The 115343-nt window shown below is 59.8% G+C and carries 98 protein-coding genes, 1 tRNA gene, 1 pseudogene and 1 riboswitch (2 of these 101 cut by a window edge); of the genes and pseudogenes, 57 read left to right on the top strand and 43 right to left on the bottom strand.

Annotation, left to right across the window (positions count from 1 at the left end):
- The 5 genes in view from cmoA to ACB035_RS04330 are tightly spaced (at most 52 nt apart) and all read left to right on the top strand, a layout consistent with a single transcriptional unit that may run on beyond the window.
- A protein-coding gene (gene cmoA, locus ACB035_RS04350) for a carboxy-S-adenosyl-L-methionine synthase CmoA (RefSeq protein WP_005353159.1) crosses the window boundary here: on the top strand, window positions 1–320 show its end. It extends 427 nt beyond the left edge of the window; 320 of the gene's 747 nt are visible here — the last part of the coding sequence; its start codon lies off the left edge, out of view; it ends in the stop codon at window positions 318–320.
- A complete protein-coding gene (gene cmoB / locus ACB035_RS04345; protein ID WP_013723597.1) occupies window positions 317–1294 on the top strand; it encodes a tRNA 5-methoxyuridine(34)/uridine 5-oxyacetic acid(34) synthase CmoB in 978 nt (325 codons plus the stop codon). Before cmoA ends, cmoB begins: the two co-directional genes overlap by 4 nt.
- A 52-nt stretch (window positions 1295–1346) precedes the next feature.
- The gene (locus ACB035_RS04340; RefSeq protein WP_005337698.1) at window positions 1347–2135 is read left to right on the top strand and encodes an ATP-dependent zinc protease; all 789 of its coding nucleotides are present in this window, start codon (window positions 1347–1349) and stop codon (window positions 2133–2135) included.
- 3 nt (window positions 2136–2138) lie between these two features.
- The gene (locus ACB035_RS04335; protein WP_005337699.1) at window positions 2139–3677 is read left to right on the top strand and encodes an inactive transglutaminase family protein; all 1539 of its coding nucleotides are present in this window, start codon (window positions 2139–2141) and stop codon (window positions 3675–3677) included.
- 3 nt (window positions 3678–3680) lie between these two features.
- Window positions 3681–4646, top strand: a complete 966-nt coding sequence (locus tag ACB035_RS04330; RefSeq protein WP_005353164.1) for an alpha-L-glutamate ligase-like protein — start codon at window positions 3681–3683, stop codon at window positions 4644–4646.
- Between the two features lie 248 nt (window positions 4647–4894).
- Here ACB035_RS04330 and ACB035_RS04325 read toward each other — a convergent pair whose 3' ends face one another.
- A complete protein-coding gene (locus ACB035_RS04325) occupies window positions 4895–5497 on the bottom strand; it encodes a peroxiredoxin C (protein WP_005337701.1) in 603 nt (200 codons plus the stop codon).
- A gap of 146 nt (window positions 5498–5643) precedes the next feature.
- Here ACB035_RS04325 and ACB035_RS04320 point away from each other — a divergent pair, with 146 nt between their 5' ends.
- The 3 genes from ACB035_RS04320 to ACB035_RS04310 all read left to right on the top strand — a co-directional run bounded on the left by ACB035_RS04320 (window position 5644) and on the right by ACB035_RS04310 (window position 7684).
- Window positions 5644–6552, top strand: coding sequence for a hydrogen peroxide-inducible genes activator (locus ACB035_RS04320; RefSeq protein WP_005337702.1), 909 nt, complete (start codon window positions 5644–5646; stop codon window positions 6550–6552).
- Between the two features lie 194 nt (window positions 6553–6746).
- Complete coding sequence (locus tag ACB035_RS04315) at window positions 6747–7196, top strand: C40 family peptidase (protein WP_005337703.1); 450 nt, start codon at window positions 6747–6749, stop codon at window positions 7194–7196.
- Between the two features lie 311 nt (window positions 7197–7507).
- A complete protein-coding gene (locus ACB035_RS04310; protein WP_005337704.1) occupies window positions 7508–7684 on the top strand; it encodes a hypothetical protein in 177 nt (58 codons plus the stop codon).
- A 168-nt stretch (window positions 7685–7852) separates the two neighbouring features.
- Here ACB035_RS04310 and dsdC read toward each other — a convergent pair whose 3' ends face one another.
- Window positions 7853–8797 (bottom strand): DNA-binding transcriptional regulator DsdC, encoded by a 945-nt coding sequence (dsdC, locus tag ACB035_RS04305; protein WP_371166764.1) that lies wholly within the window; start codon window positions 8795–8797, stop codon window positions 7853–7855.
- Between the two features lie 223 nt (window positions 8798–9020).
- On the opposite strand from dsdC, the pseudogene dsdX reads away from it, so the two are divergent.
- The 3 genes and pseudogenes from dsdX to ACB035_RS04290 all read left to right on the top strand — a co-directional run bounded on the left by dsdX (window position 9021) and on the right by ACB035_RS04290 (window position 12191).
- Window positions 9021–10358 (top strand): annotated as a pseudogene (dsdX, locus tag ACB035_RS04300) (D-serine transporter DsdX).
- A gap of 16 nt (window positions 10359–10374) precedes the next feature.
- Window positions 10375–11706 (top strand): D-serine ammonia-lyase, encoded by a 1332-nt coding sequence (locus ACB035_RS04295; protein ID WP_371166763.1) that lies wholly within the window; start codon window positions 10375–10377, stop codon window positions 11704–11706.
- A 308-nt stretch (window positions 11707–12014) separates the two neighbouring features.
- Window positions 12015–12191: a hypothetical protein gene (locus ACB035_RS04290; protein WP_005337712.1), complete on the top strand. Its 177-nt coding sequence runs from the start codon at window positions 12015–12017 to the stop codon at window positions 12189–12191.
- A 72-nt stretch (window positions 12192–12263) separates the two neighbouring features.
- Here ACB035_RS04290 and icd read toward each other — a convergent pair whose 3' ends face one another.
- Window positions 12264–13517 carry an NADP-dependent isocitrate dehydrogenase gene (gene icd, locus ACB035_RS04285; protein WP_371166762.1) on the bottom strand — a complete coding sequence of 418 codons (1254 nt, stop codon included), beginning with the start codon at window positions 13515–13517 and terminating at the stop codon, window positions 12264–12266.
- Window positions 13518–13673: 156 nt separating this feature from the next.
- Window positions 13674–14549 carry a helix-turn-helix transcriptional regulator gene (locus ACB035_RS04280; RefSeq protein WP_371166761.1) on the bottom strand — a complete coding sequence of 292 codons (876 nt, stop codon included), beginning with the start codon at window positions 14547–14549 and terminating at the stop codon, window positions 13674–13676.
- A 129-nt stretch (window positions 14550–14678) separates the two neighbouring features.
- Between ACB035_RS04280 and manA the strand changes: the two genes are divergently transcribed.
- From manA to ACB035_RS04255, 5 genes are all read left to right on the top strand, one after another.
- The gene (gene manA, locus ACB035_RS04275) at window positions 14679–15878 is read left to right on the top strand and encodes a mannose-6-phosphate isomerase, class I (protein ID WP_371166760.1); all 1200 of its coding nucleotides are present in this window, start codon (window positions 14679–14681) and stop codon (window positions 15876–15878) included.
- Between the two features lie 863 nt (window positions 15879–16741).
- A complete protein-coding gene (locus tag ACB035_RS04270) occupies window positions 16742–18382 on the top strand; it encodes a methyl-accepting chemotaxis protein (RefSeq protein WP_371166759.1) in 1641 nt (546 codons plus the stop codon).
- 521 nt (window positions 18383–18903) lie between these two features.
- Window positions 18904–20796: a PTS fructose transporter subunit EIIC gene (locus ACB035_RS04265; protein WP_371166758.1), complete on the top strand. Its 1893-nt coding sequence runs from the start codon at window positions 18904–18906 to the stop codon at window positions 20794–20796.
- Between the two features lie 233 nt (window positions 20797–21029).
- Window positions 21030–21782, top strand: coding sequence for a DNA/RNA non-specific endonuclease (locus ACB035_RS04260; RefSeq protein ID WP_139734278.1), 753 nt, complete (start codon window positions 21030–21032; stop codon window positions 21780–21782).
- Window positions 21783–22104: 322 nt separating this feature from the next.
- Window positions 22105–23208, top strand: a complete 1104-nt coding sequence (locus tag ACB035_RS04255) for an ElyC/SanA/YdcF family protein (protein ID WP_279463279.1) — start codon at window positions 22105–22107, stop codon at window positions 23206–23208.
- 82 nt (window positions 23209–23290) lie between these two features.
- On the opposite strand, the gene ACB035_RS04250 is transcribed toward ACB035_RS04255, so the two are convergent.
- The gene (locus tag ACB035_RS04250) at window positions 23291–23707 is read right to left on the bottom strand and encodes a DUF805 domain-containing protein (protein WP_021230688.1); all 417 of its coding nucleotides are present in this window, start codon (window positions 23705–23707) and stop codon (window positions 23291–23293) included.
- A gap of 366 nt (window positions 23708–24073) precedes the next feature.
- Here ACB035_RS04250 and ACB035_RS04245 point away from each other — a divergent pair, with 366 nt between their 5' ends.
- Together ACB035_RS04245 and ACB035_RS04240 are read left to right on the top strand one after the other, a co-directional pair.
- Window positions 24074–25999: an NAD(P)-binding protein gene (locus ACB035_RS04245; RefSeq protein WP_371166757.1), complete on the top strand. Its 1926-nt coding sequence runs from the start codon at window positions 24074–24076 to the stop codon at window positions 25997–25999.
- A complete protein-coding gene (locus ACB035_RS04240) occupies window positions 25996–27201 on the top strand; it encodes a cytochrome c (RefSeq protein ID WP_064336474.1) in 1206 nt (401 codons plus the stop codon). The genes ACB035_RS04245 and ACB035_RS04240 overlap by 4 nt, the downstream gene beginning before the upstream one ends.
- A gap of 87 nt (window positions 27202–27288) precedes the next feature.
- Here ACB035_RS04240 and ACB035_RS04235 read toward each other — a convergent pair whose 3' ends face one another.
- From ACB035_RS04235 to ACB035_RS04225, 3 genes are all read right to left on the bottom strand, one after another.
- A complete protein-coding gene (locus ACB035_RS04235) occupies window positions 27289–27624 on the bottom strand; it encodes a DUF3634 family protein (protein WP_005353195.1) in 336 nt (111 codons plus the stop codon).
- Between the two features lie 106 nt (window positions 27625–27730).
- Entirely contained in the window at window positions 27731–28699 is a 969-nt protein-coding gene (locus ACB035_RS04230; protein ID WP_042057853.1) for a nucleoside hydrolase, read from the bottom strand.
- A 223-nt stretch (window positions 28700–28922) separates the two neighbouring features.
- Window positions 28923–29216, bottom strand: coding sequence for a hypothetical protein (locus ACB035_RS04225; RefSeq protein ID WP_005337735.1), 294 nt, complete (start codon window positions 29214–29216; stop codon window positions 28923–28925).
- A gap of 212 nt (window positions 29217–29428) precedes the next feature.
- Between ACB035_RS04225 and ACB035_RS04220 the strand changes: the two genes are divergently transcribed.
- The 14 genes from ACB035_RS04220 to ACB035_RS04155 all read left to right on the top strand — a co-directional run bounded on the left by ACB035_RS04220 (window position 29429) and on the right by ACB035_RS04155 (window position 43658).
- The gene (locus ACB035_RS04220; RefSeq protein ID WP_371166756.1) at window positions 29429–30874 is read left to right on the top strand and encodes a coniferyl aldehyde dehydrogenase; all 1446 of its coding nucleotides are present in this window, start codon (window positions 29429–29431) and stop codon (window positions 30872–30874) included.
- A gap of 11 nt (window positions 30875–30885) precedes the next feature.
- Window positions 30886–31506 (top strand): TetR/AcrR family transcriptional regulator, encoded by a 621-nt coding sequence (locus ACB035_RS04215; RefSeq protein WP_128835392.1) that lies wholly within the window; start codon window positions 30886–30888, stop codon window positions 31504–31506.
- Window positions 31487–32005 (top strand): hypothetical protein, encoded by a 519-nt coding sequence (locus ACB035_RS04210; RefSeq protein ID WP_005361659.1) that lies wholly within the window; start codon window positions 31487–31489, stop codon window positions 32003–32005. Before ACB035_RS04215 ends, ACB035_RS04210 begins: the two co-directional genes overlap by 20 nt.
- 18 nt (window positions 32006–32023) lie before the next feature.
- Complete coding sequence (locus ACB035_RS04205) at window positions 32024–33208, top strand: iron-containing alcohol dehydrogenase (RefSeq protein WP_323970395.1); 1185 nt, start codon at window positions 32024–32026, stop codon at window positions 33206–33208.
- A gap of 203 nt (window positions 33209–33411) precedes the next feature.
- Window positions 33412–33672: a GNAT family N-acetyltransferase gene (locus ACB035_RS04200; protein ID WP_005337747.1), complete on the top strand. Its 261-nt coding sequence runs from the start codon at window positions 33412–33414 to the stop codon at window positions 33670–33672.
- Window positions 33659–34249: a nucleotidyltransferase family protein gene (locus ACB035_RS04195; protein WP_338774430.1), complete on the top strand. Its 591-nt coding sequence runs from the start codon at window positions 33659–33661 to the stop codon at window positions 34247–34249. Before ACB035_RS04200 ends, ACB035_RS04195 begins: the two co-directional genes overlap by 14 nt.
- 71 nt (window positions 34250–34320) lie before the next feature.
- Window positions 34321–36144 carry a SulP family inorganic anion transporter gene (locus ACB035_RS04190; protein ID WP_164536455.1) on the top strand — a complete coding sequence of 608 codons (1824 nt, stop codon included), beginning with the start codon at window positions 34321–34323 and terminating at the stop codon, window positions 36142–36144.
- Window positions 36145–36265: 121 nt separating this feature from the next.
- Window positions 36266–37627 carry an MATE family efflux transporter gene (locus tag ACB035_RS04185; RefSeq protein ID WP_005361670.1) on the top strand — a complete coding sequence of 454 codons (1362 nt, stop codon included), beginning with the start codon at window positions 36266–36268 and terminating at the stop codon, window positions 37625–37627.
- The gene (locus ACB035_RS04180; protein WP_005337761.1) at window positions 37624–38235 is read left to right on the top strand and encodes a hypothetical protein; all 612 of its coding nucleotides are present in this window, start codon (window positions 37624–37626) and stop codon (window positions 38233–38235) included. The genes ACB035_RS04185 and ACB035_RS04180 overlap by 4 nt, the downstream gene beginning before the upstream one ends.
- Window positions 38236–38511: 276 nt before the next feature.
- Window positions 38512–38727, top strand: coding sequence for a YdcH family protein (locus ACB035_RS04175; protein ID WP_005337763.1), 216 nt, complete (start codon window positions 38512–38514; stop codon window positions 38725–38727).
- A 162-nt stretch (window positions 38728–38889) separates the two neighbouring features.
- Complete coding sequence (locus ACB035_RS04170) at window positions 38890–40083, top strand: extracellular solute-binding protein (protein ID WP_371166755.1); 1194 nt, start codon at window positions 38890–38892, stop codon at window positions 40081–40083.
- Window positions 40080–42218 (top strand): diguanylate cyclase domain-containing protein, encoded by a 2139-nt coding sequence (locus tag ACB035_RS04165; RefSeq protein WP_371166754.1) that lies wholly within the window; start codon window positions 40080–40082, stop codon window positions 42216–42218. The genes ACB035_RS04170 and ACB035_RS04165 overlap by 4 nt, the downstream gene beginning before the upstream one ends.
- A 138-nt stretch (window positions 42219–42356) precedes the next feature.
- On the top strand, window positions 42357–43016 hold the full coding sequence (locus ACB035_RS04160) for a YceH family protein (protein WP_371166753.1): 660 nt from the start codon (window positions 42357–42359) through the stop codon (window positions 43014–43016).
- An 84-nt stretch (window positions 43017–43100) separates the two neighbouring features.
- The gene (locus ACB035_RS04155) at window positions 43101–43658 is read left to right on the top strand and encodes a HutD family protein (protein ID WP_371166752.1); all 558 of its coding nucleotides are present in this window, start codon (window positions 43101–43103) and stop codon (window positions 43656–43658) included.
- A 114-nt stretch (window positions 43659–43772) separates the two neighbouring features.
- On the opposite strand, the gene azu is transcribed toward ACB035_RS04155, so the two are convergent.
- Complete coding sequence (gene azu / locus ACB035_RS04150) at window positions 43773–44213, bottom strand: azurin (protein WP_042083952.1); 441 nt, start codon at window positions 44211–44213, stop codon at window positions 43773–43775.
- A gap of 335 nt (window positions 44214–44548) precedes the next feature.
- On the opposite strand from azu, the gene ACB035_RS04145 reads away from it, so the two are divergent.
- The 6 genes from ACB035_RS04145 to ACB035_RS04120 all read left to right on the top strand — a co-directional run bounded on the left by ACB035_RS04145 (window position 44549) and on the right by ACB035_RS04120 (window position 54184).
- The gene (locus tag ACB035_RS04145; RefSeq protein ID WP_371166751.1) at window positions 44549–45595 is read left to right on the top strand and encodes an FAD:protein FMN transferase; all 1047 of its coding nucleotides are present in this window, start codon (window positions 44549–44551) and stop codon (window positions 45593–45595) included.
- 159 nt (window positions 45596–45754) lie between these two features.
- Window positions 45755–47401 (top strand): tetratricopeptide repeat protein, encoded by a 1647-nt coding sequence (locus ACB035_RS04140; protein WP_371166750.1) that lies wholly within the window; start codon window positions 45755–45757, stop codon window positions 47399–47401.
- A 66-nt stretch (window positions 47402–47467) separates the two neighbouring features.
- Window positions 47468–48430 (top strand): ion channel, encoded by a 963-nt coding sequence (locus ACB035_RS04135; protein WP_069555464.1) that lies wholly within the window; start codon window positions 47468–47470, stop codon window positions 48428–48430.
- A 236-nt stretch (window positions 48431–48666) separates the two neighbouring features.
- Window positions 48667–49473, top strand: coding sequence for an exodeoxyribonuclease III (xthA, locus tag ACB035_RS04130; protein ID WP_323905708.1), 807 nt, complete (start codon window positions 48667–48669; stop codon window positions 49471–49473).
- A 397-nt stretch (window positions 49474–49870) separates the two neighbouring features.
- The gene (locus tag ACB035_RS04125; RefSeq protein ID WP_371166822.1) at window positions 49871–51070 is read left to right on the top strand and encodes an efflux RND transporter periplasmic adaptor subunit; all 1200 of its coding nucleotides are present in this window, start codon (window positions 49871–49873) and stop codon (window positions 51068–51070) included.
- Window positions 51071–51079: 9 nt separating this feature from the next.
- Window positions 51080–54184, top strand: coding sequence for an efflux RND transporter permease subunit (locus ACB035_RS04120; protein WP_371166749.1), 3105 nt, complete (start codon window positions 51080–51082; stop codon window positions 54182–54184).
- A gap of 60 nt (window positions 54185–54244) precedes the next feature.
- Here the strand turns inward: ACB035_RS04120 and ACB035_RS04115 are convergent, their stop codons facing one another.
- The 3 genes from ACB035_RS04115 to ACB035_RS04105 form a co-directional block, all read right to left on the bottom strand.
- Window positions 54245–55330 (bottom strand): HlyD family secretion protein, encoded by a 1086-nt coding sequence (locus tag ACB035_RS04115; RefSeq protein ID WP_005361696.1) that lies wholly within the window; start codon window positions 55328–55330, stop codon window positions 54245–54247.
- A complete protein-coding gene (locus tag ACB035_RS04110) occupies window positions 55327–55725 on the bottom strand; it encodes a hypothetical protein (RefSeq protein ID WP_235666687.1) in 399 nt (132 codons plus the stop codon). The genes ACB035_RS04115 and ACB035_RS04110 overlap by 4 nt, the downstream gene beginning before the upstream one ends.
- A 191-nt stretch (window positions 55726–55916) precedes the next feature.
- Entirely contained in the window at window positions 55917–57101 is a 1185-nt protein-coding gene (locus ACB035_RS04105; protein WP_371166748.1) for an OmpP1/FadL family transporter, read from the bottom strand.
- Window positions 57102–57495: 394 nt separating this feature from the next.
- Between ACB035_RS04105 and ACB035_RS04100 the strand changes: the two genes are divergently transcribed.
- The 4 genes from ACB035_RS04100 to ACB035_RS04085 all read left to right on the top strand — a co-directional run bounded on the left by ACB035_RS04100 (window position 57496) and on the right by ACB035_RS04085 (window position 63425).
- Window positions 57496–57996, top strand: a complete 501-nt coding sequence (locus tag ACB035_RS04100; protein WP_371166747.1) for a hypothetical protein — start codon at window positions 57496–57498, stop codon at window positions 57994–57996.
- 296 nt (window positions 57997–58292) lie between these two features.
- A complete protein-coding gene (locus tag ACB035_RS04095; protein ID WP_371166746.1) occupies window positions 58293–59825 on the top strand; it encodes an efflux RND transporter periplasmic adaptor subunit in 1533 nt (510 codons plus the stop codon).
- Window positions 59826–59898: 73 nt separating this feature from the next.
- Window positions 59899–63027 (top strand): efflux RND transporter permease subunit, encoded by a 3129-nt coding sequence (locus ACB035_RS04090; protein ID WP_371166745.1) that lies wholly within the window; start codon window positions 59899–59901, stop codon window positions 63025–63027.
- Window positions 63028–63071: 44 nt separating this feature from the next.
- A complete protein-coding gene (locus ACB035_RS04085; RefSeq protein ID WP_129503650.1) occupies window positions 63072–63425 on the top strand; it encodes a copper-binding protein in 354 nt (117 codons plus the stop codon).
- 118 nt (window positions 63426–63543) lie between these two features.
- Here the strand turns inward: ACB035_RS04085 and ACB035_RS04080 are convergent, their stop codons facing one another.
- The 5 genes from ACB035_RS04080 to ACB035_RS04060 all read right to left on the bottom strand — a co-directional run bounded on the left by ACB035_RS04080 (window position 63544) and on the right by ACB035_RS04060 (window position 68388).
- Complete coding sequence (locus ACB035_RS04080; RefSeq protein ID WP_058058834.1) at window positions 63544–64461, bottom strand: iron-siderophore ABC transporter substrate-binding protein; 918 nt, start codon at window positions 64459–64461, stop codon at window positions 63544–63546.
- Window positions 64462–64544: 83 nt separating this feature from the next.
- Complete coding sequence (locus ACB035_RS04075; RefSeq protein ID WP_371166744.1) at window positions 64545–65348, bottom strand: ABC transporter ATP-binding protein; 804 nt, start codon at window positions 65346–65348, stop codon at window positions 64545–64547.
- Window positions 65348–66385, bottom strand: a complete 1038-nt coding sequence (locus ACB035_RS04070) for an iron chelate uptake ABC transporter family permease subunit (protein WP_043821272.1) — start codon at window positions 66383–66385, stop codon at window positions 65348–65350. Before ACB035_RS04070 ends, ACB035_RS04075 begins: the two co-directional genes overlap by 1 nt.
- A gap of 7 nt (window positions 66386–66392) precedes the next feature.
- On the bottom strand, window positions 66393–67409 hold the full coding sequence (locus tag ACB035_RS04065; RefSeq protein ID WP_252655538.1) for an iron ABC transporter permease: 1017 nt from the start codon (window positions 67407–67409) through the stop codon (window positions 66393–66395).
- A gap of 175 nt (window positions 67410–67584) precedes the next feature.
- A complete protein-coding gene (locus ACB035_RS04060; RefSeq protein ID WP_371166743.1) occupies window positions 67585–68388 on the bottom strand; it encodes a siderophore-interacting protein in 804 nt (267 codons plus the stop codon).
- Between the two features lie 324 nt (window positions 68389–68712).
- On the opposite strand from ACB035_RS04060, the gene ACB035_RS04055 reads away from it, so the two are divergent.
- Window positions 68713–70230, top strand: a complete 1518-nt coding sequence (locus ACB035_RS04055; RefSeq protein WP_005361714.1) for an HD domain-containing phosphohydrolase — start codon at window positions 68713–68715, stop codon at window positions 70228–70230.
- 102 nt (window positions 70231–70332) lie between these two features.
- On the opposite strand, the gene ACB035_RS04050 is transcribed toward ACB035_RS04055, so the two are convergent.
- Both ACB035_RS04050 and dnaQ read right to left on the bottom strand, forming a co-directional pair.
- On the bottom strand, window positions 70333–71598 hold the full coding sequence (locus ACB035_RS04050) for a TIGR03503 family protein (protein ID WP_371166742.1): 1266 nt from the start codon (window positions 71596–71598) through the stop codon (window positions 70333–70335).
- Window positions 71595–72329: a DNA polymerase III subunit epsilon gene (gene dnaQ, locus ACB035_RS04045; RefSeq protein ID WP_005337813.1), complete on the bottom strand. Its 735-nt coding sequence runs from the start codon at window positions 72327–72329 to the stop codon at window positions 71595–71597. The genes ACB035_RS04050 and dnaQ overlap by 4 nt, the downstream gene beginning before the upstream one ends.
- A gap of 79 nt (window positions 72330–72408) precedes the next feature.
- On the opposite strand from dnaQ, the gene rnhA reads away from it, so the two are divergent.
- Entirely contained in the window at window positions 72409–72873 is a 465-nt protein-coding gene (gene rnhA, locus ACB035_RS04040) for a ribonuclease HI (protein WP_005353268.1), read from the top strand.
- Here rnhA and ACB035_RS04035 read toward each other — a convergent pair.
- A complete protein-coding gene (locus tag ACB035_RS04035) occupies window positions 72861–73583 on the bottom strand; it encodes a methyltransferase domain-containing protein (RefSeq protein WP_216961837.1) in 723 nt (240 codons plus the stop codon). The two genes, rnhA and ACB035_RS04035, sit on opposite strands and share 13 nt — an antisense overlap.
- A 72-nt stretch (window positions 73584–73655) precedes the next feature.
- Here ACB035_RS04035 and gloB point away from each other — a divergent pair, with 72 nt between their 5' ends.
- On the top strand, window positions 73656–74420 hold the full coding sequence (gene gloB / locus ACB035_RS04030) for a hydroxyacylglutathione hydrolase (RefSeq protein WP_129503646.1): 765 nt from the start codon (window positions 73656–73658) through the stop codon (window positions 74418–74420).
- Window positions 74421–74490: 70 nt separating this feature from the next.
- Window positions 74491–76044: a LysM peptidoglycan-binding domain-containing protein gene (locus tag ACB035_RS04025; RefSeq protein ID WP_331378094.1), complete on the top strand. Its 1554-nt coding sequence runs from the start codon at window positions 74491–74493 to the stop codon at window positions 76042–76044.
- A gap of 160 nt (window positions 76045–76204) precedes the next feature.
- Here ACB035_RS04025 and astE read toward each other — a convergent pair whose 3' ends face one another.
- The gene (gene astE, locus ACB035_RS04020; RefSeq protein WP_371166741.1) at window positions 76205–77230 is read right to left on the bottom strand and encodes a succinylglutamate desuccinylase; all 1026 of its coding nucleotides are present in this window, start codon (window positions 77228–77230) and stop codon (window positions 76205–76207) included.
- Between the two features lie 283 nt (window positions 77231–77513).
- Window positions 77514–77723: a DUF1127 domain-containing protein gene (locus ACB035_RS04015; RefSeq protein ID WP_005337823.1), complete on the bottom strand. Its 210-nt coding sequence runs from the start codon at window positions 77721–77723 to the stop codon at window positions 77514–77516.
- Between the two features lie 523 nt (window positions 77724–78246).
- Here ACB035_RS04015 and ACB035_RS04010 point away from each other — a divergent pair.
- Window positions 78247–79140 carry a DNA replication terminus site-binding protein gene (locus tag ACB035_RS04010; protein WP_064339782.1) on the top strand — a complete coding sequence of 298 codons (894 nt, stop codon included), beginning with the start codon at window positions 78247–78249 and terminating at the stop codon, window positions 79138–79140.
- 175 nt (window positions 79141–79315) lie between these two features.
- Here the strand turns inward: ACB035_RS04010 and ACB035_RS04005 are convergent, their stop codons facing one another.
- The 3 genes from ACB035_RS04005 to ACB035_RS03995 form a co-directional block, all read right to left on the bottom strand.
- On the bottom strand, window positions 79316–83191 hold the full coding sequence (locus ACB035_RS04005; RefSeq protein ID WP_371166740.1) for an SNF2-related protein: 3876 nt from the start codon (window positions 83189–83191) through the stop codon (window positions 79316–79318).
- Between the two features lie 424 nt (window positions 83192–83615).
- Entirely contained in the window at window positions 83616–84701 is a 1086-nt protein-coding gene (locus ACB035_RS04000; protein WP_371166739.1) for an ATP-binding protein, read from the bottom strand.
- A complete protein-coding gene (locus ACB035_RS03995; RefSeq protein ID WP_371166738.1) occupies window positions 84698–85426 on the bottom strand; it encodes a response regulator in 729 nt (242 codons plus the stop codon). Before ACB035_RS03995 ends, ACB035_RS04000 begins: the two co-directional genes overlap by 4 nt.
- Before the next feature lie 157 nt (window positions 85427–85583).
- Here ACB035_RS03995 and ACB035_RS03990 point away from each other — a divergent pair, with 157 nt between their 5' ends.
- Together ACB035_RS03990 and ACB035_RS03985 are read left to right on the top strand one after the other, a co-directional pair.
- Window positions 85584–86741, top strand: a complete 1158-nt coding sequence (locus ACB035_RS03990; protein WP_371166737.1) for an efflux RND transporter periplasmic adaptor subunit — start codon at window positions 85584–85586, stop codon at window positions 86739–86741.
- Between the two features lie 15 nt (window positions 86742–86756).
- Complete coding sequence (locus ACB035_RS03985) at window positions 86757–89891, top strand: multidrug efflux RND transporter permease subunit (RefSeq protein ID WP_371166736.1); 3135 nt, start codon at window positions 86757–86759, stop codon at window positions 89889–89891.
- Between the two features lie 86 nt (window positions 89892–89977).
- Here the strand turns inward: ACB035_RS03985 and ACB035_RS03980 are convergent.
- Window positions 89978–90067: transfer RNA gene (locus ACB035_RS03980), tRNA-Ser, on the bottom strand.
- Window positions 90068–90506: 439 nt separating this feature from the next.
- On the opposite strand from ACB035_RS03980, the gene ACB035_RS03975 reads away from it, so the two are divergent.
- Window positions 90507–91415, top strand: coding sequence for a L,D-transpeptidase family protein (locus ACB035_RS03975; protein ID WP_232489899.1), 909 nt, complete (start codon window positions 90507–90509; stop codon window positions 91413–91415).
- A gap of 39 nt (window positions 91416–91454) precedes the next feature.
- The gene (locus tag ACB035_RS03970) at window positions 91455–92444 is read left to right on the top strand and encodes a DUF481 domain-containing protein (RefSeq protein ID WP_279505366.1); all 990 of its coding nucleotides are present in this window, start codon (window positions 91455–91457) and stop codon (window positions 92442–92444) included.
- A gap of 66 nt (window positions 92445–92510) precedes the next feature.
- Here the strand turns inward: ACB035_RS03970 and ACB035_RS03965 are convergent, their stop codons facing one another.
- From ACB035_RS03965 to ACB035_RS03950, 4 genes are all read right to left on the bottom strand, one after another.
- The gene (locus ACB035_RS03965) at window positions 92511–93926 is read right to left on the bottom strand and encodes a DASS family sodium-coupled anion symporter (RefSeq protein WP_076495096.1); all 1416 of its coding nucleotides are present in this window, start codon (window positions 93924–93926) and stop codon (window positions 92511–92513) included.
- Window positions 93927–94171: 245 nt separating this feature from the next.
- Entirely contained in the window at window positions 94172–94897 is a 726-nt protein-coding gene (locus ACB035_RS03960) for a MaoC family dehydratase (RefSeq protein ID WP_047438553.1), read from the bottom strand.
- 245 nt (window positions 94898–95142) lie between these two features.
- On the bottom strand, window positions 95143–96114 hold the full coding sequence (gene rlmF / locus ACB035_RS03955) for a 23S rRNA (adenine(1618)-N(6))-methyltransferase RlmF (RefSeq protein ID WP_371166735.1): 972 nt from the start codon (window positions 96112–96114) through the stop codon (window positions 95143–95145).
- 148 nt (window positions 96115–96262) lie between these two features.
- A complete protein-coding gene (locus tag ACB035_RS03950) occupies window positions 96263–96751 on the bottom strand; it encodes a C40 family peptidase (protein WP_005334331.1) in 489 nt (162 codons plus the stop codon).
- A gap of 275 nt (window positions 96752–97026) precedes the next feature.
- Here ACB035_RS03950 and ACB035_RS03945 point away from each other — a divergent pair, with 275 nt between their 5' ends.
- Both ACB035_RS03945 and ACB035_RS03940 read left to right on the top strand, forming a co-directional pair.
- Entirely contained in the window at window positions 97027–97749 is a 723-nt protein-coding gene (locus ACB035_RS03945) for a 4'-phosphopantetheinyl transferase superfamily protein (protein ID WP_371166734.1), read from the top strand.
- Complete coding sequence (locus ACB035_RS03940) at window positions 97746–98594, top strand: tetratricopeptide repeat protein (protein WP_371166733.1); 849 nt, start codon at window positions 97746–97748, stop codon at window positions 98592–98594. The genes ACB035_RS03945 and ACB035_RS03940 overlap by 4 nt, the downstream gene beginning before the upstream one ends.
- A gap of 156 nt (window positions 98595–98750) precedes the next feature.
- Here the strand turns inward: ACB035_RS03940 and ACB035_RS03935 are convergent, their stop codons facing one another.
- Together ACB035_RS03935 and ribB are read right to left on the bottom strand one after the other, a co-directional pair.
- Complete coding sequence (locus tag ACB035_RS03935; RefSeq protein ID WP_005334342.1) at window positions 98751–98993, bottom strand: Lpp/OprI family alanine-zipper lipoprotein; 243 nt, start codon at window positions 98991–98993, stop codon at window positions 98751–98753.
- 225 nt (window positions 98994–99218) lie between these two features.
- On the bottom strand, window positions 99219–99872 hold the full coding sequence (gene ribB / locus ACB035_RS03930; RefSeq protein WP_139428348.1) for a 3,4-dihydroxy-2-butanone-4-phosphate synthase: 654 nt from the start codon (window positions 99870–99872) through the stop codon (window positions 99219–99221).
- A 104-nt stretch (window positions 99873–99976) separates the two neighbouring features.
- A riboswitch (FMN riboswitch) is annotated at window positions 99977–100133 on the bottom strand.
- Window positions 100134–100392: 259 nt separating this feature from the next.
- Between ribB and purU the strand changes: the two genes are divergently transcribed.
- The gene (purU, locus tag ACB035_RS03925) at window positions 100393–101229 is read left to right on the top strand and encodes a formyltetrahydrofolate deformylase (RefSeq protein WP_042084048.1); all 837 of its coding nucleotides are present in this window, start codon (window positions 100393–100395) and stop codon (window positions 101227–101229) included.
- 79 nt (window positions 101230–101308) lie between these two features.
- Here the strand turns inward: purU and ACB035_RS03920 are convergent, their stop codons facing one another.
- Window positions 101309–102571 (bottom strand): DUF945 family protein, encoded by a 1263-nt coding sequence (locus ACB035_RS03920; RefSeq protein ID WP_371166732.1) that lies wholly within the window; start codon window positions 102569–102571, stop codon window positions 101309–101311.
- Window positions 102572–102678: 107 nt separating this feature from the next.
- Window positions 102679–104160, bottom strand: coding sequence for a cardiolipin synthase (cls, locus tag ACB035_RS03915; protein ID WP_371166731.1), 1482 nt, complete (start codon window positions 104158–104160; stop codon window positions 102679–102681).
- A 97-nt stretch (window positions 104161–104257) separates the two neighbouring features.
- Here cls and ACB035_RS03910 point away from each other — a divergent pair, with 97 nt between their 5' ends.
- A complete protein-coding gene (locus ACB035_RS03910) occupies window positions 104258–104800 on the top strand; it encodes a DUF1439 domain-containing protein (RefSeq protein ID WP_040065150.1) in 543 nt (180 codons plus the stop codon).
- A 5-nt stretch (window positions 104801–104805) separates the two neighbouring features.
- Here ACB035_RS03910 and ACB035_RS03905 read toward each other — a convergent pair whose 3' ends face one another.
- On the bottom strand, window positions 104806–105246 hold the full coding sequence (locus tag ACB035_RS03905; protein WP_041980377.1) for a GNAT family N-acetyltransferase: 441 nt from the start codon (window positions 105244–105246) through the stop codon (window positions 104806–104808).
- A gap of 328 nt (window positions 105247–105574) precedes the next feature.
- Here ACB035_RS03905 and ACB035_RS03900 point away from each other — a divergent pair, with 328 nt between their 5' ends.
- The gene (locus ACB035_RS03900; protein ID WP_371166730.1) at window positions 105575–106324 is read left to right on the top strand and encodes a lytic transglycosylase domain-containing protein; all 750 of its coding nucleotides are present in this window, start codon (window positions 105575–105577) and stop codon (window positions 106322–106324) included.
- A gap of 94 nt (window positions 106325–106418) precedes the next feature.
- Here ACB035_RS03900 and aqpZ read toward each other — a convergent pair whose 3' ends face one another.
- Both aqpZ and ACB035_RS03890 read right to left on the bottom strand, forming a co-directional pair.
- Window positions 106419–107108: an aquaporin Z gene (gene aqpZ, locus ACB035_RS03895; RefSeq protein ID WP_371166729.1), complete on the bottom strand. Its 690-nt coding sequence runs from the start codon at window positions 107106–107108 to the stop codon at window positions 106419–106421.
- A 270-nt stretch (window positions 107109–107378) separates the two neighbouring features.
- A complete protein-coding gene (locus tag ACB035_RS03890; protein WP_005334366.1) occupies window positions 107379–107591 on the bottom strand; it encodes a DUF1653 domain-containing protein in 213 nt (70 codons plus the stop codon).
- Between the two features lie 381 nt (window positions 107592–107972).
- On the opposite strand from ACB035_RS03890, the gene ACB035_RS03885 reads away from it, so the two are divergent.
- Window positions 107973–109187, top strand: a complete 1215-nt coding sequence (locus tag ACB035_RS03885; protein WP_005334367.1) for a pyridoxal phosphate-dependent aminotransferase — start codon at window positions 107973–107975, stop codon at window positions 109185–109187.
- A gap of 63 nt (window positions 109188–109250) precedes the next feature.
- Here the strand turns inward: ACB035_RS03885 and ACB035_RS03880 are convergent, their stop codons facing one another.
- The 6 genes from ACB035_RS03880 to ACB035_RS03855 form a co-directional block, all read right to left on the bottom strand.
- On the bottom strand, window positions 109251–110726 hold the full coding sequence (locus ACB035_RS03880) for a YfcC family protein (RefSeq protein ID WP_005334369.1): 1476 nt from the start codon (window positions 110724–110726) through the stop codon (window positions 109251–109253).
- A gap of 162 nt (window positions 110727–110888) precedes the next feature.
- Complete coding sequence (gene fabV / locus ACB035_RS03875) at window positions 110889–112082, bottom strand: enoyl-ACP reductase FabV (protein ID WP_005361765.1); 1194 nt, start codon at window positions 112080–112082, stop codon at window positions 110889–110891.
- A 150-nt stretch (window positions 112083–112232) separates the two neighbouring features.
- The gene (locus ACB035_RS03870; protein ID WP_236350500.1) at window positions 112233–112820 is read right to left on the bottom strand and encodes a histidine phosphatase family protein; all 588 of its coding nucleotides are present in this window, start codon (window positions 112818–112820) and stop codon (window positions 112233–112235) included.
- Window positions 112821–112974: 154 nt separating this feature from the next.
- Window positions 112975–113628 carry a transcriptional regulator gene (locus ACB035_RS03865; RefSeq protein ID WP_005334376.1) on the bottom strand — a complete coding sequence of 218 codons (654 nt, stop codon included), beginning with the start codon at window positions 113626–113628 and terminating at the stop codon, window positions 112975–112977.
- A 64-nt stretch (window positions 113629–113692) separates the two neighbouring features.
- Entirely contained in the window at window positions 113693–114982 is a 1290-nt protein-coding gene (locus tag ACB035_RS03860) for a serine dehydratase subunit alpha family protein (RefSeq protein WP_371166728.1), read from the bottom strand.
- A 22-nt stretch (window positions 114983–115004) separates the two neighbouring features.
- Window positions 115005–115343 carry the 3' portion of a Rid family detoxifying hydrolase gene (locus ACB035_RS03855; RefSeq protein ID WP_005344164.1) on the bottom strand. It continues 45 nt past the right edge of the window, so only the last 339 of its 384 coding nucleotides appear in the window; the start codon falls outside the window, past its right edge; its stop codon occupies window positions 115005–115007.

Below are 115343 nucleotides of genomic sequence, written 5' to 3'. Positions count from 1 at the left end.
GGGCCGCCCTGATCCAGCGCATTCATGATGGTCTGCGCCCGGGCGGGATCCTGATCCTGAGCGAGAAGTTCCGCTTTGAAGATGAACCGGTCAACGAGCTGCTCATCGATCTGCACCTCGACTTCAAGCGGGCCAATGGCTACAGCGAGCTGGAGATCAGCCAGAAACGCACCGCCCTTGAGAACGTGATGCGCACCGACAGCCTGCCGGTGCATCAGGCTCGCCTACGGGACGCCGGTTTCGTCCATCAGGATCTCTGGTTCCAGTGCTTCAACTTCGGCTCCATGATTGCCATCAAATCCAGCGACGCCCAGCCATGATCGACTTTGCCAATTTCTATCAACTGATTGCCAAAAACCGGCTGAGCCACTGGCTGCATACCCTGCCCGCCCAGCTGCACGCCTGGCAACATGACAACCAGCATGGCGACCTGCCGCGCTGGAACCGCGCCCTCAACAAGCTGCCGGTGGTCTCCCCCGGCAACATCGAGCTGAAAAGCCGGGTCGAGATTGGCTCGGCCGAGAGCCTTGGCGAAGGGGAGCGTAAGAAGGTCGAGAGCCTGCTGCGCCACTTCATGCCCTGGCGCAAAGGGCCGTTCACCGTACACGGCATCCATATCGATACCGAGTGGCGCTCTGACTGGAAGTGGGATCGGGTGCTGCCCCATATCAGCCCGCTCGAAGGCCGTTACGTGCTGGATGTGGGCTGCGGCAGCGGTTACCACCTCTGGCGCATGGTGGGTGAAGGGGCCAAGCTGGCGGTCGGCATAGACCCGAGTCCGCTGTTCCTCTGCCAGTTCGAGGCCATTCGCCACTTCGCGGGCAATGATCAGCGCGCCCACCTGTTGCCACTCGGTATTCAGGAACTGCCGGAGCTGCGTGCTTTTGACACCGTCTTCTCGATGGGGGTGCTCTATCACCGCAAATCCCCCATCGAGCACATCGAGCAGCTGCGCAATCAATTGAAAGATGATGGCGAGCTGGTGCTGGAGACGCTAGTGATTGACGGCGGGGTCAACGACGTGCTGATGCCCACCGACCGTTACGGCAAGATGCGCAACGTCTGGTTTATTCCCTCAAGCCGCGCCCTCAAGCTGTGGGTCGAGCGCTGCGGCTTCACCGACGTGCGGATAGTAGACGAGAATATGACCAGCACCGACGAACAGCGTCGTACCGACTGGATGATTAATGAATCCCTGAGTGACTATCTGGATCCAGACAATCCGGCACTCACGGTAGAAGGACACCCGGCGCCGAAACGTGCCGTACTGATTGCCCGCAAGGCCAAAGACTAGCCGGTGGCGCTTGTGGAAGTTACACTGACCCAATTCCAGGAAGCACAGTTAAATGAATGACATGAAAAGCAAATTAAAAGGAATGACCCTGCTCTCCCTGCTTAGTCTCGGCGGGTGTGTCAATATGGAAAAAGCGCCTCAGGTCCCTGCTCTGACGCTGGCCGAGCTTCGTAGCGAGCTGAGCCAGAGCGAGCAACGCCTGCAAACATCCATGGAACAGCAACAGAAGCAGTATGTGCAGCAACAGCACCTGCTGGTTCAGCTCAACACAGATGTCACCAATATGAAAGAGTCCGTCAAGCAAGTAGACCACAAGCTCGCCACCCTCCCCTCCGAGCCGCCCAAGCCGATGGCCATCCCCACCGAGAAGTGCCCGGCCCCCAATCAGGGTCACACCATCGATGGCAAGCTGATGGTCGGTGAAGCCGAGTGGATCTGGGTTGATGCGGCCAACGACGCCTTCCAGGCGCGGGTCGATACCGGTGCGACCACCTCCTCCATCAGCGCGCAGGAAATCACTATTTTCGAGCGCAACGGCAAAAACTGGGTGCGCTTCTTCCTGAGCCATCAGGAAGTGGACGACAAGATCCAGATCGAAGCGCCGCTGGTACGCCATGTGCGGGTGCGTCAGGCCTCTGCCGACGACCTGGACCGCCGTCCGGTAGTGCGTCTGGCCGTGCGCATTGGCGACATGACCGAGAAAGCCGAATTTACCCTGAAAGACCGTAGCGACATGACCTTCCCTGTGCTGCTGGGTCGCGAATTTTTGAAAGACATCGCCGTGGTTGATGTGGCCCGCGAATATATCCAACCCAAACCCAAGCTCAAGGATGTGAAATAATCCATGGTTTCCCGTAAGCCGTTCTATTTGCTGGTAGCCCTGCTGTACATTGTCGGCCTGGGGATGACGATCTATCACCATATCGCGTTGGATGTGCCGCTGACGCCCGGTGAAAAGCGCCAGATCTGGTCCATCGAAGCCAAGCTGGAGTTCGAGGCGACCGGTGAGCCGGTGATCGCCTCTCTGGCCATTCCGGGCACCCAGCCCGGTTTCACCCTGATGAACGAGAACGCCGCCAGCCCCGGCTACGGCCTCTCCTTCGTCGAGAAAGATGGTGATGCCCGCGCCGAGTGGTCCATCCGCACCGCCTCCGGCCGTCAGGAGCTCTACTACCGCGTCGACATGATGGCGGATGCCCACGCCAAACCGGCCGCCAATCCGCAGCCGCCTGCCATCGAGAAGCAGATCGAGAGTGAGCCTTATGCCACCGCGATGAAGCAGATCCTCGAGCGGGCACAGGAGCGCTCTGCCGACGGCTACACCTTGACTCGCGAGATCATCAAGGAGATCGAGAAGCAGGAGCAGAACGCCGAGCTGCTGAAAAAGCACAAGAGCCGCGCCAACCTGATCGCCGAGCTGCTCAACAATGCTGACGTCCCCACCCGCGTGGTGCATGCCCTGAATCTGGAAGATGGCCGCCGTCGTCAGGAGCTGGTGGATTACCTGCAGGTATTCAACAGCCCGACCGACTACAAGCTGTTCAACCCGCAAACCGGTGAACAGGGCCGTCCGGCCAACCTGCTGCTGTGGGAATACAACTCCGGCGCCCTGCTGGACGTGACCGGTGGTCACAACTCCCGTGTCAGCTTCTCGATGATCGAGCAGGAGCAGCCGGTCAGCGTAGCACTGGCGCAGAAGTTCGAAAAATCAGAGATGATGAACTTCTCCATCCACAGCCTGCCACTGGAAGAGCAGACCCTGTTCAAGGGCTTGCTGCTGATCCCGATCGGCGTGCTGATGGTGGTGTTCCTGCGGGTGCTGGTGGGGATCAAGACCTCCGGTACCTTTATGCCGGTGCTGATCGCGGTCGCCTTTATCCAGACCTCGCTGGTCACCGGTCTCATCGGCTTCCTGCTGATCGTCGGCACCGGTCTCATCATCCGCTCCTATCTGTCGCGGCTTAACCTGCTGCTGGTCGCCCGAATATCGGCCATCATCATCATGGTTATCTCGATGATCGGTATCTTCTCCGCGTTCGCCTTCAAGCTGGGGCTGACCGACGGCATGAAGATCACCTTCTTCCCGATGATCATCCTCTCCTGGACCATCGAACGGATGTCCATCCTGTGGGAAGAAGAGGGCCCGAAAGAGGTGTTCCGCCAGGGCGGCGGCTCTCTGCTGGTTGCCGTCATCGCCTATCTGGCCATGGATAATGAACTGATCCGTCACCTCACCTTCAACTTCCTCGGCCTGCAGCTGGTGCTGATGGCGACCGTGCTGTTGATGGGTAACTACACCGGCTACAAGCTGAGCGAACTGAAGCGCTTCAAGCCGCTGGTGGACGAGATGAAATCTGGCGTCACCCCGGGTAAGGACAAGTAACCGATGTGGTTCTGGGAAAAGTACACCACCCCGTGGAGCCTGTCCCAATCAGGCATCCTCGGCATGAACAAACGCAACCACTCCTACATCAGCCGCTACAATCCGCGCAGCCTCTATCCGCTGGTGGATGACAAGCTGCAGACCAAGCAAATTGCGCTGGATGCAGGGGTCACAGTGCCTGAGCTGATCGGTACCATCCGTGCCCAGCACGATGTGGGTCGCATCACCGAGCTGGTAAAAGATTGGCCGGGCTTCTGCATCAAGCCGGCCCGTGGCTCGGGCGGCAAGGGGATCCTGGTGATCCTGCGTCAGGAAGATGGCCTCTTCTATAAACCCAACGGCAGCGCCTCTACCGGTCAGGATCTGGAGCGCCATGTTTCCAACATTCTGGCGGGGCTCTATTCGCTTGGCGGCAAGCCAGACGTGGCACTGGTCGAAGGCCTCATCAACTTTGATGATGTGTTCGACGGCTACTCTTTTGAAGGGGTACCCGATGCCCGGGTCATCATCTTCAAGGGGTTCCCGGTGATGGCGATGATGCGCCTCTCTACCGCCGCCTCCGATGGCAAGGCGAACCTGCACCAGGGCGCCGTGGGGGTGGGTCTGTGCCTGCGTACCGGTCGTGCCCTGCGGGCGGTGCAGTTTGGCAATCCGCTGCGCCACCACCCGGACACCGGCCTTGACCTCTATGAACTCAAGGTGCCCCACTGGGATACCCTGCTCACCCTGGCCGCCTCCTGCTACGAGATGTCGGGTCTGGGCTATATCGGTACCGATATGGTGCTGGACAAGTTCCGCGGCCCCATGCTGCTGGAGCTCAACGCCCGCCCCGGTCTTGCCATCCAGATCGCCAACGGTCGCGGCCTGGTGCCCAACCTCAAGACCATCGAGAAGCTGGGGCAGGTGAAGATGAACGTGGAGCAGCGGGTCAATTTCGCCAAGGATCACTTCGGGATCTTTGAGGAATAACTTCTTCGCTTGTGAACTGAGCGCGCCTATGGCGCGCTTTTTTTATGGCGATTGTCTGTCGGCATATCCCACCCAGCCATTCGGATCAGCACCTCATTTCGAAACAACGAGTACGCCAGCGAACGGCCGCTTGGAATAGCGAGCGATGGAGCGAGAAATGTCTGGCCACTATGTCAGAGGATGGATAAATCTCAGGTATAAAAAAACCGGCGCCAAGACGCCGGTTCTTCAAGGAGAGTGCGACCCGATTACAGGGAGTCAGCATTCTCGGACAGGTACTTGGCAACGCCGTCCGGAGAGGCTTGCATACCTTTTTTGCCTTTTTCCCACTGAGCCGGGCACACTTCGCCGTGCTCTTCGTGGAATTGCAGGGCATCGACCATGCGCAGCATCTCGTCGATGTTGCGGCCCAGCGGCAGATCGTTGACAACCTGGTGACGAACGACACCGTTCTTGTCGATCAGGAAGGAGCCACGGAACGCCACACCGGCTTCCGGATGCTCAACATCATAGGCTTTGCAGATTTCGTGTTTCACGTCGGCGATCAGCGGGTACTTGACCTGACCGATACCGCCATCTTCCACTTTGGTGTTGCGCCATGCGTTGTGGGAGAACTGGGAATCGATGGAAACACCGATCACTTCCACGCCACGCTTCTGGAACTCTTCATAACGGTGATCGAAGGCAATCAGCTCGGACGGGCAGACGAAGGTGAAATCGAGCGGATAAAAGAAGACAACGGCAGCTTTGCCTTTGATGTGGGATGACAGGTTGAATGAATCAACGATCTCGCCATTACCCAGAACAGCTGCGGCGGTAAAATCGGGTGCGGGACGGCCTACCAATACCATATTCAATTCCTCTTTATGTGAAGTGAACAATCCGGTGAGGATTGGGCTACCTAGAGCCAAGTCCATCTAATTCAAGCGACAAACTATAGACCCGGTGGTAGATTAGTTAAATCAAATTAAATAGATAGCATTAATCGGGTTTTTCTATGCAACGTTGGCCCAGCCTCAAACAGCTGCAATATCTGGTCGCTCTCGATGAGCACAAGAACTTCAACCGCGCCGCCAAGGCCTGTCATGTCAGCCAGTCGACCCTGAGTACCGGGATCCAGACGCTGGAGGACATGATGAACCTGCAACTGGTGGAGCGGGACCACAAGAGCTTCATTATGACCCCGGTCGGCATGGAAATCGTCGAGCGCGCTCGCAATTTGCTCTCCGATGCGCGGGATCTGATGGAGCTCGGGCAACATCAGGGTGGCGTGATGCAGGGGACGGTACGTCTTGGCTGCATTCCCACCATCGCCCCCTTCCTGTTGAGCAAGCTGCTGAAAGAGTGCAGCAAAACCTATCCTGACCTCGAATTGTTGCTGCGTGAAGACACCACCAGCAATCTGCTCAAGCAACTGGAACAGGGTCAGCTCGACTTGCTGATCCTCGCCCTGCCCATCGAGATCGGTGGATTTCACTGCAAGACCGTCGGCCAGGATCCGTTCCACATGGTGATGCCCGCCAGCATGGCGGCCGGTCTGCATACCCCGTTCGACTACAAGGAGCTGCCCAACCAGAGCATCTTCCTGCTGGAGCGGGAGCACTGCCTCACCGAGCACGCAGTGAGCGCCTGCCGCCTGCGGGACAAGAGCAAGATCAACCCGTTTGCCGCCACCAGCCTGCACACCCTGGTGCAGATGGTGGAAGCGGGTCTTGGCACCACCTTCCTGCCGCAGATGGCCATCGATGCCGGCATTCTTGCCAACTCCGATCTGGTGGCCATCCCGCTGCCGGGAGAGACCTCCTATCGCGAGATTGGGCTGGTCTGGCGCCCCAGCACCACCCGGGTACAGACCTTCTACAAGCTGGCCGAGCTGCTTAAACCGCTGATCAGCCACAACGAGTGACAACAAACGCCAGCCCTCGGGCTGGCGTTTTTCAGTTCCCCACCACATTTTTCCTCTCGGAGACTAGGTCTGGAGCCAGATCCCTGTTTATGATGGAAAAGTTGTCGCGTGCCCTCCTGCCCCCAGAACGATTTGGCAGGATATGGCGCTCGATAAACGTCTCGTTTGGTAGACCCGTCCGTGGAGAGAGCCCGATGTATCGCAAGCTGCTGCTATCCCTGCTGACTCTGCTGCTGGCCGCCTGCTCCAGCACACCGGAGCCGCCTCCGGCCCCCCGGCAGAGCAGTGCCTTTGATGGCTTCTACCAACAATGGCGCGGTGTTCCCTACCGCATGGGCGGCGCCAGCCGCGCCGGGCTAGACTGCTCCGCCTTCACCCAGCTCGCCTACAGTCAGGTGCTGGGCTTCAACCTGCCAAGAACCACCGAATCTCAGGCCAGCATTGGCAAACCGGTGGATCGCTACCGGCTGCAACACGGGGATCTGGTCTTCTTCAAAACCGGCTGGCAACAGTACCATGTGGGGGTCTACACAGGTGCCGGCGAGTTTATTCACGCCTCCACCAGCAAGGGAGTGATCCGCTCCCGCCTCGACAACGTCTACTGGAACAGTCGCTACTGGCAGGCGCGTCGGGTGACCCAGTAACCGCCCACACGCCTGCTCGCGATACAAACTGCGTGCCGATACTCTCCGTCAATCCCTGTCGCGATGTCGGAACACACAACCCGCGCTTATAACTCAATTGGTCCCAAAGCCTGCATATCACACCATTTTGTGATAAGGTGGTGGCCAATTTTTAACACTTTTGCCTTTTTCTCATACTCTTTCTGTCCTGATTGACAACACGCGAGGCAATAACAAGCAGCGCGCGGCGAAAGTGAAGTGTGGCGCAACACTGCCGGACGGGTGTCCCACAGCTGCAGTATCAAGGGTTAAATAGATAAGGAGATCGTGCAATGAAACAGTATCAAAGCTGGCTGGGGCAATACCTGATGAGTCGCCGTGACGGTGACCACGCCATGGCATGCGAGATGGCGAGTTCCATCTGCGAGTTCTGGCAGCAGCAGGGTGATGAAAACGAACTGGACAAGTGGCAGCAGATTTACCAGAACCATCTGGAAAAGACCACCTGATCCCGACCGTTGCCTTGCTGCCAGCTACCCGGTGTTGGCAGCAAGGCCACTCGCGACCAACCACCATCAGCCAACCCCTCTCCCCCAATTTTCCCGCTACGTTAAACCGCTACCTTCGTTCACTCGCGCTGTACCATCTTCATTTTGCTCTTGCGCACCGGCCTCTGTTCATTCCATCTCGGCAGCCATTTTCTGCGCCCAGTCGATAAAGGCCTGGATCTTGGGACACGCCCGATTGGGCAGGGTCGCCATGTAATAACGCTGCTCGCACTTGATCTCCAGCCCGGCAAAAGGGGCCACCAGCTCGTTGCGTGCCAGTCGCTTGCTCACCAGATTCTTGCGCCCCATGGCGATCCCGGCGTGATTCATGGCGGCGATGATGGCGAGATCCGAGCGATCAAAACCCATGCTCAGCTGGCATGCCTCGAGGCTGACCCCGGCGTGGCGAGCCCAACTGCTCCATTCATCGGTATCCGAGTCAAATCCCCATGCCTGCCGATCATGAAGCAGACGGCACAAAGACAAGTTGGCGGGATTACCGACAAGCCCGTGCTGCTCGGCATATTCCGGGCTGCAGACCGGCAGCATGAACTCATCCATCAGCGGGTGGATGGCAAGCCGCTCCGGGCTCTTCTCATCGAAATAGAGGGTCAAATCGATGCCATAACCATGCAGGTTGATGTTCTCGTTGCCGGTGATGATATTGAGCTCGATCTGCGGATGCAGGCGGGAGAAATCCGCCAACCTGGGCACCAGCCAGCACTGGGCGATGGAGGGACGCGAATAGATGGTCAGGGTACCGGAGAGCTCCTGATTCTTGATCTCCAGGATCTCCTGATTGATGAACTCCAGCGAGGATTTGAGCGCCCAGAACACCCGCTGCCCATCCGCCGTCAGTACCACCTTGCGGTGAAAACGCTCAAAGAGCTTGAACCCCAGCTCCTCTTCCAACGCGCTGATCCGGTGACTCACGGCACTGGGACTCAGCGACAATTCATCAGCCGCCATGGCAAAGGATCCGTGGCGGGCGGCCGCCTCGAAGGTGTGCAACTTGGCCAACTGGTAGCCACTCAACAGCTTGTTGCGCGATATGTAATTATCCCCGTTATACATTCATCCCCCTCTTCGCAATGGCCGCCGATGATACACCCACAGGCCACTTTCAGGATGAAACCAAAAGACCCAAAGAGTGTGATTTCGATAAATTGTGACCAATGTAGCGCTCTTGCATCACCTCAGCTCACCCAAGTGGTCGATTTCATCATTTGTCAGCCCCGCCTCATTTTCATTCAATAAGCGCATAAACAATCACAAACAACAGATGTCGAGGCGCAGTATGAGTTCAGAGGTATGGGTCATCGCTACCTTGCTAAGTAGCATCGTTCTTATCGTGGTCACCATAGTGAAGGGCAAGATCCACCCCTTTCTTGCCCTGCTGTTGGCCAGCTTCTATGTGGGCACCCTGATGGGGATGGAGCCCCTCAAGATGGTCAGCGCCATGGAAGCGGGCATTGGCGGCACGCTAGGCTTTCTCGCCGCCGTCATTGGTCTTGGCACCATACTCGGCAAGATGATGGAGGTGTCAGGGGCAGCGGAGCGCATCGGTCTCGCCCTGCAGAGATGCCGCTGGCTCTCGCCTCAGGTCATCATGGTGCTGGTGGGTCTGGTGTGCGGCATCACCCTCTTTGTCGAAGTCGGGGTAGTGCTGCTGATCCCGCTCGCCTTCTCCATCGCCCGCAAGACCAGAACCTCGCTGCTGACTCTGGCCATTCCGCTCTGCACCGCCCTGATGGCTGTGCACTGCATAGTGCCGCCGCACCCTGCTGCCCTCTACGTCACCAATCAGCTGGGGGCTGACGTCGGCTCGGTCATCGTCTATGGCCTCGCGGTCGGCCTCTTTGCCTCGCTGGTGGGCGGCCCGCTGTTTCTGAAGCTGCTGGGTAACCGGCTCCCGTTCAAGGAGGTGCCAGCCGCCTTTGCCGACATCAAGGCCCGCGATGAAGCAACTCTCCCGACCTTAAGCGCCTCGCTCTTCACCGTGCTGCTGCCCATCCTGCTGATGCTGGCCAAGACGGTCGCCGAGCTCAACATGGATCACGCCAGTCACCTCTACACCGTGCTGGAGTTTATCGGCAACCCCATCACCGCTATGTTTATCGCTGCCTTCACCGCCTACTACGTGCTGGGGATCCGCCAGCAGATGAAGATGGAGGGACTTCTTAACAAGACCTAGGAGTGCTTCTCCTCCATCGCCAACATTTTGCTCATCATCGGTGCGGGTGGCGCCTTCAACGGGGTGCTCAAGTCAAGCGGCCTGGGCGATAGCCTGGCCATCATCCTCTCCCAGCTGGATATGCACCCCATTCTGCTGGCCTGGCTGGTGGCCATCGTGCTGCACGCCGCCGTGGGCTCCGCCACCGTCGCCATGATGGGCGCCACCGCCATCGTCTCCCCCATCATGGTGCACTACCCGAACATCAGCCCGGAGATCATGACCCTGGCCATCGGCTCCGGCGCCATTGGCTGCACCATGGTGACCGACTCCCTGTTCTGGCTGGTCAAGCAGTATTGCGGCGCCACCCTGAACGAAACGCTCAAGTACTACACCACCGCCACCTTTGTCGCCTCCCTGATGGCGCTGGCCGGTACCTTCCTGCTCTCCTTTATCGTGTAACAAGACCGAGAACACTATGAAAAACATCGACGTCCAACAGCTCACAGCGCAATTTCCACTGGTGCAATCCCTGATCGCGCTTGAGCTAGTCACCTGGTTCAACCCCAACACCACCACTCTGGCTGCCGGTCTGCCCTATGTGGGGCTCGATAACAACAATGTGGCGGACGCTTCCGCCCGGCTGGCCCGCTTCGCCCCCTACATGTGCGAAGCCTTCCCCGAGACCCGCGCCAGCAACGGTATTCTGGAGTCCGAGATCGCCGCCATTCCGGCGATGCAGGCTACGCTCAACCGGCGCTACGGGGTTGAGGTCACCGGTCGGCTGCTGCTGAAAAAAGACAGTCACCTGCCCATCTCCGGCTCCATCAAGGCCCGTGGCGGTATCTACGAGGTGCTGACTCACGCCGAACAGTTGGCGATCAAGGCGGGACTTCTCTGCGAAGAGGATGACTACCGAAAACTGTTCAGCGACGAGTTTCGCCAGTTCTTCAGCCAGTACAGCATCGCAGTGGGCTCCACCGGCAACCTTGGCATGTCCATCGGCATCATGAGCGCCAAGCTCGGCTTTACCGTCACCGTCCACATGTCAGCCGATGCGCGGGAGTGGAAGAAGCGCAAGCTGCGTGAACACGGCGTCATCGTGGTCGAATATGCCGAAGATTACGGGGTGGCGGTGGGGCAGGGGCGCAAAGAGGCCGAGCGCGATCCCAACTGCTTCTTTATCGACGACGAGAACTCCCGCACCCTGTTCCTCGGCTACTCGGTAGCGGGCGAGCGGGTGAAAACGCAGTTCGACCAGATGGGTATCAAGGTGGATGCCGACCACCCGCTGTTTGTCTACCTCCCTTGCGGAGTGGGTGGCGGCCCGGGCGGCGTGGCCTTTGGTCTCAAGCTCGCGTTCGGAGACAACGTCCACTGCTTCTTCGCCGAGCCCACTCACTCCCCCTGCATGTTGCTGGGGGTCCACACCGGATTGCACGATGCCATTGCGGTGCAGGATCTGGGTATCGACAACCTCACCGCAGCCGACGGCCTCGCGGTAGGTCGCGCCTCCGGCTTCGTCGGCCGCGCCATGGAACGGCTGCTCAATGGCTTCTACACCCTGAGCGATCAGGAGATGTATGACCTGCTGGGACTGCTGGCGCGCGATGAGCAGATCACACTCGAGCCCTCCGCTCTGGCTGGTATGGCCGGCCCGTGGCGGGTGGCAGCCAATCCCGAGTGGCTCACCGGGCGCGGTTGCGATGCCGCAACCATGGCACAGGCCACCCATCTGGTGTGGGCCACCGGCGGTGGCATGGTGCCTGCCGAAGAGATGGCAAAGTACCTGGCCAGCGCCAAGATCTAGGCTGTTTTGCCACATTTATCTGCAAATCAACCCGCCATCACGGCGGGTTTTCTGTTTTGGGAACAAGGGGATGGGGCTGTTCTGTCGCAATCCATGGCGACAATTTCCCCAAGTTGGTCAGTTTGTGCTAAAATGGTGCTCATTTTTTGACATCTCGCGTCACGTTCGCCGCCAGATTGCCCATCGGGCTCTCTGCCCGGGTCGTGACTTTGCACCATCATGCCTGATGATGTTCCCCCCAGGATGAGCCGACAGGCTCCCGTCAAGGTGGGCACCCTCAAGGGCACATGAGATAAGGAGATCGGGTAATGAAACAATATCAAAGCTGGCTGGGAGATTATCTGATGAGTCGACGTGACGGAGATCACGCGATGGCTTCGGAACTTGCCAACACCATCTGCGCCTTCTGGAAGGCCCAGGGTGATGAAGCAGAAACCAGCAAATGGCAGCAACGCTATCAGCAACACGTAGAGCAGGCGCAATAAGCCCCTTCACTCTTTCGCGATAAAAAAACCGGCGCACATGGCGCCGGTTTTGCGTTTCTGGCAAGCAGCAGATTACATCTGGTCGATCATGTCCTGAGCAAACCGGGAGCAGGAGCGCAGGGTGGCCCCTTCCATCAGACGCTCGAAGTCATAGGTGACGGTCTTGTTTCGGATCGCCGCTTCCATGCCCTTGATGATGAGATCGGCCGCTTCGACCCAACCCATGTGGCGCAGCATCATCTCGGCGGAGAGGATGAGGGAACCCGGATTGACCTTGTCCTGACCGGCATACTTAGGTGCAGTGCCGTGGGTCGCCTCGAACAGAGCCACACCATCGCCGATGTTGGCACCCGGCGCGATACCGATCCCGCCTACCTGAGCAGCCAGCGCGTCGGAGATGTAATCGCCGTTGAGGTTCATACAGGCGATGACGTCATACTCGGCCGGACGCAGCAGGATCTGCTGCAGGAAGGCGTCGGCGATGACATCCTTGATGACGATGGTCTTGCCGGTTTTCGGGTTCTTGAAGGAGCACCAGGGGCCGCCGTCGATCAGCTGGGCACCGTACTCGTTCTGGGCCAGAGCATAGCCCCAATCCTTGAAGGCACCTTCGGTGAACTTCATGATGTTGCCCTTGTGCACCAGAGTCACTGAATCGCGATCGTTGTCGATGGCATACTCGATGGCGGCACGCACCAGACGCTCGGTACCGGCTTTGGACATGGGCTTGATGCCGATCCCGCAGGACTCGGGGAAGCGAATTTTCTTCACGCCCATTTCGTTTTGCAGGAAGGCGATCACCTTGTTTGCTTCGGCGCTGTCGGCCTTCCACTCGATGCCGGCGTAGATGTCTTCGGCGTTTTCGCGGAAGATCACCATGTCGGTCAGATCAGGACGCTTGACCGGGCTCGGGGTGCCGTCGTAGTAACGCACCGGGCGCAGGCAGATGTAGAGATCCAGCTCCTGACGCAGGGCTACGTTGAGGGAGCGAATACCGCCACCGACCGGCGTGGTCAGCGGGCCCTTGATGGCCACGCAATATTCACGAATGAAATCCAGGGTTTCGGCCGGCAGCCAGGCACCTTCGCCATAGACATGAGTCGACTTCTCGCCGGTATAGATCTCCATCCAGGCGATCTTGCGCTCGCCCTTGTAGGCTTTCTCGACCGCAGCATTCACCACATTCAACATGGCCGGGGTTACGTCAACACCGATGCCATCCCCTTCAATAAACGGAATGATCGGATGGTTGGGAACCTGCAGCTTGCCGTTGGCATCGACTGTGATTTTCTGACCCTGGGTCGGGATTACTACTTTGCTTTCCATCGGCATCTCCTAACTTCCGTTTGTTATCAACTTGTTTGTTGCGCGCGGCCATCTTAGCCCATTCATTTTCATAATAAAACGACAAGAAAGCATGTCAGACCAAAGAGGTAGCCACCCGCAAGTGCGCCGTCACCACGCCTCTCCGACCCCGCCCAGTTATCCCTCCAGCTCGCTGGCCGCAGCCTGCGGCTGACTCAGGGAACGATACTGGGAAGGGGTCAAGCCGGTCTTCTGTTTGAACACCCGGCAGAAGTAGTTCACGTCACTGTAACCGCAGCGACTGGCCACCTCCTCAAGACGAAAGCGGTACTTTTTCAACATGAATTTGGCCCGATCGATCCGCACCCAGCTGATGTAATCGGCAAGGCGCATATGACCCTGCTCGCGGAAGAGGTGAGAGAGATGGCTGGCCGAGACGTTGAAACGATGGGCGATGGAGTCACGGGTGATGGGACGGTGAAAGTTCTCCTGGATATAGATGCAGATCCCGTGAAAGAGCTCAGCCCCCCGTGGCCGATCCGTGGCGGACTCCAGCAACAGCTGACGGGCACTCGCCAGCAGGGCCTGCAGCAGGTGATCATCGGTGGGGGAGCGACCGGGATCCTCAGTCAGTACGTTCAGCGCCGCCAAAATGTGTTCGATCACATGGCCCGCCCGCGCCATGATGCTGTGCTTTTGCACATCGAAAAAATCGGGATCTTCACGGCGCTTGCTCACCAGACTGAACCCCAGCTGGCGTTTGCCAAACAGCAGGCTCAGCACCGAGCAGTCGGTGGTCCAGAGCGGCTTGTTCCAGCCGTTGGGGGGGATATAGAGCGCCTGTCCCGGCAATACACTGATCTCTCTGACCCCCTCCCCCCTGTCCCAAATTTGGTTGAGATACTCGCCGCTAAAGACCAGCTCGAGGCGGGGAAAGTTGACCTGATAGCTGAAACTGGGTGGCACCCCCTGTTCACTGGCAAACCAGATTTGGTCAAATGGAACCTGTTCGCTCAGGGCTCCGTCGAGCAGTTGGCTGAAGATGAGAGACATGGTGATCCTGATCAAGAGAGAGGCAAGCGGTTGCGGTGCGCACGACCGCCCATGTTATAGTCCGGTCCACAGCAGTAATGCCACCCTTTTCTGCACCCGATTTTCTTCAAACTAGACGAGGCGTCCCTTATGAGCAGTAGCGATCTGCCCTCCTTTCTGTTGATGCAAAACCCGATTCAAGACTATGACTGGGGCAGTCATGACTCCCTCACCACCCTGTTTGGTATTCCCAACCCGCAAGGCAAACCCCAGGCCGAGCTCTGGATGGGGGCTCACCCCAACGGCTGCTCCGAGGTGACGCTGGCGGGCAGTGTGCAAAAGCTCTCTACGGTGATCGACAGGGCTCCGGCCGCCGCGCTGGGTGAGGCCACCTTCGCCCGTTTTGGCAGCCTGCCGTTCCTGTTCAAGGTGTTGTGTGCCGAGAAGGCTCTCTCCATTCAGGTGCACCCGAGCAAGGCTCAGGCTGAAGCGGGCTTTGCCAAAGAGGAGGCCGCAGGCATCGATATCAAGGCGAGCAATCGCAACTACAAGGACCCGAACCATAAGCCGGAGCTAGTCTTTGCCCTCACCCCCTATCAGGCGATGAACGGCTTTCGCGCCATCCCGGCCATTCTGGCACTGTTCGAGCGGGTCAATCTGGCGGCCATCGCCGATCTGACCGCAGCCCTTGCCGCCAGCCAGAATGAAGCGGGCCTGCAGCACTTCTTCCACCAGCTGCTGGTACTGGAAGGGGCGCGCAAGGAGGAGGCGTTGGAAGGGCTGCTGACCTATGCCGCCGCCCATCAGGATGAGGAGACGTTTGCCCTTATCACCAGTCTGGCGGCCCAGTACCCGGGAGATGTGGGCCTCTTCTCGCCGCTGCTGCTCAACGTGGTGACCCTCAAACCCGGTCAGGCGATGTTCCTCGATGCCTGTACCCCGCACGCCTATGTGCGCGGCACCGGCCTCGAGATCATGGCCAACTCGGACAACGTGCTGCGCGCCGGCCTCACCCCCAAATACATCGATGTGGCAGAGCTCTTGGATTGCACCCGCTGCTTGCCCAAGCCGGACGACCAGATCCTGCTGGCCCCCCGCTGTGATAGTGCGGTACAGCACTTCGACGTGCCGGTACCTGACTTCACTTTCAGCGTCTACCCGGCTGGCGAGCATCAGCTCACCACTGCCAGCGCCGAGATCCTGTTTGCCATCGATGACACAGTGACCCTCAAGCAAGGCGAACAGTCACTGCGTCTGGAAAAGGGGCAATCAGCTTTTATTCCTGCAGCGACTGGCAGTTATCAACTGCTGGCCGAAGGGCGGGTCGCCCGCGCCGGCAACCGCTGCTAATCAACATAAGAGCCGACTCTCGTTGGAGGGGGAATATGCCTCCCCCTCCCAACAGAGCAATATGGCCTACCAGTCAAGTCCGTCTGTATCTCTACTGCTCTCTTATGCCTACCTTCCTTCAGGCATCTCGCTCTGAAGTCCATCCCTGACTGCATCCTGCCCACAACCAGCTCCACAGGTTTGTCGCCCAAGCTTGGCGCCCCCCTGATGCAGATGACTTGGTCTGCTGAAACGAAGAAAATTCCAGCCTGCACAAGCAACGGCGACACTCTGAGTATCCGAAAAAATGGAGGCAATAAAAATAACAACTCTACCCTCTACTATTTTCACCCTCTGATGAAAACTAAAACAGCACATAGATGCATCACCATTAAACCTTTCCCCGGCCATCATCATTCGGTCTGTAAACATTTAGCAGCCGTAGTCATACAGAACCATTAATAATACAAACGAAAGGGATCTCTTTTGATTTTTCGAGATGTGGCCCTATTTTTTAGTCGTTCTATAATTTAATTCCAAGCAGAACATTCGATCTCTATCGAAAGTAACAACTTAATAAAAAAACCATAAGGTTATGATATGTAGCAAATTTTATTTTATGCCATACCTTCAGCTGACGTAATTCATAAAAAAGCCAGGCCGCATTAACTGACAACTCAATCAATTTAAAAGCAGGATAATGAGAGATTTGATATTTATTTTTTGATATGCCAGCCAAACCTCATCGCAGTAAAGAAATAGACCTTAAATACCCTCTGTGATTAAGATCTCTTTTATTTGATTTATTTTTAAGGTATCACATCTATTCGCCGATATAAATTTCACACAAAGATCCCCTGACAAAAATAGATAAAAGAGGATATATGCTGACAAAAATGACAATTGGGCAAAAGCTGACCATGGCGTTTACCACTCTCGCTTTGTTGATGCTGGGTTTTGCCTGGTTTGCCACTTTACAACTCTCCAATATTTACCGTGACGCCAGTGAGGTCAGCGACAATATCGTGCCCTCCATCCGGGCATCCAGCCAGATGCATGTGTCCTTGCTGGACGCTCGCCGTGCCGAACTGAACATGGTGATAGATGCACTGGGCAAGGATCCCGACTCCCTCAACAGCAGCACACAGTCTTTCGAAGCGGCAAAGAGTCAGTATGTGGCCGCCGAGCAACGGTATGGATCAATGCCTTTTGTGTCGGAGCGAGATCGCAACATGTTTGCAGAGCTGAAAACTGCAGCAGCCAAATATTTTTCAGCCCATGGTGACTTGGAAACAGCCATACGGCAGGGAGATATTGCCAAGGTGCAGTCGCTGATCAAAAACGAATCCCGTGCAGCCCTTGAGCAGGCCGGACAGGATGGTCTGGAGCTGCGCAAGGAGAACGATCGGGTCGCCAACCTGCTGACCAAGCAGAGTGAGGCTTCCTATGAACGGGCCAAACTGCTGAGCACTACCGTCGGTGCGCTAACCTTGCTGTTCGTCGTCATTGTGGCCTGGCTGCTGATCCGGCAGATCCGCAATCCAGTGATGACCCTGCTGGAGCAGACCCGCCAGGTAGCGGCAGGCAACCTCACCAGCCAACTCGACATGAAGCAATTCTCCCATGACGAGCTGGGTAAGCTGGCTCAAGGGTTCAACGAGATGCAATCCAATCTGCGCATGCTGGTCAACGAGGTCTCCGGCTCGGTAGTGCAGTTGGGTGCGGCCGCCGAAGAGATCAGCGCGGTGGCACAGCAATCGGCCAACAACATGGGCGCCCAGCAACATGAGCTCAATCAGCTGGCCACAGCCATGAACGAGATGCAAGCCACGGTACAGGAGGTGGCCCGCAACACCAACGACGCCGCCAGCGCAGCAACGTCGGCCAGCGACACAGCCGCACAAGGCAGCGAGACCGTCAATGACTCAATCGGCAGGATTGAAAAGGTGGCTACCGCCATCGAAGAGACTGCTCTGGTGATCCGCCAGCTGGGTGATGACAGCCGAAATATCGGCATGGTGCTTGAAGTCATTCAGGGGATTGCCGAGCAAACCAACCTGCTGGCACTGAATGCGGCAATCGAGGCAGCCCGAGCCGGTGAACAAGGTCGTGGTTTCGCCGTGGTAGCAGATGAAGTCCGCACTCTGGCCAAACGAACCCAAGACTCCACTTCCCAGATCAACCACATCATCTCCGAACTGCAGCAGCGTGCTAACGAAGCGGGCGTCACCATGCAACAGAGTCAGGATATGATGTCCGAGACGGTCCACACTGCTCGCGAAGCGGGAGCCTCTATTGCCGAAATAAGCAGCTCGGTTAACAGTATCTCTCACATGAATATTCAGATTGCCACCGCAACCGAAGAGCAGGGGGCGGTAAGCGAGGAGCTCAATCGCAATGTAGTCAACATCAGCAATGCCTCGGAAGAGGTGGCGACCGGCGCCAAACAAATGGCTCAGGCTTGCAACGACCTCAACCTGTTGGCAACACAACTGCAGGAGGTTGTACGCAAGTTTCGGACATAACGCCCGATTGCCCCCCTCATTCATCAGCCCAATAAGGCTGAAGCACTAAACAGCCCGCCATTCATAAAAGTGGCGGGCTTTGTCAAACAAGGAACCATACAAAACCCGAAGACACCCATGCTGCACATAACAAGTGATCAGTGGAGGGATTAACTCACATCAAGAGCAACCCTCCCTCTTTCTGATTGTTCTCTCAACGCGTTTTGCCAGCACCTTCACATTTTCCGCCCTCAAAGCAGCACACAAATCTCCATACCTCCGAAGGCGAGACCTTTTCGTCGCACTCATGCAAGTAGCAAAACCAATCCACAATTCATTGTTTTTATTTAAAAAAATAAAAACACCGGTATGAGTTGGCTTTTATGATGATATGCGAGCTGGGTCACATGACGACTTGCACAGCACAAAAATCCAGTAAACGGCACATTTGTCCGATTTCGGCACCGCGCCAACGGGAGAACAATATCCAGGTCAATTGTTCCCCCCATCATGCGGCTCGGCAACGGAGCCAGGAGTGTAATATGTTACCCACCATGACCAACGGCAGACTCATCTGCCTGGAGTTGAAGGCCACCAGCAAGGAGGCTCTATTCGACGAGATGGCACAGATGCTGGCGCGCGATGGCGCCGTGTCTGATCAACAGCAGTTCGTCAAGGATATCTGGGCCCGCGAGCAGCTGGACTGCACCGGCTTCGAGCAGGGTGTCGCCCTGCCCCACGCCAAGAGCAAGGCGGTCAGCCGTCCGGCCATTGCCATCGGTGTCAGCCGTCAGGGTATCGAGTACGGCGCCGAAGATGGCAAGCCGACCCAGCTGATCTTCATGATCGCCTCCCCGGATGGCGGCGCCAACCACCACATCGAAGTGCTGGCGGAGCTCTCTACCCGTCTACTGGAGCCGGGCTTTATCGAGCAGATGAAAGCGGCCACTACCGTCGAGCAAGCCCTGACCCTGCTCAAGCAAGGCCCGAAAGCGGAAAAACCGGCGCCAGCCGCCAAACCGGAGGCCTCTGCTCCGGTTGAACCCACCGATCGCACCTTCAAGGATCGCCTCAACACCATGAAGCAGCACCTGCTGTTTGGTACTTCCCACATGATCCCCTTCATCGTGGCAGGCGGTGTGCTGCTCTCCCTGTCGGTGATGATGAGCGGCAAGGGCGCCGTGCCGGAAGCGGGCTTCCTCAAAGACATGGCGACCATGGGTATCGCCGGTCTGACCCTGTTTACCGCCGTGCTGGGTGGCTATATCGCCTACTCGCTGGCTGACAAGCCGGGCCTGGCCCCGGGCATGATCGGCTCCTGGATTGCCGTTCAGCACTATCAAACCGGTTTCCTCGGCGCCATTCTGGTGGGCTTTATCGCCGGTTTCGTGGTCAATCAGCTCAAACGGATCAAGCTGCCTGACTCCATGACCTCCCTTGGTTCCATCTTCATCTATCCGCTGATCGGTACCTTCCTGGTGTGTGGCATCGTGATGTGGGGGATCGGTGCCCCGATCGCCGCCATGATGGAAGGGATGAACCACTGGCTCTCCAGCATGGCGGGCTCAGGTAAAGTGATGCTGGGTGCCATTCTGGGTGGTATGACTGCCTTCGATATGGGCGGCCCGGTCAACAAGGTTGCAACCCTGTTTGCCCAGACTCAGGTCAACACCCAGCCCTGGCTGATGGGCGGCGTCGGTATCGCCATCTGTGTACCGCCGCTGGGTATGGCGCTGGCGACCTTCATGTCTCCGAAGCGTTACAAGAAAGAGGAGCGTGAATCCGGTAAAGCGGCCGCCATCATGGGCATGATCGGTATCAGTGAAGGTGCTATCCCGTTCGCCGCTGCTGACCCCATGCGTGTTATCCCGGCCATCGTCGCAGGCGGCATCGTCGGCAACATCACCGGCTTCATGATGCACAGTATCAACCACGCACCCTGGGGTGGCTGGATTGTCCTGCCGGTTGTTGAAGGCAAGATGGGCTACATCCTGGGTACCATCCTCGGCGCTCTGACCACAGCCATCATCGCCAACCTGCTGAAGAAGCCAGTGAGCGAAGAAGATGACGTGACCACCACCCAAACCAGCTTCGAAGTCATTGAAGCGGAAGGGGAAGCAGACGTACTGGCCATCACTGCTTGCCCGTCTGGCGTTGCCCACACCTTCCTCGCCGCCAAGAGCCTGCAGAAGGCTGCCGCCAAGCAGGGGATCAAGATCAAGGTCGAGACCCAGGGCGCCAACGGCATCATCAACCGCATCACCGCCAAGGATGTCGCCAACGCACGCTGCGTCATCTTCGCCCACGACGTGGCTATCAAGAACCGCGAGCGCTTCACCGATATCGAGGTCATCGACGTGAAGACCAAGGAGGCGATCCACAATCCGGAAGCACTGCTGGCCCGCACGCTGGGCAACAAGGCAAACGCCGCCTGATAGCAGTCAGACCAACCAGTACAAGGGGCCCATCACGGGCCCCTTTTCGTTGCCTGCCGAGCAACCGCACATCATCCCACCGACCAAGCCACTGATTTAAAACATATTAACCAGTCACATCACGGATCTTGGCGAGCCGTCACAGAACGGTGACGTGTAAAAAAACAGCAATTGAAGCGCTGGTCAGCTCTCATGTCAAATGGCTCCGCCTACTAAACTGGAGCATCACAAAAATGATAAAAATCAATAAATTGGTTCTGGCTGTTACCCTCACCCTCACTGCCACCCCCTTGCTGGCGGCTCACTGGGCGTGTGGCGAGCACGTACGCTTTGGTCTGCCCTCCGAATCGGATCAGAAGCTCTGCCGTGAAGGGTATGCGGTCGGCTACAACTACGACTACAAGGTGGCGGACTGGGTCTCCTACCGGATGACCGCCCAGAGCGCACAGGGCACAGTGCCGCGCAAGGATGCCTTCGCCGAGGACAGGGAGATCCCGGTCGCCTACCGCGCCACCCTCTCCGACTACAAGGGCTCGGGCTACGACCGTGGCCATCAGGCCCCGGCGGGTGACATGAAATCGAACAAGAACACCATGAAAGAGAGCTTCCTGCTGAGCAACATGACGCCGCAGATCGGGGTGCTCAACCAGAAGGCGTGGCGCGTGCTGGAGGACAAGGTGAACAAGTGGGCGGTCTCCCGCAAGGATGTGCAGGTGATCACCGGCCCCATCTTTACCGGCTCTGAAGAGTCCATCGGTCAGGGTGTGGCGATCCCGAGCGCCTACTACAAGATCGTGATGGACCCGGCCAGACTGCAGGCCATCGCCTTTATCATGCCGCAGGAAGAGGTGCCCATCAGCCAGATCGCCGACTACCGGGTCTCGGTACGCGAGGTGGAAGAGCAGACCCAGCTCAACTTCTTCAGCGATATGCCCGAAGAGCAGCAAGAGACGCTGGAAGCCCGCATCTCCCCGATGTGGAACTGACCGCGAATACTCGTCAGCAGATAGATTCAGACGCCATCAGTCTTGCATCGCGATAGAGGGAGGGGCCTGCGCCCCTCCCAGCAGGGGGAGTTACGCTCCCCCTGCCCTTTTCAGATGGCAGCTGACCCGTTGCGGCCACTTTTGCGACCACAGGTGTGGCATCACCCGACGACTCGCCCCGACTCACAGTTTGCCGCACCGTTAGCTGGTATATTGCCCTCTCTTTGGCACTAACAGACTGAATTGACGCACATTTGCCTTATCCCATCGGCCCACAAGCCGCTGCGCCACGGCGCGATTCAGCCCGACAGAGGACCTTTTGATGAAACAGACCCTTCTTGCCCTCACCCTCGGCGGCCTGCTGGCGCTCTCGCCCCTCGCCCTGCAAGCGGCCGAGAGCTCGATGCAGATGGAGCACGACCTCAATACCCTGGTCAGCAAACGCCAGGCGGTGGACATGCTGCTCGGCGAAGCGCTGCAGATCTACAAGTCGCCAGCCAAGATCTCCCACGCCGGTTTTACCGCCAAGATGCCGAGCAATATGGAGCTGGTGACCGAGCGGCTGCTGGCCGCCTACCAGCTGGAACCCTACCGCACCGACCTGCTCATCTCGGCAGCCAACGCCCAGATCTACAACGGCAACCTGAGCCGCGCCATCACCTTGCTGGAGCAGGCGCAGGCCGTCGCCCCCGATGATCTCGACATCAACAGCTATCTCGCCATCTGGCAGCTGGTGAAGGGTAACAAGGAGGCTTCCCGCAGCTATCTGGCGAAAGTGGCGGATCGCAACAGCGGCCGCGCCGCGGATCTGGAGGAGATCATCGCCCGGGTGCAGCGGATCACCGCCGCCCCGCTGCAAACCGAACTGACCGGGGATCAGGTCAAGGCCAGCAAAGAGGGCAAGCGCGCCATCGTCACCCTGGGCTACGCCCTCAATCCCGACGGCAGCATGGACAAGATCCTGCTGGGCCGGCTGCAAACCACCCTTGAGCTGGCCAAGGCCGACCCGGAAGCGCTGATCATCCTGACCGGCGGCGTGCCCCAGAACCGCCAGACCGAGGGCAAGCTGATGGCTGACTGGCTGGCCAACCATGGCATCGACCGCAGCCGCCTGATTGAAGAGAACTACGCCACCAGCACGGTGGATAACGCCCTCTACAGCGCCTATGCCCTCGCCCGCCACCAGATTGACTATGCGGTGCTGGTAAGCTCCGCCAGCCATGTACGTCGCGGCCAGACAGTGCTGGAAATCGCCTGCGACCAGATTGGTCCGGCCAACATCAAGGTGGCGAGCGTCAGCTACCCCGACAAGCCCCTCGAGGAGCTGGCTACCCCGAGCGAGAGCGAGCTGCTCGGCATCTACCGCGACGCCCTGCGCACCTACGGTATGTGGAGCTACCGATCAGCACCGCTGATCGAGCGTTGATCGGCCATCAACACGAAAAAGAGAGGGAGGCGTGATGCCTCCCTCTCTTTTTCGTGGCCGATGATTGGCCAAGCCGCGCCCGTTAGCTGACGATAAAGCCCTGCGAGGGGGCCGCTTTGGGATCGTCACCGAAGCGGTTCGGCCCCTGCTGGCCGTTGCAAACCATAAAATAGATAAGCACCAGAGTGCCTATGATGGGTACCAGAGTACCTATGGTGGGTACCAGAATACCTATGATGGGTACCAGGACCAGCAGCAGCCACCAGCCACTGCGGTCGGTGTCGTGCAGACGACGCACCGCCACCGCCAGCGAGGGCAGCAGCACGGCCAGCGAGTAGATGCCGCTGATGAACTCCTTGTCGCCGCCAATCAGCTTGTCCACCATGCCGAGCAGTTGCATGACGATGACGTTGCACAGCACAAACATCCAGTATTCGGTGCGACGGGCCCGCCCGCTGAATACCGCATATTGCTTGAGGACCGAGATGTACCAGTTCATTGCGCCTCCTGAGTGGCCTTTATGCCTATGAATAAAAAGAGAGTAGATAAAACAAGTAGTTAAGAGCTTAGCGCGATCATCCCCCCGAGTCGACAATGATGCCCGAACGTCTCCCAAACTAATCAGCTGCGGCAATCATTGACCGACCGAGCCGGAAGACAATTTGCCCTGCAACAGGGCAAATCACCCCCATCAGCGCATCACTCTCGTCACAAGCAGGAAAATGGTGCTTAATAATCCATTAGCAATCGTATGGACTCAGCGTGAGGATAGCGGTAGATTCGGCGCCCAATCCTGAACAGGATCTGTGTCTCCCTCCCATAATGAATCCACTTATTCATTACTTCTCCTAACACAGGGATAGCCATGAGTATTACACGCAGAGATTTTCTCAACGGCGTTGCCATTACCATTGCGGCAGGCGTCGCCCCCATCAATCTGCTCAAGGCTGCCGAAGGCGGCAGCGCGTTGGCGGATAAAACCCTGGCCTACCCGCCCGCCCTCACCGGCCTGCGCGGCAACCACCCGGGCTCCTTCGAACCGGCCCACAGTATCGCCCGTGACGGTAAGCAGTATGACTTTGCCAATATTCCCCTTGAGGGAGAGTACGATCTGGTGATCGTCGGCGCCGGGATCAGCGGTCTGGCCGCAGCCTGCTTCTATCAGCAACTGCTCGGAGCGGATAAGAAGATCCTGCTACTCGACAACCACGACGACTTTGGCGGCCACGCCAAGCGCAACGAGTTCACCACCCCCGATGGCCTGCGCCTGGGTTACGGCGGCAGTGAATCCCTGCAATCGCCGCGTTCGGTCTACAGCCCGGTGGCGCTCGGTCTGCTCAAGGCGCTGGAGGTCAACATCGACGAGCTGGCCGCCGGTTTCCAACAGACCTTCTATCCGGATCTGGGGCTGAGCCGTGGCGTCTATTTCGACGAGAAGCACTTTGGCGTCAATAAGATAGTAAGCGGGGATCCGGGGCACAACGTGGCGGACGATATCCCCCGCGATCGCCTGAACGGCCGGCCGCTGGCAGAATTTATCGGTGACTTCCCCCTCGATGATGCCGACAAGGCCGCCCTGTTGGCCCTGCACGAATCGAAGATCGACTACCTGAGCGGCATGACCCGCGAGCAGCAGGATGAGTGGGTGACTCGCAACAGCTACACCACCTTCCTGCGCGATAAAGTGGGTCTCAGCGAGCGGGCGATCACTTACTTCCAGCAGCGCACCAACGATTTCCAGGCGGTCGGCATCGACGCCACCGCCTGCGCCGATGCGCGCCTCTGCGCATTGCCGGGGTTCGACGGCCTCAATCTGACGCCGCTGGATGCCGAGGAGCAGGCGGAGCTGGACGATCCCTACATCTTCCACTTCCCCGATGGCAACGCCGGTCTCACCCGCCTGATGGTGCGCAAGCTCATTCCGCAGGTGGCGCCGGGTCACACCATGCAGGATGTGGTGCTGGCCAAGTTTGACTACAGCAAGCTCGACCTGCCGGAGCACAAGGTGCAACTGCGCCTTGGCAGCACGGCGTTGCAGGCCAAAAACGTACGCCTCGCCGATGGCAAGCTGGCAGTGGACGTCACCTATATCAAAGAAGGGAAACTGCACCGGGTACGTGCCAGGCAGTCGATCATGGCTGGCTACAACATGATGATCCCCTACATGGTGCCCGAGATGCCGGAGCCCCAGAAGGAGGCGCTGCGCCAGAATGCCAAGGCGCCGCTGGTCTACACCAAGGTGGTGATCAAAAACTGGCAAGCCTTCGTCAAGCTGGGGGTACACGAGGTCTACTCCCCCGCCGCACCCTACAGCCGGGTCAAGCTCGACTATCCGGTCAGCATGGGTGGCTACGAGCATCCCAAGAGCCCGGATCAGCCGATGTGCCTGCACATGGTCTATGTGCCGACCCTGCCGGGCAGCGGTCTGTCGGCCCGCGAACAGTCCCGCAAGGGGCGCGCCATGATCCTCGGCATGCCGTTCGAGCAGCATGAACAGATGATCCGCGAACAGCTGCAAGGGATGCTCGGCAGCGCCGGTTTCAACCATGAGCAGGATATCCTCGCCATCACGGTCAACCGCTGGTCTCACGGCTACTCCTATGTCACCAACACCCTGTTTGATGACGAAGCGCAGTGCGAAAAATGGATTGAACTGGGTCGCCAGCCGATCGGCAACATCACCATCGCCAACTCGGATGCAGGCTGGAGCCCCTACGCTCACGCCGCCATCGACGAAGCGTGGCGCGCCGTCAACGAGCTGGTAGCCATGAGCAAGGGAGGTGCCCAATGAGCCGCGCCCTGTCACTGACCGCCAGCGCCCTGCTGCTGGCCCTGCCCGCCCTTGCCGCCAACGCAGCCCCCGCCATGTCTGCGGGGGAATACGTGGCCAAGCTGGGCGATTGCGCCGCCTGCCACACCAGCGAAACCAGCAAGCCGCTGGCGGGCGGCAAAGGGTTCCCGACCCCCATCGGCACCGTATTTGCCACCAACATCACCCCGGACAAGACCCACGGTATCGGCAACTACAGCCTGCCGGAGTTCATCAAGGTGATGCGCGAAGGGGTGGCCCGCGATGGCCATCGCCTCTATCCGGCCATGCCCTACACCGCCTACGCCAAGATGAGCGATAAGGATCTCGAAGATCTCTATCACTACCTGATGAAGGAGGTGCAGCCGCTGGCCATCGCCAACAAGGAGAGCGACATCCCCTGGCCCCTCAACATGCGCTGGCCGCTGATGGGCTGGAACTGGGTCTACCACGATGACAGCCGCTTCACCCCGGTGGCGGGCAAGAGCGAAGAGTGGAACCGCGGCGCCTATCTGGTGCAGGGTGCCGGTCACTGCGGCAGCTGCCACACCCCGCGCGGGCTTGGCATGCAGGAGAAAGCGCTGACCGAGGCGGATCCCGTCTACCTGAGCGGTGCGGCGCTGGATGGCTGGTATGCCCCCGACATTCGCGGCAGCCGTTACAGCAAGCAGGCGCTGATCGACCTGCTGAAAACCGGCCGCAGCCAGCATGAAGCGGTCGCGGGCCCCATGGGGGAAGTGATCACCCACAGCAGCCAGTATTTCAGCGACGCCGATCTGGCCAGCATCGCCACCTATCTGACCGATCTGAAAGATGAACCGGTGGCGGAGAAAGGGGCCCGAGCCTACGCCAGTGCCAGCGGCAAGGCGGACTACGCCATGTACTGCTCCACCTGTCACGGGGTCAACGGCCAGGGCAATGACCACGTCATCCCCTCGCTGGTCAACAACCGCACCGTGCTGGCGAGCGATCCGTCGAGCCTGATCAACGTGCTGCTGCACGGCGCCGAAACACCGGTTACCCACGACCATCTGGGTTACCACATGCCGGGCTATGGCTGGACCATGGATGACGAGCGGCTCGCCGAGCTGGTCAACACCCTGCGCGCCTCCTGGGGCAATGAAGGCACCGCCGTCAAGGCGGCGGCGGTCAAGGCCCAGCGCGAGCTGCACGGCAAGGAGTAAGGGCTGTCAGCTCTCTCTTGGCCAAGTGCCATAAAAACGGGCCTCCACTGGAGGCCCGTTTGCTATTGATGAACCACGTTCCGGTGCTTATCCCTTGCGGGATTTGGGCCCCGGCAGCGGCGCCGTTGGCTGGCGGTAATCGCCATAGGGGAAGATATTGCGAAAACGCTGGGCCACCGGCTCGGGGATGGAGCGGGAGAAGATCAGCTTCACACCATCGCCATCACGCTGTCCCACAATGCGACCGCGCACCGTGTCGTGGCGCAGGATCTGCTTGGCATGCTCAATAAAAGCGGGTGACACCTTGCCCTGCTTAACCACTACCTTGCCGGGTGCAAGACGGATCTCGAACAGGGCGCCACGCCCCAGCTTCATCAACCACCAGATCAGCGCAATCGCCACTATCAAGGAAATCCAGGCCATCTTCATCCCTCCCAAGCTCTTGATATAAGGCAGTATAAGCGGCCGTGCGCTCCGATTGTTTGGCGCCGATCACAGCACCCGCGTCAGCGCAATAGCGCCTCTTTGCTCAGCAATCCTTGCCCCAGCCCACCAGCGTCTCACGATAGAGCGCCAGCAAGGCTTCATCGCGCACCGCCACCCCGACCTGCTGCGGACGATAGGCTGCCCAGTCATCGTGGGAGTGGCGCTTGCCATCGAACTTTTGCAGGGTGTGGCCGATGGCCGGGCCGCTGGTGATGACCCGTACCGGCCCCTCGCGCAGGGTAAAGAGGGTCGGGTCAATGACATAGGCGATGGCGGACGGGTCGTGAACGTGGCAACCGGAGAGCCCCAGCTTCTCGGAGTAGAAGCGCAGGTAGAAGCGGCTGACATCCCACAGGAAGCGGCCCGGCTCCCCCGCCTTGTCCCTGAGCTCATCCAGATAGGCGCTGCTGAAGAAGCTCTGCTGGGTCACATCCAGCCCGATGATCACTACCGGCCAATCGGCGGTAAAGACCCGGTCGGCGGCATCGGGATCGTCGTGGATATTGGCTTCGGCATAGGGGGTGACGTTGCCACGATGGCCGTTGACGCCAAAGGCGCCGCCCATCACTACCACCTGTTTCACCAGCGAGACAATCTCAGGCGCCTGTTGTAGCGCCAGCGCCAGATTGGTCAGCGGGCCGATAGTGACGAGGGTGATCTCCCCCGGCGCGGCTTTCACCGCCTCGACAATATATTGCCAAGCGGGGCGAGGATCCGGAGCGATAGTCACCTCCCCCGCCTCCATATCGCCAAAGCCGCTCGGGCCGTGGACTATGGTGGTGGGGCCAACCGGCTCGCGCAGCAGCGGGGCGGCAGCACCTTTGGCCACATCCGCCTTCATGCCGTACTTCTGCTTGAGCCAGAGGGCGTTGCGGGTGCCATTGTCGATAGTGGCGTTACCAAAAACAGTGGTGATGGCAAGCAGGTCGATGGCGGGGTGGGCCTCGGCAAACAGGATGGCCATGGCATCGTCGATACCCGGATCGGTATCCAGAATGATTTTATGGGTCATGAGAAATTCCTACGGTGACAAACCCTGCGACAAAAGGGAGAGTCTACCCGGCTGACGGCCCCGTATCCCGGCATGGGATCACAGACCGGGCCTTTGCTCCCGGCAGCGGGGGCGCTGCTGGCGACAATCTGCACAAAAAACGGCGCGGCCCTGTTGCCAGCACCGCGCTCTTTATCGTTGTTCGTTATCTGCTGTCTGGCACCGATCTGCCTGACTACGCCCCTTAGTGCTTGCGATGCCAGCGCGGTGAGGTGGATTTCTCTCCCCAGGGGGTCACACAGGGGAGCAGCGCCCCTTCAATCACCATCTCGCTGCCTGCCAGCGCTTCGGCGATCTTCTGGTGCAGCACCCGCAGTACCTTGCCCTCGTGCTCGGCCAGAGAGTGGCCCGCGGCAAAGAATTCCGGCTGATATTGCAGTGCCAGCTTCTGGGCGAATTCGTAGGTGTTGAAGCAATCCGGCATCCGCTCAACCACATCTTCAAGCCGGGCCAACAAGCTGTTCAGTTCCCTGGTCATAGTGCTCTCTCCGTGTAGGTTAATAGCCAAAAACTACCCCTTATTAGATAAGCCACCAACGAGCAAACCACAAAAGTGTGGGGAGACACACAGTTCTCTCTTGCGTCTGGCTCGTGGTGAACGGCAGACAGCTTGCCAGCTTTACATTCCGGTAACAAACAGCTAGATTTAGACCGACTAATCAGTCGGTCATTATTCATGCGGAGAACAACATGGGTGCGGCGCAGCTTCAACACACTCCTGAGGATATCCTCGCCATCAAATTGTCCCTGCCGGATCAGCTGGCGCGGCTCAAGCGGGCGAGTCTGGCTCACCCCATGCCAACCTTGGCCGAGCGCCGGGCGCAGCTGACCAAACTCAAGCAGGCGTTGCTCGCCCACAAGGGGCCGCTGTGCAAGGCGCTGGCGGCAGATTATGGTCAGCGCAGCCACTACGACAGCCTGATCGCCGATGTGCTGCCCTGCATCATGCAGATCAACTACACCCAGAAGCGGCTCAAGCGCTGGATGCAGCCCCACCGCCGTCACACCGGCCTGCTGCTGGCCCCCGCCAAAGTAGAGGTGCACTTCCAGCCGCTCGGGGTTGTCGGCATTATCGTGCCGTGGAACTTTCCGGTGATGCTGAGCCTCGGCCCCCTCATCACCGCCATCGCGGCGGGCAACCGGGCGATGCTGAAACTCTCCGAGTTCACCCCCCATACCAACGCCGTGCTGCGCACCATGCTCACCAGCGTGTTTGACGAAAACGAGATCGCCATCATCGAGGGAGATGCCCAGATGGCGGCGGCGTTCAGCTCACTGCCGTTCGATCACCTGCTCTTTACCGGCTCCACCATGGTAGGCAAGCTGGTGATGGCCGCCGCCGCGCCCCAGCTCACCCCCCTCACCCTTGAGCTGGGGGGCAAGAGCCCTTGTCTCATCGCCCCCGACATGCCGGTCGCCACCGCGGTCGAGCGGATGATCTTCGGCAAGAGCCTCAACGCCGGACAGATCTGCGTCGCCCCCGACTATGTGCTGCTGCCCCGCAGCGAGGTGGATAACTTTATCGCCGCCTATCGCCGCCACTTCAGCAAGCTCTACCCGCAGGGGCTCAATAGTGCCGACTACGGCGCCATCATCAACGACCGCCAGTATCAACGTCTCGTCAGCTGGCTGGATGAAGCCGAGCAGGCGGGTGCCCAGCTCCACCCCTGTGGCAGCCCGGCCCGCGACGACCAGCGCCGCCTGCTGGTGCCCCACCTGCTGACCGGGGTACCAAGTCAGTGTCAGGTGATGCAGCAGGAGATCTTCGGGCCGCTGCTACCGCTTATCCCCTACGACACTCTGGAGGAGGCGCTCGCCTATGTTGCTGAGCGGCCCCGCCCGCTGGCCCTCTATCTGATGAGCTTCGACCCCGAGCTGCAGGCGCGAGTGACCCGGGAGACCCACTCCGGCGGCATGGCCATCAACGAGAGCCTGTTTCAGGTGGCGGCCGACGATGTGCCGTTCGGCGGCATCGGCGCCTCCGGCATGGGCCACTACCACGGCCACGAGGGGTTCCTCACCTTCTCCAAGGCGAAAACCGTGCTGACCCGCGGCAAGTTCACCACCGGCTCCCTGATCCATCCCCCCTACAACAGCTGGATCCAGAAGCTGATGATGGCCTTCTTCCTGCGCTGATGGAGATGACCATGAACCAGGCTATCCCGCAGCCACAAACCATGACCGACAAGCGCCGCCAGATCCTGGATGCCGCCCTCGCCCTCTGCGCCGAAGATGGCCTGCAGGGGGCCGCCACCGCCCGTATCGCCAAGGCGGCCGGGGTGGCCAACGGCACTCTGTTCCACCACTTTCCGAGCAAGGAGGCGCTGATCCTCGCCCTCTATCAGGATGTAAAGACCCGGATGGGGAGCGCCATCCATGAAGCAGATCCCACCCTGCCGCTGTACGACCAGACCCGCCACTACTGGCAGCTGGCGATGGAGTGGATGCAGGCTAACCCCAATGAGCTCAAATTTGTGCTGGGCTTCTTTCACTCTCCGCTGCTGGCCAGACCGGCCCGCAGCCAGATCCTGAACGATGCCCTGCGCTTTCTGCCTGCCCTGCTGGCAAAGGGGCAGGCCAGCGGCGAGCTGATGCAAGCTCCCGCGCCACTGTTGCTGGAGGTGTGTCAGGGCCAGTTCCTCGCCTGCGCATCACTGTTTGTCGATCAACCGGAGCTGGGACAGGACGACTACTGGCAAGCCAGTGCGTTCGCCCTCTTCTGGTCAGCCATCTCAGGAGCCAATCCCCATGCAAACAAGGATGTTTGAACCTGCGGCCGCCCTTGGTCGCCGCCTCTGGATCACCACTCTGCTCTGGGTGGTGGGTCGCACCCTCTGTCGCGCCGCCCGCACCGATGAGGCGGTACGCCGCGAATTGGCGCCGTTGCCGGACGGGTTGGCAATCCGCCTCGAAGTGGGCGGCATCGGCTACGCCATGAACATGCACAAGCAGGGTGGGCGCTGGTATCCCGGCGCGCCAGTCGCCCCTCATGCCACCATCCATCCGCTACGGGTGCGCTTCAAGCATCCCAATATCGCCTTTCGCGCCCTGAGTTTTCGGCTCGGGGTCAATCAGGCATTTGGCGAAAACCGGCTGCTGGTGGAGGGAGACCTGACCGTTGCCATGCATCTGGTGCGGGGGCTTGAGCAGTTGCAGTCCCTGATCCTACCCGCCTTTATCGCGCGGCCGCTGCTGCGCCACTATCCCGCCCCGACCAACAAGATCGGCCGGGCCTGCAACATCTATCTGGGTCTGGTGACCGGCTAACGCGCAAGGAGCCTTGAAATGAGCCGCTATTACGATTTCTTCTGCCCGGTCAAACTGCTGGCCGGTGAACAGGCGCTGGAGCAACTGGCCAGCGAGCTGGCCAGCCTCGGGGCCTGTCGCCCGCTGCTGCTGACCGACAAGGGGGTCAATGCCACCGGCCTTGCCACCCTGCTGGCCAATGTGCTGGCCGAAGGGGAGCTGCCGGTCGCCGCCATCTGGGACGAGATCCCGGCCGACTCTTCCACCGCCGTGGTGGAGCGGATCGCCAAACGCTATCGCGAGCTCGACTGCGACAGTCTGGTAGCGCTGGGGGGCGGCTCGGTCATCGACACCGCCAAGGCGGTCAACATTCTCACTTCCATGGGGGGGGATCATCTGCTCGACTACTCGGGCGCCGGTTGCCTGACCCGTCCCCTCAAGCCGCTGGCGGTGGTTCCCACCACGGCGGGCACAGGCTCAGAAGTGACGCTGGTGGCGGTGATAAAGGATGAGGCGAGCGGGCGCAAGGTGCCCTTCACCTCCCCCTTCCTGCTGCCCCAGCTGGCGGTGTTAGACCCGCGCCTGACCCAGGGGCTGCCCCTCAATATCACCGCCGCTACCGCCATGGACGCCATGACCCACGCCATCGAAGCCTTTATCGGCACAGCGAAAAACCCAGTGAGCGATGCGCTGGCCCTGATGGCGGTGGAGAAGATCGCCAGCGCCCTGCCGCAAATCATCCACGACCCGCAAAACAAACAGCTGCGGCTGCAACTGGCGGAAGGCTCCACGCTGGCTGGCATGGCTTTTTCCAACTCCATGGTGGGGCTGGTACACGCCCTTGGCCACAGTCTGGGAGCCCGCTGCCATCTGCCACACGGGCTGTGCATGAACCTCTTTTTGCCGACCGTGCTCGACTACAACCGCCCCGAGGTGGATAGCGAGCTGGCCCGGCTGCTGTTGCCGCTGGTGGGGGCAGAGCGCTTTGCTGCCACCCCGGCCCATCAGCGGGCGGAGGCGACCATCACAGCCATTCGCACCCTGCGCGACACCTTGTGGCAAGCGGTCAAGCTGCCGCGCACCATGAGCGAGGCTGGGGTAAGCGATCGCTCGCTACTGACCGAGATCCGCGATCTGGCGATCAACGACGGTGCCCTGCTGTTCAATCGCAAGGACGCCGACCGTGAGCAGTTACTCACCCTGCTGGAGCGAGCCTGGGTCTGATCCCTCCCCTTTGCCAACACTCTTGTGCTGACACAAACGCGGTGCCCGACTCACCATCGGGCACCTTGATCTGCATCGCGATATCGATGCGCCCTCTGTCAAAGGGGGATGATATTGACCACGGGCTCTCATTATCTGTTCTATACCTTGGCTAACAGTTATGTTGTGCCGAGAGACCCAACTTTATGCCAGAGGTGCCCACCATGAGCGACATCATCCATCAGGCCAACCAGCAGCAGTTCATCTGTATGGTGGAGGGGAAAGAGTCGAGACTGCGCTACCGGCGGCTCGATGCCAAGACCATCGACGCCTACAGCACCTTCGTGCCCCCCGAGCTGCGGGTGCAGGGGATTGCCGATCAGCTGGCGCGTGCCTTCTTCAACTGGACTCAGGCGGAGGGGCTCACTATAGTGCCGAGCTGCCGCTACATTGATGTCTGGTTACGCCGCAATGCCAACAACTGAACCTCTGAACTCCGCCCTCGAACAGCAATTCCAAGCCAAAACAGAAGCCCTGCTGCGGGCCGATCCGCAGCGGATGGCCTGCCTGCAAGCCGCGGCCGAGCTCAATCTGCCCGACTGGGCGCTGGGGGCCGGTTTTATCCGCAACCTCATCTGGGATCACCTTCACCACAAGGCGGTGCCCACCCCGCTCAACGATATCGACCTTATCTATCTCGATAAAAGCGATCCGCAAGGGCTGGCCGAAGCGGAGCACGAAGCTTGGCTCGCCAAACGCCTACCCGACCAGCAGTGGGAGGTGCGCAATCAGGCCCGCATGCACACTCGTCAGCTGGTAACGCCGTTTGCCAACAGCCTTGAGGCGCTCAGCCACTGGGTCGAAGTGCCCACCTGCATCGGCGTGCGCCTGAATCAGGATGGCGAGTGCGAGTGGCTCGCCCCCTACGGCTTTGCCATCAACTGGTCGCTGCAAGTGAGTGCAAACCCCAGATGTCGCCAGGACAAACAGATTTTTACCCAGCGCATCAAGGAGAAACGCTGGCAGGCTATCTGGCCTGACCTTCAGGTAAACTGGCCATAACCTGATTGCAATCTTTCGATAACCTTGGGCACACTAGGGGAAAAGCTGGTTGTAACTCAATGGGTTAAATAATGCGCGACTTCTTCTCTCTCGAACGCTGGCTACCGGGCCTCGCCGCCCTGCTGCATTACCAGCGCGCCTGGTTGATGCCAGATCTTCGCGCCGGACTCTCGGTGGCGGCAGTGGCGCTGCCCGTCGCCATCGCCTATGCCGAGCTTGCCGGGGTGGGTGCCATCGTCGGCCTCTACTCCTGCATCCTGCCCATGCTGGTCTATGCCCTGTTTGGCACCTCCCGACAGCTGATTGTCGGCCCCGATGCCGCCACCTGCGCGGTCATTGCCGCCGTGGTGACGCCGCTGGCCGCAGGCGACCCCACCCGTCACTGGCAACTGGTGATGACCATGACCGCCATGACAGGCTTCTGGTGCCTGATTGCCAGCCGCTTCAAGCTGGGAGTGCTGGCGGACTTTCTCTCCCGCCCCATCCTGATGGGGCTGCTCAATGGTGTGGCCATCACCATCATGGTGGGCCAGCTCTCCAAGATCTTCGGCTTCACCTTTAGCGAACGTTACCTCATCGAGCGGATCGCCAGCGGGGCCACCTATATCACCCAGACCCATCTGCCGACCCTGGCCATGAGTCTGGTAGCCCTGCTCACCCTGCTGCTGGCCAAGCGCTACAAACCGGCATGGCCCTCCTCCATGGTTGCCATGGTGGTGACCGCTGCGCTGGTGTGGGGCTTTAATCTCGGCCAGTTTGATATCGCCACCCTGGGGACGGTGGGCTCCGGCCTGCCCGCGTTCCAGATGCCGGAATTTCCCCCCGGTCTGATGCGGGAGCTGGTACTGCCTGCCCTTAACCTGGCCATGGTGAGCTTCGTCTCCATGATGCTGACCGCCCGCAGCTTTGCAGCCAAAAACGGTTACGAGATAGACGCGGACAAGGAGTTTCGGGCCCTCGGTATGGCGAACCTCGCCTCCGCGGTCTCCCAGGGTTTCGCCATCAGCGGGGCGGATTCGCGCACCGCGGTCAACGACGCCAACGGCGGCAAGAGCCAGCTGGTCTCCATCATCGCCGCGGCGGTGATCGCCCTCATCACCTTCTATCTGACGGCGCCGCTCAAATACATCCCGACCGCAGCCCTCGGGGTGGTGCTGGTAATGGCCTCCCTGTCGCTCACCGATTTTCGCGGTCTCTGGGCCCTGCGCCACTCCGATCGCTCCGCCTTCTGGCTGGCGCTGGTCACCTTTATCAGCGTGCTTACCATGGGGGTGATCCCCGGGATCACACTCGCGGTTTTGCTCGGCTTGTTCCAGTTCCTGCGCAATGTGATGCGCCCCACCGACCAGTTGCTCGGCATGGATGACGAGGGGGTGGTGCGCACCCTGGGGGACAACGAACAGGCCAAGGCGATCCCGGGTATTCTGGTCTATCGCTTCAACTCGCCGCTGACCTACTTCAATGCCCCCTATTTCAAGCGCCGGGTGCTGGCCCTGCTGGTGCAGGATCCCCGAGCCCCCAAGTGTCTGGTGATCGATGCAGTCGCCTGCTTCACCCATCAGGACATCAGCGTGATGAGCATGGTGGGAGAGCTGCACAAAGAGCTGAAACGGCGCGGCATCCATATGGTGATGGCGGGTCGTCACGGCCAGATGACCCACTGGCTAAAGCAGGCGGGCGTGCGGGTGGGCGATGAAGGGATCATCCTCTGCCCCGACATGTATCAGGCACTGCGCCTGACCCGCTGCTACCGCGAGCCGGTGTTCAAGGATGATGTGGTGGTGGAGAGCACCACAGATGCCATCCGCTCAAATTGGCCGCAGGATGATGCCCTGCCCGACTCGGCGCGCCTCACCCTGCCAAGCGAGCAGGAGGCGGGCGCCACGCCTGCCTGATCCCTTGGCCTGCTCCCCTGGCCGGTGCAATCCTGCACAAAGATTGCACCGGCCTTGGCCTTGGTGTTAAATGCGCCCCCAGAGGGCACTCCCCCGTGCACTCCCAGCTGTTGGACATGCCATGCAATCTCAATCCCATGCAGGCCCGGGCACGCTATTTGCGCTGACCTGGCCGCTCTTTATCGATCTCGCCCTGCACTTTCTGACCGGTGCCCTCAACACCTTCATGGTGGGTCATGTCTCCTATCAGGGAGTGGCGGCGCTGGCGGTCGGCAATCAGGTGTTCGATCTCGCCATCACATTGTTCAGCTTCGTCAGCATCGGTACCAGCGTGGTGATCACCCAGTATCTGGGGGCGGGCGATCGGGAGAAGAGTCGGGTGGTGATCCACACCGCTATCGGCTTCAACCTGCTGATCGGTCTGGTGGCCGCCATCGGCGTGATGGCGGGGGCCAGCACCATGCTGGCGCTGATGAACCTGCCTGCCAATCTGATGAGCGACGGGACGCTTTACTTGCAGATCATCGGTCTCTGCCTATTGCCGGAAGCGGCAGCCCTCTGTCTGGCGGCGACCCTGCGCGCTCACGGCCACACCCGTCAGGCGATGTATGTGACCCTCATCGTCAACCTCATCACCTTCGTCGGCAACCTGCTGCTGCTCTACGGCTGGTTCGGCCTGCCCCAGCTTGGCGTCGCCGGTGTCGCCATCAGCACGGTCGCGGGCCGACTGGTCGGCGTGGTGCTGCTGGTGTGGCTGGTAGCCCGCAAGACCGGCATTCGACTGGTGGTGCGTGATATCGTCCACCCCAGCCGGGAGATGCTGGGCAAGGTGCTCCATATCGGCCTGCCTGCGGCAGGGGAGAATCTCTCCTGGATGCTGCAGTTTATGGTGGTGACAGCCTTTGTCGGACTGCTGGGTGACAAGGCGCTGGCGACCCAATCCTACTTCTTTCAGATCTGCCTGTTTATCCTGCTGTTTGGCCTCTCCATCGGCCTTGGCAACGAGATCATCATCGGCCATCTGGCAGGTGCCAGGCAGTTCGATCGCGCCTATCAGCAGCTGCTCAAGAGCCTCAAGCTGGGGCTGGCGGTCACCTGCGTCATCGCCGTGGCGGCGGCCCTCAATGGCCGTACCATCATCAGCCTCTTTACCGATGATGCCGACATCATCACCCAGGTGGCGCAACTGTTTCTTATCAGCCTTATCCTCGAACCCGGCCGCACCTTCAATCTGGTGGTGATCAACGCCCTGCGGGCCACCGGGGATGCCCGTTTCCCCCTCTACATGGCGTTGCTCTCCATGTGGGGAATTGCCGTGCCACTCTCCTATTTCCTCGGTATCATGCAGGGTTATGGACTGGTCGGTATCTGGCTGGCGCTGGCCTGCGACGAGTGGGTGCGCGGTCTGGCCATGTTCTGGCGCTGGCGCAGTCGTCGCTGGCAAAACAAAATTCTTGTTGAAACAAAAGCGGAATCACAATGAAGAAGATAGGACTCTTGCTGGCTGCCATCCTGCTCAGCCCCCTGGCCATGGCGCAAACTGCCCCTGCCGCTCCCAAGGCTCAAGCCACCCAGACCTGGTATGTGGCCCCCATCGCCATCGATGAAACCAGCGACGCCCAGAAGGCGCTGACCAAGGACTTCATGGCCCAGATGATCAAGACCATCAAGATCAACGAGTACCAGACCGGCAAGGCAGTGGGCAACACCAAAAAGCCCAAGTGGCTGATCCGCACCAAGCTGATCCCCGCCAGCAACGAGCCGCTGGTCGGCAAGAAGCACCCGCAGGGTCTCACCTACGGCAAGGGCAATCCGACCCAGGAGATCGTCGGCGAGCTGTTGATGAACGGCACCCTGGTGGCCCACATCGGCCAGGGCTGGCGCGAGCCTATCGTCCCGGGCACGCCGGTGGCTGACAAACTCTCCATCGCCAACTATCGCTACGCCATCGGTGATCAGGCCAAGTCGGCGGATCTGGAGGAGCTGGCGGCCCAGATTGGCTTTGAGGCGGGCAAGGTGATCCACCGCGATGGCAAGCCGCTACCCGAGAAGAAAAAGAAAAAAGAGCAGGCGGACGAAGAGAAAGAGTAACGTCGCTCGCATCCATAAAAAGGGGCCATTCGGCCCCTTTTTTGATCCTGCGCCCTCACGCCAACACTGCCCCTGTTGTGACTCGTCGCACAGTTTGGCTCACCATTCAGATTGACAAATCACTTATCTTGTTTTGATTCAACAAGTTATAAATATCCCGCCGAATACCCCAAATCATTGCCCCCAAATCCGATCAGGATCACATTTATCCCCGGCACTAAGGGGTAGCTTTGGTCTTACAGGCACAATCAAACGAAACCAAGGAGGCTCCATTACATGTTCCCAGAGTACAGAGAACTCATCTCGAAACTGAAGAGCAGTGATGTCCATTTCCAGAAGAAGTTTGACTTGCACAACGACCTGGATGCGGAGATTAGAAAGTTGGAAAAGCATCACGCCAGCGACTATAGCGCCGAGGTGAGAGATCTGAAAAAACAGAAACTCAAACTGAAAGAGGAGATATACGACATCCTCAAACAACATCCACAATAGATGCCTCGAAGAATATGCGGATAAGCAAATTATCCCCCAGCCCGGCCCACGCGCCGGGCTTTTTGTTGTTTCAGTCAATTAGTTGACACCCGAGCCTATCGATCTTGCCGGTAGTTTGTTACATTTTTTCCTTGGAATTCAGGGAATAACGGTGATGATAACATGAGCAAAAAACGATCTTTTTATCATCTATTGCTGCTTTGCCTGTTCGCATTGAGCCACCCCCTGCAGGCTCAGGAGCCTGAACTGGAGCTGTGGCACTCCCAGCAAGCCGGTTACGTGATCGACGACGTGATCGCCTGCTTCAATCAGGAGGGGAACCACAGAGTGCGGGTCACCCAGATTGAGCCGGGCAAGATCAAGGCAGATCTTCTGCTGGCAGCTCAGGCCAGGGGACTGCCCGATCTGATGCTGATCCCCTCCGATTTTATCGGCCTCTATCGCCAGATGACCCTCGCCCCGCTCCCGGCCGAGTGGTTTTCCCCCGCGCTGATGGCCAGCGCCTTGCGTTATGTCACCCTGGATCGGCAACGCTGGGGCATGCCCATGATGCAGGGCAACCATCTGATGCTGTTTTACAACAAGGCGCTGGTCTCGACTCCGGTGACCCAATGGCAGCAACTGACAGCTATCATCCCGGCACTCAAGGCCAAGGGGGTCTACCCCGTCAGCTGGCCCTATCACGACATGTACTACTTCGCCGCCTTTTTACACACCTTTGGCGGCTCGCCGGTGACCGAAGGGCGCATCACCCTCGACAGCCCGGCCATGGTGCAGGCACTGGAGGCCTACCGCACCGTCGTCAGCGAACAGTGGGTCGATCCCGAGTGCGACTATGACACCGCCCTCACCCGCTTCAATGAGGGCAAGAGCGCCTACCTCATCAATGGGGACTGGGCCTTCAACGATCTGGTGAAGAACATGGGGGATAAGCTGGGCGTTGCCCTGCTGCCCCGCTGGCAAAGCCATCCCATGCACTCCATGAGCGGCGCCTACGTGATGGGAGCCTCCCGCTGGGCGATGGATGATGAGGATAGGAAACCCGTCATCAAGGCATTGATGGCCTTTATCCAGCGTCAGGATATTCAGCAGTCCATCTATCATCAGGGGGCGCTGCTGCCGGTCAATCAGCAGGCTTTTACCGCCATCAGCCGCCGTCCCACGCCTCAGGAAAAAGTGCTGCTGGAACAGTTCACCCTCAGTACCCCCATGCCCTCCGACAGCGCCATGTCCATCGCCTGGCAAGCGATGGAGAAAGGGTTCGAGCGCTTTAAAGAGGGGATCAGTGCCGCCGACACCGCCCGCTATATGCAGCAGCTGGCCGATCAGCAGTACCGGCAGGTCAAAACACCATGAAACATCGCACCTTTCGGCTCGGCCCGACCCTCATCATCATCCTGTTCACCGTCGCCTTGCTGCCGGCGCTGCTGGCCAGCACTGTGCTGCTGATCCGCCAGCACCAAATCATCGCCCAGAGCGAGCAATCGCAGCTGGAGCGAGCCCTCACCAGCATGACCCGCGAGGCCCGCTTTCGCAGCGAGCTGATCGGCACCCAGCTCAATCAGCTCAGCCAGGATCGGGTGCTCCATCAGGCCCTAGACAACTTTCTCTTCTCCAGCCATGCCCGGCTGGCGCTGGCCACCTTTGTCAAATCCAACAGCCTGCTCACCTCGGCCTACCTCATCGATGACAAGGGGTTGGTGGTGGAGTACATCAATGGTCAGGCCTCCCACCTCGAGTCGAGCAACCTGATGCCGCAGCTGATGGCCTGGGGCAAGACCCGCGAGGCGAAACAGGGCAAGCATCTGCTGCTGCCCGTCGATGATCCCGTGCTGGTCGACGGCATGGAGCAAAACCGCAGCGGCGGGCTGGCGCTGGTAGCCCCCATCTATCGCAATCACCAGCGAGCAGGAGTGATGCAGACCCCTTCCGGCTTTGTGATGGCCATTCTCCCCTGGCGGCAGATGGCCCAGTTGCTGGAACCCTATCTCAAGGGGAGCGAATATCTGGTGATCTCCCAGGGCGAGAACCGTCTTTACGAAGGGGCTCACCAGAGCGCCAACGCCATGGATGACAGGGAGCCAAGCAAGATGGCGCAGCCCCTGGCCATTGGCTGGCCCCAGCTGGAGCAGGAGATCACCCCCACCATCACCCTCTACAGCTACAGCAATGACAGGGTCAGCGAGCTCAACAAATCCCAACAGCTGCTGACCGTCAGCATCGCCGTCATGTTGCTGCTGGTAGCCATCGGCTGCGTCTGGCTCACCCGCTGGCTCACCCGACCGCTGCGCTCGCTGGCCGCGCTGGTGCGCAGCTATGGCAAGGGCAATTACCAGCAACGGCAGGCGCCGCTGCGCTTTGTGGAGTACGACGAGGTGCGCCAGTTGCTGCAGGAGATGGCCAGCACCATCTCGGATCAGGTGCGGGCGCTCTATCAGCAAAATGAACAGCTGCAGCAGGCCAATAGCGAGAAAGAGGCCTTCAACCAGCGGCTGCTCGGCTTCAACGACGAACTGGAGCAAGAGGTTGCCTCGCAAACGACCGCCTTGCGCTCGGCCCTGAGCCGGGAGGAGCGCAGCCGCCATATCCTGCAATCCTGGCTGCAGTTCGGTCTGCACCAGCAATTGGATATCGATATTGCCGAGCTGGCCAGCTCCGCCCTGCTGCAGCTCTCGCAGCTCTATCCCGGCCACCGCTGGGGACTGATGATCCGCCGAGACGGGCAGCTCCACTACTCCCTGACCCAGGGGGTCGATGCCCCCTTGCGGGATGCCTTGCAGGAGAAACTGGCTCAACTGATGGATGAGGAGGTCAAACACTCCGAATGCCAGTGGGATAACGCACTCTGGAAGATCATGACTCTGCCCGGTAGCCAAAGTGGCGTGCTGTTTGGTTATCTGATGGTGAGCGCAGAGGGGCTGGAGTCCGAAGACAGGGCCATCTTGCGGCTGTTTGCCAAGCAGTTGGCAGTGGGCATCGAGGGGCGCCTCTTCACCGACGAGCTGGCACGGGTCGCCCGCACCGACAACCTCACAGGACTGCCCAACCGACAGGCGTTCGAAGAGACCTTCCACCACTATCAAGCGGTGCTGGCGCGCCATCCGGAGCGTCACCTCGCCCTCTTCATGCTCGACCTCAACGGCCTCAAGCGCACCAACGACCAGTATGGGCACGAGGCTGGTGACGCCCTGCTGATCCAGATGGCTCGCCAGCTGCGCACGCTGTGCCGTCAGGATGAGAAGATTTTCCGCATCGGCGGCGACGAGTTCGTGCTGCTGGCGGAGGCGGATCACCTCGCCAGCCAGCAGCTGGCAGGCAGGTTGGAGGCAAGCCAGCAGCACGCCATTGTGCAGCATGGGGAGCACAGCTTCCCGCTGCGTTTTGCCATCGGCTGGAGCAGCAGCGACCAGACCCCGCTGGCGGAGCTGAGCCGGGTGGCTGACGACGCCATGTATGCCAATAAGGCGCGCTTCTATCAGGGGCAGCGCTAAAAGCGGAGATCTGCGGCGTTGGCGAGCCTTTCGCCAACGCCCTGATCAGCTCGCAAAAATGGCGCGCAACGCTAGACGCGGCGCGGACCATGACTAAGATAGGGGCTCTTGATGTCTCGATTTGGAAGGGAGTAGGAAATGGAGTTAGTACTTGGCCCACTGGAAGCCCGCGTCATCGGCTGTCTGATTGAAAAAGAGATCTGCACCCCGGATCAATATCCCCTCTCCCTTAATGCACTGGTCAACGCTTGCAACCAGAAGAGCAACCGCGAGCCGGTGCTGGAGCTCTCCGAGCTCGATATCCGCGCCGTGGTGGACGAGCTGATCCGCAAGCGGCTGGTGGTCAACACTGCAGGCTTCAACGCCCGGGTGCCCCGCTATCAGCACAGATTCTGCAACACCGAATTTGGCGAGCTGAAATTCAGTGCCCAGGAGCTTGGCATCGTCTGCGAACTGCTGCTGCGCGGCCCACAAACCCCGGGGGAGCTGCGCTCGCGCACCAACCGCCTCTGCAGCTTCGACGATGTCACCGAAGTGGATGCGGTGCTGACCCAGCTCATCGAACGTGGCCCCTACGTGGTCAAGCTGCCGCGCGAGCCGGGCAAGCGCGAATCCCGCTACGCCCACCTGTTTAGCGGCGAAGTGGATATTCAGGCGATGATGGATGCCGCCCCCGCAGCGGTCTATGCCTCCCCTGCCGCCGACCGTCTGAGCGAGCTGGAGCTGGAAGTGAGCGAGCTCAAGAGCCGTCTCGCCGCCATGGAAGCGCGGCTGGCTGCGCTGGATGGTCAGGGCTGATCGCCTTTACCATCGCCAATCTCTATCAGGGAGCAGGGGCTGATGTCCCCGGCTCCCTGCGTTTTTTATCGTGAGGACGTGCCCGTGATCACCCTGATTAAAGAGTCTGACCACCAGAAGATGCCCTGGAAAAACCAGCAGGGCACCACCAGCCAGATCCTCATCTCCCCCAAAGGGAGCAGCCTTGCCAAACTCGACTTTGACTATCGACTGAGCTCGGCCCCCATCAAGAGCGCGGGCCCCTTCTCCCCCTTTCCCGGCTATCAGCGCATTTTGCTGCCGGTGAGCGGGGCAGGCTTTGTGCTCAATGGTCACCCCTACGCCACCTTCGAGGCGGCGCACTTTAGCGGCGATGAGGAGACCCACTGCGAGTTGCTGAAAAAAGAGGTGACCGATCTGGGGCTTATCTACCATCCGGATCGCATCAGCGCCAACGTGCGGGTACTGAACCTCCCCTTCCCGCTGACCCTTACCCTCGAGCCAGAGAAGACCTACCTCTGTCACCTGCTGAGCGGCCAGCTGGCCGTGCAGGGCAAAGAGGTGGCCATCAACGAGACGCTGGTGGTGACCGGGGCAGAGAGCATTCACTTCGAATGCCAGAAGAAGACCGCCATCGCCTTCTTTACCCTGCAGGCCAAATAGCGCAAAAGTCGGCGGTGTGCAGTCATGCCACGCCACACACAAACAGCAGAGATGAAAAAGCCGGGAAATCCCGGCTTTTGCTATCGAGGCAACCGGCTCGTGCCGGTCAGCACCTTAGTTGACCTTGAAGGAGCCCTTCATCATGGCGAAGTGGCCGGGGAAGGAGCAGAAGAAGGTGAGATCCTTGCCCGCCAGACCGTCGGTCTTGAAAGTGACGCTGCTGCTCTCGCCGCCGCCGATCAGCTTGGTGTGAGCCAGCACACGAGGATCATCCTTGGGCAGATAACCGTTCTCGGCCCCGGCGCTCATCCCGGCAGTTGCCACGGTCTGATAGTCGGCGGTGGTGGCCAGCACCCAGTTGTGGCCCATGGCGGTCACGGGCAGCTTGCCGGTGTGATTCAGGGTGACCGTCACCTCCTTGCAGGTGGCCGGCACGCTCATCTCTTTGAGGTTGTACTGCATGGCATCATTGCCTTCAATGACCAGTGCACACTCATCCGCCAGCACGGGGGCAGCCAGGGTACTCAGAAACAGCAGGGTAATCGCCTTTTTCATCATCTTCTCCTTTGATTGGCAATGGATGGCAATGACTTGGCGGATGCGGTGAACGCTTCGCAAAGATGCCGTCTAAATCGACCTTCATTTTACTCAATTGTCTTCAATCGGCTATGGCTTTTGGCCAAAGCTGCGGGCCAGGTCACCAGACGGTGCGCTACTCGCCACTCTCTCCCTCACGGATGGACGATACGACCCACTCCCGCCACAGGTTCAAAAATGTTTAATTTTTTCTGCTCTTTCCCCTCCGATTGCCCCTATCAGGGCTCGCCCGGCGGGCGCCCCTTGGCTAAGCTAGCGCCCCGATATGAACCTTCTCCAGATGAGAGTACCGGATGATTGCGATACCCCCCATGGCGGCCCTGCGCGGCCTGCTGCTGACCCTGCTGCTGGCGCTGGCCGGCTGCCAGCCCACCCCGCCTGCCCAGACCCGTATTCAGGGCAAGACCATGGGCACCTACTATGTGGTGACCCTGAGCGATAGCTACCCCGGTGGGGAGCCCGCCCTCAAAAGCGACGTAGAGAGCCTGCTGGCCCGGATGAACAAGGAGATCTCCACCTACGATCCGGGTTCGCTCATCTCCCGTTTCAATCAGGGGCCCGCCAACACCCCGTTTGCCATCCCGCCCGCCATGGCCATCATAGTCCAGCAGGGGATGGATGCCGGTAAGCTGACCGACGGCAAGCTGGATGTGACCGTGGGGCCTCTGGTCAATCTGTGGGGCTTTGGCCCGGACAAACGGCCGGTCAAGCGGCCCGATGAGGCGGCCATTGCCGCCGCCCGCCACAAAGTGGGCATCGACAAGCTGACCCTGACCCCGCAGGGGGATCACTTCCTGCTCGAAAAAACGATCCCGGATCTCTATCTCGACCTCTCCACTCTTGGCGAGGGGGCGGCATCGGATGAAATCGCCGCCCTGCTCGAGGGCAAGGGGGTACACAACTACCTGATCGAAGTGGCCGGTGCGGTGCGCAGCAAGGGCAACAACAGCAAGGGCTCGCCATGGAAAGTAGCCATCGTCGAACCCTCCGATCAGCCGGGGGCCTTCTCCGATATCATCATCCCCAACGGCATGGCGCTCAGCACCGCGGGCAGCTATCGCAACTACTACGAGCTGGATGGACAGCGTTACTCCCATATCATCGATCCCGCCACCGGCCAGCCGGTCACCCACAAGCTGGTCTCCGCCAGCGTCATCACCCCGACCGCGCTGGAGGCCGATGCCCTCGATACCGCGCTGATGGTGATGGGGCCTGAAGCCGGGATGGCATTTGCCAAACAGCACCAGCTGGCGGTCTATCTCATCATCAAGACCGAACAGGGGTTCAAGGCCGAGTACACGCCGCAATTTGCTCCCTATCTGGCAGAGAAAAAACAGTGAGTTCAAGGCCCTGGCAACAGGGCCTTTTTCTTTCACTCATCGCGGGCAAAAGGCGGACAAACGGAGACGGTTCGCAATCGACAACTTGGCCAATTGCCTCTTCGGGCGCTTTGGTGGCACACTTTCCCTCATCAGCCCGTAGCGCCTCGACCCAGACAGATGCAGACACCTGAACAAGAGCCAGAGAAAAAGAGCCCAGCCAAGCCACAACGCATTCTGATGGTCAATGAGCAGCGCTCGTTTCAGGTGATGATGAAGGCGATGCTGCTCAATCTGGGTATCAGCAACATCACCTACTCCAATACCGCCGAGGATGCGCGGCGCCGCTGCCAGAAGGGCAGTTTCGACATCTATCTCATCGATTACGATCTCGGGGTTGGCGAGAATGGCCGCCAGTTGCTCGAAAGCCTGCGCGACAAAGACCTGATCCCGCCCCAGAGCGTGGTGATCATGGTCAGTGGCGACAGCTCCCGCGCCATGGTACTGAGCGCGCTGGAAGCCGAGCCCGACGAATACCTGATGAAGCCCTTCTCTCAGGAGCAGTTCTCGTTTCGCTTGAAGCGGGCCCTCGCCCGGCGCAACGCCCTGGCCAGCGTCTTTACCGCGCTGGCCGATGACAATCTGGCAGCCCTCATTACCGCCTGTGCCGAGCGGGCCGATGCGGTGCCCCGTTTTGCCAACTATTGCCGCTGCCTGCAGGCCGATACCCACCTCAAGCTGGGTCAGGCACAGGAGGCGCGCTCTTTAATGCGCCAGCTGCTGGCTGGGCAGGAGAACAGCTGGGCCCGCCTGACGCTGGGCAAGGCGTGCAACACCCTGGGGCTCCACGAAGAGGCGGTCAGCCATCTGCAGGCGACCCTCAAAAATACCCCGCTGATGGTGGAGGCTCACCTCTGGCTGGCAGAATCCCTGCTGGCCCTTGGCAATGACGAGCAGGCGCAGCAGGAGCTCAGACGGGCGGTGGATATCTCCCCCCAGTCGGTGCAACTCTCCCGTCGGCTGGCGGAGGTGTGCCTGCAGCGCCACGACTACGCCCAGGCCAAGGATGTGCTGATGTCGCTGATCGACCTGTCGCGCAACTCCATTCACCGCACGCCCCATTATCTGGGGGCCTATATCCAGACCCTGACTCTCTACGCCCTCAACAGCAACGACAGCTACCACATCGCCAACCTGCAAAAGCAGGTCAATTCTGCCCTGTCGCGCATCCGCGATTCGCTGATGATGTCGGAGTTCAACTACCCGGTATTCGAGCAGATCTGTCAGGCCCGGGTGCAGATTGCGCTGGGGGAGCTGCTCAAGGGCAAGAAGATACTCTATCGCGCCAATCAGAACTGGCTCGATGAACCGGCCACCATGCCCCCCGCCCTGCTTGGTGAGACCATCCTCGCCCTCTACCAGCTCGGCGAGTTTGAATATGCCGAAAGCCTGCAGGGACTGCTGGCAGAGGACGAAGATCGGCTGCTCACCACCTGCATTCAGGCAACCCGGGATGACAAGACGGTGCTGGAGCGGCGTCAGCGCTACCAGCAGCTCAACGATCTGGGGATCAAGGCCTATCAGAGCGGCGAGCTGGAGCAGGCCCTCGGCCATTTTCGCGAGGCCCTGCGCCGCGCCCCCGCCAATACCGGTGCGGCTCTCAACAAGATCCAGGTGCTGCTGCAACTGATGCAGAAAAACCGCAAGAGCCCGGAATTTGGTGCCGAGTGCAAAGAGACCCTGGACGTGCTCGACGGCATCCCCCTCAACCCGGCCCAGCAGGAGCGTTTTCGCAAGCTACGTCAGGAGTTCAACCAGTTCAGCTAAGACGCCGCCGCGCCCCCTTTTCCCCGCCTATGCTGAAACCAGTTCGGCAATGCGAGGGAAACGAAGATGGCGATGTGTCGTTATCTGGTGGCCGATGGCCGCCACTGCAGTGAAGAGGCTGGCGAGCACGATCTCTGCCACTGGCATGATCCCCACCATACCCATCAGGAAGCCCGCAGCGCCGAGGCGCTTGAACAGTACGTTCGCGCTGGCGGACTCTGCCACGGCCTGCAGCTGTCACGGGCCAATCTGGCGGGCCTCAATCTGGTCAACAAGGAGTCCGATCAGGGATTTTTGCTGGAGCAGTGCAACCTCTATCGCGCCAACCTGCGCGGTGGACACCTCTACGGCCTGCGCATGAAGGGCGGCAGCCTGATGAAGGCCGATCTCAGTGATGCCAACCTCCAGTGCGCTACCCTCGATGACGTCAACCTGCTTGGCATCCGCTGGCACAACACCCGGCTCGACAACATGCAGACCGGCAAACGGGTGATGCAGGATCGCAAGGGGCGCCGCGAACGGGATCCCAAACAGGCGCGCATCTGGTTCAAGGAGGCGGAAGAGACCTACCGGGATCTGCGCAAAGCCTCCGAGGCACAAGGGATCTTCACCATGTCCGGCAACTATATCCAGCAGGAGCTCACCATGCGCCGCCTGCAACTGCCGTTCTGGTCGACCCAGCGTTTTACCTCCTGGGTGGTCGATCTCTTCTGCGGCTATGGCGAGGCCCCGATGCGGGTGGTGCTCTTCTCGTTGCTGCTCATCTTTATCTGCAGCATTTTTTACTTCTTCTGCGGACTGCATTTTCAGGGCGAGCACCTCATCTACCAGCCCGGTGCCCCGCTCGAGCAAAATGCCATCTTCCTGCTCGAATGCCTCTACTACAGCGTGGTCACCTTCACCACGTTGGGGTACGGCGACTTCACTCCGGTCGGGCTCTCCAGGATCTTCGCCGCCTTTGAAGCCTTCACCGGCAGCTTTACGCTGGCGCTGTTTGTGGTGGTATTCGTCAAAAAGATGACCCGCTGAAAACCAGTCCACGATCCTACTGCGAGGCTGTGATCAAGGCTCATGTGCTGCTCGGAATCCTCATGTATACATATACAATCCGGTTCCTGCGCTGCGCTTCACCTTGCTGACAGCCTCTCGCGACGGATCGTGAACAGGTTACCAAGCCGCTGCACCAGTCACAGCCCCCGAACTTGCATCCACCGCCGATTCCTAGTCCAATAGCCACTTATAAAAATGACATGAGCATCCCGGACATGAAGATCATCTCTTTCAATATCAACGGCCTGCGCGCCCGTCTGCACCAGCTGCAAGCCATCATCGACAAGCACCAACCCGATGTGATCGGCCTGCAAGAGATCAAGGTGCACGATGAAGCCTTCCCGCTGGCCGATGTGGAGGCCATGGGCTATCACGTGGAGTTTCACGGCCAGAAGGCCCACTACGGGGTGGCCATCATGAGCAAGCAGAAGCCGGTCAAGGTGGAGAAAGGCTTCCCCACCGATGACGAAGAGGCCCAGCGCCGGATGATCATGGCCACCTTCAAGCGCGAAGACGGCTCCCTCATCAAGGTGATGAATGGCTACTTCCCGCAGGGTGAAAGTCAGGATCACGAGACCAAGTTCCCGGCCAAGCAGAAGTTCTACGAGGATCTGCAGCACTACCTCGAGACCAACCACACCCCGGACGACCAGCTGGTGCTGATCGGGGATATGAATATCTCCCCCACCGATCTCGACATCGGCATCGGCGAGGCAAACCGCAAGCGCTGGCTGCGGGATGGCAAATGCTCCTTCCTGCCCATCGAGCGCGAATGGATGGAGCGACTGAAAGGGTTTGGCCTCACCGACACCTTCCGCGCAGCCAACCCCACCGAGTGCGAGCGTTTCTCCTGGTTTGACTACCGCTCCAAGGGCTTTGACGAGAACCGCGGCCTGCGCATCGACCTCATCATGGCCTCCGACGCCCTCAAGGACAAGGTGACCGAGACCGGTATCGACTACGAGCTGCGCGGCATCGAGAAACCCTCCGACCACGCCCCCATCTGGGCCTGCTTTGCCTGATGCGGCGCAAGATTAACCGATGAGCCGCGACGAATTCGTAAACTGTGAAGCGGCTCGCGGTTGCCTGCGATAAAAGGGCGTAAAAAACCCATCCAGACAAGGTGCCTTATGGCACCTTATTTTTTGCAGCAAGGAGTGGCTGGCGTGATACGGTTGCGAAGAGCCCTGGCCCGGGATGAACATCCCCGAACCCCCCCGCCCATATCGGAAAAGTCAGACTTTTTTCGTCAATCGGCAACCCTAATTGCCACTTTGAGAAGGTTGTGTTCAAGGTTGCCGCCCTATCATCTTCCATTCCAATCATAAAGAAGTTGTTTTTTTAATCATGAAGTTAATGATGTGTATGGAGAAACATGCTGAACGCAGCAGCCGAAATCGATCCAACAGGAGTGTGATGATGAAGGTGCCCAATGCCGGAAGAGAGGTTTACAAACGCAGCTTGCTGACCCTGGCGCTGATCAGCGGTCTGAGTGCCTGTGGCGGCGAGACGACCCAGACGGCACAGAGCATGCCCGCCGTCCCTGTGGTGGTCGCCGAGGTCAAGCTGACCGATGTGCCGCTCACCACCGAGATGGTGGGAGAGACCGCCGGTTTTCGCGAGATTGATGTGCGCTCCCGGGTCAGTGGCATCCTGCTCAAGCGCACTTATGTGGAAGGCCAGCCGGTTACCGCCGGCCAGGAGCTGTTTCTGATTGACCCGAAGCCCTACAAGGTGGCGCTGGAGCAGGCCAAAGGGACTTTGGCTCAGGAGCAGGCCCGTCTCAACAAGGCCCGTGCCGATCGGGATCGCATCATTCCCCTCTTCAAGCGTCAGGTGGTGAGCCGCAAGGACTATGACGACACCATCGCCAACTATGAAGCGGCCATCGCAAGCCATCAGGCCGCTCAGGCCAAGGTGAAAGAGGCGGAGCTCAACCTCAGCTACACCCAGGTGACCGCCCCCATCAACGGCATGGCGAGCAAGAGCTCCCAGTCCGAGGGGAGCCTTATCTCCACCAGCGGCGACAACGGCCTGCTCACTACCATCACCCAGTTTGATCCGCTCTACGTCAACTTCTCCTACTCGGAGCAAGATCGCCTCAACTTCGAAAACTCGGTAAAAAAAGGGGTGATTGAGGCGAAGGATGCCACCACCTGGCGCACCCATATTCGTCTGGCCGATGGCTCCCTCTATCCGGAGGCGGGCAAGCTCAACTTCTCCGATAACCGGGTCGATCCCCAGACCGGCACCATCCGTGCCCGCGCCATCTTCGACAACAAGGACGGCGTACTGCTGCCGGGCCAGTTTGTCCGCATGACCATCGATCTGGGCACCCGCAAAAACGCCATCGTGGTGCCGCCGCGCGCCATCGTCCAGTCCCAGGCTGACCGCATGGTGATGGTGGTCGATGCCGACAACAAGGTAGTGCCCCGTCCGGTGACACTGGGCGCGGCAGTCGACTCCGGCGTGCTGATCGAGAGCGGCCTGCAGGCAGGTGAGCGCTATATCGTCGAAGGCTTGATGAAGGCTCGCCCGGGCGCCGTGGTGAAACCTGTCTCTGCCGACGAGATGAAGGCGATCACCGGCAAGGTGGTCAGCCAGTCTGCGGCCAAGTAAGGAGCCCGTATGTTTTCCAAGTTCTTCATAGAACGTCCCATCTTCGCCAGCGTGATTTCGATCATTATCGTGCTGGGCGGGTTGGCGGCGATGCGAGCGCTCCCCATCGAGCAATATCCCCAGATCACCCCGCCGGTGGTCTCGGTCACGGCGTTTTATCCGGGTGCAACTCCGGAGGTGATCTCCCAGACCGTGGCAGCGCCGCTGGAGCAGCAGATCAACGGCGTCGAGCGGATGATCTACATGCAGTCGGGGTCGGCCTCCAACGGCCAGATGAACCTCAACGTCTACTTCGAGATCGGCACCGATCCGGATCAGGCCACCATCAACGTCAACAACCGGGTCTCGGCCGCCATGGCCCAGCTGCCGGAAGAGGTGAAAAAGCAGGGGGTGACGGTCAAGAAGAAATCGACCTCCATCCTGCAGGTGGTTACCCTCCAGTCACCGAACGGCTCGTTTGATACCACCTATCTGTCGAACTACGCCCTGCTCAACATCATCGATGAGCTCAAGCGGATTCCCGGCATCGGTGATACCACTCTGTTTGGCGGTACCGACTATGCGATGCGTATCTGGCTCAGGCCGGATCGACTGGCCCAGCTCGAGCTCACCCCGAGCGACGTGATTGGCGCCATTCGCGAGCAGAACACCCAGTTCGCGGCGGGCAAGATCGGTGCCCAACCCACCACGGCCCCCATCGACTTCACCTACACGGTGCAGACCAAAGGGCGCCTTGAGGATGTGAAGGAGTTCCAGAACATCATCGTCCGCTCCATGCCAGATGGCTCCAAGATCCGGGTCCGCGATGTCGCCCGGGTCGAGCTGGGGGGCAAGGATTATGATCTGGTCGCCCGCGCCAACGGCAAACCGGCCATCGGTATCGCCACCTATCTGCAGCCGGGCGCCAACGCCGTAGCAGTCGCCGATGCGGTACACGCCACCATGGAGCGACTCAAGGAGCGCTTCCCGCAGGATATCGAGTACCAGATCCCCTACGACACCACCGAGTTCGTGAAGATCTCCATCGAAGAGGTGGTACACACCCTGTTCGAGGCGATCGTACTGGTGTTCGTGGTGGTCTATCTGTTCCTGCAGAACTTCCGCGCCACCCTGATCCCCTGTATCGCGGTGCCGGTGTCGCTCATCGGGACCTTCGCCGGCATGCTGGTGCTCGGTTTCTCCATCAACCTGCTGACCCTGTTCGGCATGGTGCTCGCCATCGGTATCGTGGTGGATGACGCCATCGTGGTGCTCGAGAACGTCGAGCGGATCATGAGCGAGAAGAAGTGCTCGGCCAAGGAGGCGGCCATCCTCGCCATGCAGGAGGTCTCCGGTCCGGTGGTCGCCATCGTGCTGGTGCTCTGCGCCGTGTTCCTGCCGGTCGCCTTTATGGGCGGCATGACCGGGGTGATGTACAAACAGTTCGCCATCACGGTCGCGGTCTCGGTCGCCATCTCCGGTCTGGTGGCACTGACTCTCTCCCCGGCCCTCTGTGCCGTGTTGCTGAAAGAGGGACACCACAAACCGGCCCGCTTCTTCGTCTGGTTCAACGAAAAATTTGACCAGCTGACCCGCGGCTATGTACGCGGTGTGGCCTTCCTGAACCGTCGGGTGGGGGTCGCCTTTGCCATCATCGCCGTGCTGATCCTCTCCATCTACGGCCTCTTCCTGAAAGTGCCGGGCGAACTGGTACCGAACGAAGATCAGGGCTACCTCATCTCCGCCGTCATGCTGCCGGATGCGGCCGCGATGAGCCGGACCCAGGCGGTGGCGGATCAGTTCGACAAGATCGCCATGGCCAACCCCCATGTGAAGGATGTGATCACCTTCTCGGGCTTTGACATTCTCTCCAATGCCATCATCAGCAACAGCGGCATGACCTTCATTACCCTGAAGGACTGGAGCGAGCGTCAGGGGACAGGACAGGACTCCTTCTCGCTGGCCAAGACCTTCCAGGGCTTGAGCCTGATGGGGCTGGCGGATGGCTTTGTAGCCTCCTTCAACCCGCCTCCCATTCAGGGGATGTCCACCACAGGTGGCCTTGAGGCCTATCTGCAAAACCGTGGCACCGGCAACGCCCAGGCCTTCTCCGGCGAAGTACAGCGCTTCCTCGAAGCAGCCAAGGCGCGCCCGGAGTTTGCCAGCGTCACCAGCACCTACCGCGCCAACGTGCCGCAGGTCTATCTCGACCTGGATCGCGAAAAGGCCAAAGCGCTTGGGCTGCCGATCAACGCGGTGTTCGACACCATGCAGGCCACCTTCGGCCAGGTCTATGTCAATGACTTCAACCAGTTCGGCCGTACCTACCGGGTGCAGTTGCAGTCCGAGGCAGACTATCGCGCCAAGAAGAGTGACATCCGCAACGTCTATGTCCGCTCCGACAAGGGGGAGATGATCCCGCTCAGCAGTCTGGTGACGGTGCGTGATGCCACCGGCCCCGAACTGGTCGAACGCTTCAACATCTTCCAGGCCGCCAAGATCATGGCCCAGCCCGCCCCTGGCTACAGCTCGGGTCAAGCCATCGCCGCGCTGGAAGAGGTCGCCAATGAGGCTCTTGGCAACGACGCCAAGCTGGAGTGGACCGGCTCAGCCTATCAGGAGAAAGCGGCCGCAGGCAGCGCAGGCATGGCCTTTGGTTTCGGTATCGTGATGATCTTCCTGATTCTGGCCGCCCAGTATGAACGCTGGAGCCTGCCGTTTGCGGTGATCACCGCCGTACCGTTCGCCCTGTTCGGTGCCCTGCTCGCCACCTGGCTGGTGGGGCTGACCAACAACGTCTACTTCCAGATCGGGCTGGTGACCCTGGTGGGCCTTGCCGCCAAGAACGCCATCCTGATCGTGGAGTTCGCGGTGATGAAGCACGAAGAGGGGATGAGCCTCATCGAGTCGGCACTGGAGGCGGCACGCCTGCGTTTCCGCCCCATCGTGATGACCTCGCTCGCCTTCATCCTCGGCTGTGTGCCGTTGGTCACCTCCAGCGGGGCCGGTGCGGCAAGTCGTCACGCCCTCGGCTGGCCGGTCATCGGCGGCATGCTGGCGGCCACCTTTATCGCCATCTTCTTTATCCCGCTATTCTTCCGGCTCATCATGCGCAGCTCGGAGAAACGGGCCTGACCACTGCGGTCTCGCTCACCAAGCCCCTCCCTCACGGAGGGGCTTTTTTATGTCGGTCCGTTACATCGCAAACAGATAGGCCTTCATCGCCTTGAGGCGTACGGTGGCGGCACCGATGATGTCGATAAAGCCAAGCAGCGGATGGGGTTTATGTGCCGAAATCCAGGCTGAGCCGGTTGCGCCAATTGGCAAGTCCACACCATCCGGCACCAGCATGTCGAGCACCACTGTCCGGCCATGGCTGGACATGTTGTTGCCCACATGCTGCCGTACATCTTGATCCCCCTGCGCAACACTCATCTGGGCCTCCCCTGTACCAGTAAGTACTGAGTGCACCCGTGCCCGAAAGATGCGCCCGGGATAGGCATCTACATAAAACTCGGCAAACTGGCCTGGTGCTATGTTGCGAAAACTCTGATCCGGAATGCGAAACTCCAGAAACTTGCGAGAAGTGTCGTATAGGTGCATGTTGCCGGTACGGGAACCGCTGGCAATATTGACTATCGAGACCTGACCATCAAACGGAGCCCTGATCACCTTCTCTTCATTCCGTCGCTCCTGCAAGGCCAGCTCTGTCTCTAGATTCAACACCTGAGCTTCAATCGCCTGAACCTTCGCTTCACTGGCACTCAGTTGCGCCAGATCGCCATCAATTTGGGTCTGCAGCTGGTCACGGCTCTGAATACTGGCAAAGTTACCCAACTGGGTCAGCCGAGCCAATTCCTTGTGATTGAGGTTCAGTCGTGACTGGATCGCTCGCTGCTGGCTTACCTCTGACGCCACTTGGGCATGCTGGGCGTCAATCTGATAGCTCAACGCCTGAGACTTACCGTTACTCTCCCAGTCCGCAAGACTATATATGGGCTGACCACGCGCAACGCGCTGATTATGCGCAACATAAATCTGATCTATCTGATGAAACTGGTTGATGCCTAGTAAGGGTCCCAACACCGCATGAGGTGCCTTGACCGTCGCCGAATCGGTAAAATCAACCGGAGCCAAATGGCGAGAGGTAGTCAACAAACCAAGCGCCAATAACGCGCCAATGGCGGTACTCCAAAAACCCGTTTTTAGGTTCCAAGGCAATATGTTCAGCTTGACCAGCAACCAGACGATCAGGATATAGGGCAGCAGGATCTCTTTCATGATGCCTCCCCCTCATGACGGCCACGTCGAATACCATGGCCGATAATAAGGCTCATCCGCTCGCTCAGTACATCCCAACGGGCAAAGGCGATGATGACGGCAAGCACCCACCAGGTCTTGTCGATAAACAGTCCGCACAAGGAGAGCGCAAACACCAGGGTGATATGCACCGACTCAGACACCTTGGCACGATGCACAGCGATCTCATGCAGTTGCCACAGCAGATAGACCAGATAGAGGACCACATAGAGAGTGATCACAGTAATCACCCCCATAAAGATCTCGGAATCAAGCAGAACCATGATGGCTGGCAAAGCATGGTTGAACTTGGTCGCCTCAATTGGATCGATGTGGGCACCTTTCGAGAAGAAGACAACCAGAGCGACCGTGACCAATATAAACGTCAGGCGCCAAAGCCACCGCGCTAACGCAGAGGTTGATTGTGATGACATTTGATGTTGTTCCTTGAGTAACGGATGAGCAAACAAGTGGACCTCACGAGCCACCCAGCTAATAACGCGCCGGATCGGCGCGACGGGCAGGATGAAGAAGCCCCCAACCAGTGAAGGCTTGCAAGGCTCACAACTCAGAACTGGTGTTGCACACCGATGTTGAAGAAGTTCAGGTAGCTGTTGTTGTAGCTGCCGGACAAGTGCGGGCGACCGATCCCGTCCTGATCCACTGGCATATCACCCAGCCAAGCCAGGGTATAGCTGGCTTCCACCTTGGTGGCTGGGCTCAACTGATAACTGGCCCCCAGACCCCAGCGCCAACCAGAACCTACTGGAAGCATCACAGTACGGTACTCATCACTCACGGCACTACTGTCATAGCCTATTCCGCTGCTCAAACGCAGTGCAGGGGTGACATCAACCTGTGCCCCCAGGCTGGCATGCCATGTATCCTTGTAATTCATATCAATGGTTTGGCTGCCCATGGCAGATGCCACACCGATATCGCCAAAACGGGACCACTGCTGCCAGTTGGCACTGGCCAGCAAGGCCCACTGGTCGTTGAGCTGGTGATAGCCACTTAGCGTAATGGTCTGCGGAATCATGATCTCGACTCCTAGACCTGCCACATCAGCACGTGGGAAGAGCTGATCTTCCAGCTCCCACTTCAGTTCGGAGAAGTAGCTCAGGCCGATACGGGAGTGCTGATCCGGCTCGTAAAGTACCCCGAAGGAGGCGCCATACGCCCAGTCGCTGTTGGAAAATTCCCGCCCTTCCCCCATCCCGGACGTCAGATCCACAGAGGCTTCCAGCGAACCATTCATGGCGATCAGGCTGGCTCCCACTGACCAATTTGAGTCAATGCGGTACGCCAGACTCGGAGCAAAGGCGATGCCGGTCAGCTTGGCCGACTGGGTATAACCACGACCATCCCAGCCATCGCCATAATCGATACCCAGACCGTGACTGCCAAAGACGCCGATACCTGCGACCCATTGATCGTCGATGGCATGAGTCAGATAGAGACTGCCGAGCGGCGCGGTCTGCAGGGCATTTCCACCGTTGTTACCGCCGTTGTCCAGATCCAGCTCAAGGTCGCCGTATACCACACCGCCATTGACCTGCAACTGGGTACCTTCCAGTTTGGTCATACCGGCCGGGTTGCTTGCGATAGTATCTGCCCCTTGGGCACGGGCGGCAGACCCTGCGTTGGCCAGCGCACTGTTGGCAGTGCTGGTCTCGTAGAGGGCAAGGCCGCCAGCCATGGCTGATGGACTCAGCAAAGCGGCAAGCATCAGCGACAGCAGTCGTGGCTGCATTTCAATACTCCTGAATAGTGAACATGGTGAGCACCCGGCAAGGTGTGCTGCTCAAAAACACGGTTTGACTCTTTGATTGTCAGCATCCGGGAGACCTGCGGCTTTATACTGCTCGCTCATGGCGTCACGGGATGGATAAGGTCGGCAAGCACTCCTGCCGCAGTCATTTATGCCAGAGCAAAAGAGTGAACCATCACGTCATCGTGGTAACTGACAGGGGGCATCCTAACGGGATGAGGGGCATGCTTCATTAGGGTTGGGCATACGCAATGGTTAAGCATTGCTTAAATATCCTCCCCCCAACACAGCACCTCTATTACATCACCGGCGCCATTGACCTTCACCTCGTGGCAAGGTTTACAGTCCCGCCATCTGCTCCCGAAGGATGCTCGGATTGTCACTCACCCAGCTTGCTGCAAGATTGCCCTCTGTTGCTCTGGCCCGGCTATTGCTGGCGCTGCTGCTCGTCTGCAATCTGACTCTCTGCATCAGCTGGCATGGTTCTCCCCTCTCCTCCGAGCCGACCCCAAGCAGCGCCCAGTCGATGGTGATGTTCGATTCATCCATGGCGATGGCGGATGGCGATATTTCTCATGCAATGCCTGCTATGGATCACCCGGGCGATGTCATGCCCCTCTCCTGCCATCAGGGAGACGAGGGGTCAGCCATGGGCGATGAGTGCCAGATGCAGACCGGCGTCAATGCTCTCTACTTCGGCGCGATGACTCTGCTTGGGGTACTGGTCGCTCTGCTGCTCTTTCCCTTGCTACTTGGCAACAACGTCGCAGCGTCACTGCTTGATAACTGGTTGCGGGATCCCTTCCTGCGATCCCGCGGTACTCACCCTCCCTCCTGGCCGCGCCGACACCTGATGCTGTCGGTGCTGCGCCACTAGAAAGATCTTCTCTTGCGGCAGCGGCAAGCCTTGGCTTGCCCGTCTCCTGCCGCCTTGCCTGACCCTGTGCCCTGGCCAAACCGGCCCGCTCACAGGGAGCCGTGCGCGCTGATACAGCTGCGCCCCGTTTGCCGCCAGCCCCTTGGGTGATGCCTTGCACCTCACCCGACCGGCGGCCTGCACAAGAGAAGACGTATTATGTCACCAGCCCACTTTTCACCGTTCAAGGTTGCTGCCTTCGCGGGCGCCTTATCCTCCTGCACTTTCTGCATGCAAATCCGCGCCGGAGGCCAGTCATGAACAAGACCATCCTGATGTCGGCCCTGCTGCTCGCCCTTGGCGCCGGTGGCGGCTACTGGGCCGCCAAACAGACCTCCGATGGCGCAAGCGCCAAAGAGAAGATGCCCCTTTACTGGGTCAACCCCATGGATCCCCGCGACAAGCGCGATGCCCCTGCCAAAGACAACATGGGGATGGACTTTATCCCCGTCTATGAGGAGCAGAAAAACGGCTCACCGGGCACAGTCACCATCAGCCCCGAGATCCAGCAGAACCTGGGGGTGCGACTTGCCAAAGTGGAGAAGCTGCCTATCCACCAGCAGATCGAGACGGTGGGCTATGTCGGGTATGACGAGGATCGGCTGGAGGCGATCAACGCCCGCATGGCGGGCTGGATCCGCACCCTCGCCATCAAGAGTGAAGGGCAGCAGGTGAGCAAGGGGAGCCTTATTTACGAGCTCTACGCGCCGGATCTGGTCAACGCCCAGCACGAATACCTGCTGGCACTCAACACCGCCAACCCACTGCTGCTGCGCGCTGCCGAGGGCAAGCTCAAGTCCCTGCAGGTGCCGGCGGATCAGATTGCGGCCCTCAAGCGCACCCGTCAGGTGCGCGAAACCATCAGCATTTACGCCCCCAGCAGCGGTTATGTCTCCGAGCTCAAGGTGCGCGAGGGCCAGTATGTTGAGCCCGCTGCGGCTCTGTTTAACATCAGCACCCTCAAGCAGGTGTGGGTCAGTGCCGAGGTGTTTGAACGCCAGGCTGCCCAGCTGAAGGTGGGGGATCCGGTCACCATGACCCTCGACTATGCCCCCGGTCGCAGCTGGCAAGGTAGGGTGGATTACCTCTATCCGACCCTCGATGCCGCTACTCGCACCCTCAAGGTGCGGCTGCGCTTTGACAACCCGGACGAGTTTTTGAAACCCAATATGTTTGCCAAGGTGAGCATTCGCACCGGGCAGGGAGAGCCGCAATTGGTGGTGCCGAGCGAAGCGGTGATCCGCACCGGCAGTCAGGATCGGCTGGTGCTGGCGCTGGGGGATGGCAACTTCAAGTCGGTCGCCGTCACCCTCGGCCCCCAGTTTGGCGACAAGGTCGCCATCAAGGCGGGGGTGGAAGCGGGTGACAGCATAGTCAGCTCGGCCCAGTTCCTGCTCGACTCCGAGTCGGCCATCGATTCGGACTTCCAGCGTATGACGGCTGTGCGCCCTGCACAGGTGTGGACCCAGGGCGAGGTTGAAAGCATCGATCTGGCCAACCGTACCCTGATGGTCTCCCACCAGCCCATCCCCGAGTGGCAGTGGCCTGCCATGGAGATGGAGTTCACCGTCGCCGACGGGGTCGATATCAGCAAGCTGGTCGAGGGGCAGACCCTGCACCTGCAGGTAATGCAGGAGGGGGATGAGTACCGCATCACCAACATCCATCAGGAGAAGGCGCCTGCTACTGACGGCGACGCCAAGCCTGCAACGGATGAGATGGAGAAGATGGAAGGCATGGACCATAGCCAGCATCAGATGACGATGCCCGAGGTGGAGAAGAAGTCATGATCCCTGCCATCATTCGCTGCCTAGCAGACAACCGCTCTCCGCTCTCTGTACTTGGTGAGAAAGGAGTTCAATCATGATCCCTTCCATCATTCGCTGGTCGGTGGGCAACCGCTTTCTGGTGCTGTTATTGACCCTCATGCTCACCGCCTGGGGGCTCTGGTCGGTCAAGCAAACCCCGGTGGATGCCCTGCCGGATCTCTCCGACGTGCAGGTGATCATCAAGACCTCCTACCCGGGCCAAGCGCCCCAGGTGGTGGAGGATCAGGTGACCTACCCGCTCACCACCGCCATGCTGGCGGTGCCGGGGGCGACCACAGTACGCGGCTACTCCTTCTTCGGCGACTCCTTCGTCTATGTGCTGTTTGACGACAGCACAGATCTTTACTGGGCCCGCGCCCGGGTGCTGGAGTACCTAAGCCAGGTTGCGCCCAACCTGCCCGCCTCCGCCCGCCCCCAGCTCGGCCCCGATGCCACCGGGGTGGGTTGGGTCTATCAGTACGCGCTGGTGGACAAGACCGGCAAGCATGACCTCAGCCAGCTCACCTCGCTGCAAAACTGGTTCCTCAAGTACGAGTTGCAGACGGTGGATGGGGTCTCCGAAGTTGCCACAGTCGGCGGCATGGTGCGCCAGTATCAGGTGCGGGTCGATCCGGACAAGCTGCGCGCCTACGGCATCCCGCTCTCCCTTATCGAGACCGCCATCCAGCAGGGCAACCAGGAGACCGGCGCCTCCGTCATCGAGATGGCGGAAGCGGAGTACATGGTGCGCTCCAACGGCTATCTCAAGAGCGTCGAGGATCTGAAGCAGATCCCGCTCGGTACCAATGTGCGCGGCGCCCCGCTGCTGCTGGGCGATGTGGCTGATGTGGTCACCGGGCCCCAGAGCCGGCGCGGCCTGGCCGAGCTCAATGGCGAAGGGGAAGTGGTGGGTGGCATCATCGTCATGCGCTACGGCGAGAATGCCCAGCACACCATCGACGGAGTCAAGGCGCGGCTCGCCCAGCTCAAAAGCAGCCTGCCGGAAGGAGTAGAGATCGTCACCGTCTACGATCGCTCCGACCTTATCCAGCGCGCCATCGACAACCTCTCCGGCAAGCTGCTGGAGGAGTTCGCCGTGGTGGTGCTGGTCTGCCTCGCCTTCCTGTTCCACCTGCGCTCGTCGCTGGTGGTGGTCATCACCCTGCCCATCGCCATTCTGGTGGCCTTTATCGTGATGCACCTGCAGGGGATCAACGCCAACATCATGTCGCTCGGGGGCATCGCCATCGCCATCGGCGCCATGGTGGATGGCGCCATCGTGATGATCGAGAACGTCCACAAACACATGGAGCGGGAGGCGCTCACCGACAAGAACCGCTGGCGCATCATCACAGAGGCGAGCATCGAGGTGGGGCCTGCCATCTTCTTCTCCCTGCTCATCATCACCATCAGCTTCCTGCCGGTGTTCGCGCTGGAGGCGCAGGAGGGGCGGATGTTCCACCCCCTCGCCTTCACCAAGACCTATGCCATGGCGGCGGCCGCCGCGCTCGCCATCACGCTGGTGCCGGTGATCATGGGTTACTTCATCCGTGGCAAGGTGCTGGCGGAGCAGGCCAATCCGCTGAACCGCTGGCTAAGCCAGGGCTATGTGCCGCTGCTGAAAGCCGTGCTGGCCCGCCCGAAAACCACCCTGGCCATCGCCGCCGTGGTGACGGTGGCGGGCTTCTGGCCGCTCAAGTACCTGGGCTCCGAGTTCATTCCGCCGCTGGACGAGGGGGACATCATGTACATGCCCACCACGGCGGCCAATATCTCGGTGGGCAAGGCACGGGAGATTTTGCAGCAGACCGACAAGCTCATTCGTACCGTGCCCGAAGTGCAGAACGTGTTCGGCAAGGCGGGTCGCGCCGAGACCGCTACCGACCCTGCCGACCTGGTAATGATGGAGACCAGCATCCAGCTTAAACCCCGGGATCAGTGGCGCCCCGGCATGACCCCGGAGAAGCTCAAAGAGGAGCTCGACTCCCTCATCCGCTTCCCAGGTCTTACCAACGCCTGGGTGCCCCCCATCAAGACCCGCATCGACATGCTGGCCACCGGCATCAAGACCCCGGTCGGCATCAAGATAGCGGGGCCGGATCTCAAGGTGATCCAGCAACTCGGCCAACAGCTCGAACAGATCGTTGGCAAGGTCGAGGGCGCCTCATCGGTCTACGCCGAGCGGGTGGCCGGTGGCCGCTATGTGAAGGTGGATATCGACCGGCTCAAAGCAGCCCGCTACGGCCTCAACATCGCCGACGTGCAGGCGGTGCTCGCCACCGCGGTGGGCGGCATGGAGGTGGGCCAGACCATCGAGGGGCGCGAGCGCTACCCCATCAACCTGCGCTATCCCCAGAGCTATCGGGATTCGGTGGCGAGCCTCGAGCTGCTGCCGATGGTGACGCCGAGCGGGGCACGAATCGCCCTGGCGGATGTGGCGCGGGTCTACATCAGCGATGAAGCCCCCATGCTGCGCAGTGAAAACGCGCGCCTCAACGGCTGGGTCTACGTCGATATTCGCGGCCGCGATATCGGCTCCTTCGTCGATGAGGCCAAGGCAGAGGTGAACAAACAGCTGGTGCTGCCGGCAGGCTACGCCCTCACCTGGTCTGGCCAATACGAGTACATGGAGCGGGCCAAGGCGCGCCTCGCCTACGTGGTGCCGCTGACGGTCGCCATTATCGTGCTGCTGCTCTATCTGGCGTTTCGCCGCGTTCAGGAGGTGCTGCTCATTCTCACCACCTTGCCGCTGGCGGTGGTGGGGGGGATCTGGACCCTCTGGCTGCTCGACTTCAACCTCTCGGTGGCGGTCGGGGTGGGCTTTATCGCTCTGGCGGGGGTGGCGGTAGAGACCGGCGTCTTGATGCTGGTCTACCTCAACCATGCCTGGGATGACCTGGTGGCCAGCGGCAAGCCGGACAAGGCGGGGCTGCATCGTGCGGTGATCCAGGGCGCCGCCCTGCGCCTGCGCCCCAAGATGATGACGGTGGTGACCATCATCGCCGGCCTCTTGCCCATCATGTGGAGCCATGGCACCGGCTCCGAAGTGATGCAGCGCATCGCCGCCCCCATGATCGGCGGCATGGTGAGCGCGCTGGTGCTGACCCTCTTGGTGCTGCCAGCGGCCTATTACCTGTGGCGCAGTCGCAGCCTTGGCAAGAGCGCGAACCCGCAATCCGAATAACCCGATTTCACGATCCATATTGACTGAACGATAAGGAAACCATCATGAACTACAAAACGATGACCCTGACATTGCTGCTTGGCCTTGCCACCCAGACCAACCTGCAAGCCGAAGAGATGATGCACCATGAAGGGCACGAGATGAGCCAGACGGGTGAGATGAGCGAACAGGGCGCAATGGTGATGACCAAGGGGGTCATTACCCGCCTCGATGAGGGGAGCGGCAAGGTCGGCATCAAGCACGAGGCGATCGAGAATCTCAAGATGTCCGCCATGACCATGGTCTTTCGAGTGGCAGATCCGGCCCAGCTCAAGGGGCTCAAGGTGGGGGATGCCATCCACTTTCATGCCGAAAGCCAGAGCGGCAAGCTCACAGTGACAGCCATCCAGCCGCAATAAACGGCTCTGGCTCGCCGAAGAGATCACGATAGACAGTGACAACGCAAGAGGGAGGCATCAGCCTCCCTCTTCTTTGGTCAACCTGTTCATGTGGTCAACCTCTGGCACGCGATGGCACTCAGCTGCGGGTTGCCAGCAACTGCTCCACATCCTCGATCACCTTGAGAGCTGCCTGCGGGCCACCGCTGGAGGTCCAGAGCGACCCGTCCACGGCGCCAAAGCGCTTGGCCTTGATCACCGGCAGTTGCTGGAACGCTGGAGTCTGCTCCGCCTGACGCATGGCATCCACCGCATCACCGCTGGCGCTCAGGGTACCGACCACCAGCCAGTCAGCATCCAGCAGGTTGAGGGACTCCAGACTCAGCGCCGGTGAGTGGGGTGCGCCAGTACCCTGCTGCTTGCTTGGGCGCACCAGCCCCATCGACTCCACTACGCTGCTGGCAAAGGTGCCCTGATACATAAAGCTCGGCCCCTTGGGATTCCAGCGCACTATGCTGATGCTCTCCCCCTGATGCTTGGCCAGCTTGCTGCGGGCCTGAGTCAACCGCTCGGCATACTGCAGCAAGAAAGTATCCCCTTGCTGGTCGCGGTTGAGGGTGTGGGCGGTGCGGCGGAAGCTATCCTGCCACGGCTCCCCCCACTTGCTGGTCACCACGGTCGGCGCGATCTCCCCCAGCAAAGTCAGCAGCTCGGGACGGGTCTGACCGGTCAGGATAAGGTCGGGCTCCAGCGCAATCAGCGACTCCAGATTGGGGCTGTCGAGATCGCCGATCACCTGGATACCCATGCCCGCCTTGTTCAGCAAATAGCGAGGCAAGGTGGGTTGACCACGGCCATTGACGGCGCCGATGGGGGTCAGCCCCAGGGTCAGGGTGCTGTCGAGTTCGAGCTCGCTCAGCACCACTACCCGCGTTGGCTGGACTGGCACCTGCACCTTCTGGCCAAACGCATCGGTCACTTCACGCATCTCCTGCGCCTGAACCAGCGGCGCGGCCAGCATCAGGATGGCTGCTGCCAGGGCGGCAAAACGCTTCATCATCTCACTCCTTCTCGTTGCACGGCCCGGATAATCGGCCGCGTAAATACACTCGGCGGGCCAACAGAGCAGGCCCATATGACTCAACTCACCGAACGCAGGGAACGGCCATGTTCGTGACGACGGGGCACGATAATGGGCGCCCCATCGCCGGGGGCATGCAGAATGTCGACACTGGTGTGGTAGAGCCGGTCGATTAGATCCTTGGTCACCACCTCCTGGGCCGGGCCCATGGCGGCAATGGTCCCCTCGCCGATGGCGATCAGCTCGTCACAATAGCGGGCCGCCATCGCCAGATCGTGGATCACCAGCAGCACGGTTTTGCCTTCGGCAGTGATGCGGTGGATCGCCTCCATCACCTCGGTCTGGTGACCGATATCGAGGGCACTGGTGGGCTCGTCGAGCAGCACCATGTCGCTGTCCTGTGCCAGGATCATCGCCAGCCAGGCCCGCTGCGCCTGCCCGCCGGAGAGGGACGCAGCGCTCTGCTGCCAGATGCTTTCAAGCTGCATCCGCTCGCAGGCAATACGCACCATGCGGGCATCCTCCTCACCCCACTGATTGAACCAGCCCTGATGAGGGTGACGGCCATACTGCACCAACTGCTCCACCAGAATGCCGGCAGGCAAGGTTGGCCGCTGGGGCAGATAGGCGAGCTCCCGCGCCAGCCCCTTCATGGGGTAGCTGGCAAGCGGCTTGCCTTTGAGCAGGATCTCGCCGCGTTGGGCTTTCATCTGGCCGGATAACAGCTTGAGCAGAGTCGATTTGCCGCAGCCGTTGGGACCGACGATCCCCACCAGCTTGCCCCTCGGCACGCTGAAAGAGATGTCCCGCAAAATGGGGGTCTGCTGATAGGCGAAATGGAGGCGATTTACGGTGAGCGTCATCAGTCAGCCCTCTGGCGATCGTTAACAAGAAGAAACAGCAGCAACAGGCCGCCGAGAATGCGGGTCATGATACCGGTCGCCACCTCGTGAGGGCTGGCCAGCACCCGGACCAGGGTATCGCTGGCAAGCAGCAGCAGGGCGCCGCTAAGCGCCGCCAGCCAGAGCGGCACCACCCGGTCTTTCACCAGCCAGGAGGCAAGAATGGGGGCCGCCATAGCGATAAAGACCACGGGGCCGCCGATGGCGGTGCCGAGCGCCGCCACCAGAATGGCCTGGGCCAGAATGCCCAGTTGTACCCGATCGCCGTTGACGCCAAGCCCTCTGGCCATCTCGGGGCCAAAGCGCAGCACCGCCAGCGAGCGGGAGAGGTAAACGATCCACGGGCAGAGCAGCAGCAACAGGATGGCAATCGGGGTGATAGTGCTGTAACCCACGGCGATAAAGCTGCCCATATTCCACAAATAGAGGGAGCTCAGGTGCAGCAGGGCCTGGGTGGACATCACAAACTGGCCGAGCGCCTCGAACAGCTCGGAGAGGCCGATACCGATCACTACGAACAGATAGCCCTGCTCACCCGGTTTGCGGCAGAGGGCATAGAGCACCAGCGCCGCGAAGATGGCGCCGATGGGGGCCGCCCACCAGGGCCAGCTGCCCACGGTCAGGTAGAGGGAGAAGACGATGATGGCCAGAGAGGCGCCGTTGTTGACCCCCACCATGTCGGGTGTGGCCAGCCGGTTGCGCACCAGAGTCTGCACCAGACAGCCGGAGAGCCCCATGGCCGCCCCCGCCACCACCACCCCAAGAATGCGCGGCAGCCGGATCTTGAACAGGGTGAGCTGCTCAAGCCGCGTCCCCTCCCCCAGCAGGGTGTTGACCACCCCGGCAAAGCCGAGCTTGCCGCCGCCAACGCTCAGGGCCAGCAGAGCAAGCGCCAGCAGCGCCATGGCCAGCAGAGCCAGCCAACGCCAGCTGGGCAGATGGATCAGCAAAGAGCGGTTGCCGGCCCGCAGGCAGAGCATATCGGTAGGTGTGCGCATCAGCCCCTCACTTGACGGTCAGCAGGGTACGAAAGCCCCCGCGATGAACAATGGCGATCAGTACAGGCGCGCCAATCAGGGCCAGAATAACCCCGTTGGGCAGCTCGAACGGCTGGATCAGCCAGCGCGCCAGAATGTCGGCCAACAGCAGAAACAGCATGCCGAACAGGGCGGAGAAACAGACCTGCACCGACAGCTTCACCGGCTCTACCAGTCGGCCACAGTAGGCGGCCAGAAAGCCGACAAAGCCGATGGGGCCGGCGATGGCGATGGCACTGGCGGTAAACAGGGTAGCGGCCAGCAGCACGCCAATTCGCACCCGGTTTGGGCGGATCCCGAGCGCCTGGGCCTGACTGTCCCCCATCTGCATCAGGGTCAGCTGGCGACAGAGCAGCAGGGTGATGACAAACGCCGCCAACACGAAGGGCAGCACGGCTATGATGGCATCGAGATTGGCCGCCGACAGGGAGCCGAGGTTCCAGAAGCGGTACTGCTCCAGCACCATCTTGTTGGAGAGCAGCAGAAAGCTGGAGAGACCGCCGAAGGTGGCGGAGAGCGCCACCCCGACCAGAATTAGCTTCAGCGGATTGGAGCGGCCAATCATCATGCCAAGTCCCAGCACAATAACGTTACCAAGCAGCGCGCCGAAGCCGGCCCAGAGCAGATAACCATAGGCGGACTCCACACCAAACCAGGTGAGCCCCACCACCAGCGCAAAGACGGCCCCGGCGTTGACCCCGAGCAGACCGGGCTCCGCCAGCGGGTTGCGGGTCGCGCTCTGCAACAAGGAGGCCGCCAGAGATAAAGAGGCGCCGACCACCATGGCGCAGAGGGTGCGCGGCAGTCGCAAGGTATTGAGCACCATGGCGAGCTTCTCGTCACTCGCCCAAGGCGCGTAACCCATCAGGTAGCCGAACACCTCGCGGGCACCATAGACGCCCGCACCGGTGGCGAGCGAAAGAGAAAGCAGTATGAACAGGAGGAACAATCCCAGCCAGAACAGAGGGGTCTGGTACTTAACCACCCTTTACGACTCCTTGCGTTGGGTCTGACAACATGCAGCCAAACCGACGTGAAAACAGGGCGCTCTTGTGTCAACGGAAATAAAAACGCCGCCCGGACGAATACCCGGACGGCGCAATACTAAATGCAAATCATTTTTATTTGCAAGGGTGAATCAGGTATTCTTTCGCATCCGCTTAATTATCCATCACATCGTGACGGGTCTGATGATAGGCCTCTTCACTCTTGCCCCGGCGCCAGTACGGCACGGCGTAGAGCGACTGGCGATCCACCTCGAGCACGGAGCGAAAATGGCGGCGCAGCGGCAACACCAGCGCCTCTTCTCCACCCAGCCAGAAGAAGCCGCCATCGCGCACCAGCGGCAGAGCAATCACATGCTCCAGCAGGCCGCTGGACTCGGGCTCGCCGACAAACCAGTGACAGCGCACCCCGACCGGCAGCATCAACGGCTGAGCATCGGCCTGATCCGGCACCAGAATCGCAATTTCCCCTCTGGCCTCGGCAGGCATCACCTCACACATCGCCATGATGGCGGGCAAGGCGGTGAGATCCCCTACCAGGCAGTAATGCTCGGCCGATTGCAGCATGGGGTTGGGGCCACCCGGCCCGGAGAGGATCACCTTCTCTCCCGGCTTGGCATGGGTAGCAAAGGCGCTGGCGGGCCCGCCTTCACCGTGCAGCACGAAGTCGATATCAATTTCCTGCTCATCACGGCGAAACGCGCGGATGGTGTAGGTGCGGATCACCGGCTTGTCCGCCGGGTCACTCCAGCGCTGGCCGCTCGGGGTCATTGCAGGCAGCACCGGCTCTACCTGATGGGGCTGGGCCAGCATCACCTTGATATGGGCCCCACCGCAGGTAAAGGGATAGTCAGCCAGTTCGCTGCCACCAAAGGTGATGCGACGCAAATGGGGGGTGACCTGGGTAATGGCTTTGACAGTCAGCAGACGGGGGCGATTGGGAGGCAGAGATGGGGACACGATGGGGCTCCTCGTTGAGTGTGTCGCCCATGCTACACGCAAATAGGAATCACTATCAAATAAGATTATTTCTCGTCTAGTAGCTACAAGCTGGATTCAAACATCCCCAACCACTCGCGTCCACACCCCAATCCAGAAATAGGCTTTATGCACGCTAGCTCCATGATTGGGCAAAGAAAGCAGCCGGACAACGCCATAGTCACAAAGGGTTCCATTTGCTTATTTCGACCATAGTTTTTCGAGATCAAATTTTATTTCCCAATAAGTTTCCTATCCTTAGTGAAGCAGTTAATGTAAGCACAGGATGCCAAACAGGATTGTATGATGGATGACCAGATCCTGATTATTGATGATGACGATCTCTCCCTCCCCGACGCACAGCAAGCGGGCTGGAAGGTGATGATTGTTGACGATGAGCCTGAAGTGCATCGCATCACCAAAATCACCTTGAACAAATTCGAGTTTGACAATCGCCCCATCGATTTTCTGCATGCCTATTCCGCGGCACAGGCCAAGGAGTTGCTGGCCACCACCCCGGACGTTGCTCTGTTGCTGCTGGACGTGGTGATGGAGGTCGACCACGCCGGCCTCGATGTCGTCAAATACGTCCGTGAAGATCTGCAAAACAAGATGGTACGCATCGTGTTGCGTACCGGCCAACCCGGCCAGGCGCCGGAAGATGACGTGGTCACCAACTACGACATCAACGACTACAAGGATAAAACCGAGCTCACCTCCCAGAAGCTGCGCACCCTGCTGCGGGCCAGCCTGCGATCCTATCGGGATATCCGCACCCTGGAGAGTAACCGTCAGGGGCTGGAAAAAGTCATCGAAGCCTCCAAGGGGATCTTTGAGAAACGGGCCCTGCGCCAGTTTGTCGAAGGCGCCCAGGAGCAGCTCAGCGCCCTGCTCCATCTGGGGGAAACCCAGATATACGACGTCAAGCAATACGCCTATGAGGTGAAGGATCAAGTATTGGAGCCCCTGCTCCCCGGCCATCCAGCCATGCTCCTCACGGACGCGCCGGAGATCCTGCGCCAGGCCATGAGCAAGCGCAGCAACGTCTATAACGCCACCCAGATGGTGCTCTACTGTCAGAATCCGCGCCACCACCTGCTGTTCCACATCGAGACCACCCGCCAGCTCAGCCAGATCGATACCAGTCTGCTGACGCTGTTTACCGAAAACATCATAGTGGCGCTGGAGAATATCCGGCTCAATGAGGTTATCGCCGACAACCAGCGGGAGATCATCTATCGCATCGGCGAACTGGTCGAAACCCGTTCCAAAGAGTCAGGGCTGCACGTCAAACGGGTCGCGCTCTATACCGAACAATTCTGCCACCTGATGGGCATGAGCGAAGAGCAGAGCGAGCTGGTGAAACGTGCCTCGCCGCTCCATGACATTGGCAAGGTGGGAATTCCCGATGCCATCTTGCACAAGCCGGGCAAGCTGACGCCGGAGGAGTGGGAGATCATGAAAACCCACGCCCAGCTCGGGCAGGATATGCTCTCCGGCAGCGATCTGGCGCTGTTTCAGATTGGTGCCACCATCGCTGGCAATCACCATGAGAAGTGGAATGGCAGTGGCTACCCCCGCGGTTTGAAGGGGGCCGATATTCCGCTGGAGGGGCGAATTGTGGCGCTGGCTGACGTGTTCGATGCCCTGGGTTCGGATCGCTGCTACAAGAAGGCTTGGCCGCTGGACAAGGTGCTGGCCCTGATTGAAGAGGAGAAGGGGCAGCATTTCGACCCCCAGCTGGTCGAGCTGATGATGGCCAATCTGGACAAGTTCCTCGAGATCCGCGAGCAGAACAAGGATGTCTATATCGGCGAACACTGATAGCCAGCTTGTTCTGTTTATGAACTAAAAAAAACCGCCCTGCTTATCAGGGCGGTTTTTTATCTCTGGCATCACGCCACTTCAGAGCGAGAAGTACGAGGGTTACTGCTCTGGCAGATTGAGATCCAGCTTGGCAGCAGGTTGTCCGGCTTGCTGATTCTCGGCCTGCGCAGCGGCCAGAGCACGCTTCAGGGCACGCCGTTTTTGTATCACCACAAACCCGACCCCACCCAAGACCGCCAACAGCACACCACCACCTGCCAATGCCCAGATCAGCCAGCCCATTTCCTCCTCTGCCGGAGCTTCATGGGTCGCCTCGGCACTGGAGGCCGGTGCGGCGGCCGACACCACCTCTACAGAAGGCGGCGGTGGCGGGAAGACATTGAAGGTTTTCACCGGCAACTCGATTTTCAGCTCACGGCCGAGGCGAGTGGTACCATAGAGGGTTGCTTTCACCTCATGCTGACCGACCTCCTTGATGTTGGAGAGATCGATATCAAGCTTGGGGTCGCTGGCGGTCTCACTGAACTCGTAGAGGCCGCCCACATTGCTGGTCACACTCCCCTTGACCACCACGGAGGCGGGATCCAGCTCATCACGGTCGATTAGCAGTGAGAGCTTGGCACCCAGCTCATCCGAAGGCGGCGACAAGTTATAGCTGAACGGATAGGGGTAAAGCAGCACATCCTGATAACGGGCACGGACAAACACCTGATTGCCGGTGCTGAACATGGCGCGGTACTTGCCACCGGGAATATCCTGCAGCGTCACTTCCGCCGTCATGATGCCATCGCCCGGCACCTCATCTAGCCCCTTGCCATCATCGCGATAGTGGCCAAGTACTTGATCCAGCACGACCTCTTTCTTATCGGCATCGCTGAACGATTGCAGCTTGACGGTCATGCCAAGATCAGAGAGATAGTATTTATCTTTCGGCGGCTGACCATTGATCAGCAACCACGCCTTGAGCTTGACCACCTCCCCCTGATAGAGCTGCATCGGCAGGGCGGCGATATCGAGCCGGATATCGGAGAGAATGCGCACCCGGTTGTCGGGATCCACCTCGCCAATCGCCTGCCAGGGGCCCGGCATGGGATTGCGCAGGGTAATGAGATCATGCTCCGGCAGCGCCAGCCAACCCACATCTGCGGGTTTGACCTTGCCCACGTAAAGCTTGCTGCCATCGGGGCGAACCAGGATCACGGACGGGGTGCCCGGCTTGCGCTTGATGATGAAGGTTATCTCCTTAACCCCATAATCGATGCGAAAGCGGTTATCCAGCAGCGGAATATCGGAAGGGGCAAATACCTCGGTCGCCGTCGCCCCCAGCGAGAGCAACAACAGCAGACCGGCACACCACTTGCTCATTGCCGCCACAGACAACTTCCTCCCTTCTTCTGTACCAGATCCAATCTCGCCTCGTGCAGGGCCTGAACCTCGGTGCTGGCACGCACCACCTTGAGGGCAGGTCGGTTGCTCTCCAACCGGCGAATACTGGTGTCCTGATTGCTTTCGTTTTCGTTGCTCTCGGTGGCCAGATTGAGTTTGGTCTGGCCGCCGGTCATCAGCAGGTAGACGTCAGCCAGGATCTCCGCATCGAGCAGAGCCCCGTGCAGGGTACGGTGGGAGTTGTCGATACCGTAACGATCGCACAGCACATCCAGGTTGTTGCGCTTGCCGGGGAAGAGATCCCGCGCCATCGCCAGGGTATCTGTGATGGTGCAGATATCCGCCGTCTTGAAGTTGAGTCCGAGCTTGCTGAACTCGTAGTCCATGAAGCTCACGTCAAACGGCGCGTTGTGGGCGATCAGTTCGGCGCCGCGGATGAAGTCGAGGAATTCATCGGCAATCTGGCTGAACGACGGTTTGTCACGCAGGAACTCGTCGGTGATACCGTGCACCTGGATCGCTTCCGGGTCGACCAGACGATCAGGCTTGATATAGACGTGATAGTGGTTACCGGTCAGCTTGCGGTTGATCACCTCCACACAGCCGATTTCGATAATGCGGTGCCCCAGATAGACAGGGCCGCCCGCCGTATTCATACCTGTGGTTTCAGTATCCAGAATGATCTGGCGATTCAGTTGGGGTGTGTTCATGATCCAATCTATGTCAAACTTCGGCTTTACTTACTCGCTAGTTTACCCCAAGCCTCATGTTAAAACAGATTGATTGCTCATGTTAAAACAGATTGATGTCTATACCGACGGCTCCTGCCTCGGCAATCCGGGCCCGGGTGGTTACGGGGCCGTCATGGTCTACGGCAAGCACCGCAAAGAGATTTCCGCCGGATTCAAGTTGACCACCAATAACCGGATGGAGCTGATGGCCGCCATCATGGGGCTGCGCACCCTCAACGAACCGTGCAAGGTGCGCCTCACCACCGACAGCCAGTATGTGCGCCAAGGGATCACCCAGTGGATCATCGGCTGGAAGAAGAAAGGGTGGATGACCGCCAACCGGCAACCGGTCAAGAACGTCGATCTCTGGAAGGAGCTGGATGCGGAAGTGGGTCGCCACCAGATTGAGTGGCTCTGGGTGAAGGGTCACTCCGGCCACCCGGAGAACGAACGGTGCGACGAACTGGCCAGAGAGGCCGCCTGCGGCAAGGATCTGGCCGAGGATACCGGCTACCAGCCCTGACGGGCCATTCCCGGTGTAGTGAGGGACTTTGGCAGTTGCCAGCGCCGCCGCACCGGGATCAGTGGAAAGCGCCTTTTACGGGCCGCAATCACGTATACCGATGCAAATGCCCTGCAATAATCCCGCCCGATACTCTCCCGCCACCAACTGTGCCAGCTCTGTTTACCCATAAACGAGTAACCGAAACGCTCGTCGAACATCACCTCGCATCCCAGCAGATGCAGCCAGTCCGTCACCCGCCCAGGGGTGAACATCCGTGCCGACCAGGGCATTCTGCGCCGCAAGAACGGCACACAATGACCGATCCCGACCAGACTCATGGGGTTATAGCCACTGATGATCAGCCAGCCATCGTCGGTCAATACTCTTTCGGCTTCGCGCAACACTTGGTGGGGATCGGCGGAGAAATCGAGGCAGTGAGCCAGCAGGCAGGCATCGACGCTGCCGGTCCGCACCGGCAAATCGAGGGGATCGCCATACATGTCGAGCAGCCGTCCGCCGGGGGCGACCCCGATCTGGTGACGAATGGAGGAGCGCTTGCAGGAGAGTTCAGCGCTCAGGGCGCCAATTTTCAGCAGATGATACCCAAACAGATTGGGGCACCAGTTGTCGAGCCGATCCTGGATCTCGGCCGCCACCCAGTCCCCCATAGGCAATGCAGACCAGCTGGTCGGGATCTCGATTTGTTGTTCGGTACGTGCCACCTGCATAATAGGGCTCAACTCGGGGTTTCGAACGCCATCCTGTTATATAAGATACCCTCCCTAAAGAGAAGCAGACTCATGTATCCAGTGATCACAGTTCCAGCCTTTAATGACAACTACATCTGGTTGATCCGCCACGAAAATCACTGTCTGGTGGTCGATCCGGGCGATGCCGCCCCCGTGCTGGAGCGGCTAGAGGCATTGGGGCTGGTGCTCGATGCCATCCTGCTGACCCATCACCATCACGACCATGTCGGGGGCGTCACCGACCTGCTTGCCCACTTCCCCCACGCCCGGCTCTATGGCCCCAAACTTGACCCGATGCCGGATCACCACGGTCAGTGGCTGGAAGATGGCGATCAGATCAACTGGCACGGCCTCGCCCTCGAGGTGCTCCATGTGCCCGGGCACACTCGCGGCCACATCGCCTACCACGGCAACGGCATGCTCTTTTGTGGCGATACCCTCTTCTCGGCCGGTTGTGGCCGCCTGTTTGAAGGGACGCCGGAGCAGATGTACCACTCGCTGCAACGACTCGCCGCCCTGCCCGATGAGACACTCATTTATTGTGCCCACGAGTACACCCTCTCCAACCTGCGTTTTGCATATGCGGTCGAGCCGGACAACCCGGCGATCCGCCGCCAGATCGGGCTGATCAGCAAACTGCGGCAACAAGGGCTGCCAAGCCTGCCAACCCGGCTGGGTGACGAACGCACTTTCAACATTTTTCTGCGCTGCGAACAGGATTCAGTGAAATTTTCTGCTGAAAAGCATGGGCTAAAATGCGTGGAAAATCCGGTAGATACCTTCACCATCCTGCGTCAGTGGAAGGACGTTTTTTGAACAAACCTTGATCAGGGGGCCATTGCCCCTTATGATGCGAGCTGTTTTTCCTAAAAATGACCGGAACGAGATGAAGGTACGAACGGCCTTATTGGCAGCGCTGTTGCTCAGCGGCTGCCAAAACCTGAGCCATCAGGATGACCGGGCGCTAACGGCAATCGAGCCGATCAAGTCCCCCCAGGTCAAGAAAAAAGCGCATAAAAAACACTCTTCCCATTTCCTGTTTGGCGATGAACAGCTGGACGAAATGGAAGATACGGACAATCTGTGGGTGCGTATCAGCGATGATATGCAACTGGAAACTCCGGACAACCCGCGCATCCGCCAGCAACGTGAGTGGCTGTTGCGCAATGATAAGCATCTGGCGACCATTGCCAGCCGGGCTGAACCCTACCTCTATCTGATGGTAGAGGAGATTGAACGGCGTGAGCTGCCAATGGAGCTTATTACTGTCCCGATGATCGAAAGCATGTTTGATCCTCATGCCCGATCCCGCAGCAATGCCGTCGGACTCTGGCAGTTTGTGCCAGCGACAGGCAGAAACTTCGGTCTGCGCCACGACAACTGGTATGACGGACGGCGCGATGTGCTGGCCTCCACCAATGCGGCGCTCGACTATCTGGAGTACCTGAACCGCTTCTTTGACGGTGACTGGCTGCAAACGCTGGCCGCCTACAATGCCGGTGAAGGTCGGGTGCGCAACGCCATCCAGCGTAACCAGCGCGCAGGCAAACCGACCGACTACTGGTCGCTCGATCTGCCCCGCGAAACCCGGATGTATGTGCCCAAGATCCTCGCCATGGCTGACATGATCAGCAATGCGGACAAGTACAATATCCAGTTGCCGGTGCTCGCCAACGAGCCGAAGCTGCGAGTGGTGGAGACCGGCAGCCAGATCGATCTGAATGTAGCCGCCCAACTGGCAGGTCTGCGCACGTCACAGCTCAAGGAGGTCAATCCGGCCCTGAGCCGTGGCGTGATGTCGCCCCGTGGCCCTTACCGCCTGCTGGTACCGGTAGAATATGCCGATACCCTGGAGCTGGCACTGGCCGATCTGCCCAAGAGCGAGCGTATTCGTACCCGCTCCTATCAGGTCACCAGTGGCGATACCCTGTCGCGTATCGCCCAGAATCATGGGGTCAGCGTGAACGAGCTGAAGCTGGCCAACAATCTGCGCAGCAACAACCTGCGTCGCGGTCAGCAACTGGTGATCCCGACCCACGGTCAGGTCAGCAGCAAGGCCAGCTCCGCCAGCAAACCGCAGCAGCTGGCAAGCCGTGGCAGCAGCCAGAAGGCCAAAATCAGTTACAAGGTGCGCTCGGGTGACAACCTGTGGAGCATCAGCCAGGCACACGGCGTCTCCCACGAAGAGCTCGCCAAGTGGAACGGTCTGAATGCCAAGTCGGCGCTCAAGCCAGGCATGAAGCTGGTAGTCTATCCCAAGCAAGGGAAGAAGAGCGACAAATCGATGGTGTATCAGGTTCGCCGTGGCGACTCCATCTCCTCCATCGCGGCTCGCTTCCAGGTGGCCATCAACGATGTGATGCGCTGGAACCAGCTGGATAAAGGGGATTACCTCAAGCCCGGTCAGGAGCTGACCCTGTTTGTGAAGAACAACAGCTAAGCCTCACAGCTTGAACCCGATAAAAAACGGGGCCAGTCATCTGACTGGCTCCGTTCTTTATTACTGCGGCTAACCGCTGCTGTGTCTGAGCCGCCGACTAAAACAATGGCTTGGCGCCACCTGCGGATGCATCACCACTCTGCAGACAAAACTATCACCGCTATTCCCAGAGCCTTGTCGGCACCACCATAAGCACTGTGCGCTGACCGATCGCCACATTGGCATTGGGGAAGACCACCGCCTCACGCGGCTTCTCGACCGTGTAGCGAAGCTCGCCATCCTCGGCCAGCACGAACCCTTGGGGGAATTCGGTGAAGTTGTCCACATCGCTGGCGAATAGAAAGCGAAACTGCTCCGATTTTTTGGTGATCACCCGATCGATGGCAAACAGGGTGAAATCATCCGCCCGCCACGGCTCCAGCGCCACCTCATCCTGAGTGACCAGCTCTTGCAGCGCTTGGCGGGTTTCGATAAAGCGGGTCATATCGTTCTCGCCAAACGGGCGCACCTTGCCCAACTCCACCGTAAAGGCGTGGGCACCATGCTGGCGGGAGCTGTAGTAGCTGAAGGTCGTGGTCGGGCTGGCGGAGAGCAGAATGGTGCGCACCCCGCAGGCGCCGAGGAACTGCACCTGCTCGCGGCAGTGAGGCCGCTCATGGGGAAAGGGGTAGACGGCAAACTTCTCGTGGCGCGAGCCGCGAATGGCGGTGTGCAGGTCATAGTGGTAGCGGGGACGAGCCGGATCGGCAAAGAAGCGGCTCACATACTGCTCGAGGCGCATGGCGCGGATCCGCTCCCGATTGCAGAGCCCCTCTCCCTTGCTGTGTGCACCGGAGAAGAGGCGGTTCATGTTCTCCTCCACCTCCCGCAGCCCCAGATTCATCGCCGCCGGATTGCCAAACAGGAACAGCACCCGATGGCGGGCGCTCAGCTCGCCTGAGAGCAGACGACTCAGCAGCTGGTTGCAGATCTCGATGGGGGCAGTCTCGTTGCCGTGAATACCGCAGGAGAGGACGATATCCTTGCGTCCTCCCGGCTGGCCGCCCGCGCCACTGGCAGGCTCCAGACAGAGCACGCCCGTATCCCAGACGCTGACTTGCGTGCCATCGGGCAGGGCAAATTCAAAGGGCTCAAGCTGCCACTCATGGCTGCGGGTCAAGGCCAAAAAATCGTGCTGGGGAATCATCCGTCTCACCCTCTTGCGCTGGAATACTATGGCCGGATTATACGCAAGGCATCACGGCTTAAAATCGTTTTTTAAACAAATTCAAACATTAACGATACAAGTGTGATAACAATCGAACGATGACAGCAATGACGGTAGCGATATGGAATAAAGAGGATAGGAAAAAGGATCAACGTAAAGCGGGGGGAGATAAAACAGACAATGACAGACATGGCGGCCGGGCGCCACAGGGGCAGAACAGCAAACGACTCAGCAGAAAAACAAGGCATCCATGCCCGGCTGATCAACCACGCCAGAACGGCTTGGTGGTCTCTTGATAACGGTCAGCTTCGTTCAGGCCGATGTCTTTAAGCAGGTACTCGGGCAGCTCGGAGAGCTGGCGACGGCTGCGGCTGCGCTCCAGCCAGGTCAGAACGGTCATTTTAACGCGAGCAACCAGATTCAATTGGCTGGAATGCTGGTAACCGGTTTCGGTATAAGTCATGTTGGCCATGATGTGGCTCCTCTGAATATTTGTTTACGCACTGGGCTCTATTTGATGCGCAAAGCTTAGTCAGGGAGCAGGGCCGACTCAATTGACGAATTTTGATACGTTACATTAGGAAAACTAATAGTAAAAAACTGACTGATACAACTTTAATGCTTTGATTTATAAAGAATAATTAAGTCTCTATTCGACCATCAACGGCCCGCAGCATATTGTGCTGCATGGCACCACCTTACATATGCAATTTACCGCATTGCCTATGCACTCGCCAATGGACGTGCCATGGGTGGCAACCCCGTCATTACATTCGATTGTTAATTTGTCGATCTATTTACGATCTTAAATTAACATCATGAAACATAAAACAAACTTACTTTTCCTCCCGCGCAGCTCCCTCAATGACGACCCGAAAACGCCCCTCTTGGCGCGCAACCGGCATACTGGTATGGTTATTTATACAGTAGTTTATTCCCCTGCCCTGACGCCATCGTTTATGCCGTCAGCGGCGGATGAAACCACAGGATCATCGATGGATACCTTTACCCCGACCGCCGCCCTGCGTCAACAGATGGCCGCCATTGAAGCCGCTCTCAACCAGCTGGCCGATCTGCTTTGCCAGCTCGACCTGCAGGAGGCTCATGTCTATCCCCTCCCCCCGGTTGCGCAGGGAGAAGAGCACGACCCGATCGAGCAAATTGAGGTGGGCTATCTCAACGGTGAAGCCGCGCTGGCGGCCACCCTCGCCGCCTATCGGGATCACAGCGCCCGCCCCGGCTGCTCCACCAAGGCGACTCACCGGCTGCCCGGCTGGTTGCGCTTTCCTGCCGCCGCAGCCCCCTTGCTGCAACCGCTGATCGACCAAATCAACCAGCACAAGCTCGATTTCAAGGCACTGGTGCAGCAGGCGGGGGGACGGGACGAGAAGTTCGAGCTGGTACATACCGCCCTGCCCGGGGTGATCACCCTGCAGGTCTACCGCAAACTGACCCTGCTGGCGGGAGAGCTGCAATCCCTTGGCTTTACCTGGGCTGACAAGCAGACCATCAATCGCCTCAGTCGCGAGCAGGTGCTTGAGATGCTGGAGCGCAGCCGCCGCTATATACCGGCCCTCTCCAACAACGAGGAGTGGAGCAAGATGGTGGATCAGGAGGTGTACGACATTCGCCGTCTGCCCGCCGATGCCGAGCTGCGGATCCGCCGCCCGGTCAAGACCCACCCGATGATCAACCTGCTCTGGTTGGAGCGCACCCCGCGCAAGCAGCAGATCAAGGCGAGCCTGCCTCTGCTGCTCTGCTCGGATACCCCGCCTGCAGTCACCCATCTGGGCAACTATCCCCCCAAGAGCCGGCAGGCGCGGCGGGATCGCAAGATTGGCGGCGAGCCCATCATCGAGCGGCTGCACCTCTATCTCTATCAGGGGTGACTGGATCAGGAATAGCTGGATCAGGGCAGGAATAGCTGGATCAGGGATAGCTGGGCCGCCTTGCCGCGATAAACGAGTACCCCATATCTGCGTCCCAAACGAGAAAGGGGAGAACATCTCTGGATGTTCTCCCCTTTTCTGTCTCGATAGGCGGTATGAAAGGTGGCGTCGCCAATCAGCCCATCAGCAGGGCCCGCAGGCTCTCCACATCCAGCCCGCGCACCTCGGACTGGCCACTCAGCAGGCCATCGGCCAGCGCCCGCTTCTCGTCGTGCAGGGCGACGATCTTCTCCTCCACCGTCTGCTCGCATACCAGTCGATAGACGGTCACCGGCTGGGTCTGGCCCATCCGGTGGGCCCGATCGCTCGCCTGATCTTCCACCGCCGGGTTCCACCAGGGATCGAGGTGTAGTACGGTATCGGCCTGGGTGAGGTTGAGGCCGGTCCCCCCCGCCTTGAGGCTGATGAGGAACAGCGGCACCTCCTCATGACGAAAACGCAGGATGGAGTCCTGACGGGACTTGGCAGAGCAGCCCCCATCAAGATAGCAGTAATCCCAGGATTTCTGCTCGATGCGGGCACGCAGCAGGCTCAGCAGATCGACGAACTGGCTGAACACCAGCACCCGATGACCGCCGTCGATCGCCTCTTCCAGCAGGGCCATCGCCTCATCCAGCTTGCTGCTGGTCTGCGACCACTCGGGCATCACCAGCTCCGGTGAGCAGCAGAGACGGCGCAGCCGGGTCAGGCCACTCAGCACATGCATCAGGGCGCGGCCATCGGCGCTTTGCACCTGCTGCACCACTTCCCGCCGGGTCGCCTCGTAGAGCTGACGCTCTTCGGGGGAGAGGCTGATGTGGTGGATGATCTCGGTCTTGTCCGGCAGCTCGGTCAGCACCTGCTGCTTGAGACGACGCAGGATAAAGGGGCTGATCACTGCACGCAGCAGCGCCATGTGCTGGGGATCCTTGACCGCCTTGCCAAAACGACGCTTGAACTCGCCAAGGCTGCCGAGCAGCCCCGGGTTGATAAAGGTAAAAAGGCTCCACAGCTCCCCCAGATGGTTCTCGATGGGAGTGCCGGAGAGGGCGAGGCGAAAATCGCCGTCGAGCTGGAACAGCAGCTTGGCGCGCTGGGTACCGGCGTTTTTGATCTGCTGCGCCTCATCGAGCACCATGGAAGACCATCGGCGGGACTTGAGCGCCTCCGCCAGGCTGCCAAGCATGCCGTAGTTGATGAGGATCACCTGACCGGCCTTGGCCTCGCGAATCATCCCCTCCCGCTCGGCCGGGTTCTCGAACACCACCACATCCAGCTCGGGGGCGAAACGGATCACCTCCTCCTGCCAGTTGGTGACCACTGACTTGGGCACCACCACCAGCGCAGGGCCAAGGTGCTGGCGCATGCGCAACACAATCAGCGCCTGCAGCGTCTTGCCCAGACCCATGTCATCGGCCAGACAGGCACCAAAACCGTGATGGGCCAGGGTCGCCATCCAGCGTACCCCCTCTTTCTGATAGTCCCGCAGGGAGGTGAGCAGCTCGTCCGGGCACTCGACCTCCTGCTGCCACTCCTGCTGCAGGGATTGCCACGCCGCATCCCCTTCGGTGGTAATGACCGAGAGCAGGCGAGTGAGCGGATAGGCCAGCTTGTTGTTGATCCGCTGCTCTTCATCGAGCATGGCCCCCAGCATGGTGAGCCGCTCCACCAGCTTGTCGCTCAGCATCAGGCTGGTCTTCTCGTCGAGCTGAACGGTGCGCTGCCCCGGGGTCATCTGGCGCAGAATAAGGCGCAGATCGAGGATCTGGTGCTCATCGAGGGCCAGTGCCCCTTCGACCTGGAACCAGTCCTGCCGCCGCTCGATGCGCAGGCTCAGGGCCGCTTCATCGAGGCTCTTGAGGCGAGCGCTGTCCTGATGCCAGTGAATAACCACTCCGGCATCCACCAGCTCGGGCAGAGCATTGACCAGCGCCAGCGCCTGTTCCCCCTGCAGCAGCCACTCGCTGCCGGGCAGGCCGATGGGGAGTTGATTGCGCAGTAGCTGGGCCTGCCCCTTCTCGACCGCGAGATCCCGCTGCCAGTAGTGGTACGCCTTGATCCCCTGCCGTACGATCGCCTCCCCCTTGCCAAGTGGCTGGGGCGGCAGATCCTCAAAGCGGGTCACCAGCTTGACCGACAGCTGACCATCCTGCCAATCCAGTTGCACCGAAGGAATGCCCGGCCAGGGAGCTAGTTCGGCGTTGCCGCTAAGCCCCGCAACCTGACTGTGCCAGGGCAGCTCGGGAATGGCGTCCAGGGTGCGTTGCAGCTCGGCCAGCCCCTCGGCGGGCAGCAGCGGGATGGATTCGAGCGCTGGCAAGCGGTCGAGCAGCGGCTGCGGGGTGAGGATGAGCTGCCACAGATCCTGCGCCAGCGGCATGATATGGGCCCCGCGGGCGGCCGCATCGGGGCAGAGCTGCGCGCTCATCCCCTGTTCGGTGGCCACCACCTGCAGCAGGGGGGCACTGATGGCCAGTTGCAGCTTCTGCCCCTTGGCGTTGAACAAGCGGGGGTGATCGGCCAGCGGCGCCCAGACATCCCGCGGCAGTCGTCCCATCACCCGTGGCAGGGTGCGAACCAGTGCCCAGTCATGCTCGTCGAGCATGGCGGCATACTGGGTGGAGAGCAAGGCCGGATCGACCCGGCGACCGGCGGTCCACTCCCCCTTGGTGCTCAGTTTCTGGATCTTGCACTCCAGCTCGGGGCCCTCGGCATGGAGCAGCCACACCAACCGCTCCTGCGGCTTGCGCACGCCACTGGAGCGTCCCAGCCCCTGCAGCCAGTTGAGCCAGCTGGCAGAGGCCGCGGTTTTATCCTCGTCCCCGTCATCATCCTGCTCGTCACTGCCCTCTTGCGTACTCTCCTCACTGCCGCGCAGTTGGCACAAGGGCGCCACTTTGGCCACCTCGCCCAACAAGATGCGCAGCAGATCCTGACAAAAGGCCATCAGGCGATGATGGGGTTCGGCATCGAGCAGATGGGAGAGATCCCACTTGTGCAACATGGCCACCTGCGGGCTCTGGGCTCCGTGACGGGCCAGCGCGCAGAGATCGAGCCAGAGATAGCCCCAGTGGAGCTCCTCCACCGGCAGTTGCAGGGTATCGAACAGGCCGACCGCCTGACCGTGGCGATCGCCCGCCCACTGGCTGAGCAAGTCGGCAAGCAGGGGGAACTGGCTAGTCAGACTGCGCTGCCACTTCTTGCGCTGTTCGCTGGCGATGACGGGATCGGCCTGCTGCAACCAGCCAAGCCAGAGCAGGGCGCTGAATGAACGGGGCCACTGGCCCGCCTCACCCTCATCGGTTGCCTGCCACTGGCCAAGCGCGGTGAGCAGTCGCTCGCCAAGCGGGCCGCTCTGGCTCTGTTGGGCCAGCGCCTGCAGGGCCGGCCAGCCGGGGGCGGCATCCTTGTCCTCGCCGCTTGGCGATGTGCTCTCGCCATCCCCGCAGAGCCAGCGCCACTCCGCCTCGAACGCTTTGGCCCGGGCCTGCACCTCGGGGGCGCAGCGCACCAGCGCATTGGCCAGCGGCCAGCGCTCTTCATAGGGGGCATCGAGCAAGAGTTGCAGCGAGAAGTGCTCCAGCAACATTTGCTGCCAGGCGGGGCTGGAGCCCGCCAGCAACTGGTGAGCGTCCGGGGTATCTAGCAGGGTCAGCAGATCGCTGGCCGAGAAATAGGTCGGGATCTCCCCCGCCTTGCCGCGGCAGAGCTCGCGCACCACCGCATGGGTAAGATCCTGCCCGGTCAATGAGGGCACCCGGCTCCAGTCCGGCGCCGGGCAGAGACCGGCACGCACCCCCAGGATCAGCGCCAGCGTTCCCTCGGCGGTCAGGCTCCACTGCTGTTCCCCGCGCAATCTGACCAGCCCCGCATCCTGCAGTCGGGTCAGTTTATCGATCAGGGCATGGCCTATCGCCAGTTGTTCTTGCAGCAAACGGGTACTGGCAACGCGCTGCAATTGCAGGGTGGCGAGCAGGGCATAACTATCCGAAGAGAGGGTGGACGCAGACATCAAGACTCACGGGCAAGTGCAAAAGCGGAATTTTAACGGTAAAGCGCCAGCGGCTCGACCCTTTACCGTGAAATAACTCAAAAAAAAAACGGCCATCCATGATGACCGTCGAAAGTAACGAAGGAAATAGCCGGATCATCCGGTTACCTCCCACAGCGGGAAAATCGGGAGCGCTAGCCCCTAATTCGTGGAGCCAATGCTAGAGGTTGGCGCCCGAAAAAGCTTTGAAGCGGATCACAGTTGAAAAGGATTTCTGAAAACGGTTTCAATTTTTGACGGCAAAAAACCATGGTTTCGCGCCAAATGAGCCATGTCCCAACCCCTCCTGCTCACCCGGCAAAAGCGGTAGAAAACCCTATGACGTCGCTTGTCGTCCCCCTGTGCGGGCAGCTGTATAGCTTCACCATACCCCGCCGCCCGCAGGCTAGGTTTCAGGGCAACCGGACATGGCCGAGATGGGCCAGGAGAGCACGAATCGGCTCCCTCCCCGTCCGGTAGCTTGGCAAACCGCGCTGCCGCCGTGGGCCTCGGCAATCGCCTTGACCACGGCGAGTCCGAGTCCGCTACCGCCGCTCTTGCGCGAGCGTGACGGATCTCCGCGACGAAACGCATCGAAGATACAGGCGGCGACCTCCTCGCTGATGCCAGGCCCCTCATCTTCCACACTCAGGACGCACACACTCTCCGAGCGATGCAGCCGCACGGTCAGCAGGCCCGGCAGCGCGTGCTTCTGGGCATTTTCCAACAGCGCCATCAGAGCCTGACGGATACGAAACAGATCGCAGCAGACATGAAGTTCGCTATCGAGCTCCCGTTGCAACACAAACCCGCTCGCCGCCAGAGGGCAGGCAAACGCCTCAAGCACCACGGCAAGCTCGTCGGCCAGCCTGACCTCGGTCCGCTGCAACTCCAGATGACCGCTGTCGTTGAGGCTCAATACCCGCAAATCCTCGATCAGGTGATTGAGCCCCTCCACCTGACGCAGCAACCTCTCGAAGAGTTCGCTGCTGGGAGGAAATACCCCTTCGGCCAGCCCCTGCAAACGGCCGCGCAAAATGGTCACCGGAGTGCGCAACTCGTGGGCAATTGCGGCATTCCAGAACTCCCGCTCGCGGGTCATGCTCTGCAGCCGCTCGGCCATGGCGTTGAAGTCGCGCACCAGTTGCGCTGTCTCCCCGATCGCCTGCTCATCCTCCGGCACGCGGGCATCGAGTTTGCCCTCGGCCACCTCGCGCAGGCTGGTTGCCACTGAGTTGAGGGGAGTCAGGATGCGGCGAGAGAGGCGAACCGCCACGTACAGCGCCATCCCCAATGCAATGAGAATGGTGGAGCCGATCCATAACATCTCGACTCTGGAGGGCACCCAGGTCTCGGAGATGCTGCCCGGCACAAACGCCACGGCGATGCCATAAAACACATAGGTGCCGATCACCGCGAGGGAAATGATGCCAAGCGTCATCAAGCCCAGAGAGCGGATGATCTGCCTGCGAAGGCCGGGCGCCGATTTCATGCATCGCCTCCGAAGCGATAGCCAACGCCCCAGACACTGGCGGGGACCCCCTGAATGCCGTGTGTCTCCAGTTTTTTGCGCAACTTGCTGATGTGGCTATCCACAGTGCGCTCCTGGGTATCCCCCTCCGGCAAGCAGTGAGTCAGCAGTTCGGCGCGACTGAACGCCCGTTTCGGCGCCCGCATCAAAGAGGCGAGCAACTTGAACTCGGTCAGGGTCAGCTCCAGCACCTGCTGCTGGTCATCGCGGAAAATGCTGGCCTCGTGGCTCTCCAGATCGATCTGAAACTGGCCGACCCGCAGCACGTTCGCCGTGGCAGGCTTTACGGCCCGGGTGCGCCTGAGCACGGCCTGCACTCGCGCCACCACTTCGGCCGGATTGAAGGGTTTGACCACATAGTCATCCGCCCCCATGCGCAGCCCCATCAGCTTGTCGAGATCCTGATCGAGGGCGGTCAGCATGATCACCGGCGTATCGCCACGCGCCCGGATCGCGCTGAGCACCTGCCAGCCATCCAGTTGCGGCATCTGCACATCCAGCAGCAGGAGATCGGGTTTGAATGCCTGATGCATGGCCAGCGCTTCACGGCCATCGGCGGCGTGCAGGGAGCGCAAGCCATGACGTTGCAGGTAAGCGGCGAGGATGTCGGCGATCTCGGCTTCATCCTCTGCAATCAGTACCAGTGACTGGCCCGCTGGGCTGGCGGGAGCATTGAGATGGGACATAGTCGGACTCGAAAAAAGGTGGCGTTGAACTTTATCATCGCCTCCATGGATTCTCCACAAAGCCTCGAATCATTCGCAATAGCCCCTCGCCATAATGGCCGCTCGATGCACTCTTCGGTCACATCACACCGGAGAGACGGTTTAACGAGGTAAGTGGATGATGTTTGTAAAACAGCGGTATGCGGGCGCCCTGCTCGCCGTCATTGCCGCATTCGGGTTGGCGGGTTGCGATGCCGCGCCGCAAGAGCAGGAGGCACCCGCCCTTCCTCAGGTGTCGGTGCTGACATTGACTGGTCGGGAGCTTGTCATCAGCGAGGAGCTGCCCGCCCGGGTGGCAGCACTGCGCAGCGCCGACATTCGCGCCCAGATCAGCGGCATCGTGCAGCGCCGCCTGTTCGAGCAGGGCGCCGAGATCAGCGTTGGCACCGTGCTGTTCCAGATAAACCCGGCCCCCTTCAAGGCCGATGTCGACAGCGCCGCCGCCGCATTGCAACGAGCCGAGGCCGTGCTGGCCCGCGCCAGCATCCAGATTGACCGCCTGAAGCCGCTGCTGCGCACCGACGCCATCAGCCGCCAGACCTATGACGATGCGATCTCCCAGCGGGATCAGGCGGCCGCCGATGTAGCCCAGGCCAGGGCGACCCTGGCCCGGCACCAGCTGAACCTGCAATTTGCCAGCGTGGAGGCCCCCATCGCCGGGCGCATCGATCAGGCGCTGGTGAGTGAAGGGGCCCTGGTGTCGCCCACCGATACCACTCCCATGGCCCGGATCCAGCAGATTGATCAGGTCTACGTCGATGTGCGCCAACCGGCCTCGGTGCTGGAATCCCTGCGCCAGCAAGCTGGCTCAACGGCACCGGAACTGACGGTGGAGATCCTCGGCAGCAATGGCACACCGCTGGGCATGCAGGGGCACATCCTCTTCTCCGGCATCGAGGTCGATGCCGGGACCGGCGACGTGCTGCTGCGGGTGCTGGTGGATAACCCTGAGCGGCGCCTGTTGCCCGGTCTCTACGTGCAGGCGCGCATTCCCCGGGCCCGCTATGCCAACGCCCTGACCGTGCCCCAGCAGGCGGTAGTTCGCACATCGGGTCAGACCAGCGTGTGGGTGGTGGATGGCCAGGGGCAGGCACAGCTGGTTCCGGTCAACACCGCTGAACTGGTGAATAGCCAGTACCGCATCGCGTCCGGGCTCAGTGCCGGGCAACAGGTGGTGATCGAAGGGATCGACCGTCTGACCCCGGGGGTTCAGGTCACAGCTTCCCCCTGGCAACCACCCGCTCTCAGCCAACCGGCTGACGGTGGCATTCGCTGAATCGGAGAGTTATCCATGCCGCAGTTTTTTATCCATCGCCCGGTGTTTGCCTGGGTGATCGCCCTGTTCATCGTGCTGGCAGGGGTCATTGCCATCCCCAAGCTCCCCATCTCCCGCTATCCCTCGGTGGCGCCGGTGTCGGTGACCCTCTATGCCACCTATCCGGGCGCCACGCCGCAGACACTGAATGATGCGGTGGTGAGCCTGATCGAGCGCGAGCTGTCGGGAGTGAAGAACCTGCTCTACTTCGAGTCCTCTGTGGACGCCTCGGGCAGCGCGCAGATCACTGCCACCTTCAAGCCGGGCACCGATCCGGAGCTGGCCCAGATGGACGTGCAAAACCGCATCAAGGCAGTCGAACCCCGTTTACCGCAAGCAGTGCGGCAAACCGGCTTGCAGGTGGAGTCCGCCTCATCCGGCTTTCTGATGATGGTCGGCATGACCTCACCGAATGGCCGCTTCGATGAGGTTGCCCTCAACGACTACATGGCACGCAATATTGTGCAGGAGCTGCGCCGCATCGACGGGGTGGGACGAGTGCAGCTGTTTGGCGCCGAGCAGGCCATGCGCATCTGGGTAGATCCGGCCAAACTCGCCGCCTACGGGCTGACCATCAGCGAGGTGGCGCAGGCCATCGAGCAGCAGAACATCCAGATTGCACCGGGGCGCCTCGGTGATGAACCCGCCCTGCCGGGGCAGCGCCTGACGGTTCCCCTCACGGTTCAAGGGCAGCTGACGACCCCCGAGGCATTCGCCGCCATCGTGCTGCGAGCCGGTGGCGATGGCGCCAAGCTGGTGCTGGGTGATGTCGCCCGGGTCGAGCTGGGGGCGCAATCCTACGCCTTTTCCAACCGGGAGAACGGCGTGGCCGCCACCAGCGCCGCCATCCAGCTCTCCCCCGGCGCCAACGCAGTGCGTACCGCAGATGCGGTGCGCACCCGTCTCGCCCAGCTCGCTCCCACCCTGCCAGCGGGCATGGCCTATTCGATCCCGTTTGACTCGGCCCCCTTCGTCAAGGTCTCCATCGAAAAGGTGATCCACACCCTGCTGGAAGCCATGGTGCTGGTGTTTCTGGTGATGTTTCTCTTCCTGCAGAACCTGCGCTACACCCTGATCCCGGCCATCGTCGCCCCCATCGCTCTGCTTGGCACCTTCGCGGTGATGCTGCTGGCCGGTTTTTCGATCAACTCCCTCACCATGTTCGGCATGGTGCTGGCCATCGGCATCATAGTCGACGACGCCATCGTGGTGGTGGAGAACGTCGAGCGCCTGATGGCCACCCGGGGGCTGTCGCCCAGGGAGGCGACCTCGCAGGCCATGAAGGAGATCACCGGGGCGGTGATCGGCATCACCCTGGTGCTCACGGCGGTGTTCCTCCCCATGGCGTTTGGCAGCGGCTCGGTGGGGGTCATCTACCAGCAGTTCACCCTGTCGATGGCGGTGTCGATCCTCATTTCGGCCTTCCTCGCCCTGACCCTGACGCCTGCGCTCTGCGCTACCTTGCTGCGTCCGGTCAGTCCGGATCATCATGAGAAGCGCGGCTTCTTCGGTACCTTCAACCGGGGTTTCGAGCGGTTCACGGCAGGCTACGGTGCGCGGGTAACCCGGCTGGTCGGGCGCAGCGGACGGATGATGGCAACCTTTGCCGCCCTCTGCGCCGTGCTAGCCATCGCCGCCGCCCAGCAGCCCTCCTCTTTCCTGCCGGACGAGGATCAGGGCTACTTCATGACCTCCATCCAGCTGCCGACCGGCGCCACCAGCGAGCGTACTCTTGAGGTGGTCAAGGCCTTCGAGGCTCACGTCGCCTCTCGCGAGGTGCTGGACACCAACCTGGTGGTGCAGGGCTTCAGCTTCTCCGGCGCAGGCCCCAATGCCGCCATGGCCTTCACCATGCTCAAAGATTGGGATCAGCGTCATGGCGCCACGGCAGCCGAAGAGGCAGATCTGGCACAAGCGGCTATGGCAAATATTCCTGAAGGCACGGTAATGAGCCTGCTGCCGCCCGCCATCGATGAGCTGGGCACCGCCTCCGGCTTCACCCTGTTCCTGCAAGACAGAGCCAACCGGGGAGATGCCGCGCTGCTGGCCGCCCAGGCACAACTGCTGGAACTGGCCGCCAAAAGCCAGGTAGTCAGTGATGTGTATCCCGACAATCTGCCTCCCGGCGAGAGCATTCACCTCGAGATCAACCGACAGAAGGCCGAAGCCATGGGACTCTCGTTCGCCAGCGTAAGCAGTACCCTGTCGGCCGCAATGGGGTCGCTCTACGTCAACGACTTCCCCAACGGCGGGCACATGCAGCAGGTCATTCTGCAGGCCGACGCGTCGGCGCGCATGCAGCTCGATGACGTGCTCGGCCTGCGGGTACGCAATGCCAGCGGCGGCATGGTCCCCCTGCGGGAGGTGGTAACACCGGAATGGCGCGAATCGCCGCAACAGATGATGCGCTTCGATGGCTTCCCTGCCGTGCGTATTGCTGGAGGGGCAGCGCCCGGCATCTCCAGCGGAGCGGCGATGGCGGAGATGGAGCGTCTGGTGGCGCAATTGCCGCCAGGCTTCGCATTGGCCTGGACGGGACAGTCGTTGCAAGAGCGCCAGTCGGCCGAGCAGGCCCCCCTGCTGATGCTATTGTCGGCGCTGGTGGTCTTCCTGGTGCTGGCGGCACTCTACGAGAGCTGGTCGATCCCGCTCTCGGTGATGCTGGTGGTGCCGCTGGGCCTGCTCGGCGCTGTCGCGGCCGTGATGCTGCGCGGCATGCCCAACGACGTCTTCTTCAAGGTGGGCATGATCACCATCATCGGTCTGTCGGCCAAGAACGCCATCCTCATCGTAGAGTTTGCGCGCCAGTTGCACAGCGAAGGGCGCTCACTGCTTGATGCGGCTGTCACTGCTGCCCGCCTGCGCCTGCGCCCCATTCTGATGACCTCGCTGGCCTTCACCCTCGGGGTGGTGCCGCTGATGCTCGCCAGTGGCGCCAGCGCGGAGACCCAGCACGCCATCGGCACCGGCGTGTTTGGCGGCATGATCAGCGGCACCCTGCTGGCCATCTTCTTCGTACCGGTCTTCTTCGTCTTCGTCATCGGCACCCAGGCGCGCATTCAGGCCTGGCAGGCACGGCGAGCATCCAACGGCATTCATCCGGGCCGATGACCACAGATACACAGTCAGCCGGATAATTCCTCAGCACATCACCAAAAGAAAAAGCCCAACCTGCTAAACAGGTTGGGCTTGGTATGTGGCGGAGAGACAGGGATTCGAACCCTGGGTGGCATTGCTGCCACAATTGATTTCGAGTCAATCCCGTTCGGCCACTCCGGCATCTCTCCGTGGGGAGAGATTTTTACCCAAGCTGGGCCGAGGATGCAATAAAAATTTCTTAGATATCAAATGGCTGAATCAGATATCTGGGAGCAGGCTCACAATGCGGCGCGTGCTGTTCGCGTTGCCAGGCCACCCTGCATCCACCCGACATTAACCCGCTCGCACACCCGGCCATTATCCATATCGTGACATTCCCCCATTGCCATGAGGCGTCTCTTTTTCCTGCTTGGCGCTCAAATTTATGGGTGATGCCGCTTTTGGCCGGTTTCCTATGTATCCCCACATCATTGTGGGTGCGCAGCAAGCTGGTAATCATGGGCTGATTGAGGAACAATCGCGCCATTCTGGCGGCTGTGTTGATGATGTTCCGCCCCGATTGAACTGATGGATCTTCTTATGCGATTGCCGAAACTCAAGCCCCTACCCTTAACGCCCGCCCTTTCCATGCTGCTGGCAGCGATCCTGCTCTGCGCGGCGCCGGCAGAGGCCAAACGCTACCCGCTGCCACCTGCCGGGAGTCGCCTCATCGGTGAGCTGGAGGATTACATCATCCAGCAGAATGAACATCTGGAACTGGTTGGCAAAAATACGCAAATTGGATTTTTGGCGCTGCTTGAGGCAAATCCGGGTGTAGATCCCTATTTACCCAAGCCGGGTACCCGCTTGACACTGCCCACCCAGATGCTGCTGCCTGATGTGCCTCGCGAGGGGATCGTCATCAATCTGCCCGAACTGCGCCTCTACTACTTCCCCAAAGGGAAGAATGAGGTCATCGTGCTGCCCATCGGGATTGGTGATATCGGCCGCGAGACTCCGGAGATGACCACCACCGTAATCGAGAAGAATCCCAACCCGACCTGGGTACCCGGCCCCATGGTGCGCAAATCCTGGCTGGAGCAAAAAGGGATCACCCTGCCCGCCGTGGTGCCCCCCGGCCCAGAGAATCCCCTTGGCAAGTTCGCCATGCGCCTTGGTTATGGCAAACGCGACTACCTGATCCACGGCACCAACAAGGATTTTGGCGTTGGCCTGCGGGTAAGTGCAGGCTGTATCCGGCTGAGACCTGACGATATTGAGGCCCTGTTCAAGATTGTGCCGATTGGCACGCCGGTACGGGTCATCAATCAACCGGTCAAGGTCGCCATCGAACCGGATGGTCGCCGCTGGCTGGAGGTACACTCCCCGCTCTCCCGCACCGAAGAGGAGCTTGAAAATGGCGCCCCGCTGGTGCTATCTCCGGCCATAGAGAGCTTTATCAGCGCACCTGACGTGATGCAGGATGAGGTGACGGCGGCGCTGGAGAGCAAAAACGGCCTGCCCCGCCCCATCAGCAGCCAACTTGTCAGTGGCTAAGTCACCAGCGCCCGAGTCGCACCGGAGTCACCTTACCTCATGAAATTCCTGCCCCTCCTACTCCTGTTGGCCTGTCACTCCTTGTGGGCCAAGGACATTCTCTGGATGAACAATGGCGATCGTCTGACCGGCAACATCGAGGAGGTGACCGAACAGTCGGTGCGCATCGCCCTGCCCTACAGCGGCGCAGTCACCGTCCAGCGGGAGGCCATCAAACGCTGGCGCATCGATAAAGAGGACAACCCCAAGGCAACGGCAAAGGGTGGGCTCAAGCTGTTCGAGGACGACCAGGATGAACGCAACGCCTGGCTCTGGACCGGCAGCGGCGATCTCAATGTCAAACTCAAACAGAATGACAAGCAGACCAACAACGTCAACCTCAGGTGGAAAAGCGAGCTGGCCAATCTGGACTGGCGTTACAGCTTCTCCGGTGAATATACCTATGAGACCGCTGACAACGTCACCGACAGCCATGATTATCAGCTCAACCCTACGCTGGACTACTTCTTCAACCAACAGTGGTTCTTGCGCACCTCACTCGATGCCGAATATGACATGCTGGATAAAGATCGCTATCTCTACATGGACTATGGCTCGGGGCCTGGCTACCGCTTCTGGAACGACAAACGCCGCCGACTGGAGCTGATGGCCCAAGGGGGATTAAGCCGACTCTACTTCCGTGAAGATAGCGAGGTTCCCAAGATTTTTCTGGGTGAACGGGTCATTGACTACCCCTTCGCCGGTTTTAACTGGGATTATCGTCAACCTTTCTCCCTCTGGCAGGAGAAAATGGAGCTGTTCAGCCAGGGGCGCTATCTGAAATATCTGGCACAAGCCTCCCCCTATTTCACCCGTAATCAGGATCTGAAAGGCAGCATAGGATTGCGCTACTACTTCAACGACCATCTGCGCCTCTCCTGGTCGAGTGAGCTGGATTGGGAAGATGCTGACATCCTTGTCGACACAGGCAGCCCAGAACCCCGGGAAAGCGAACTAAGACACCTGCTCAGCCTTGGCGCCAGTTTCTAGCCCCCCCACCCCAACACGCAAAGAGGAGCAAAATCGGCTCCTCTTTGCTTCAGGCAGACAGGCTCGCTAGATCAGCCCCCAGGCGGCAATCTGGTAGATCCATACCATCGCCAGCAGGGTGCCAACCAACCCCATGATGACGCCGATGCGCACCATCTGGTGACTCTCCACCAGACCGGTGGCGTGGGCCAGCGCATTGGGCGGGGTACTGATGGGCAGAGACATCCCGAGCGAAACCGAAATAGTGACCGCCAGGATCAAGGTGTGGCTGCCGCCCCATTCGGCCAGCTCCGGCATGCTGACCGCCAGCGCCGCCACCAGTGGCAGCAACAGATTGGCGGTCGCGGTGTTGGACATAAAGTTGGCCATCACCACTGCCAGCAGACAGGCGCCGACCAGCACCGCCAGCGTGGAGTATTCGTGGAACGGAATATGGGTGATGAGCCGCTCGGCCAACCCGGAGTCCTCCAGCGCCAGCCCCAGCGCAATACCGCCCGAGACCAGCCAGAGCACGTCGAGGGAGATCTTGTGCAGATCGTCCTTGGTGATGATGCCGGTGGTCAGGAACACAGCTACCGGGATCATGGCGACCACGTAGGAGCTCATGCCGTGCAGATCCCCCAGTAGCCAGAGCACTATGGTGGTGATAAAGGTGAGGTAGACCACCCAGGCGCGAGGGGTCTGCATAAAGCGCCCCTCAATCTTGAGATCCATCCGCTTGAGGGTGCTCGGGAAGAAGCGCCCCAGCAGGAACCAGCCAAGCAGCAACAGCAATACCACAAAGGGCACCGCAAATCCCATCCACTGACCGAACGAGATGGCATGCTCGCCGGTCAGGTATTTGAGGGCCACTGCGTTGGGCGGAGTGCCGATGGGAGTGCCGATCCCGCCGAGGTTGGCCGCCAGCGGAATGGCAAGCACAAAGCCGATTTTGGCCGGGTCCTTGTCGGGAAACGCCGCCAGCACCGGGGTAAGGATGGCCAGCATCATGGCGGTGGTGGCGGTATTGCTCATGAACATGGAGAAGGTGGCGGTGATCAACATCAGCCCCAGCATGACGATCCGGGGATCCTGACCGAACGGGCGCAGCAGCACCCGCGCCAGATTGACGTCCAGATGGTACTTGGTCGCCGCAATGGCGAGGAAAAAACCACCGAGAAACAGCATGATAACCGGCGAGGCAAAGGTCGCCATCACCTCGGTGGACTTGAGCAGCTCACCAAACCCCGGTTCAGCCTTGTCGGCAGTCATGAACCAGAGCCCCTTGTCGGAGAGCAGCAGCAGCTCCAGCACGATGATCAGCACCGAGGTAGCAAAGATAGGGATGGGCTCCAGGATCCAGCAGAGGGCGGCCAGCACGAAAATGGCCACGACCCGCTGCTCGATGACGGTGATCCCCTCCAGCGGGATCCAGTGGGTCGGGATCAGCAGGATGGCGAGGCTCAGCAGCAGTGGCAGAATAATCTTGTTATTGATGGGCACTATTGTCTCCAGGATCGGGAGTAAGAAGCCAATAGTGGCATAACATGCTATCGCCTCACGCGGCCAACTCGCCAAAATGAGAGCTGGCTAACTGCACGGCGCACCGTTTTGTGAGTCATATCAAGCTGGGGTCGGCGCGCTATGGCTGACGCCTCAGCCCTTGCAACAAACAGGCAAAAAAACGGGCCCGCTGTTCGTTGCACACGACAGCGGGCCCGTTTCACCATTCATGCCGATGAGAGAGCTCAGAAGTAGATGCGGGTCACCGACTCGATGACGCAACCCGGGCGGCGGATCCCTTCAATCTCGACCTTGATCTCTTTGAGCAACTCCAGCCCACCCTTGATGGGGGTGACCCGGGCCAGCTTGGTGCGGGCGCGGATGTTGCTGTCCACCTTGATGGGGTACGGGAAACGTACCTGATCCAGCCCAAAGTTCACCACCATGCGGGCGGTCGGGAACTCGGGGGTGGCCTCATCGACCGAGCCGGTCAGCTGCGGCAGCAGCGCCAGGGTCAGGAAGCCGTGGGCGATGGTGGTCTTGAAAGGCGACTCGGCGGCCGCGCGCTCCGGATCGGTGTGGATCCACTGATGATCCCCGGTCACGGCAGCAAACTGATCGATCATCTGCTGGCTGACGTGCAGCCACTCGCCGACATGAGTCTCTTCACCAATGCGAGCCTGCAGGGCGGCATAGAGCTCGGCCGCCTCGGCCCCCAGCTCAACTGCGGGTTCCTGAGCCACGGCAGGCTGACCGTTGACTACTTGTGCCACGGTTGCTGCATCCTGTTGCTGCTCGTTCTGGGACTCGGCTTGCAAGTCCAGCACACGCCCCAGCAAAGGGTGAAGATGTGCCTTTTGCTGAAACTCACGCCAGTAGTCGCGGATCGCCGGAGAGAGCCAATCCTTGAGCTCAAAGGGGTGCTGCGCCAGAATTTCGCGCTTGCGCTTCAGAAAATCGACAACTTTCATCTACCGATCCCTATTTGATTCAATGCCTGTAAAGAGGTCTAACCAGTCCTATTTTATTAAAGTTTCAGCTGTAAGTGCAAAAAAATCTCGGCGTACACCTGTACCAAGGAGGAAGTAACTACTTAGACCATGTAAACCAGCACGATCTGCCAATGAGGAAATCGATTGCCAAAGATGCCGCCAGCAGGGGAAACTCGCGGGATTCATCATGAAAAAAGGCCCTCATCGGGCCTTGTGGTGGGGAGTCAGCGCGCGCTCGACCAGCCGCGACGCAATCCCTCTTCATCCAGGAAGGACCAGGCGAGGATCCGGCTCACCTTGTTGCCCTGTGCCATGTCGATCACCCGTACCTGACGCGCCCCCACCCGGCTCAACGCCTTTTTCGCCCCCGGCAGGTTCTCTTTTTTCGACACCAGCGAGCTGAACCAGAGACACTGAGTGGCAAACTCCTTGCTCTGGGCAATCATGTTGGCCAGAAACGCCGCCTCGCCCCCTTCGCACCAGAGCTCGGCCTTCTGGCCGCCGAAGTTGAGCACAGGGGCGCCTGTCACCTCCTTGCCCAGATTGCGCAGCTTGCGCTCCGTCCCCTTGCTCGCCTCTTCCAGCGACGCATGGAACGGCGGATTGCATAGCGTCAGAGCGAAGCGCTCCTTCGGCCCTATGATGCCGCGAAACACATGGTTAGGGTTACCCTGCAAACGGCACTCAATCTGGTTGCCGAGCCCGTTGCTCTTGGCCAGCAGAGTGGCCGCCTTGACCGAGACCGGATCGATATCCGATCCCACAAAACGCCAGCCATATTCGCGGCAGCCGAGCAGCGGATAGATGCAGTTTGCCCCCACCCCGATATCCAGCACCCTCACCCCCTTGCCGGTAGGGAGCTGGCCTGAGCTCTCGGCCAACAGGTCGGCCGCCCAGTGCAGGTAGTCCACCCGTCCCGGGATAGGCGGGCAGAGGTAACCGGCAGGCAAGTCCCAGTGGGCAATCCCGTAGTGATGGGCCAGCAGGGCGCGATTGAGGGACTTCACTGCATCGGGATTGGCAAAATCGATGGTGCGGGTGCCGTAGTCATTGATAAATACGTGGGCAGCCAACTCGGGAGTTCGCAGGCAGAGCGCCTCAAAGTCGTAACCCGCCTGATGGCGATTACGGGAGTGAAGTCCGGATTTGCGGTCGCCCGACTTGGGGCCACCGGCTGATGGGATGCGGGGTTTCATGCTGAGCCTGCCGAAGAAAACGGGCCCACACTATAGTGATTTGACTCGGGAAAGTCTAAACGAGGGCAATAAAAAACCGGGCTATCGAGCCCGGTTCAAGTGAGGTTGGAAAAACAGTCCGTACTTCGAGCCGTTTGTCCAGCCTGACTCAGATATCGATCCGGCGAGCTTGCCAGAACTTGTTGCGCCAATATTGGCTATCCAACTTGGAGCGAGTCACACCGGCTCGGGTCGAGGCATGGATGAATTCACCATTGCCGACATAGATACCAACGTGGTTGAGACGACGATTGATTTTGAAGAAGACCAGGTCACCCTCGACCAGATCCTGCTTGGAAACGCGCGTCCCTTCATGGACTTGGGAGCGGGTATCGCGGGGTAATTCGATACCGACGGCATTGCGGAACACTTCACGGGCAAAGGCGGAACAGTCGATACCGCGCTGGCTGCTGCCCCCCATCCGGTACGGAACACCACGCCACTCTTTATATACAGTCAGGATTTCATTCACATCGGGTGTCTGGGAAGCTTCCGGCTCGATGACAGGTTCAACCATGGAAACTTCGATCTTGCTCGCGACCTCGGGTTGGGGTGCCGAGGCACAACCCACCATTCCGAGCGCGACCAGCAGTAGCATCAGGTGGCGCAATCCTTTATCCCCGCTAAATAGTAAATCTTGTTAAAATACGGCCCCAAAGGGCAATTTATAAGGCAACAGCACCCGACTATATCCAAGAATTCTATCGAGGCAAGTGAAAATCCCTATCAAGCTCACATTTTTGCAAGGAAATGCACGATTTTTCATAATTAATGTGATCATGCCCAAACAATATACAATCGCAAAAAGAGCCTTGGGCCTCATAGATAACTGGCTTTTATCTCTGCTTCAGCACCTTTTTAAAGTGAAAAATCATGATCGAAACCGATCTTTTTTTGTTAAAACCGGCCAGAGTATGCCAGGAACTGCTTGCTCAATTGCCTGAATGGTTGTCAACCGATGAGCAGCATATCTGGCAAGCCATGACCCATCCTGAACGGCGTCAGGAATATCTGGTGAGCCGCTCCCTGCTGCGCCAGCTATTGGCCGAGCGGCTGCAACAACCCGCCGCCAGTCTGCAATTTTGCAACGGCCCCCACGGCAAGCCCCGACTGCATGATGATGCTTGGCAGTTCAATCTGAGCCACAGTGGCAGCTGGCTGGTGCTGGCGCTCTGCCCGCAGGGGCCGCTTGGGGTGGATATCGAACTGGGCAAACGGCGGCATCACCCCCTCCCCCTGGCCCGCCGGTTTTATGCACAGAGTGAATATGAGTGGCTCTGCGCACTGCCTGCCCAAGAGCAGGAGGGGGCCTTCTACCGGCTCTGGTCGCGCAAGGAGGCGGTACTGAAAGCCCACAGTGGCGGCATAGCGGCGGGACTGGAGAAGGTGCGGTTTCTCCCGGAGGAAGAATGGCGACTCGACAACCGGCTCGATGACACCCCTTATCAGGTACAGGATTGGCCCTTTGCCAGCGGCTGGCTCAGTCTCGCGGCGGCGGCAACCCCCGTTGCCTTTTACCGGCTGGATGAGCGCTTGAATTGCCACTCGCTTAACCCCATGTTACTCAACACCCTTTCTGAAGAGTCCAACTCATGATCGTCGACATTACTCCCCAGAATTTTCACGCTGAACTTATCGATGCGTCCATGAAGAAGCCGGTCGTCATCTATTTCCATGCTCCGCAGATGCCGGAGTGTCAGGGGATGACACCGCTGATCGAATCACTGGTTGGGCCCGCTAATGAGCAGGTCACCCTGGCCAAGGTGGATATGAACGATCCCCAGTTGCAACCGCTGGCCAGCCAGCTCGGCCTGCGCGCCCTGCCGGCGCTGGTGCTGTTCCATCAGGGTCGCCCTGACGAACAGGGGATCATCGAAGGGCCGCAGGATGAAGCCACCCTGCGCCAGTATTTCGCCGCCTTCGCCCCCAAAGAAGAGGAAGAGTTGCTGGCCAAGGGGCAACAGGCACTGGCTGACGATCAGCCCAGCATCGCCTATGCCCATCTGACCAAGGCACACCAGATGGCACCTGAACGTCACGACATCAGCCTGTGGCTCATTCAAGCTGCGCTCGACCTCAACCTGCTGGATGAAGCGCAGGAGCGCCTCGGCACCATCCCGATGGCGGCGCAAGATAGCCACTTCCATACCTTGAGCTCACGGCTGGCGCTGGCCCTGCAAGCGGCAGACAGCCCGGAGCTGCGCGCGCTGGAAGCCCGTCATGCAGAACAGCCTGATGATTTTGCCCTGACTCAGGAGCTGGCGGTGCAATACAACCAGGCTGGTCGTCAGGAAGAGGCGTTGGGACTGCTGCTGGAGATCCTCAAACGGGATTTGGCATTCGGCGATGCCAGAAAGACCTATCTCGATATTCTGGCGACCATGGGCAGCACACCGGCGGCGCAGAGCTACCGTCGCAAACTCTACAGTCTGCTCTACTGATCGGAATCGAACTGGCTGGTAATGATGGGGGAGTGCCGGGAGACCGGCATGACCTCATGGGTCAAGTACGAAGAAGGGGCTGTGGGGATAGTGGAGATTCGGTGAATTTCAGGCAAAAAAAAATGGCGCAAAACTGCGCCATTTTTTTCGCATGGATTACTTCTTGTAGGAAGTAGCCATGTTGTCGATGCGCTGGTTAGCACGCATAGCTTCTTGCTTGGCTTCGGCAACATCAGCAGCGATTTTGGACTGATCAGCACGAACTGCGCTAACATCTTGAGCCAGTTGGTCAACTTTGTTAGACAGATTCTGAACGGAAGTTTCCAGTTCGCTGGTGTTTGCACAACCGCCCAGCAGAGCGGACAGACCAACAACACCTACCAACAACAATTTTTTCATTTTTAAAGCTCCCTTGAACTCGCCAGACGTTTAGCAAGCGGCGTGATTATGGCACAAAAAAATCCTACTTTGCATAGTCCCCACCACAGATAAATGCATTAAAACCCTCATTTTTTTTTGAATGAACAGTTTTTGTCCAGATTCGTCTAAAAAATGAGTGCCGTGTGGTGGGGGCACGGACAAAGGTTAACCAAATTTTTGCCTTATTACAATTTCGTATGAGGCTCAGGCTGTACGTTCTGACAACAATTGACGATATTGCACCAGATCCTCGATGGTCAGCACCGGCATCTGGTGCTTGCGACCGAACGCAACCAGGTCTGGCAGACGCGCCATCGAGCCATCTTCTTTGGTCAATTCACACAACACACCAAACGGTTTGAGACCAGCCAGCTGCATCAGATCGACCGTCGCTTCGGTATGACCCCGGCGGGTAAGCACCCCACCGGTTCGCGCCCGCAGCGGGAAAACATGACCCGGGCGGTGCAGATCGCCCGGTTTGGCGCCGTCAGCGATGGCTGCACGGATGGTGGTGATGCGATCAGCCGCCGAGACACCGGTCGTGACCCCCTGCGCCGCTTCGATGGTCACGGTAAAGGCGGTCTGGTAGTGGCTGGAGTTGGCCTCCACCATCATTGGCAGTTCCAGCTGGCGAACTCGCTCGTCGGGCAGACAGAGGCAGACTATGCCGGAGCACTCTCGGATCATCAGCGCCATCTGTTCATTGGTCATGGATTCGGCGGCGAAAATGAGGTCGCCCTCGTTCTCCCGATCTTCATCATCGGCCACCAGCACGCCGCCTCCGGCACGCAAGGCAGACAGGGCCGTTTCGACACGGGCAACGGGATCACCGAATTCACTGAGTAGAGACTGATTCATGGTAAAACTCCTAAACAAGACAAGGACCAGAATCAGGGCATGGAAAGGCAGACAGAGACGAGCATGCAGCGGCCAGCCCACAAGGGCCAACACGGCAAGGTCTGTCTTATCCTCTTTCATCCGGACTATGACCGTCGGCTCCGGCATCTCACCGGATCTGCTGACCCCGACCCGGCAATCAGCCAAGTCGGGCGCTCGCGGGCTCCCCGAGTCAATCGGGATACCGCCGGTGGGGAATTGCACCCCGCCCTGAGAATAAGCGCAGACAGCCTAAAGAAAAACGGTTGCAGATACCAGCCAAAATCCCCCGCAGGCTGAAAAGCGTTTCAACATTGCGCCCGGGATCCCGCTCTGCGGCCCACTCGCCAGCGCGAGAGGCTATGACTGGCGAATTTCTTTATGGCTCGGATCGGTTTATGGCATAGTTCCCGAAACAAAAAAACAGGGCCCGAAAAGAGAGCCTGAACAACGCTGCCGGCGCAGACAGCAGCGCCAACACCACAAACGGAAAATGACAGAGATGGAAAAGAAAATACTGCTCACGGATTGCCCGGATGCCAAAGGGCTCATCGCCAAGATCACCAACATCTGCTATAAGCACCAGCTCAACATCATCAAGAACGATGAGTTTGTGGATCACGAGAATGGCCGCTTCTTTATGCGTACCGAGCTGGAGGGGCGCTTCAACGACGAAACCCTGCTGGCCGACCTCGATGATGCCCTGCCCACCGGCGCCCAGCGCCGTCTGGTCAAGGCGGGCAAGAAGCGCATCGTCATCCTGGTGACCAAAGAGACTCACTGCCTCGGCGATATTCTGATGAAGAACTACGCGGGCGCGCTGGATATGGATATCGTCGCGGTGATCGGCAACTACGACACCCTGGCCGAGCTCACCGGCAAGTTCGATATCCCGTTCCACACCGTCAGTCACGAGGATCTGAGCCGGACCGAACATGAAGAGCAGGTACGCACCATCATCGACAGCTATGAGCCTGACTATGTGATCCTGGCCAAGTACATGCGGGTGCTGACCCCGAGCTTCGTCGAGGCCTATCCGCGCAAGATCCTCAACATCCACCACTCCTTCCTGCCCGCCTTCATCGGTGCCCGCCCCTACCGACAGGCGTTTGATCGCGGCGTCAAGCTGATCGGTGCCACCGCCCACTTCGTGACCGACGACCTGGATGAAGGCCCCATTGTCGAACAGGACGTGATCCACGTCGGTCACGCCTTCAGTGCGGACGACATGGCCAAGGCGGGTCGGGATGTGGAGAAATCGGTGCTGAGCCGCGCGCTGGAGCTGGTACTGAACGAGCGGGTGTTCGTCTACGGCAACAAGACGGTGGTCTTCAAGTAATCCGCCCACACGGCCCGTATGCAAACGCCAGAAACAACAACGGCTCCCGCAGGAGCCGTTGTTGTTTCTACATCATGTGTCAGAGCGGCAGACCGTTTACCGTCACCGCGCCCTTCTCCAGCTTCAGCTCGGAGGTCAGCACTTGCTTGTCTGCCTTCAGATAACCCATCAGGGTCAGCTGATCGAGCATGGGGGCCAGTTGCGGCACCGCCTTGCCCAGCTTGTCGCTGAGGCTGGCATGCAGCACGCCGGAGAGGGCCTGCATTCCCGCGTCGCTGTTGAACAGCTGCTCCAGCGAGGTAGAGGCCAGCTTCACGTCCCCCTTCATGGTCACCGCCTCACCGTTGAGCTTGGCGCTGAGATCGGCCAGTTCAAGGGTCGCGCCACGTTTGAGCATCTTGTCCAGCGCCTGCTGGATGGCGGCATCTTCAACTCCCTTGCCACCGGCTGCCTGCAGCCCCTGATACCCTTCCAGATCCAGACCGTTGAGGTTGAGCGCCAACTTGCTGTCGGTCACCGCCAGCGTGTCGGTCTCGTTCTCCAGATCCAGCTTGGCAATCTTCATCTGATAGCTGCTGGAGAGGGTCTGGGCATCATCGCCGGTCAACTGAGTCTCGGTGGTCATCCCCTGCAGAGCGACCTTGACGCTGTCAGGCAGTTGTACCGTGAGGGCCGAGAGGGTCATCTCGCTCTGGGGCGAGAGGAGCACACCGCTGATCTCGGCAATGTCGGCACTCCCTTTCAGGTCGGCCAGCACCAAGTCCATCTTGCTCTGCTCTTCATGGACCGTCATCCCCTGCCAGGTCATGGTGAGGTGACCATTCCCCTCCAGATTGCCGTGGAACTCACCGCTCAGGGGCAGGAAGCTGAACTCGTCCAGCCCCTGTTTGATCTTGAATTCATTGGCCCAGAAACGGCTGCTGTTACCCTGAGTCCAGAGACTGGTGACCGACTCCAGACCGAGTTCCCACTGCTCCATGCCCAGTGCGGTAAAGACTGGCGCCAGAGTGCCATTATGGGTATCGAGCAGGAAGTGGCTCTTGATGTAGAGCGGCAGGATCTGGCTCTTGACCACAAGTTGCAACTCGATGGGCTGACTGCCCTCCAGCTCGCTGTCGATGGCAGCCAGCTCCTCCGGCGTCACCACGACCTTCAGGATCCCGTCACGGGTGAAGAGGTTGCTGCTACCCGGCTGCCACTGCATGTCGATACCGGTCTCTTGCTCTACCTTGGCGATCTGCTCCGCCATGATGTTGTCGAAGCTGTTGCCCGTGTACCAGCACGCAGCCAGACCACCACCTACCAGTGCCGCACCCACGGCGAGGGCCACTATCTTTTTCATATATCCATGTGTCTCCAGGGAGTTGTCACTGCACTCTACGGGGCGGACTCGGGGCTAGGCAAGTCCAATAAGATGGCGAGTCCACTTTCTTGCGGCTCGCCACAACATCACAGCAAGGGGCTGAAGAGATAGAAGATGTTCTCCATCGCCTTCTTGTACCAGGGGCGGGCCTGCCATTGGGCCAGGGTCATCGGGGTGGCTTCCGCCATATAGCCCTGCACCAGTCGGGTCATCTGGGCCACGAACGAGGGGTTATCCACCAGCAGGGTCACCTCGAAGTTGAGCCAGAGGCTGCGCCGATCCAGATTGACCGTCCCCACCAACGCGAAGTCATCATCCACCAGCACGCTCTTGGTATGGAGCAGACCGGCATCGTAGCGGTAGATCTCCACCCCGGCAGCCAGCAGCTCCTCCATAAAAGCGTTGCAGGCGTAATTGGCCATGATGGAGTCGTTGCGTGCCGGCAACACCAGCTGCACCTGCACTCCGCGCGCCGCTGCCGAACTGAGTGCGGCCGCCAGCGGATCGTCGGGCACAAAGTAAGGGGTCGTCAGCACCAGATGGCTGCGCGCCTGATAGATGGCCAGCAGCAGGCTCTGCTGGATGCAGTCGCCGCCGACGAAGGGGCCGGACGGGATCAGCTGGGCGCGGTAGTTGGTCTGGGGCCAGGCTTCCGGCTCATGCTGCAGACTGTCGAGAAGCCGCTCGCCGGTCTCCATCTCCCAGTCCCAGACGAAGATCGACCACATCAGCGGCACCATGGGCCCCTGCACCCGGATCATGATGTCGACCCACTGGCCGACCCCGGCATCCTGTTTGAAGAAACGGGGATCCACCATGTTCATGGAGCCGGTGTAACCCACCCTGTCATCAATCACCACCAGCTTGCGGTGCATCCGCAGATCCTGACGCTGGAACAGAATGCGCCAGGCGCCGACCGGCAGCACCTCCACCAGCTTGACCCCCGCCTTGCGCAGCTTTTTGGGCCAATGGGAGCGGAAGAACTGCTTGCTGCCCACCGAATCGAGCAGCAAGCGACAATCCACGCCGCGTTGCGCCACTTCAATCAGCGCCTCGCACACCTCGTCGGCATCGCCGCCCGGATGCCAGATATAGAACTCCAGATAGCAGGAGAGCGTCGAGCGACGGATATCCTGGGCAATCTCGCGCAAGATCCAGTCCGGCTTGTTGAGCAAGGTCATGCGGTTGCCGGAGAGCATCGGCATGGCGAGCCGTCCCTGGATGAGATCGTGCAGCGGCTGTGCCTTGGCGCCCACTTCGCAGCAGTGCTGCGGGAACAGACGGGCCAGCTGGCGGATCCAGATGGCATAAGGGCGATACATGGCCTGGGCGCGCTCGGCACGGCGGCGCCCCAGCTTTATTTCACCAAACAGCACATAGAAGCCCACCCCGCCAAACGGAATGGCATAGATCAGCGCCAGCCAGGCCAGCGACACCCCGATGGGACGGCGTTTCATCACCACCCGAAACGACACACCGGTGACAATCACGGTATGAAAAAGCAGTAGCAGCCAACCCAGAAAACGGGAAAACAGCAGTTGAAGATCGTGTTCCAGACCGTTAAACAACGGGGACTCCTTCTAATCGACAAACAGCGCGGTGGGCAGACCCCAACCGGCCGGGATGGTATGCTGTAAGGCAAATCCATTCTATCAGGTCGCACGCATGATCCTGCAATCTATGCTGCTCAGCCTGGCCATGCTAGGCCAAGGCTCATATGACATCAATGAGCAACAGATAAACCAGTACCTGCAATCTCAGGTGCAAGTCGACAAACAGCTGGAGCTGCCGGGCATCATCAAGGCCCATGTGCAGCTGGAACAGAGCGATGTCCAGATCGGTCGCCAGCGCCCCGATACCGCCCGGGTCTATGGCAAGGGCAAGCTCAAAATCGCCCTGCCAGACAATACCGAATATGACGCCCGCCTGCAGATGACCTATGAGGCGAGGCCCCGCTATGACAAGAGCCAGAGCGCGCTGTTTCTCGATAACATGAAGCTGGTGGAGTACAAGCTGGAGCCGGAGGCGGCCGAGAAGAAGTTCGGACTGATGCTCAACATGCTGCTGCAGAGCATGGAGAAACGGCTCGAGACCAAGCCGGTCTACAAACTCAATGACAAGGATCCGGATCAGGCGTGGCTGAAGGAGAATCTGCTGGGGCTGGAGCTGTCACCGGGCAAGATCCACCTGCTGACCAAACCGCGCTAAACCGCTCAATTCAGGAGGGGCTGGGTGGTATCCCGTACCAGCAGCTCCACCTGATAACCCTGCTGCTGCTGCCGCTCGTAGAGGGAGAAAAGCGACCCGCTCAATTGATTGAGGGGCATATCGGCAAACCCGGCCTTGAGATAGAAAGGCTTCTCGAAGGGCAGCGCCTGACAGACCACAGGTTTGTCCAACAGACCGTGACAGGCGTGCTGCAGCAGCCGTGACCCCAATCCCAGCGACTGGTAGTGGGGCAACAGGCGAAAGCCGCACAGATGGTAAAACTCCTCCTCGTCCCGCAACCGAACCGCCCCCACCAGCCAGTGAGCATCACGCACGACAAAGATCCGCTCGGCCAGATCCGGCACATAGTGGGAAAACGTCGTCTCGTAATAGTCCCTGATAAGGGAGAGGTCGGCGTCGCAGTACTCTTCGAAAGTGAGTTCCATCGCCAGCTTGCTTGTCACAGACAAATCCTTTGATAATCAGTTATTAGTGCCAGATACGGTGCGCTAATCCGACCACATGACGCCAGCACGATAGCATGCCTTTCGTCAACAAAAAAGCGGACGTCGTGGGCAGCTTGCTTACCCGGTGGCAGAGGCCATGACCCACCGCCCGACTGCCAAAACCGTGCTTTATGATGACAATCCTTTATTGCGGCAGATACTTTGATCCCGGTCACCGAATCGGATCATTTGCCCCCTGTTGGCCGCTTGTTCTGCCCTCGTCATGATGCTTTACTCAACATGGTCATCACAAGAAGGAGTATTAGGGTTGAAAGCATGGATGCTGGCAGGCCATATGTTGTTGATCCCCCTGAGCGGATGGAGCCAGACTCCCCCTCCCGCGGAGGTGATCTTCCTGACCGCCGCGCCCTCCCCCTTGCGTCCGAGCAAAGATGCCACTCCCGCCTCACAACCCGACACCGCTCAAACAGCGGCAGTCGCCACCAACGGCAAGAAGCAGATCCAGGTCTATAAATCGGTGCAGCAGAACGGGGTGGTTCGCTACTCCGATATGGCACCCGAACAGGGCCATTACGAGCTGCTGCTGTTCAATGACTGCTTCGCCTGCGATCCCAAATCCAGCGTCAACTGGCAAACCACAGGGCTGTTTCTCTATGACTATGCCAGCACCATCAAGGCGGCCGCCAAAACCTATCAGGTTGAGCCGGCGCTGATCCGGGCGCTGATCCATGCGGAATCGGCTTTCAATCCGCTGGCGGTCTCCCGCAAGGGGGCGATGGGGCTGACCCAGCTGATGCCCGCCACGGCGCGGGAGTTGGGGGTCGGCAATGCCTTGCTGGCGGAGCAGAATATCTTCGGCGGGGTGAAATACCTGGCGGGACTACTCAAGCAGTATGACGGCAACGTGGCGCTGGCGACCGCGGCCTACAACGCCGGCGCGGGCGCCGTACAAAAACATGGCGGTATCCCGCCCTATGCGGAAACCCGTGCCTATGTGGAGCGCGTCCAGCTCCTCCACCTGCGCTACAAAGAGATGCTGCAGGCCAAAGGGCTCTGAGGTTAGCCTCGGTTAATGCTCTTTTCTCGCCCCCCTCCAGAAACAAAAAACACGCCCGCAGGCGTGTCGATACCACACTTTGTTTCGCAAATGATTACTTCTGCTCAGTCGCCACCAGGCGATAAGCCAGCGCACCCAGAATGGCACCGACAATCGGGGCAACCCAGAACAGCCACAGCTGGCTGATAGCCCAGTCACCGACAAACAGCGCAACACCGGTACTGCGGGCCGGGTTGACCGAGGTATTGGTCACCGGAATGCTGACGAGGTGGATCAGGGTCAGGCACAGACCGATGGCGATCGGCGCGAAACCGGCAGGCGCACGGCTATCGGTGGCCCCCATGATGACAAACAGGAAGAAACCGGTCATCACCATTTCGCATACGAGTGCGGCAGTCAGACTGTAATCACCCGGAGAGTGCTCACCGTAGCCGTTGGAAGCAAAACCGGCAGAGAGATCAAACCCGGCCTGACCGCTGGCAATCACGTAAAGCACGGCAGCGGCGGCAATGCCACCCAACACTTGCGCCACGATATAAGGCAGTACACCGGATGCCGGAAAACGACCACCTGCCCACAGACCGACGGTCACGGCCGGATTGAGGTGGCAACCGGAGATATGACCGATGGCAAACGCCATGGTCAGCACGGTCAGACCGAAAGCCAGCGAGACCCCCAGCAGACCAATCCCGACGTGAGGGAAGGCCGCAGCCAGCACGGCACTGCCGCACCCGCCCAATACCAGCCAGAAAGTGCCCATAAACTCAGCAGCAACAGGTTTCACATTATTTCTCCCATTTGAGATAACACCGAACAAGACCCGAGAAGGGCCCATGCTTGAACAAGCGCAGCATTATGGGAGTGTGAGTCCAGATTGCGAACCCGGCAGGCGGGGCTCACTCAATGTGACCTTAGTCACAATTAGTTGATTAGATAAGGGATTTATCATTAAGACAGCCAGCTGCACATCTCATACCCAAGGGCGTCATGCGACAACTTGTGACACCGTTTAGCTCGAGTGCTCATCCCTTGAACGATATAAACGGAGGCGTGGTCAGTCTCCTGCAGGGGCAAAACGGCTGACAACCTGCCCCTGATGCTCAATCCACTCCATAAACATGGCGACGGGTCGGGCATAGACCTGACCATCCTGCTCGGATTGATAAATTACCAGCTGCTCCTGGGTTTCGGTATGCAAAGCCAGGGCAAGCACTTGATAGTAACCCCCCTTGAAGTGGCGATAGCGGCCTGGAACGGGTGCTTGCATGGGAAAACCTCGCAGAAGTGAACACCGATGAGCGAACCACATAAAGATGACACCATGAGTGCCATTCAACTCATCGAAAAGGGGGACGAAGACGATTTTTTACACAAGCCAATCGTGCCACAGGATCCGGATATTGCAACACAGTCAGGCAGCTTTGTTAATTCGTTCCCCATGTTTCACTAGTTAACCTTGGTTAGCACCAAAGATCGTGCTGAATTTAACGTTCTAGCAACCCTGTTTTAGGGCTAAAAATCAGGGAATTCTTCTAAAAAGAGGATTGTTCTAGCATTCAATTCTGTGAAGAATAGGGGAAAAGAAATTTGATACTAAAAATCGCCTTTTTCGCCAACGCGTCCCTGTGGGGAAGGAATCACACTCACCATGTTCACAATCGACAAGTCGCACAAGCTCGACGATGTCTGCTATGACATCCGCGGCCCGGTGCATAAAGAGGCTCGCCGTCTCGAAGACGAAGGCCACCGCATTCTCAAGCTCAACATCGGCAACCCGGCCCCGTTCGGCTTTGATGCGCCGGAAGAGATCATCAAGGATGTGATCCTCAACATGCCGCTGAGCCAGGGCTACTGCGACTCCAAGGGGCTCTTCTCTGCCCGTAAAGCGGTGATGCAGTACTACCAGCAAAAAGGGATGCGCAAGGTCGATATCGACGACATCTACATTGGCAATGGCGCCAGCGAGCTGATCGTGATGGCGATGCAGGCGTTGCTCAACAATGGCGACGAGATGCTGGTGCCCTCCCCCGACTACCCGCTCTGGACCGCCGCCGTCACTCTCTCCGGTGGCCATGCGGTGCACTACCGCTGCGATGAAGGAGCTGACTGGTATCCGGATCTCGACGATATCCGCGCCCGCATCACCCCGCGCACCCGCGGCCTGGTGCTGATCAACCCCAACAATCCGACCGGAGCCGTCTACGGCAGCGAGTTCCTGCTGGAGGTGATCGAGATCGCCCGCCAGCACAACCTCATCATTTTCGCCGACGAGATCTACGACAAGATCCTCTACGACGATATCTCCCACACCAGCGTCTGCACCCTGTGTGACGATGTGATGGTGGTGACTTTCAACGGCCTCTCCAAGGCTTACCGCGCCTGCGGCTTCCGTCAGGGCTGGATGGTCATCACCGGTCCAAAAGGCCGTGCTCGCGGTTATATCGAAGGGCTGGAGATGCTGGCCTCCATGCGGCTGTGTGCCAACGTGCCGATGCAGCACGCCATCCAGACTGCGCTTGGCGGCTACCAGAGCATCAACGAGCTGATCCTGCCGGGCGGCCGCCTGCGCAAGCAGCGGGACAAGGCGTGGGAGCTCTTGAACGAGATCCCCGGGGTTTCCTGCGTCAAACCCAAGGGGGCGCTCTACATGTTCCCGCGCCTCGACCCCAAGGTGTATGACATCCGCGACGACCAGAAGATGGTGTTCGACCTGCTGCAGCAAGAGAAACTGCTGCTGGTGCAGGGCACCGGCTTCAACTGGCCGGCGCCGGATCACTTCCGGCTGGTGTTCCTGCCCCGCGAAGAGGAGCTGGAGGATGCCATCGGCCGCCTCGCCCGTTTCCTCAAGGGCTACAAGCAGTAAGCAAGGCTCATGAAACAGGCTCCCGCGGGAGCCTTTTTGTTATCTGTGGCTTTATCCGTGCCATCAGCCGTGCAGCAGGGCGCCGGCCACCAGCACCGCCATGGTGATGAGGGCTACGCCGATGATAAAGGGCAGCACCCAGCGCACGAAGCGATCGTAGGGGATCTTGGCGAGCGCCAGACCCGCCACCAGATGGGCGGCAGTGGGGGCAAACAGGTTGATCCAGCCGGAGGCGGACTGATAGGCGGTGATCACCAGATCCCGGGAGATGCCGGAGAAGTCCGCCAGCGGCCCCATCAGCGGCATGGAGACAGTCGCCAGCCCCGAGGTGGAGGGGATGAAAAAACTCAGGATGATGTGCACCAGATAGGCCATCAGGATGAAGACCGACGAGGAGAGTCCGGTCACCAGCCCTTCAGCCCAATGCAAAATGGTGTCGATGATGACGCCCTGCTCCATCACCACATAGATGCCGCGCGCCACCGCAACCACCAGTGCCACCCCGATGAGATCCCGAGCACCGCTCAGGAAAGTCGCCACATAGTTGGACTCCGGCATCCGGTTGATCAGCGCAATCAGGATGGAGGCACTGAAGAACAGGGTCGAGAGCTCGTCAAACCACCAGCCAAAGGTGGGCAGCACGTCGATCCCCAAATCCGACCAAGGCACCACCGCATAGATCATCAGCAGGAAGGTGCCGAAGAAGACCAGCATGGTGAGTTTCTGCTTGCCGGTGAAGGCGAGGTTGCCGCTCTTCATCTGGGAGAACTCGTCGTCATAAACGATGTCGGCCAGCACGGAGCGGGACTTGTCCTGCTGCACCTGCTTGGCGTAGCGCATCACGAACCAGGAGGCGAAGATCACCAGCAGCAGCCACTGGATGACCCGCAAACCGATCCCCTCACCGATGGGAATGCCGGCAAAACCGGAGGCGATGCCGGTGGCAAACGGGTTGACGGTTGAGGCGAGCACCCCGACCCCGGAGCCGAGCAGGATAATCCCCGCCGCCACCATGCGATCGAAGCCCGCCGCCATCATCACCGGCACGATCAGCGCCCAGAAGGCCACCGTCTCCTCCGCCATGCCGAAGGTGGAACCACCAAGAGCAAAGAGAGCGATCAGCACAGGGATCAGCAGCCGCTCGCGCCCGGCAAAGCCGCGCACTATGGCCCCCACCCCGGCATCCAGTGCCCCGCTCTGCATGGTCACCGCGAGAAAACCACCGATGATGAGCACGAACAACGCCACGTCGGCCGCCTTGTGAAAGCCCTGAATGGGGGCCTTGAGCACCTCGAATACCCCTTGCGGGTGGGCGGGGAGTTCGGTGTAACTGCCGGGCACCGGCAACAGCCGCTCGTCGCCGCTGTAATCGGCCACGGCCGCTGCCGCCACCGGCTGCTGGGTCTTGGCGGTGACATAGTCATATTTGCCCGCTGGCAGCACCCAGGTGAGGGCGGCCATCAGGGCGATGATAATAAAAAGCAGGGTATAGACAGTGGGAAGTTGGCGCTTCTTGGGCGCCTCGTTTGGAGTGGTCATAGCTTCCGTTCCTCGGCAATGCCGTCTGTGATCCGATCAGCGCAAGACTAGCGGGTTTGATATGGGAAAAAGGTGATCGCTGATAATAAAATTCCGCAAATTAGCGGAATGTTTGCCAAAAAAACAGGGCCCCGCGGGGCCCTGTCTTCACTTGAGTCAAACTCAGAGCTCGACCACGTCGAATTTCACATCCGGATTTACATCCGCATCGTAATCGACCTCATCCAGACCGAAACCGAACAGGCGCAGGAACTCTTGCTTGTAGCCGGTGTAATCGGTCAATTCGGAGAGGTTTTCGCTGGTGATGGATGGCCACAGGTCGCGGCAGGTCTGCTGCACATCTTCACGCAGTTCCCAGTCATCCATGCGGATGCGAGCCTGATCGTCCAGCGCCATGTCGGACGCGTAGAGACGGGTGCGCATCATGCGATCCACCTGCTCCATGCAGCCCTCGTGAATGCCCTTCTCTTTCATGATCTTGAAAGCCATGGAGATATAGAGCGGCATCACCGGAATGGCAGAGGAGGCTTGAGTCACCACGGATTTCAGCACAGCCACGTGAGCGGTGCCGCCCTTGGCTGCCAGATCGCCACGGATGGCGGCAGCGGCGCGATCCAGATCTTCCTTGGCGCGGCCCAGGGTGCCATGCCAGTAGATTGGCCAGGTCAGATCGGTACCGATGTAGGAGTAGGCCACGGACTTGGCGCCGTCAGCCAGCACGCCGGCATCACGCAGGGCTGCCATCCACAGCTCCCAATCCTGACCGCCCATGACGGTGATGGTGTTCTGGATCTCTTCCTCGTTCGCCGGCTCGACGGTAGCGGTGATGATCTGATCCTTGTTGGTATCGATGGCGGTGGTGGTGTAGACCTCACCGATCGGTTTGAGGGCAGAGCGCACCACTTCGCCGGTTTCCGGCATCTTGCGCACCGGAGAGGCCAGGGAGTAGACCACCAGATCAATCTGACCCAGATCCTGCTTGATAAGCTCGATCACCTTGGCGCGGCACTCGTTGGAGAAGGCATCGCCGTTGACGCTCTTGGCGTAGAGGCCCGCCTCTTTGGCTGCCTTGTCGAAGGCGGCAGAGTTGTACCAGCCAGCGGTACCGGTCTTGGACTCGGTGCCCGCTTTTTCAAAGAAGACGCCGAGGGTGGCGGCGCCGCTACCGAAGGCAGCCGCAATCCGGGAGGCCAGGCCATAACCGGTGGAAGCGCCGATCACCAGCACCTTCTTGGGACCATTCTCGATGGTGCCCTTGGCCTTGGTATAAGCGATCTGGCGACGAACATTGGCTTCACAACCGACCGGATGAGTGGTGGTGCAGATAAAGCCGCGAACCTTGGGTTTGATGATCATATGGGGTCTCGGATCCGTTTAATGGATGAAATCGGGGCATAAGATACCTCATCTTGCCGCGATAAGGTGCTCTGATGTGTTGAACTGCGGCAAAAATGGGCATCCGAAGGTGGCAATCATGGTCCATGCCATGGTGCCACCTCACGGCAATTAGCAGGCAATGCGGGTGATGTGGCCATCCTGCAGCTTATAGAAGGCATCTTGGGGCAACTCCTGTGACCAGGTCGCCTTATAGTCGAGATCGGCATAGACGCCTCGCAACATGGCACCGAGCAGACCGTGGGAGATAACGATGGCCCGCTCGGCGATGGCAGGATCCTGCAACCACTGGTGTGCCCGGCGCTGAATGCTCTCGAAGCTCTCGGCCCCCGGTGCCTGCAGATACCAGTCCCCCTTGCCGGTATCGAGTTCGGGGTGGGCAAGACGCAGCGCCGGGATCTGGCAGCTCTCCCACTCCCCCATCCCCAGCTCCATCAAGCGATCGTCCCAGACGATGCGATCTGCCGTCAGCCCCAGCTGCTCGCACACCAGCAGCGCAGTCTGACGGGCACGGCCAAGCGGGCTGGCATAGACGGTCCAGCGGGCGGGATCCGCCAGTTCGGCGGCAAGGCGCCGCCCCATGGCGATGGCTTGCGCCTCGCCCTTGTCGGTCAGCTCGGAGTTGCAACGCCCCTGCAGACGCTGCTCGGCATTGAAGCGGGTCTGGCCATGGCGCAGCAGATAGATGAGTCGAGACATGATTTCTCCAGCACGTTCAGAGAGATAGAAAAATAAAGGGGGAAGATGATAGCAAATGAGCCCGAAGGATGGCCCAAACAGAGAAGCTAAAACGGGCGTAAAAAACGGGTCAAGGCTGACCCGTTTGCTGCCAATTTGGCCAGATTAAACTGGCTCAGCCCTTCTTGATCTCCCGCAGATAGCGGTAGATGGAGTGGACCGAGATCCCGAGCTGGCGCGCCGCAATCTGGGCGCTGTCTTTTAACTCGAAGATCCCCATGTCGTGCAGCTGGTTGACGATGACCCGGGTCTTCTGGGACGGAGGCACAGCCTCGTTGCCACGCACCTCGGCACTGACGGTGTCGATGGTGCTGTTGAGCGCTTCGTCGATGTTGCGGGCGAACACCTCCGGGGTGGCATGGCTCTCGTGGGGATGCATGCACTCCGGCATCATGGTGCGCAGCACGGATTGCAGCGGAGCATCCATGTCGCTGTTAATGCAGAGCAACCCGATGGCCCTGTGCTCCCCGTTGCGGATCACGGTCGTGATGGAGCGCAGGGTCTTGCCGGTGGCACACTTGGTCATGTAGGGGCTGGAGATATCCTGCCCGCTCTTGAGCTTCATCATCGCCAGGTTGGTGATGGGGGCGCCGACACTGCGGCCGGTGATATGGCCGTTGGCAATCTTGACGATCGAGGGATTGCGCGCATCCAGACTGTGGAGCAGCACTTCGGTGTGCTGGCCATACATGGCGGCGATGCCGTCCACAATGTTCTCCATCGACTTGAGGATCTCAAAATCGCTCGGACTCAACTCTTGCAGCTTCACAATGGGACCTTCTTGCAAGGGTTGCTGCCGGACAATGGACGCCGGGCAGCAACCGACAGGGACATCAGGCGGACATGATATCAATAATGGTGCTGTCTGTGGCAGACATGCCCTCCTTCACCATCTGGCCGACGTTGCGGATGGTCTGATCCACGTCACCTGCGACGATCCCCTGCTCCGACACCGAGTGGCTGTTGAGGGCCATCAGGAAGCCGCGCACCGCCGCACCGGAGGAGGTACTCACCTTCATGGCGCAGGAGGCTTTCGCCCCGTCACATACCATACCGGCACTGTCGCTCAGTACGTTCTGGATGGCGAAGCAGGATTGCTCGAAGCTGCCGCCCGCCAGATAGACCATGGCCATGGAGGCGGCCGCGCTGGTCACGGTATTGCCACAGAAGGCCGACAGCGGCGGATAGTGGGACTTGATATAGATGGCGCCCAGATGGCTCATGATGAGGGCGCGAGCCAGCTGCTCTACGCTGGCCGCAAAGCGCTCGGCAATCACCATCACCGGAATGGTGGCGGCAATGCCCTGGTTGCCGCTGCCGAAGTTGCTCATGGCTGGCAGGGTCGCGCCCCCCATGCGGGCATCGGAGGCAGCCGCCGTCATCATCACGATGCGGTTCATCACATCCTCGCCGATGAGACCGGCATTGATGTTCTGCTGCATGGTGCGGCCAATCTCCAGGCCATAGGGGTTGTTCATCCCCTCGGCGGAGAGCTTGCCGTTAAGCTCGGAAGCTTTGAGGATGAACCTGATCTGTTCGAACTCCACCTGAGTGGCGAACTCGTAGATGGCGGCGATGCTGATATCGACGCCATCGCAGATGGAACCGGTGGCGCCGCCCTGGCTCTGGTCGGCGGTGAAGGTTACCTCGCCATCGCGGCGCTGCTCGACGATGCGGGTATGGCCGCCGCAGAGGGTCACTTCGGCGCTGTGCTCTTCACCCTTGTCATCAGTGCCATAAACGGTCACGCGGCAGAAGATAAACTCGGGGGCGGCGGTGCGACTCACCTGCACCTTGCCGGCATCGATCAGCTGCTGGGCACGCTCCACCTGTGCTGGCTGGATCGCGGCCAGCACCTCCAGCCCGGCGTCGGCGTTGCCACCGATGGCACCGGCCGCGGCCGCAATGGCCAGACCGATCTTGCCGGTCCCCGGCACATAGACACCCATCGAGTTTTTATAGAGATTGTCCGACACTGCAACCTCGAGGCGACCGGGCTCACAGCCCAGTTGCCGGGTGGCGACCGCTGCGGCATAGGCGGCGGCAATTGGCTCGGTACAGCCCAGCGCTGGTTTGACAACCTGTTGAATAATCTGCAGATACTGCTGCCACGCTTGTTTCATCACTTGAACCTTTTTATCAGCATTAACGAGCGATATGGGCGATCGCTTCCACTTCAACCTTGACGCCCATCGGCAGATCCTTCACTGCGAAGCAGCTGCGCGCCGGACAATCTTTCTGGAAATAGGCTTTATAGACCTCGTTGAACGCGGCAAAATCGCTGATCTCGGCGAGGTAGCAGGTGGTTTTGAGCACGGTATCCAGCGAGCCGCCAGCGGCTTCCAGCACGGATTTCAGGTTTTCCAGTGACTGGCGGGTCTGGGCGGCAATCCCCCCTTCCACCACACCACCCTGCTGCTTGCAGACCGGCAACTGACCGGAGGTAAAGATAAGGTCGCCATAGGCAGTGCCGTGGCTGTAGGG

The organism is Aeromonas sp. S12(2024) (assembly GCF_041402305.1).
In the GTDB taxonomy this organism is placed as follows: domain Bacteria; phylum Pseudomonadota; class Gammaproteobacteria; order Enterobacterales; family Aeromonadaceae; genus Aeromonas; species Aeromonas veronii.
This window is presented reverse-complemented; position numbering and strand designations above follow the sequence as displayed.

Coding starts and splice junctions, on each gene's coding strand:
- ACB035_RS04320 (WP_005337702.1), top strand. CDS start 5,644: ATGCAACGTTGGCCCAGCCTCAAACAGCTGCAATATCTGGTCGCTCTC.
- ACB035_RS04215 (WP_128835392.1), top strand. CDS start 30,886: ATGAACCAGGCTATCCCGCAGCCACAAACCATGACCGACAAGCGCCGC.
- ACB035_RS04185 (WP_005361670.1), top strand. CDS start 36,266: ATGCAATCTCAATCCCATGCAGGCCCGGGCACGCTATTTGCGCTGACC.
- ACB035_RS04095 (WP_371166746.1), top strand. CDS start 58,293: ATGAACAAGACCATCCTGATGTCGGCCCTGCTGCTCGCCCTTGGCGCC.
- ACB035_RS04280 (WP_371166761.1), bottom strand. CDS start 14,549: ATGTCTCTCATCTTCAGCCAACTGCTCGACGGAGCCCTGAGCGAACAG.
- ACB035_RS04025 (WP_331378094.1), top strand. CDS start 74,491: ATGAAGGTACGAACGGCCTTATTGGCAGCGCTGTTGCTCAGCGGCTGC.
- ACB035_RS04245 (WP_371166757.1), top strand. CDS start 24,074: ATGAGTATTACACGCAGAGATTTTCTCAACGGCGTTGCCATTACCATT.
- ACB035_RS04265 (WP_371166758.1), top strand. CDS start 18,904: ATGTTACCCACCATGACCAACGGCAGACTCATCTGCCTGGAGTTGAAG.
- ACB035_RS04230 (WP_042057853.1), bottom strand. CDS start 28,699: ATGACCCATAAAATCATTCTGGATACCGATCCGGGTATCGACGATGCC.
- ACB035_RS04220 (WP_371166756.1), top strand. CDS start 29,429: ATGGGTGCGGCGCAGCTTCAACACACTCCTGAGGATATCCTCGCCATC.
- ACB035_RS04050 (WP_371166742.1), bottom strand. CDS start 71,598: ATGAGCAAGTGGTGTGCCGGTCTGCTGTTGTTGCTCTCGCTGGGGGCG.
- ACB035_RS04210 (WP_005361659.1), top strand. CDS start 31,487: ATGCAAACAAGGATGTTTGAACCTGCGGCCGCCCTTGGTCGCCGCCTC.
- ACB035_RS03975 (WP_232489899.1), top strand. CDS start 90,507: ATGCTGCTGGCAGCGATCCTGCTCTGCGCGGCGCCGGCAGAGGCCAAA.
- ACB035_RS04340 (WP_005337698.1), top strand. CDS start 1,347: ATGAATGACATGAAAAGCAAATTAAAAGGAATGACCCTGCTCTCCCTG.
- ACB035_RS04200 (WP_005337747.1), top strand. CDS start 33,412: ATGAGCGACATCATCCATCAGGCCAACCAGCAGCAGTTCATCTGTATG.
- ACB035_RS03880 (WP_005334369.1), bottom strand. CDS start 110,726: ATGACCACTCCAAACGAGGCGCCCAAGAAGCGCCAACTTCCCACTGTC.
- ACB035_RS04015 (WP_005337823.1), bottom strand. CDS start 77,723: ATGGCCAACATGACTTATACCGAAACCGGTTACCAGCATTCCAGCCAA.
- azu (WP_042083952.1), bottom strand. CDS start 44,213: ATGAAAAAGGCGATTACCCTGCTGTTTCTGAGTACCCTGGCTGCCCCC.
- ACB035_RS04160 (WP_371166753.1), top strand. CDS start 42,357: ATGGAGTTAGTACTTGGCCCACTGGAAGCCCGCGTCATCGGCTGTCTG.
- ACB035_RS03990 (WP_371166737.1), top strand. CDS start 85,584: ATGATGTTTGTAAAACAGCGGTATGCGGGCGCCCTGCTCGCCGTCATT.
- ACB035_RS04325 (WP_005337701.1), bottom strand. CDS start 5,497: ATGGTATTGGTAGGCCGTCCCGCACCCGATTTTACCGCCGCAGCTGTT.
- ACB035_RS04310 (WP_005337704.1), top strand. CDS start 7,508: ATGAAACAGTATCAAAGCTGGCTGGGGCAATACCTGATGAGTCGCCGT.
- ACB035_RS04080 (WP_058058834.1), bottom strand. CDS start 64,461: ATGAAGCGTTTTGCCGCCCTGGCAGCAGCCATCCTGATGCTGGCCGCG.
- ACB035_RS04290 (WP_005337712.1), top strand. CDS start 12,015: ATGAAACAATATCAAAGCTGGCTGGGAGATTATCTGATGAGTCGACGT.
- ACB035_RS03995 (WP_371166738.1), bottom strand. CDS start 85,426: ATGTCCCATCTCAATGCTCCCGCCAGCCCAGCGGGCCAGTCACTGGTA.
- ACB035_RS04225 (WP_005337735.1), bottom strand. CDS start 29,216: ATGACCAGGGAACTGAACAGCTTGTTGGCCCGGCTTGAAGATGTGGTT.
- ACB035_RS04010 (WP_064339782.1), top strand. CDS start 78,247: ATGGATACCTTTACCCCGACCGCCGCCCTGCGTCAACAGATGGCCGCC.
- ACB035_RS03970 (WP_279505366.1), top strand. CDS start 91,455: ATGAAATTCCTGCCCCTCCTACTCCTGTTGGCCTGTCACTCCTTGTGG.
- ACB035_RS04145 (WP_371166751.1), top strand. CDS start 44,549: ATGATTGCGATACCCCCCATGGCGGCCCTGCGCGGCCTGCTGCTGACC.
- ribB (WP_139428348.1), bottom strand. CDS start 99,872: ATGAATCAGTCTCTACTCAGTGAATTCGGTGATCCCGTTGCCCGTGTC.
- ACB035_RS03860 (WP_371166728.1), bottom strand. CDS start 114,982: ATGAAACAAGCGTGGCAGCAGTATCTGCAGATTATTCAACAGGTTGTC.
- ACB035_RS04255 (WP_279463279.1), top strand. CDS start 22,105: ATGAAACAGACCCTTCTTGCCCTCACCCTCGGCGGCCTGCTGGCGCTC.
- fabV (WP_005361765.1), bottom strand. CDS start 112,082: ATGATCATCAAACCCAAGGTTCGCGGCTTTATCTGCACCACCACTCAT.
- ACB035_RS03940 (WP_371166733.1), top strand. CDS start 97,746: ATGATCGTCGACATTACTCCCCAGAATTTTCACGCTGAACTTATCGAT.
- ACB035_RS03870 (WP_236350500.1), bottom strand. CDS start 112,820: ATGTCTCGACTCATCTATCTGCTGCGCCATGGCCAGACCCGCTTCAAT.
- dnaQ (WP_005337813.1), bottom strand. CDS start 72,329: ATGAACACACCCCAACTGAATCGCCAGATCATTCTGGATACTGAAACC.
- ACB035_RS03960 (WP_047438553.1), bottom strand. CDS start 94,897: ATGAAAGTTGTCGATTTTCTGAAGCGCAAGCGCGAAATTCTGGCGCAG.
- ACB035_RS04190 (WP_164536455.1), top strand. CDS start 34,321: ATGCGCGACTTCTTCTCTCTCGAACGCTGGCTACCGGGCCTCGCCGCC.
- ACB035_RS03905 (WP_041980377.1), bottom strand. CDS start 105,246: ATGGAACTCACTTTCGAAGAGTACTGCGACGCCGACCTCTCCCTTATC.
- gloB (WP_129503646.1), top strand. CDS start 73,656: ATGTATCCAGTGATCACAGTTCCAGCCTTTAATGACAACTACATCTGG.
- ACB035_RS04120 (WP_371166749.1), top strand. CDS start 51,080: ATGTTTTCCAAGTTCTTCATAGAACGTCCCATCTTCGCCAGCGTGATT.
- ACB035_RS04075 (WP_371166744.1), bottom strand. CDS start 65,348: ATGACGCTCACCGTAAATCGCCTCCATTTCGCCTATCAGCAGACCCCC.
- xthA (WP_323905708.1), top strand. CDS start 48,667: ATGAAGATCATCTCTTTCAATATCAACGGCCTGCGCGCCCGTCTGCAC.
- ACB035_RS04315 (WP_005337703.1), top strand. CDS start 6,747: ATGTATCGCAAGCTGCTGCTATCCCTGCTGACTCTGCTGCTGGCCGCC.
- ACB035_RS04170 (WP_371166755.1), top strand. CDS start 38,890: ATGAGCAAAAAACGATCTTTTTATCATCTATTGCTGCTTTGCCTGTTC.
- ACB035_RS04105 (WP_371166748.1), bottom strand. CDS start 57,101: ATGCAGCCACGACTGCTGTCGCTGATGCTTGCCGCTTTGCTGAGTCCA.
- ACB035_RS04175 (WP_005337763.1), top strand. CDS start 38,512: ATGTTCCCAGAGTACAGAGAACTCATCTCGAAACTGAAGAGCAGTGAT.
- ACB035_RS03920 (WP_371166732.1), bottom strand. CDS start 102,571: ATGAAAAAGATAGTGGCCCTCGCCGTGGGTGCGGCACTGGTAGGTGGT.
- ACB035_RS04005 (WP_371166740.1), bottom strand. CDS start 83,191: ATGTCTGCGTCCACCCTCTCTTCGGATAGTTATGCCCTGCTCGCCACC.
- ACB035_RS04090 (WP_371166745.1), top strand. CDS start 59,899: ATGATCCCTTCCATCATTCGCTGGTCGGTGGGCAACCGCTTTCTGGTG.
- ACB035_RS03885 (WP_005334367.1), top strand. CDS start 107,973: ATGTTCACAATCGACAAGTCGCACAAGCTCGACGATGTCTGCTATGAC.
- ACB035_RS04125 (WP_371166822.1), top strand. CDS start 49,871: ATGAAGGTGCCCAATGCCGGAAGAGAGGTTTACAAACGCAGCTTGCTG.
- ACB035_RS04270 (WP_371166759.1), top strand. CDS start 16,742: ATGCTGACAAAAATGACAATTGGGCAAAAGCTGACCATGGCGTTTACC.
- ACB035_RS03985 (WP_371166736.1), top strand. CDS start 86,757: ATGCCGCAGTTTTTTATCCATCGCCCGGTGTTTGCCTGGGTGATCGCC.
- manA (WP_371166760.1), top strand. CDS start 14,679: ATGAGCAGTAGCGATCTGCCCTCCTTTCTGTTGATGCAAAACCCGATT.
- ACB035_RS03890 (WP_005334366.1), bottom strand. CDS start 107,591: ATGCAAGCACCCGTTCCAGGCCGCTATCGCCACTTCAAGGGGGGTTAC.
- ACB035_RS04035 (WP_216961837.1), bottom strand. CDS start 73,583: ATGCAGGTGGCACGTACCGAACAACAAATCGAGATCCCGACCAGCTGG.
- ACB035_RS04070 (WP_043821272.1), bottom strand. CDS start 66,385: ATGCGCACACCTACCGATATGCTCTGCCTGCGGGCCGGCAACCGCTCT.
- purU (WP_042084048.1), top strand. CDS start 100,393: ATGGAAAAGAAAATACTGCTCACGGATTGCCCGGATGCCAAAGGGCTC.
- ACB035_RS04140 (WP_371166750.1), top strand. CDS start 45,755: ATGCAGACACCTGAACAAGAGCCAGAGAAAAAGAGCCCAGCCAAGCCA.
- ACB035_RS04250 (WP_021230688.1), bottom strand. CDS start 23,707: ATGAACTGGTACATCTCGGTCCTCAAGCAATATGCGGTATTCAGCGGG.
- ACB035_RS04000 (WP_371166739.1), bottom strand. CDS start 84,701: ATGAAATCGGCGCCCGGCCTTCGCAGGCAGATCATCCGCTCTCTGGGC.
- ACB035_RS04295 (WP_371166763.1), top strand. CDS start 10,375: ATGAAAAACATCGACGTCCAACAGCTCACAGCGCAATTTCCACTGGTG.
- ACB035_RS04085 (WP_129503650.1), top strand. CDS start 63,072: ATGAACTACAAAACGATGACCCTGACATTGCTGCTTGGCCTTGCCACC.
- ACB035_RS04135 (WP_069555464.1), top strand. CDS start 47,468: ATGGCGATGTGTCGTTATCTGGTGGCCGATGGCCGCCACTGCAGTGAA.
- ACB035_RS04235 (WP_005353195.1), bottom strand. CDS start 27,624: ATGGCCTGGATTTCCTTGATAGTGGCGATTGCGCTGATCTGGTGGTTG.
- ACB035_RS04335 (WP_005337699.1), top strand. CDS start 2,139: ATGGTTTCCCGTAAGCCGTTCTATTTGCTGGTAGCCCTGCTGTACATT.
- ACB035_RS04180 (WP_005337761.1), top strand. CDS start 37,624: ATGAAGAAGATAGGACTCTTGCTGGCTGCCATCCTGCTCAGCCCCCTG.
- ACB035_RS04330 (WP_005353164.1), top strand. CDS start 3,681: ATGTGGTTCTGGGAAAAGTACACCACCCCGTGGAGCCTGTCCCAATCA.
- ACB035_RS03910 (WP_040065150.1), top strand. CDS start 104,258: ATGATCCTGCAATCTATGCTGCTCAGCCTGGCCATGCTAGGCCAAGGC.
- dsdC (WP_371166764.1), bottom strand. CDS start 8,797: ATGTATAACGGGGATAATTACATATCGCGCAACAAGCTGTTGAGTGGC.
- ACB035_RS04055 (WP_005361714.1), top strand. CDS start 68,713: ATGGATGACCAGATCCTGATTATTGATGATGACGATCTCTCCCTCCCC.
- ACB035_RS04260 (WP_139734278.1), top strand. CDS start 21,030: ATGATAAAAATCAATAAATTGGTTCTGGCTGTTACCCTCACCCTCACT.
- ACB035_RS04115 (WP_005361696.1), bottom strand. CDS start 55,330: ATGAAAGAGATCCTGCTGCCCTATATCCTGATCGTCTGGTTGCTGGTC.
- icd (WP_371166762.1), bottom strand. CDS start 13,517: ATGGAAAGCAAAGTAGTAATCCCGACCCAGGGTCAGAAAATCACAGTC.
- ACB035_RS03950 (WP_005334331.1), bottom strand. CDS start 96,751: ATGCTACTGCTGGTCGCGCTCGGAATGGTGGGTTGTGCCTCGGCACCC.
- ACB035_RS03935 (WP_005334342.1), bottom strand. CDS start 98,993: ATGAAAAAATTGTTGTTGGTAGGTGTTGTTGGTCTGTCCGCTCTGCTG.
- rnhA (WP_005353268.1), top strand. CDS start 72,409: ATGTTAAAACAGATTGATGTCTATACCGACGGCTCCTGCCTCGGCAAT.
- rlmF (WP_371166735.1), bottom strand. CDS start 96,114: ATGAAACCCCGCATCCCATCAGCCGGTGGCCCCAAGTCGGGCGACCGC.
- ACB035_RS03945 (WP_371166734.1), top strand. CDS start 97,027: ATGATCGAAACCGATCTTTTTTTGTTAAAACCGGCCAGAGTATGCCAG.
- ACB035_RS04240 (WP_064336474.1), top strand. CDS start 25,996: ATGAGCCGCGCCCTGTCACTGACCGCCAGCGCCCTGCTGCTGGCCCTG.
- ACB035_RS04195 (WP_338774430.1), top strand. CDS start 33,659: ATGCCAACAACTGAACCTCTGAACTCCGCCCTCGAACAGCAATTCCAA.
- ACB035_RS04165 (WP_371166754.1), top strand. CDS start 40,080: ATGAAACATCGCACCTTTCGGCTCGGCCCGACCCTCATCATCATCCTG.
- astE (WP_371166741.1), bottom strand. CDS start 77,230: ATGATTCCCCAGCACGATTTTTTGGCCTTGACCCGCAGCCATGAGTGG.
- ACB035_RS04205 (WP_323970395.1), top strand. CDS start 32,024: ATGAGCCGCTATTACGATTTCTTCTGCCCGGTCAAACTGCTGGCCGGT.
- cmoB (WP_013723597.1), top strand. CDS start 317: ATGATCGACTTTGCCAATTTCTATCAACTGATTGCCAAAAACCGGCTG.